Annotated in this window: 116 protein-coding genes and 8 pseudogenes (1 of these 124 running past the window's edge); 56 read left to right on the top strand and 68 right to left on the bottom strand. The window is 67.3% G+C overall.

All coding sequences use genetic code 11. The annotated features are described in order from the left end of the window. The 4 genes from H0B43_RS00615 to H0B43_RS00600 all read left to right on the top strand — a co-directional run. A protein-coding gene (locus H0B43_RS00615) for a hypothetical protein (RefSeq protein WP_185730703.1) crosses the window boundary here: on the top strand, nt 1-316 show its end. The gene continues 632 nt to the left of window position 1, outside the view; only the last 316 of its 948 coding nucleotides appear in the window; the start codon falls outside the window, past its left edge; the stop codon is at nt 314-316. 26 nt (nt 317-342) lie between these two features. Then, complete coding sequence (locus tag H0B43_RS00610; RefSeq protein ID WP_185730702.1) at nt 343-2,613, top strand: cation-translocating P-type ATPase; 2,271 nt, start codon at nt 343-345, stop codon at nt 2,611-2,613. A gap of 94 nt (nt 2,614-2,707) precedes the next feature. Continuing rightward, entirely contained in the window at nt 2,708-2,875 is a 168-nt protein-coding gene (locus H0B43_RS00605; RefSeq protein WP_185730701.1) for a hypothetical protein, read from the top strand. A gap of 23 nt (nt 2,876-2,898) precedes the next feature. Beyond that, a complete protein-coding gene (locus H0B43_RS00600) occupies nt 2,899-3,234 on the top strand; it encodes a metal-sensitive transcriptional regulator (protein WP_185730758.1) in 336 nt (111 codons plus the stop codon). A 24-nt stretch (nt 3,235-3,258) separates the two neighbouring features. Here H0B43_RS00600 and H0B43_RS00595 read toward each other — a convergent pair whose 3' ends face one another. Continuing rightward, nucleotides 3,259-3,651, bottom strand: coding sequence for a metalloregulator ArsR/SmtB family transcription factor (locus tag H0B43_RS00595; protein WP_185730700.1), 393 nt, complete (start codon nt 3,649-3,651; stop codon nt 3,259-3,261). A 143-nt stretch (nt 3,652-3,794) separates the two neighbouring features. Here H0B43_RS00595 and H0B43_RS00590 point away from each other — a divergent pair, with 143 nt between their 5' ends. The 5 genes and pseudogenes from H0B43_RS00590 (at nt 3,795) to H0B43_RS00570 (ending at nt 8,156) form a co-directional block, all read left to right on the top strand. Then, on the top strand, nt 3,795-4,202 hold the full coding sequence (locus tag H0B43_RS00590; protein WP_185730699.1) for a four-helix bundle copper-binding protein: 408 nt from the start codon (nt 3,795-3,797) through the stop codon (nt 4,200-4,202). 46 nt (nt 4,203-4,248) lie between these two features. Next, nucleotides 4,249-4,947: a DUF305 domain-containing protein gene (locus tag H0B43_RS00585; protein WP_185730698.1), complete on the top strand. Its 699-nt coding sequence runs from the start codon at nt 4,249-4,251 to the stop codon at nt 4,945-4,947. 54 nt (nt 4,948-5,001) lie between these two features. Then, nucleotides 5,002-5,226, top strand: coding sequence for a heavy-metal-associated domain-containing protein (locus tag H0B43_RS00580; RefSeq protein ID WP_185730697.1), 225 nt, complete (start codon nt 5,002-5,004; stop codon nt 5,224-5,226). Between the two features lie 23 nt (nt 5,227-5,249). Beyond that, nucleotides 5,250-7,435 (top strand): annotated as a pseudogene (locus H0B43_RS00575) (copper-translocating P-type ATPase). Between the two features lie 64 nt (nt 7,436-7,499). Then, nucleotides 7,500-8,156, top strand: coding sequence for a class I SAM-dependent methyltransferase (locus H0B43_RS00570; RefSeq protein WP_185730695.1), 657 nt, complete (start codon nt 7,500-7,502; stop codon nt 8,154-8,156). A gap of 310 nt (nt 8,157-8,466) precedes the next feature. Here H0B43_RS00570 and H0B43_RS00565 read toward each other — a convergent pair whose 3' ends face one another. After that, nucleotides 8,467-8,742, bottom strand: coding sequence for an SHOCT domain-containing protein (locus H0B43_RS00565; RefSeq protein ID WP_185730694.1), 276 nt, complete (start codon nt 8,740-8,742; stop codon nt 8,467-8,469). A gap of 131 nt (nt 8,743-8,873) precedes the next feature. Here H0B43_RS00565 and H0B43_RS00560 point away from each other — a divergent pair, with 131 nt between their 5' ends. Genes H0B43_RS00560 through H0B43_RS00550 form a run of 3 tightly spaced genes read left to right on the top strand, consistent with a single transcriptional unit; the run spans nt 8,874 to nt 11,124 of the window. Beyond that, nucleotides 8,874-9,638, top strand: a complete 765-nt coding sequence (locus tag H0B43_RS00560; protein ID WP_185730693.1) for a response regulator transcription factor — start codon at nt 8,874-8,876, stop codon at nt 9,636-9,638. Next, nucleotides 9,635-10,792, top strand: coding sequence for a cell wall metabolism sensor histidine kinase WalK (locus H0B43_RS00555; protein ID WP_185730692.1), 1,158 nt, complete (start codon nt 9,635-9,637; stop codon nt 10,790-10,792). The genes H0B43_RS00560 and H0B43_RS00555 overlap by 4 nt, the downstream gene beginning before the upstream one ends. Beyond that, nucleotides 10,789-11,124, top strand: coding sequence for a LuxR family transcriptional regulator (locus tag H0B43_RS00550; RefSeq protein ID WP_185730691.1), 336 nt, complete (start codon nt 10,789-10,791; stop codon nt 11,122-11,124). The genes H0B43_RS00555 and H0B43_RS00550 overlap by 4 nt, the downstream gene beginning before the upstream one ends. Nucleotides 11,125-11,466: 342 nt before the next feature. On the opposite strand, the gene H0B43_RS00545 is transcribed toward H0B43_RS00550, so the two are convergent. The 4 genes from H0B43_RS00545 to H0B43_RS42750 form a co-directional block, all read right to left on the bottom strand. Continuing rightward, nucleotides 11,467-11,919 (bottom strand): universal stress protein, encoded by a 453-nt coding sequence (locus tag H0B43_RS00545; protein ID WP_185730690.1) that lies wholly within the window; start codon nt 11,917-11,919, stop codon nt 11,467-11,469. A 160-nt stretch (nt 11,920-12,079) separates the two neighbouring features. Next, nucleotides 12,080-14,488, bottom strand: coding sequence for a cation-translocating P-type ATPase (locus H0B43_RS00540; protein WP_185730689.1), 2,409 nt, complete (start codon nt 14,486-14,488; stop codon nt 12,080-12,082). 90 nt (nt 14,489-14,578) lie between these two features. Then, entirely contained in the window at nt 14,579-14,818 is a 240-nt protein-coding gene (locus tag H0B43_RS00535; RefSeq protein ID WP_185730688.1) for a hypothetical protein, read from the bottom strand. Next, nucleotides 14,815-15,033 (bottom strand): DUF2892 domain-containing protein, encoded by a 219-nt coding sequence (locus H0B43_RS42750; protein ID WP_312034172.1) that lies wholly within the window; start codon nt 15,031-15,033, stop codon nt 14,815-14,817. The genes H0B43_RS00535 and H0B43_RS42750 overlap by 4 nt, the downstream gene beginning before the upstream one ends. A 293-nt stretch (nt 15,034-15,326) precedes the next feature. Here H0B43_RS42750 and H0B43_RS00525 point away from each other — a divergent pair, with 293 nt between their 5' ends. The 4 genes and pseudogenes from H0B43_RS00525 to H0B43_RS00515 all read left to right on the top strand — a co-directional run. Then, a complete protein-coding gene (locus H0B43_RS00525) occupies nt 15,327-15,596 on the top strand; it encodes a heavy-metal-associated domain-containing protein (protein WP_185730687.1) in 270 nt (89 codons plus the stop codon). Between the two features lie 501 nt (nt 15,597-16,097). Beyond that, nucleotides 16,098-16,517 (top strand): annotated as a pseudogene (locus tag H0B43_RS41160) (EamA family transporter); the annotation flags it as partial. A gap of 295 nt (nt 16,518-16,812) precedes the next feature. Then, complete coding sequence (locus H0B43_RS41155; protein WP_312034170.1) at nt 16,813-17,034, top strand: EamA family transporter; 222 nt, start codon at nt 16,813-16,815, stop codon at nt 17,032-17,034. Between the two features lie 44 nt (nt 17,035-17,078). Beyond that, a pseudogene (locus H0B43_RS00515) lies at nt 17,079-17,307 on the top strand (HoxN/HupN/NixA family nickel/cobalt transporter); the annotation flags it as partial. An 83-nt stretch (nt 17,308-17,390) separates the two neighbouring features. On the opposite strand, the gene H0B43_RS00510 reads toward H0B43_RS00515, so the two are convergent. Then, nucleotides 17,391-17,873 carry a MerR family transcriptional regulator gene (locus tag H0B43_RS00510; protein WP_312034169.1) on the bottom strand — a complete coding sequence of 161 codons (483 nt, stop codon included), beginning with the start codon at nt 17,871-17,873 and terminating at the stop codon, nt 17,391-17,393. On the opposite strand from H0B43_RS00510, the gene H0B43_RS00505 reads away from it, so the two are divergent. Beyond that, entirely contained in the window at nt 17,839-18,606 is a 768-nt protein-coding gene (locus tag H0B43_RS00505; RefSeq protein ID WP_185730686.1) for a methyltransferase domain-containing protein, read from the top strand. The genes H0B43_RS00510 and H0B43_RS00505 overlap by 35 nt on opposite strands. Before the next feature lie 42 nt (nt 18,607-18,648). Here H0B43_RS00505 and H0B43_RS00500 read toward each other — a convergent pair whose 3' ends face one another. Then, nucleotides 18,649-19,218, bottom strand: coding sequence for a TetR/AcrR family transcriptional regulator (locus tag H0B43_RS00500; protein ID WP_185730685.1), 570 nt, complete (start codon nt 19,216-19,218; stop codon nt 18,649-18,651). Nucleotides 19,219-19,316: 98 nt separating this feature from the next. On the opposite strand from H0B43_RS00500, the gene H0B43_RS00495 reads away from it, so the two are divergent. Beyond that, nucleotides 19,317-19,580, top strand: coding sequence for a hypothetical protein (locus H0B43_RS00495; protein ID WP_213014992.1), 264 nt, complete (start codon nt 19,317-19,319; stop codon nt 19,578-19,580). 2 nt (nt 19,581-19,582) lie between these two features. Next, the gene (locus tag H0B43_RS00490) at nt 19,583-20,113 is read left to right on the top strand and encodes a DUF2269 domain-containing protein (RefSeq protein WP_213015006.1); all 531 of its coding nucleotides are present in this window, start codon (nt 19,583-19,585) and stop codon (nt 20,111-20,113) included. Nucleotides 20,114-20,130: 17 nt separating this feature from the next. Here the strand turns inward: H0B43_RS00490 and H0B43_RS00485 are convergent, their stop codons facing one another. The 5 genes from H0B43_RS00485 to H0B43_RS00465 form a co-directional block, all read right to left on the bottom strand. Continuing rightward, nucleotides 20,131-20,571, bottom strand: coding sequence for an SRPBCC family protein (locus tag H0B43_RS00485; RefSeq protein ID WP_185730683.1), 441 nt, complete (start codon nt 20,569-20,571; stop codon nt 20,131-20,133). Nucleotides 20,572-20,672: 101 nt separating this feature from the next. After that, on the bottom strand, nt 20,673-21,887 hold the full coding sequence (locus tag H0B43_RS00480) for a M23 family metallopeptidase (protein ID WP_185950053.1): 1,215 nt from the start codon (nt 21,885-21,887) through the stop codon (nt 20,673-20,675). Between the two features lie 151 nt (nt 21,888-22,038). Further along, nucleotides 22,039-22,845, bottom strand: coding sequence for a cytochrome c biogenesis CcdA family protein (locus H0B43_RS00475; RefSeq protein ID WP_185730682.1), 807 nt, complete (start codon nt 22,843-22,845; stop codon nt 22,039-22,041). Further along, nucleotides 22,842-23,471, bottom strand: a complete 630-nt coding sequence (locus H0B43_RS00470) for a TlpA disulfide reductase family protein (RefSeq protein ID WP_185730681.1) — start codon at nt 23,469-23,471, stop codon at nt 22,842-22,844. Before H0B43_RS00470 ends, H0B43_RS00475 begins: the two co-directional genes overlap by 4 nt. After that, nucleotides 23,468-24,127, bottom strand: coding sequence for a TlpA disulfide reductase family protein (locus tag H0B43_RS00465; RefSeq protein WP_252190425.1), 660 nt, complete (start codon nt 24,125-24,127; stop codon nt 23,468-23,470). Before H0B43_RS00465 ends, H0B43_RS00470 begins: the two co-directional genes overlap by 4 nt. Nucleotides 24,128-24,451: 324 nt before the next feature. On the opposite strand from H0B43_RS00465, the gene H0B43_RS00460 reads away from it, so the two are divergent. The 12 genes from H0B43_RS00460 to H0B43_RS00405 all read left to right on the top strand — a co-directional run bounded on the left by H0B43_RS00460 (nt 24,452) and on the right by H0B43_RS00405 (nt 36,834). After that, on the top strand, nt 24,452-24,832 hold the full coding sequence (locus H0B43_RS00460; protein WP_185730680.1) for a BlaI/MecI/CopY family transcriptional regulator: 381 nt from the start codon (nt 24,452-24,454) through the stop codon (nt 24,830-24,832). Continuing rightward, complete coding sequence (locus H0B43_RS00455; RefSeq protein ID WP_252190424.1) at nt 24,829-25,791, top strand: M56 family metallopeptidase; 963 nt, start codon at nt 24,829-24,831, stop codon at nt 25,789-25,791. Before H0B43_RS00460 ends, H0B43_RS00455 begins: the two co-directional genes overlap by 4 nt. Nucleotides 25,792-25,877: 86 nt before the next feature. Beyond that, a complete protein-coding gene (locus H0B43_RS00450) occupies nt 25,878-26,300 on the top strand; it encodes a hypothetical protein (protein WP_312037609.1) in 423 nt (140 codons plus the stop codon). 106 nt (nt 26,301-26,406) lie between these two features. Further along, nucleotides 26,407-27,519 carry a PLP-dependent cysteine synthase family protein gene (locus H0B43_RS00445; protein ID WP_185730679.1) on the top strand — a complete coding sequence of 371 codons (1,113 nt, stop codon included), beginning with the start codon at nt 26,407-26,409 and terminating at the stop codon, nt 27,517-27,519. Continuing rightward, entirely contained in the window at nt 27,516-28,805 is a 1,290-nt protein-coding gene (locus H0B43_RS00440) for an MFS transporter (protein ID WP_185730678.1), read from the top strand. Before H0B43_RS00445 ends, H0B43_RS00440 begins: the two co-directional genes overlap by 4 nt. 124 nt (nt 28,806-28,929) lie before the next feature. After that, nucleotides 28,930-30,468, top strand: a complete 1,539-nt coding sequence (locus H0B43_RS00435; RefSeq protein ID WP_185730677.1) for a multicopper oxidase family protein — start codon at nt 28,930-28,932, stop codon at nt 30,466-30,468. Between the two features lie 95 nt (nt 30,469-30,563). Then, on the top strand, nt 30,564-31,385 hold the full coding sequence (locus H0B43_RS00430) for a F510_1955 family glycosylhydrolase (protein WP_185730676.1): 822 nt from the start codon (nt 30,564-30,566) through the stop codon (nt 31,383-31,385). Nucleotides 31,386-31,390: 5 nt separating this feature from the next. Then, on the top strand, nt 31,391-33,322 hold the full coding sequence (locus H0B43_RS00425; protein ID WP_185730675.1) for a copper resistance protein CopC: 1,932 nt from the start codon (nt 31,391-31,393) through the stop codon (nt 33,320-33,322). Between the two features lie 142 nt (nt 33,323-33,464). Next, complete coding sequence (locus H0B43_RS00420; RefSeq protein WP_185730674.1) at nt 33,465-33,911, top strand: DUF6153 family protein; 447 nt, start codon at nt 33,465-33,467, stop codon at nt 33,909-33,911. 95 nt (nt 33,912-34,006) lie between these two features. Continuing rightward, entirely contained in the window at nt 34,007-34,675 is a 669-nt protein-coding gene (locus H0B43_RS00415) for a DUF305 domain-containing protein (RefSeq protein ID WP_185730673.1), read from the top strand. A 123-nt stretch (nt 34,676-34,798) separates the two neighbouring features. Then, nucleotides 34,799-36,034: an Ig-like domain-containing protein gene (locus H0B43_RS00410; protein WP_185730672.1), complete on the top strand. Its 1,236-nt coding sequence runs from the start codon at nt 34,799-34,801 to the stop codon at nt 36,032-36,034. Between the two features lie 146 nt (nt 36,035-36,180). Beyond that, nucleotides 36,181-36,834: a VTT domain-containing protein gene (locus H0B43_RS00405; protein WP_312034183.1), complete on the top strand. Its 654-nt coding sequence runs from the start codon at nt 36,181-36,183 to the stop codon at nt 36,832-36,834. Between the two features lie 71 nt (nt 36,835-36,905). Here H0B43_RS00405 and H0B43_RS00400 read toward each other — a convergent pair. Continuing rightward, a pseudogene (locus H0B43_RS00400) lies at nt 36,906-37,076 on the bottom strand (DUF3703 domain-containing protein); the annotation flags it as partial. Between the two features lie 82 nt (nt 37,077-37,158). Between H0B43_RS00400 and H0B43_RS00395 the strand changes: the two are divergent. Together H0B43_RS00395 and H0B43_RS00390 are read left to right on the top strand one after the other, a co-directional pair. Next, entirely contained in the window at nt 37,159-37,488 is a 330-nt protein-coding gene (locus tag H0B43_RS00395) for a helix-turn-helix transcriptional regulator (protein ID WP_185730671.1), read from the top strand. Between the two features lie 30 nt (nt 37,489-37,518). Then, complete coding sequence (locus tag H0B43_RS00390; protein ID WP_185730670.1) at nt 37,519-37,869, top strand: DUF3703 domain-containing protein; 351 nt, start codon at nt 37,519-37,521, stop codon at nt 37,867-37,869. Between the two features lie 17 nt (nt 37,870-37,886). Here H0B43_RS00390 and H0B43_RS00385 read toward each other — a convergent pair whose 3' ends face one another. Both H0B43_RS00385 and H0B43_RS00380 read right to left on the bottom strand, forming a co-directional pair. Continuing rightward, nucleotides 37,887-38,537 carry a vitamin K epoxide reductase family protein gene (locus tag H0B43_RS00385; RefSeq protein WP_185730669.1) on the bottom strand — a complete coding sequence of 217 codons (651 nt, stop codon included), beginning with the start codon at nt 38,535-38,537 and terminating at the stop codon, nt 37,887-37,889. Further along, nucleotides 38,512-39,153, bottom strand: a complete 642-nt coding sequence (locus H0B43_RS00380; RefSeq protein ID WP_185730751.1) for a thioredoxin domain-containing protein — start codon at nt 39,151-39,153, stop codon at nt 38,512-38,514. The genes H0B43_RS00385 and H0B43_RS00380 overlap by 26 nt, the downstream gene beginning before the upstream one ends. A gap of 134 nt (nt 39,154-39,287) precedes the next feature. Between H0B43_RS00380 and H0B43_RS00375 the strand changes: the two genes are divergently transcribed. The 5 genes and pseudogenes from H0B43_RS00375 (at nt 39,288) to H0B43_RS00355 (ending at nt 45,057) form a co-directional block, all read left to right on the top strand. Continuing rightward, the gene (locus tag H0B43_RS00375; RefSeq protein WP_185730668.1) at nt 39,288-39,701 is read left to right on the top strand and encodes a metalloregulator ArsR/SmtB family transcription factor; all 414 of its coding nucleotides are present in this window, start codon (nt 39,288-39,290) and stop codon (nt 39,699-39,701) included. Then, nucleotides 39,694-42,007 (top strand): annotated as a pseudogene (locus H0B43_RS00370) (heavy metal translocating P-type ATPase). Before H0B43_RS00375 ends, H0B43_RS00370 begins: the two are co-directional and overlap by 8 nt. A gap of 286 nt (nt 42,008-42,293) precedes the next feature. Then, complete coding sequence (locus H0B43_RS00365; RefSeq protein ID WP_185730666.1) at nt 42,294-43,364, top strand: multicopper oxidase domain-containing protein; 1,071 nt, start codon at nt 42,294-42,296, stop codon at nt 43,362-43,364. After that, entirely contained in the window at nt 43,361-44,647 is a 1,287-nt protein-coding gene (locus H0B43_RS00360) for a ZIP family metal transporter (protein WP_213014991.1), read from the top strand. Before H0B43_RS00365 ends, H0B43_RS00360 begins: the two co-directional genes overlap by 4 nt. Next, nucleotides 44,644-45,057, top strand: a complete 414-nt coding sequence (locus H0B43_RS00355) for a Rieske (2Fe-2S) protein (protein WP_185730665.1) — start codon at nt 44,644-44,646, stop codon at nt 45,055-45,057. Before H0B43_RS00360 ends, H0B43_RS00355 begins: the two co-directional genes overlap by 4 nt. 191 nt (nt 45,058-45,248) lie before the next feature. Here the strand turns inward: H0B43_RS00355 and H0B43_RS00350 are convergent. After that, nucleotides 45,249-45,640: pseudogene (locus H0B43_RS00350) on the bottom strand (arsenical pump-driving ATPase); the annotation flags it as partial. 150 nt (nt 45,641-45,790) lie between these two features. Further along, nucleotides 45,791-45,955, bottom strand: coding sequence for a hypothetical protein (locus tag H0B43_RS00345; protein WP_185730664.1), 165 nt, complete (start codon nt 45,953-45,955; stop codon nt 45,791-45,793). Nucleotides 45,956-46,083: 128 nt separating this feature from the next. On the opposite strand from H0B43_RS00345, the gene H0B43_RS00340 reads away from it, so the two are divergent. From H0B43_RS00340 to H0B43_RS00325, 4 genes are all read left to right on the top strand, one after another. Continuing rightward, nucleotides 46,084-46,587, top strand: a complete 504-nt coding sequence (locus H0B43_RS00340; RefSeq protein ID WP_185730663.1) for an N-formylglutamate amidohydrolase — start codon at nt 46,084-46,086, stop codon at nt 46,585-46,587. A gap of 518 nt (nt 46,588-47,105) precedes the next feature. Beyond that, nucleotides 47,106-47,942, top strand: a complete 837-nt coding sequence (locus H0B43_RS41150; RefSeq protein ID WP_252190422.1) for a hypothetical protein — start codon at nt 47,106-47,108, stop codon at nt 47,940-47,942. A 170-nt stretch (nt 47,943-48,112) separates the two neighbouring features. Beyond that, complete coding sequence (locus tag H0B43_RS00330; RefSeq protein WP_185730662.1) at nt 48,113-49,060, top strand: phosphatidylserine/phosphatidylglycerophosphate/cardiolipin synthase family protein; 948 nt, start codon at nt 48,113-48,115, stop codon at nt 49,058-49,060. 204 nt (nt 49,061-49,264) lie between these two features. Continuing rightward, the gene (locus tag H0B43_RS00325) at nt 49,265-49,801 is read left to right on the top strand and encodes a hypothetical protein (RefSeq protein WP_213014989.1); all 537 of its coding nucleotides are present in this window, start codon (nt 49,265-49,267) and stop codon (nt 49,799-49,801) included. A gap of 87 nt (nt 49,802-49,888) precedes the next feature. Here the strand turns inward: H0B43_RS00325 and H0B43_RS00320 are convergent, their stop codons facing one another. From H0B43_RS00320 to H0B43_RS00245, 15 genes are all read right to left on the bottom strand, one after another. Continuing rightward, complete coding sequence (locus tag H0B43_RS00320) at nt 49,889-50,218, bottom strand: hypothetical protein (RefSeq protein WP_185730660.1); 330 nt, start codon at nt 50,216-50,218, stop codon at nt 49,889-49,891. A 16-nt stretch (nt 50,219-50,234) separates the two neighbouring features. Further along, complete coding sequence (locus H0B43_RS00315) at nt 50,235-50,582, bottom strand: Lsr2 family protein (RefSeq protein WP_185730659.1); 348 nt, start codon at nt 50,580-50,582, stop codon at nt 50,235-50,237. A gap of 146 nt (nt 50,583-50,728) precedes the next feature. Continuing rightward, complete coding sequence (locus H0B43_RS00310) at nt 50,729-51,058, bottom strand: hypothetical protein (RefSeq protein ID WP_185730658.1); 330 nt, start codon at nt 51,056-51,058, stop codon at nt 50,729-50,731. Between the two features lie 295 nt (nt 51,059-51,353). Next, nucleotides 51,354-51,581 carry a hypothetical protein gene (locus H0B43_RS00305; protein ID WP_185730657.1) on the bottom strand — a complete coding sequence of 76 codons (228 nt, stop codon included), beginning with the start codon at nt 51,579-51,581 and terminating at the stop codon, nt 51,354-51,356. 79 nt (nt 51,582-51,660) lie between these two features. Next, nucleotides 51,661-52,365 carry an SOS response-associated peptidase gene (locus H0B43_RS00300; RefSeq protein WP_185730656.1) on the bottom strand — a complete coding sequence of 235 codons (705 nt, stop codon included), beginning with the start codon at nt 52,363-52,365 and terminating at the stop codon, nt 51,661-51,663. A 613-nt stretch (nt 52,366-52,978) separates the two neighbouring features. Beyond that, nucleotides 52,979-53,971 carry a DNA ligase gene (locus H0B43_RS00295; RefSeq protein WP_185730655.1) on the bottom strand — a complete coding sequence of 331 codons (993 nt, stop codon included), beginning with the start codon at nt 53,969-53,971 and terminating at the stop codon, nt 52,979-52,981. 33 nt (nt 53,972-54,004) lie between these two features. After that, complete coding sequence (locus tag H0B43_RS00290; RefSeq protein WP_252190421.1) at nt 54,005-54,352, bottom strand: hypothetical protein; 348 nt, start codon at nt 54,350-54,352, stop codon at nt 54,005-54,007. 321 nt (nt 54,353-54,673) lie between these two features. Continuing rightward, complete coding sequence (locus H0B43_RS00285) at nt 54,674-55,051, bottom strand: hypothetical protein (protein ID WP_252190420.1); 378 nt, start codon at nt 55,049-55,051, stop codon at nt 54,674-54,676. Between the two features lie 101 nt (nt 55,052-55,152). Continuing rightward, entirely contained in the window at nt 55,153-55,422 is a 270-nt protein-coding gene (locus H0B43_RS00280) for a hypothetical protein (RefSeq protein ID WP_073365841.1), read from the bottom strand. Nucleotides 55,423-55,462: 40 nt separating this feature from the next. Further along, complete coding sequence (locus H0B43_RS41145; RefSeq protein ID WP_252190419.1) at nt 55,463-55,723, bottom strand: hypothetical protein; 261 nt, start codon at nt 55,721-55,723, stop codon at nt 55,463-55,465. A gap of 657 nt (nt 55,724-56,380) precedes the next feature. After that, nucleotides 56,381-56,575 (bottom strand): hypothetical protein, encoded by a 195-nt coding sequence (locus tag H0B43_RS00265; protein WP_185730654.1) that lies wholly within the window; start codon nt 56,573-56,575, stop codon nt 56,381-56,383. A 39-nt stretch (nt 56,576-56,614) separates the two neighbouring features. Then, nucleotides 56,615-56,839, bottom strand: a complete 225-nt coding sequence (locus H0B43_RS00260; protein ID WP_185730653.1) for a hypothetical protein — start codon at nt 56,837-56,839, stop codon at nt 56,615-56,617. A 398-nt stretch (nt 56,840-57,237) separates the two neighbouring features. After that, nucleotides 57,238-57,960, bottom strand: a complete 723-nt coding sequence (locus tag H0B43_RS00255; RefSeq protein WP_252190418.1) for a 3'-5' exonuclease — start codon at nt 57,958-57,960, stop codon at nt 57,238-57,240. Next, entirely contained in the window at nt 57,957-58,208 is a 252-nt protein-coding gene (locus H0B43_RS00250) for a hypothetical protein (protein ID WP_185730652.1), read from the bottom strand. The genes H0B43_RS00255 and H0B43_RS00250 overlap by 4 nt, the downstream gene beginning before the upstream one ends. 38 nt (nt 58,209-58,246) lie before the next feature. Further along, nucleotides 58,247-58,618 (bottom strand): hypothetical protein, encoded by a 372-nt coding sequence (locus H0B43_RS00245; RefSeq protein ID WP_185730651.1) that lies wholly within the window; start codon nt 58,616-58,618, stop codon nt 58,247-58,249. Between the two features lie 268 nt (nt 58,619-58,886). On the opposite strand from H0B43_RS00245, the gene H0B43_RS00240 reads away from it, so the two are divergent. Then, nucleotides 58,887-59,132: an AlpA family transcriptional regulator gene (locus H0B43_RS00240; RefSeq protein ID WP_005257276.1), complete on the top strand. Its 246-nt coding sequence runs from the start codon at nt 58,887-58,889 to the stop codon at nt 59,130-59,132. 308 nt (nt 59,133-59,440) lie between these two features. On the opposite strand, the gene H0B43_RS00235 is transcribed toward H0B43_RS00240, so the two are convergent. Further along, a complete protein-coding gene (locus tag H0B43_RS00235) occupies nt 59,441-60,664 on the bottom strand; it encodes a cytochrome P450 (RefSeq protein ID WP_185730650.1) in 1,224 nt (407 codons plus the stop codon). A 262-nt stretch (nt 60,665-60,926) separates the two neighbouring features. Here H0B43_RS00235 and H0B43_RS00230 point away from each other — a divergent pair, with 262 nt between their 5' ends. Further along, on the top strand, nt 60,927-61,706 hold the full coding sequence (locus H0B43_RS00230; protein WP_185730649.1) for a hypothetical protein: 780 nt from the start codon (nt 60,927-60,929) through the stop codon (nt 61,704-61,706). 148 nt (nt 61,707-61,854) lie between these two features. Here the strand turns inward: H0B43_RS00230 and H0B43_RS00225 are convergent, their stop codons facing one another. The 23 genes and pseudogenes from H0B43_RS00225 to H0B43_RS00115 all read right to left on the bottom strand — a co-directional run bounded on the left by H0B43_RS00225 (nt 61,855) and on the right by H0B43_RS00115 (nt 84,101). After that, nucleotides 61,855-62,730, bottom strand: a complete 876-nt coding sequence (locus H0B43_RS00225; protein WP_185730648.1) for a hypothetical protein — start codon at nt 62,728-62,730, stop codon at nt 61,855-61,857. Further along, nucleotides 62,727-63,353 (bottom strand): hypothetical protein, encoded by a 627-nt coding sequence (locus tag H0B43_RS00220; protein WP_185730647.1) that lies wholly within the window; start codon nt 63,351-63,353, stop codon nt 62,727-62,729. Before H0B43_RS00220 ends, H0B43_RS00225 begins: the two co-directional genes overlap by 4 nt. A gap of 76 nt (nt 63,354-63,429) precedes the next feature. After that, nucleotides 63,430-64,278, bottom strand: coding sequence for a DUF6884 domain-containing protein (locus tag H0B43_RS00215; protein ID WP_252190417.1), 849 nt, complete (start codon nt 64,276-64,278; stop codon nt 63,430-63,432). An 88-nt stretch (nt 64,279-64,366) separates the two neighbouring features. After that, complete coding sequence (locus tag H0B43_RS41140) at nt 64,367-64,921, bottom strand: hypothetical protein (RefSeq protein WP_252190416.1); 555 nt, start codon at nt 64,919-64,921, stop codon at nt 64,367-64,369. Then, nucleotides 64,864-65,601 carry a hypothetical protein gene (locus H0B43_RS41135; protein ID WP_252190415.1) on the bottom strand — a complete coding sequence of 246 codons (738 nt, stop codon included), beginning with the start codon at nt 65,599-65,601 and terminating at the stop codon, nt 64,864-64,866. The genes H0B43_RS41140 and H0B43_RS41135 overlap by 58 nt, the downstream gene beginning before the upstream one ends. Nucleotides 65,602-65,808: 207 nt before the next feature. Further along, nucleotides 65,809-66,888 (bottom strand): ADP-ribosylglycohydrolase family protein, encoded by a 1,080-nt coding sequence (locus H0B43_RS00205; protein ID WP_185730646.1) that lies wholly within the window; start codon nt 66,886-66,888, stop codon nt 65,809-65,811. After that, nucleotides 66,885-67,055, bottom strand: a complete 171-nt coding sequence (locus tag H0B43_RS00200) for a hypothetical protein (RefSeq protein ID WP_005567710.1) — start codon at nt 67,053-67,055, stop codon at nt 66,885-66,887. Before H0B43_RS00200 ends, H0B43_RS00205 begins: the two co-directional genes overlap by 4 nt. A 66-nt stretch (nt 67,056-67,121) precedes the next feature. After that, nucleotides 67,122-69,131 (bottom strand): ADP-ribosyltransferase, encoded by a 2,010-nt coding sequence (locus H0B43_RS00195; protein WP_185730645.1) that lies wholly within the window; start codon nt 69,129-69,131, stop codon nt 67,122-67,124. Nucleotides 69,132-70,050: 919 nt separating this feature from the next. Beyond that, complete coding sequence (locus tag H0B43_RS00190; protein ID WP_185730644.1) at nt 70,051-70,557, bottom strand: hypothetical protein; 507 nt, start codon at nt 70,555-70,557, stop codon at nt 70,051-70,053. A 743-nt stretch (nt 70,558-71,300) separates the two neighbouring features. Next, the gene (locus tag H0B43_RS00185) at nt 71,301-71,783 is read right to left on the bottom strand and encodes a hypothetical protein (RefSeq protein WP_185730643.1); all 483 of its coding nucleotides are present in this window, start codon (nt 71,781-71,783) and stop codon (nt 71,301-71,303) included. 470 nt (nt 71,784-72,253) lie between these two features. After that, on the bottom strand, nt 72,254-73,012 hold the full coding sequence (locus H0B43_RS00180) for an HNH endonuclease family protein (protein ID WP_252190414.1): 759 nt from the start codon (nt 73,010-73,012) through the stop codon (nt 72,254-72,256). A 9-nt stretch (nt 73,013-73,021) separates the two neighbouring features. Next, nucleotides 73,022-73,297, bottom strand: coding sequence for a hypothetical protein (locus tag H0B43_RS00175; RefSeq protein WP_185730642.1), 276 nt, complete (start codon nt 73,295-73,297; stop codon nt 73,022-73,024). 43 nt (nt 73,298-73,340) lie between these two features. Beyond that, entirely contained in the window at nt 73,341-75,332 is a 1,992-nt protein-coding gene (locus H0B43_RS00170) for a cutinase family protein (protein ID WP_185730641.1), read from the bottom strand. Nucleotides 75,333-75,511: 179 nt separating this feature from the next. Next, nucleotides 75,512-76,313 (bottom strand): annotated as a pseudogene (locus tag H0B43_RS00165) (hypothetical protein). Continuing rightward, on the bottom strand, nt 76,313-76,855 hold the full coding sequence (locus H0B43_RS41130) for a hypothetical protein (RefSeq protein ID WP_397517538.1): 543 nt from the start codon (nt 76,853-76,855) through the stop codon (nt 76,313-76,315). Before H0B43_RS41130 ends, H0B43_RS00165 begins: the two are co-directional and overlap by 1 nt. Next, on the bottom strand, nt 76,855-77,964 hold the full coding sequence (locus H0B43_RS00155; protein WP_397517537.1) for a DUF2637 domain-containing protein: 1,110 nt from the start codon (nt 77,962-77,964) through the stop codon (nt 76,855-76,857). Before H0B43_RS00155 ends, H0B43_RS41130 begins: the two co-directional genes overlap by 1 nt. Before the next feature lie 268 nt (nt 77,965-78,232). Then, nucleotides 78,233-78,670, bottom strand: a complete 438-nt coding sequence (locus H0B43_RS41125; protein ID WP_252190413.1) for a hypothetical protein — start codon at nt 78,668-78,670, stop codon at nt 78,233-78,235. Next, nucleotides 78,670-79,458, bottom strand: coding sequence for a ParA family protein (locus H0B43_RS00145; protein ID WP_185730639.1), 789 nt, complete (start codon nt 79,456-79,458; stop codon nt 78,670-78,672). Before H0B43_RS00145 ends, H0B43_RS41125 begins: the two co-directional genes overlap by 1 nt. 517 nt (nt 79,459-79,975) lie before the next feature. After that, the gene (locus H0B43_RS00140; RefSeq protein ID WP_185730638.1) at nt 79,976-80,575 is read right to left on the bottom strand and encodes a hypothetical protein; all 600 of its coding nucleotides are present in this window, start codon (nt 80,573-80,575) and stop codon (nt 79,976-79,978) included. Nucleotides 80,576-81,074: 499 nt separating this feature from the next. Then, the gene (locus H0B43_RS00130) at nt 81,075-82,346 is read right to left on the bottom strand and encodes a hypothetical protein (protein WP_185730636.1); all 1,272 of its coding nucleotides are present in this window, start codon (nt 82,344-82,346) and stop codon (nt 81,075-81,077) included. Nucleotides 82,347-82,939: 593 nt separating this feature from the next. Continuing rightward, a complete protein-coding gene (locus H0B43_RS00125; protein ID WP_252190412.1) occupies nt 82,940-83,332 on the bottom strand; it encodes a hypothetical protein in 393 nt (130 codons plus the stop codon). After that, entirely contained in the window at nt 83,329-83,814 is a 486-nt protein-coding gene (locus H0B43_RS00120; protein WP_185730635.1) for a hypothetical protein, read from the bottom strand. The genes H0B43_RS00125 and H0B43_RS00120 overlap by 4 nt, the downstream gene beginning before the upstream one ends. Continuing rightward, entirely contained in the window at nt 83,811-84,101 is a 291-nt protein-coding gene (locus tag H0B43_RS00115; RefSeq protein ID WP_054249034.1) for a hypothetical protein, read from the bottom strand. Before H0B43_RS00115 ends, H0B43_RS00120 begins: the two co-directional genes overlap by 4 nt. A gap of 693 nt (nt 84,102-84,794) precedes the next feature. Here H0B43_RS00115 and istA point away from each other — a divergent pair. From istA to H0B43_RS00100, 3 genes are all read left to right on the top strand, one after another. After that, nucleotides 84,795-86,333: an IS21 family transposase gene (gene istA, locus H0B43_RS00110; protein ID WP_185723831.1), complete on the top strand. Its 1,539-nt coding sequence runs from the start codon at nt 84,795-84,797 to the stop codon at nt 86,331-86,333. Between the two features lie 53 nt (nt 86,334-86,386). Then, a complete protein-coding gene (gene istB / locus H0B43_RS00105; protein WP_072816447.1) occupies nt 86,387-87,151 on the top strand; it encodes an IS21-like element helper ATPase IstB in 765 nt (254 codons plus the stop codon). Nucleotides 87,152-87,702: 551 nt separating this feature from the next. Then, entirely contained in the window at nt 87,703-88,143 is a 441-nt protein-coding gene (locus H0B43_RS00100; protein WP_063786632.1) for a helix-turn-helix transcriptional regulator, read from the top strand. 382 nt (nt 88,144-88,525) lie between these two features. On the opposite strand, the gene H0B43_RS00095 is transcribed toward H0B43_RS00100, so the two are convergent. The 10 genes from H0B43_RS00095 to H0B43_RS00050 all read right to left on the bottom strand — a co-directional run bounded on the left by H0B43_RS00095 (nt 88,526) and on the right by H0B43_RS00050 (nt 100,330). After that, nucleotides 88,526-89,650, bottom strand: a complete 1,125-nt coding sequence (locus H0B43_RS00095; RefSeq protein WP_185730634.1) for a GAF domain-containing protein — start codon at nt 89,648-89,650, stop codon at nt 88,526-88,528. A 44-nt stretch (nt 89,651-89,694) separates the two neighbouring features. Next, nucleotides 89,695-90,519: an MBL fold metallo-hydrolase gene (locus tag H0B43_RS00090; RefSeq protein WP_312034163.1), complete on the bottom strand. Its 825-nt coding sequence runs from the start codon at nt 90,517-90,519 to the stop codon at nt 89,695-89,697. A 275-nt stretch (nt 90,520-90,794) separates the two neighbouring features. Further along, nucleotides 90,795-91,361: a hypothetical protein gene (locus H0B43_RS00085; RefSeq protein WP_185730633.1), complete on the bottom strand. Its 567-nt coding sequence runs from the start codon at nt 91,359-91,361 to the stop codon at nt 90,795-90,797. 62 nt (nt 91,362-91,423) lie between these two features. Next, nucleotides 91,424-92,011 carry a hypothetical protein gene (locus H0B43_RS00080; protein ID WP_054248309.1) on the bottom strand — a complete coding sequence of 196 codons (588 nt, stop codon included), beginning with the start codon at nt 92,009-92,011 and terminating at the stop codon, nt 91,424-91,426. Between the two features lie 37 nt (nt 92,012-92,048). Further along, nucleotides 92,049-93,596 carry a peptidoglycan DD-metalloendopeptidase family protein gene (locus H0B43_RS00075; protein ID WP_185730632.1) on the bottom strand — a complete coding sequence of 516 codons (1,548 nt, stop codon included), beginning with the start codon at nt 93,594-93,596 and terminating at the stop codon, nt 92,049-92,051. Beyond that, nucleotides 93,593-94,432 (bottom strand): hypothetical protein, encoded by an 840-nt coding sequence (locus H0B43_RS00070; RefSeq protein ID WP_185730631.1) that lies wholly within the window; start codon nt 94,430-94,432, stop codon nt 93,593-93,595. Before H0B43_RS00070 ends, H0B43_RS00075 begins: the two co-directional genes overlap by 4 nt. Then, on the bottom strand, nt 94,432-96,531 hold the full coding sequence (locus H0B43_RS00065) for a hypothetical protein (protein ID WP_252190410.1): 2,100 nt from the start codon (nt 96,529-96,531) through the stop codon (nt 94,432-94,434). Before H0B43_RS00065 ends, H0B43_RS00070 begins: the two co-directional genes overlap by 1 nt. Next, nucleotides 96,528-99,566: an ATP-binding protein gene (locus H0B43_RS00060; RefSeq protein ID WP_185730630.1), complete on the bottom strand. Its 3,039-nt coding sequence runs from the start codon at nt 99,564-99,566 to the stop codon at nt 96,528-96,530. Before H0B43_RS00060 ends, H0B43_RS00065 begins: the two co-directional genes overlap by 4 nt. Continuing rightward, complete coding sequence (locus H0B43_RS00055) at nt 99,563-99,961, bottom strand: hypothetical protein (protein WP_095866423.1); 399 nt, start codon at nt 99,959-99,961, stop codon at nt 99,563-99,565. Before H0B43_RS00055 ends, H0B43_RS00060 begins: the two co-directional genes overlap by 4 nt. Nucleotides 99,962-99,997: 36 nt before the next feature. After that, the gene (locus H0B43_RS00050) at nt 99,998-100,330 is read right to left on the bottom strand and encodes a hypothetical protein (protein ID WP_054248314.1); all 333 of its coding nucleotides are present in this window, start codon (nt 100,328-100,330) and stop codon (nt 99,998-100,000) included. 1,199 nt (nt 100,331-101,529) lie between these two features. Here H0B43_RS00050 and H0B43_RS00045 point away from each other — a divergent pair. The 8 genes from H0B43_RS00045 (at nt 101,530) to H0B43_RS00010 (ending at nt 109,965) form a co-directional block, all read left to right on the top strand. After that, a complete protein-coding gene (locus H0B43_RS00045) occupies nt 101,530-103,608 on the top strand; it encodes an FtsK/SpoIIIE domain-containing protein (protein WP_185730629.1) in 2,079 nt (692 codons plus the stop codon). Between the two features lie 33 nt (nt 103,609-103,641). Continuing rightward, nucleotides 103,642-103,842: a hypothetical protein gene (locus H0B43_RS00040; protein WP_054248316.1), complete on the top strand. Its 201-nt coding sequence runs from the start codon at nt 103,642-103,644 to the stop codon at nt 103,840-103,842. A gap of 50 nt (nt 103,843-103,892) precedes the next feature. Beyond that, nucleotides 103,893-104,234, top strand: a complete 342-nt coding sequence (locus H0B43_RS00035) for a hypothetical protein (protein WP_185730628.1) — start codon at nt 103,893-103,895, stop codon at nt 104,232-104,234. Nucleotides 104,235-104,239: 5 nt separating this feature from the next. After that, nucleotides 104,240-105,562 carry a ParA family protein gene (locus H0B43_RS42745; RefSeq protein WP_185730627.1) on the top strand — a complete coding sequence of 441 codons (1,323 nt, stop codon included), beginning with the start codon at nt 104,240-104,242 and terminating at the stop codon, nt 105,560-105,562. A 78-nt stretch (nt 105,563-105,640) separates the two neighbouring features. After that, complete coding sequence (locus H0B43_RS00025; protein ID WP_185730626.1) at nt 105,641-106,990, top strand: hypothetical protein; 1,350 nt, start codon at nt 105,641-105,643, stop codon at nt 106,988-106,990. A gap of 14 nt (nt 106,991-107,004) precedes the next feature. Then, complete coding sequence (locus H0B43_RS00020; RefSeq protein WP_312034161.1) at nt 107,005-107,739, top strand: hypothetical protein; 735 nt, start codon at nt 107,005-107,007, stop codon at nt 107,737-107,739. 70 nt (nt 107,740-107,809) lie between these two features. Beyond that, the gene (locus tag H0B43_RS00015) at nt 107,810-108,367 is read left to right on the top strand and encodes a hypothetical protein (protein WP_185730625.1); all 558 of its coding nucleotides are present in this window, start codon (nt 107,810-107,812) and stop codon (nt 108,365-108,367) included. Nucleotides 108,368-108,402: 35 nt separating this feature from the next. After that, nucleotides 108,403-109,965 (top strand): RecQ family ATP-dependent DNA helicase, encoded by a 1,563-nt coding sequence (locus H0B43_RS00010; protein WP_397517536.1) that lies wholly within the window; start codon nt 108,403-108,405, stop codon nt 109,963-109,965. Nucleotides 109,966-110,155: 190 nt separating this feature from the next. On the opposite strand, the gene H0B43_RS00005 is transcribed toward H0B43_RS00010, so the two are convergent. Then, complete coding sequence (locus tag H0B43_RS00005; protein ID WP_252190409.1) at nt 110,156-110,896, bottom strand: hypothetical protein; 741 nt, start codon at nt 110,894-110,896, stop codon at nt 110,156-110,158. 159 nt (nt 110,897-111,055) lie between these two features. Here H0B43_RS00005 and H0B43_RS43050 point away from each other — a divergent pair. Further along, nucleotides 111,056-111,716: pseudogene (locus H0B43_RS43050) on the top strand (DUF6308 family protein). Nucleotides 111,717-111,809 lie beyond the last annotated feature (93 nt).

Below are 111,809 nucleotides of genomic sequence, written 5' to 3'. Positions count from 1 at the left end.
GAGCCGCGGCGGGCAGCCCGTCACGGATCTGCAGCCCTATCTGGGGGCGTACGGGCACCTGGTGGCGTTGCGGGCCGCCGACCTGGGGTACCTGCATGTGCACCCGGACGGCCATCCCGGTGACGGGGTCACCACGCCGGGTCCGGGCATCGACTTTTTTGTCACCACCCCCAGTGCCGGGGACTACCGCCTGTTCCTGGATTTCCAGCACGATGGAGTGGTGCGGACCGCCGAATTCACCCTGACTGCCGGGAGCGTCCCCGGCGCCGCGGCGCCCGCCGCCCCGGAGCCGATGCCGGCCGGGCACGGACACTGACCGCGAGAACCGGAGAGGAGGACACGATGAATCCCGTCACGCAACACCCGACCGCCGACGGCCAGGTCGAACTCGAAATTGGTGGCATGACCTGCGCATCCTGCGCCAACCGGATCGAGAAGAAACTCAACAAACTCGACGGCGTCACCGCCACGGTGAACTACGCCACCGAAAAGGCGCGGGTGAACTACGTCGGTGATGTGTCGACCGAGGATCTCGTGGCCACCGTCGAGCAGGCCGGCTACACCGCCAAGGTCCCGGCGCCCGCCTCCTCGTCCACCGACACCGACGCGGCGGCGGCCGGGCACTCCGAGAATGACCCCACCGCCTCGCTGCGTCAACGCCTGCTCGTGTCGCTGGTGCTCAGTGTGCCGGTGATCGCGATGGCCATGATTCCGGCCCTGCAGTTCCCCAACTGGCAGTGGCTCTCGCTCACCCTCGCCGCACCGGTGGTGGTGTGGGGGGCGTGGCCGTTCCACAAGGCCGCCTTCACCAACCTGCGGCACGGCACCTCGACCATGGACACCCTCATCTCCATGGGCACCCTCGCCGCCCTCGGCTGGTCGCTGTACGCCCTGTTCTGGGGCACCGCCGGAATGACCGGCATGACGCACCCGTTCGAGCTGACCATCTCCCGCAGCGACGGCGCCGGCAACATCTACCTCGAGGCCGCCGCGGGAGTGACCACCTTCATCCTCGCCGGCCGCTTCTTCGAGGCCCGCTCCAAGCGGCGCGCCGGGGCCGCCCTGCGCGCCCTGCTCGAGCTCGGCGCCAAGGAGGTGTCGGTCCTGCGAGATGGTGTCGAGCAGCGCATCCCCACCGATCAACTGGCCGTCGGTGACGAGTTCGTGGTCCGCCCCGGAGAGAAGATCGCCACCGACGGTGTGGTCACCGAAGGCTCCTCCGCGGTCGATGCGTCGATGCTGACCGGCGAATCCGTGCCCGTCGAGGTCGGACCCGACGACCAGGTCGTCGGCGCCACCGTCAACGTCGGCGGACGAATCGTGGTCCGCGCCACCCGGATCGGGTCGGACACCCAGCTCGCGCAGATGGCGAAACTCGTCGAAGACGCGCAGACCGGGAAGGCTCAGGCCCAACGGTTGGCCGACAAGATCTCCGGCGTCTTCGTCCCCATCGTGATCGCCCTGGCCGTGGCGACCCTCGGCTTCTGGATCGGCACCGGCGGCGGCATCGCGGCCGCGTTCACCGCCGCCGTTGCGGTGCTGATCATCGCCTGCCCCTGCGCCCTCGGCCTGGCCACCCCGACCGCGTTGATGGTCGGCACCGGCCGCGGCGCCCAGCTCGGCATCTTGATCAAGGGTCCCGAGGTCCTCGAATCGACCCGCCGCGTCGACACCGTGGTGCTCGACAAGACCGGCACCGTCACCACCGGCAAGATGACCCTGCTCGACGTGGTCACCGCCGATGGCGAAGACACCGGGCAGGTGCTGCGCCTGGCCGGGGCGCTCGAGGATTCCTCCGAGCACCCCATTGCCCAGGCCATCGCCAAGGGCGCCCGGGACAAGGTCGGCGCCCTGCCGAAGGTGGAGCAGTTCGCCAACATTGAAGGCCTCGGGGTGCAGGGCATGGTCGACGACCACGCCGTGGTCGTCGGACGCGCCCGGTTGCTCGCCGACTGGGCGCAACACCTGCCCGCCGGTCTCGAAGCGGCCATGGCGGCGGCAGAATCCGAGGGCAAGACCGCCGTCGCGGTCGGCTGGGACGGGCGGGCCCGCGCCGTGCTCGTCGTCGCCGACGCGGTCAAGGCCACCTCGGCCGAGGCGATCACACAGCTACGGAAGCTGGGGCTGACGCCGATCATGCTCACCGGCGACAACGCGGCCGCCGCCCGGGCGATCGCCGACCAGGTCGGCATCGACGAGGTGATCGCCGAGGTGCTCCCCGCGGACAAGGTGGACGTCGTCAAGCGGCTCCAGGATCAGGGCAAGGTCGTCGCGATGGTCGGCGACGGCGTCAACGACGCCGCCGCCCTGGCTCAAGCCGATCTCGGGTTGGCGATGGGCACCGGCACCGACGTCGCGATCGAAGCGAGTGATCTGACGCTGGTCCGCGGTGACCTGCGCGCCGCCGCGGACGCGATCCGGTTGGCCCGCAAGACGCTGGGCACGATCAAGGGCAACCTGTTCTGGGCCTTCGCCTACAACGTGGCCGCCCTGCCCCTGGCCGCCGCCGGGCTGCTCAACCCGATGCTCGCCGGAGCGGCGATGGCGTTCTCCTCGGTGTTCGTGGTCAGCAACAGCCTGCGGCTGCGCCGGTTCCGGTCCCTCTCCGGATAGGTAGACGACAACCGGGATGTGGGGTGGGCGGCGCGTGCAGGCGGTCGCCCACCCCACATCCCTTCACTCTATGCAGTCCCGGAAGGAGAGGACCATGTCCTCGGTGACAACAACTTTGGTGCGGATCACCCGGCATCCCGCGACCCGGGCGGCGGTGAAGTGCGCGGTGCTGTGTGCCGCGGCGGCGGCCGGCCGCCGCCTCGACGGCCCGCATCCCAGCCGAGATACCCCGGGCGGGCATAATCGGGGGTGCTCGACATGACGGTCGGATACCAGGAGGACACCATGGCCACGACTCCCACCCCCGCGGCCACCGAGACCGACGGTCACGACCACGCCGCGCACGGCTACATCACCGAAAAGGACGCCTACCTCAAACGGCTCAAGCGGATCGAGGGCCAGGCGCGGGGGTTGCAGCGGATGGTCGAGGAGGACAAGTACTGCATCGACATCCTCACCCAGGTCTCGGCGATGACCAAGGCCTTGCAGGCCGTCGCGATGGGGCTGCTCGAGGACCACATCAGCCACTGCGTGGTCGACGCCGCCGTCGCCGGCGGTCCCGAGGCGGAGGCGAAGATCAAAGAGGCCACCGACGCGATCGCCCGCCTCGTCCGTTCCTGAGCATTGACACCGGCATGCCCGGTGTCAGTCGTCGTCGTCCGCGGCGTCGCTGCCGTCCGAGATCTCGATCAGACGGCGCAGGCAATGCGCCCGCAGCGGTTCCGGGAAGCCGTCCGCGAGACGGTAATAGACGGTGCGGCCCTCTTTGCGGCGGGTGACCATGCCGGCGGTCCGCAGAATCCGCAGGGCATAGCCGACGGCATCCTCGCCGAGGTCGAGAGTCAGGGCGATGTCCCCGACACACAGTTCCTCGGCGAGATCGAGTGCGTAGATCACCCGGGTGCGGGTGGGGTCGGCGAGCAGGCTCAGAATGCTGCTCAACCGGGCGGCGTCGTCGCGGCTGAGCAGCCGCTCGCGCGCGTGCGCCACCCGTTCCGGGTCGACCGGGTGCCCCTCGGCTATCGACGCGTGGCTCATGCACCCATTCTGACGCATGGTTACCCCCTGGGGGTTCAGATCTACTGTTTACCCGTACGGGTTTACGGGTATATGGTGGCGGGGCCGACGTGATTCAGGCGGCTTCCGCCGCCGACGCGCCCCTTCATCGAAAGGGAGAAGTCGTGAGCACAGCCAAAGCGATGCTCGAGGCATATCCGAAGGAGCTGGGACAGATCGACAAGACGAAACTCCTGGCCTGTATCGAGGCGTGCATCGAGTGCGCGCAGACGTGCACCGCCTGCGCGGATGCCTGCCTGGCCGAGCCGTCCGTAGCGGAGCTGACCAGCTGCATTCGCACCGACCTCGACTGCGCCGACATCTGCGAGACCACCGGCAGGGTGCTCTCCCGCCACACCGGCTACGACGCACATGTCGCCGCCGCTGTCCTCGAAACGTGTGTCACAGCATGCAAGTCGTGCGGAGACCACTGCGCCGAGCATGCATCGATGCACGAACACTGCAAGGTGTGCGCCGAAGCGTGCCGGCGGTGCGAGAGCGCCTGCCGGGAGCTGTATTCCGCACTCGATTGACCTCCCCTGCCATCGCGTCCCCGAAGTAGAGAGAAGGTAGTTGTCGATGAACAAGTCCCTCGCCGTCGGCGCCGCATCGGCGGCCCTGGTGCTGGCTTTGACCGCGTGCGGTGATTCCGGCACCGACCAGAGCGCCACCAGCACCCCCATGGCCACCACCTCGGCGGGCGCCGCCCAGGACGGTGCCGGTGAGCACAACGACGCCGATGTCGCCTTCGCCCAGGGCATGGTTCCGCATCACAGCCAGGCCATCGAGATGAGCGACATGCTGCTGGCCAAACAAGGCATCGATCCGCGGGTGGTCGATCTCGCGCAGCAGATCAAGGCCGCCCAGGGCCCGGAGATCGAGCAGATGAATTCCTGGCTCACCGAATGGGGTCAGCCCGCCCCGTCCGGGATGACCATGACCGAGAGCATGCCGATGAGCACCGGCATGGTGATGCCCGAGGCGCCGCCGGTGGTTCCGCCGGCCACCAGCGGGATGGACATGCCCGGCATGGAAGGCGGCGACATGGAGGGGATGATGTCGACCGACGACATGGCTGCCCTCGAAGCCGCCCAGGGTGTCGATGCGGCCAAACTCTTTCTCACACAGATGATCGAGCACCACCAGGGTGCGATCACCATGGCCCAGACCGAGGTCGACGACGGCCAGAACCCTGCTGCGGTCCAGCTGGCCCAGAACATCATCACCACCCAACAGCAGGAAATCACCACCATGGAGCAGATCCTGTCGACCCTCTGACACGGCGACGGGCACTCAATTCTGCTCGAGGATCGTGGGGAAGGAAGGATTGTCATGGCCACCACCACCTACTCGGTTACCGGAATGACCTGCGCGCACTGTGTGAGAGCGGTGCGTGAGGAGATCGAGAAACTCGACGGGGTTATCGCGGTCGACGTCGACTTGGCTGCCGGTGGCGATTCCCGCGTCGACGTCACCGCCGAAACACCGTTGCCGCTCGATCAGGTGCGGAGCGCCGTCGAAGAAGCCGGGTACCAACTCGCCACCCCGGCGAACTGACCCCCAGACCACGAAGGATTCAGATGGCACATCCGAGCGGGCATTCCGAGGCCGGCGTCCGCGCCGGTGATCACCGCCACCATGCAGAGCCGGCGGCCGAGAAACACGGTGCCGGTCACGATCACGGCGGACACGATCACGGCGGACACGATCACGGCGGCGGCCGGGACAAGCACAAAGGTCACGGCGCCCACGGCGAGGTGTTCCGCCGCAAGTTCTGGCTGAGCCTGGCACTGTCGGTGCCGGTGGTGATCTTCAGCCACATGTTCGCCGACCTCCTCGGCTACACGATGCCCGAGTTCCCCGGCGTGATGTGGATCGCCCCGATCCTGGGCACGGTGATCTTCTTCTACGGCGGCATGCCCTTCCTCACCGGAGCCTGGAGCGAACTGCAGGCCCGCCAGCCCGGGATGATGCTGCTGATCGGCATGGCCATCTCGGTGGCCTTCATCGCATCCTGGATCACCACCCTGGAGATCGGCGGGTTCGACCTCGACTTCTGGTGGGAGCTTGCCCTTCTCATCGTGATCATGCTGCTCGGGCACTGGCTGGAGATGCGGGCCCTCGGATCGGCGTCCGGGGCGCTCGAGGCCCTCGCGGAACTGCTGCCGGACACCGCAGAAAAGGTTACCGACGACGCGGTCACCGAGGTTCCGATCTCCGCACTGACGACCGGCGATGTGGTCCTGGTGCGGGCCGGGGCCCGGGTGCCCGCGGACGGCACCGTGATCGACGGCGTCGCCGAGGTCGACGAATCGATGATCACCGGCGAATCCAAACCCGTGACGCGGTCGGTGGGTGACACCGTGGTCGCCGGCACCGTGGCCACCGACAGCGCCCTGCGCGTGACGATCACGGCCGTCGGTGAGGACACCGCCCTGGCCGGGATCCAGCGGATGGTGGCCGACGCGCAGGAATCCTCCTCCCGGGCCCAGGCTCTCGCCGACCGGGCCGCGGCCTTCCTGTTCTACTTCGCCACCATCGCGGGCATCATCACGTTCGTCGTCTGGACGCTGATGGGCAACCTCGACGAGGCCGTGGTGCGGACCGTCACCGTCCTGGTCATCGCCTGCCCGCACGCCCTCGGCCTGGCCATCCCGTTGGTGATCGCCATCTCCACCGAACGCGCCGCCAAGGCGGGGGTGCTGGTCAAGGACCGGCTCTCGCTCGAGCGGATGCGGACCGTCGAGGTGGTCCTGTTCGACAAGACCGGCACCCTCACCGAGGGCAAGCCTGCCGTCACCGGGCTCGCCGCGGCGGGCACCATCACCGAGGAGGATCTCCTCGCCCTGGCCGCGGCCGTCGAATCCGACAGCGAACACCCCGTCGCGAGGGCCATCGTCGCCGCCGCCGGCACCAAGGTCCCTGCCGGGAGCCGCCCGTCCGCCACCGACTTCCGGTCCGTGCCCGGGCGAGGGGTGCGCGCCACCATCGACGGCGCCGAGGTCAGTGTGGGTGGGCCGGCGATGCTCGCCGACCTCGGGGTCAGCGTGCCGGAGGAGGTACGCGCGGCGACCGGGGTGTGGGTGGCGCGCGGCGCCTCGGTGCTGCACGTGGTCCGCGACGGTGCGGTAGTCGGCGCCCTCGCGCTCGAGGACACCGTGCGGGAGGAATCCCGCCAGGCCGTCGACGCCCTGCACAAGCGCGGAATCAAGGTCGCCATGATCACCGGCGACGCCCGCCAGGTCGCCGACGCGGTCGCCGCCGACCTGGGTATCGACGAGGTGTTCGCCGACGTGCTGCCCGAGAACAAGGACGCCAAGGTCGCCGAGCTGCAGGCCCGCGGCCACAAGGTGGCCATGGTCGGCGACGGCGTCAACGACGCCCCCGCGCTGGCGCGCGCCGATGTCGGCATTGCGATCGGCGCGGGCACCGACGTGGCCATCGAATCGGCCGGCGTGGTGCTCGCCGGAAACGACCCCCGCGCAGTGCTCTCGATCATCGAACTCTCCCATGCCAGCTACCGGAAGATGTGGCAGAACCTGGTGTGGCCACCAGCTACCGGAAGATGTGGCAGAACCTGGTGTGGGCCACCGGCTACAACATCATCGCGGTCCCGTTGGCAGCGGGCGTCCTGGCCTTCGCCGGGGTGTCCATCTCCCCGGCGGTCGCGGCGGTGTTGATGTCGATCTCCACCATCGTCGTGGCGCTCAATGCGCAGCTTCTGCGGCGACTCGACCTCGCCCCCGCGCGGCTCGTCGACCACTGATATCCGTACCTCGACCGGTCACACCCTGCAGGGCGCTGACGAATCAGCAAGGGAGGACTTTCTCATGGGCCTCGGTCGGAAACTTCTGGGCGGCCGCCATGGTCATGCCGACGACGGGAGCGGAGGACTGATTCGGCGGGCGCGACTGTACGAGTACTTCTCCGCGGTGGGATTCGGCGGTTTCCGCCGCCAGGTCTTCGACGGGCTGGTGGCACTCGCCGGGGCGCGCCCCGGCGACGAGGTACTCGACATCGGGTGTGGCACCGGCTACTTCTCCCGCCGGGCGGCCCGCGCCGTGGTGCCAGGCGGGCGCGTGGTGGGGATCGACCCGTCGCCGCCGGTCATCGACTACGCCAGACGAGTCGCACCACCGCACTGCACATTCCGGCTCGCGGGCGCCGAAGCTCTGCCGCTGCACGACGCGTCGGTGGATCTGGTGATCTCCAGCCTGGCCGTGCACCATATTCCACCCGAACTGAGGGCCACCGCGCTGCGGGAGGCGTTCCGTGTGCTCCGGCCGGGTGGTCGGCTGTTCATCGCCGACTTCCGGCCACCGCGCAACCGCATCGCGAACCGCCTCGTCGGAATGCTCAGCGGGCACGCCATGCAACACAACCCGATCCACGAACTCGCCGGCCTGATCAGCGGCGCCGGATTCGAGATCACCGGAAGCGGCGACCGCCGACCGCTGCTGCACTACGTCCAAGCGGCGCGGCCCTGATCCCCATTGGCCCGGCCATCACGGTGGTTGGTAGACCTGGCCCGCTCACGCCGTCACAACGGGGCGAGCGCGCCGATCCGGGCTTCGATCGCCGCATGAAAGGTGCGGACAGGACGCGATGTCGTCGAGACCGAAACCGGCCTCCTTCGCGCGCAAGATCGAGGAAGGCGCGCCGATTGAGGCCGAATCCGTTATCAGGCGCGTGGGTCGCGGGATTCTCTCTCGCACTGCGCGCCCGATACACACGCCAGATGCGCCACGGATCCAAGCACACCGTGAGCGAACGACGCCGACGTGCGGTACTACCTGGTTATCGGCCATGTCCGGTGCGTAGTTGGTCTCTACGGATGCGGTACTCCTGGGCGTCGATCTCCCCTCGGGCGAAGCGTTCGTCGAGGATCTTGTCGGCGCTCTGCCTGTTGGGGGCGTCGGTGTCGTAGGGAGGATGGCGGTCCGTGCCGATGGTGCGGAAAAGTGCCATTACCCCGACGATGACGAACCCCCAGAACGCGACCATCAGCAGGACCAGCAGCACCCAGCCGCCCCAGCCCATCCCGTAGCCCATTCCGTTGTTCCACCACATCATCGTCGTTCACCTTTCGTTGCTCTTCATCGTGGATTCCGGATGCGGTGAATCGATGAGGGTTCTGTGTAGTTTCGCTGAAGATATGACCAGTTCAGGGTGACCTGCACCGATCGGGAAGGACACCGGCGACGATGGAGATCATGGACAACACGTCGCCCCTGTCGCCCGAGAGCGCCGCGGGATATCGGGCCTTGGTGGTCGACGACGAGCGCCCGCTGGCGGCGGTCGTCGCCAGTTACCTCGAACGGGAGCACTTCGAGGTCGCCGTCGCCTACAACGGGGTCGATGCGCTGGCTCTGGCCCGGGAGATCGACCCGGATATCGTGGTCCTCGACCTCGGGCTGCCGGGCATGGACGGAATCGAGGTGTGCCGGGCACTGCGGACGTTCTCCGATCCCTATGTGGTGATGCTGACCGCCCGCAGTGCGGAAGTGGACACCATCATCGGATTGTCCGTTGGCGCCGACGACTACGTCACCAAACCGTTCAGCCCCCGGGAGCTGGTGGCCCGCATCCGCGCCATGTTGCGCCGACCCCGGAAGGCACCGGCGTACGAGACACCGCCACCCGGGCCGGGCGGGGATGAGGCTCCGCCGCGGGTCTTCGGGGCACTGAGAATCGACGTCGCGGGCCGGGAGGTTCATCTCGACGGAGACCCGGTGATGTTGACCCGCACCGAGTTCGATGTGCTGGCGGCGCTGTCGTCCCGGCCGGGTATGGCATTTAGCCGACGCCAGTTGATCGAGGCCGTGTGGGAAGAGTCCTGGGTCGGGAACGAGCACCTCGTCGACGTACATGTCGGTCATTTGCGCCGCAAGCTCGGCGACGACCCCGCCGCGCCCCGGTACGTCACCACCGTCCGCGGCATCGGGTACCGGATGGGGACCGGGCAATGACCTCGCATCGGGACCGACCCCGCACCCTCGCCCCAGTTCCGGTGCGCAGCCGCGGCCCCGGCCTCGGCGCGCGGCTGCTGCTGGCGCAATCGCTGGTGCTGGTTGCGGGCGCCGCCACCTGCTGGGTGGTCGCGGTGTTCGCGGGCCCCCCGCTCTTCCGCGAGCATCTGCACCGTGCCGGGGTGCCGGCCTCGTCCGACGAGCAATTCCACGCCGAGCAGGCGTACCGCTCCGCCACAGCCATTTCCCTGGCGGTCGCACTCGGGGTGGCCTCCCTGGCCGCGTTGGTGGTGACCTGGTATTTCAGTCGGCGCCTGCAGCGGTCCGTGACCGAGGTGTCCTCCGCGGCGACCGCGGTGGCCGACGGGCGCTACGACATCCGGGTCACTCCCCCGCACCTGGGGGACGATTTCGACGCACTCGCCGAGGCGTTCAACCGGATGGCCGCGGGGCTCGAATCGGTCGAGACCACCCGCCGCCAACTGCTCGGTGACTTCGCCCACGAGATCCGCACCCCGGTGTCGGTGCTCGAGGCGTACATGGAGGCCCTCGAGGACGAGGTCGAGACATTGGATGCCGACACGATCACGATGCTGCGCGATCAGACCCGCAGGCTGGTCCGTTTCTCGGACGACGTCAGCGCACTCTCCCATGCGGAAGAGAGCCGGACCTCGATCGAGCCCACCTCGGTGGACCCCGCCGCGCTGATCTCCACCACCCTGACCGCCGCGGCGGACCGCTACGCAGCGAAGCAGGTGGCACTGACCTCTCGAGTTCCTGCGCACCTTCCCCGCCTGTGGGCCGACCCGGAGCGGCTCGGGCAGGTGCTGGGCAACCTGCTCGACAACGCCTTGCGTCACACCCCCGGCGGCGGTCGGGTGGAGGTGACCGCGGAACAGCGACCCGAGCTGCTGGTGATCGAGGTGACCGACACCGGCGACGGAATCGCCGCCGAACACCTCCCGCATCTGTTCGAGCGGTTCTACCGTGTCGATGCGGCACGCGACCGCGAACACGGCGGAGCCGGGATCGGACTGGCGATCGCCAAGGCCCTCGTCGAAGCGCAGCGCGGTCACATCACCGCCCGCAGTGACGGCCCCGGAACCGGCAGTACCTTCACCATCACCTTTCCGCGGCGCCGGGATCAGCGATGAGGAAGTACTCGGTGACGGCGATCGCCCGGCACCGGCTCGCGCACGCCCGCAGCGCTCCGAGCGGACGGAGCGCGGAAACGGTCTACGGTGGTCACGAGCACCGGCTGCGCCAGACTCTCATCGCACTCACCGCGGGCCGGCGATTAGCCGATGTTCCCATTCACGGCGAGGCCACCGTGTACATCATGTGCGGTCGGGTCCGGTTGACCTGCGGTGACAGCCACGACGATGCGGTGGCGGGTGATCTGGTGACGATCCCCGCGGCGCATCCTCCCCGGGTCGAGGCGCTGGTCGAGTCCGTCCTCGTGCTCACCGTCGCGAAACCTTCCTGACGCCCCCGGGGAGGGCGCGCGCTGAAGTGGATCAGGGCCGGTGGGGTGGCCAGGGAGTAGCCGGCCTCGTCGCCGGCGTGACGTATCTGCTCCCCATGTGGACGAGAAAGAGCCGAACGGCCTATTCGATCAGGTGACGAAGAACCTGCGCACTCGCACGCGAAGGCAATTTCCACGCCCAGGCACCCGGGTATTTGGCAGCCTGCGGGTGCGGATCGGCGTGGTCGGCGTGGTCGGCGTGGTCGGCGTGGTCGGCGTGGACACCCGACACACATCGAGCCGCTGTTGGGCCCCGTGAACCTTTGGCCTTCACGGTTGCGCCGTGGGCGCCGTGGGGGACTTCTACTTGGCTGCAGGCGTTTCCTGTCCTGGTCGGACGATCAGGACCGGGCAGGTGGCGTGGTGGACGAGCTGGGTGGAGACCGACCCGAGAAGCAGCCCGGTGAACCCTCCCCGGCCGCGGGAGCCGACGACAAGCAGGTCCGCATCCTGGGCGGCTTCTAGCAGAACGGAGGCGGGAGGCCCCTGGAGGACCTCTCCGCTGATACGGACGTCCTCGGTGGGAACACCTTTCAATGCATTGCTCTGGGTCTCTTGTGCGACGCGCTCGAATGATTGGTGCTCCCAGATCAGTCCGTCCATGCCGGTCGCCGCGGTCGGAAACTGCCACCCGGTCACCACCCGTACCTGTCCGCGTCGCAGACGCGCTTCGGTCACCGCCCACTCGAGGGCCATCAACGACTGGGCCGACCCGTCCACGCCCACCACGACCTGAAATATGTCGTTGCTGCTCACGAGCTGCGCCTTTCCTCGGTTCTGAGTGACGTTGATGTGCTCACGCGTCGAGGTCACCGAGTTCCTGATTGGACAAGGAGCCTGCCGGAGCTGCTGATTCGGGTAGGGCGTCCATTGCGCTCTTCGTCGTCGACGAATAGTTTGCTTGAGCGGTCACCGCTCACCGCTGACCTGTCGGTGTGGGTTCGGGCGCCGGCCGGGGCGCGGCCGGGTGTGGTTCGGGCGGGGCGGGCAGCTTGAGTCGTTTGAGCATCAGGGCGTTGACCGCGACGATGAGGCTCGAGCCGGACATCGACAGGGCGGCGATCTCCGGGCGCAGCACCAGGCCCAGTGAGGGTTCGAAGACGCCGGCGGCGATCGGTAGGGCGATGACGTTGTAGCCGACGGCCCAGCCGAGGTTCTGCCGCATCTTGCGCAGCGTGCCTCGCCCGATGCGCAGGGCGATGGGAACGTCGAGCGGGTCCGAGCGCATCAGCACCAGGTCGGCGGTTTCGATCGCGACGTCGGTGCCGGCACCGATGGCGATGCCGAGGTCGGCTTGGGCCAGGGCGGGGGCGTCGTTGACGCCGTCGCCGACCATGGCGACCTTCTTGCCGGCACGCTGCAGTTCGGCGATCTTGGCGGCCTTGTCGCCGGGGAGTACTTCGGCGATGACGGTGTCGATGCCCAGCTGCCCGGCTATGCGCGCGGCGGTGGCCTGGTTGTCGCCGCTGAGCATGACCACCTCGACGCCCAGGTCGTGGAGGGCGGACACCGCGTCGGCGGAGGTTTCCCGGGCGGCATCGGCCAGCGCGATCACCCCGGCCCCGCGGCCGTCGACGGCCACCAGCACCGCGGTACGCCCGGTCGAGGCCAGCGAGTCTCGCCGGTCCATCAGGACACCGAAATCGACGTCCTCGGCGACCATGAGCTTGCGGTTGCCGACCGCGACCCGGCGGCCCTGCACCTCGGCGGTGGCACCCTGCCCGGGCACGCTCGAGAACTCGGCCAGCGGCAGTTGCGGGATCGCGCGTTCGGCGGTGTAGCGGACGATCGCGCCGGCCAGCGGGTGCTCGGATTCGCGTTCGACCGCGGCGACGAGGGCGAGGAGCTCGTCCTCGCCGATACCGTCGGCGACCACGTCGGTGACCTCCGGCTCGCCCTTGGTCAGGGTGCCGGTCTTGTCCATCACCACGGTGTCGATGCGCGCCGAGGTTTCCAGTGCGGTGGCGTTCTTGAACAGCACCCCCCGCTGGGCGCCGAGGCCGGTGCCGACCATGATCGCTGTCGGGGTGGCCAGGCCCAGCGCGTCGGGACAGGTGATGACCACGACGGTGATCGCGAACAGCAGTGCCATCTGCACGCTCTCCCCCGCCAGGAGCCACACCAAGAATGTGCCGGTGCCGCCGATCAGGGCGACCAGGACCAGCCAGAACGCGGCCCGGTCGGCGAGTCTCTGCCCGGGTGCCTTGGAGTTCTGGGCCTCCTGGACCAGGGCGACGATCTGGGCGAGAACGGTGTCGGAGCCGACCTTGGTCGCGCGGGCCCGCAGGGTGCCGGTGGTGTTGATCGAGGCGCCGATCACCTCCGATCCGGGTGTCTTGGTCACCGGCAGACTCTCGCCGGTGACCATGGACTCGTCGACCTCCGAGCTTCCGTCCTCGACCGTGCCGTCGACCGGGATCTTCGCGCCCGGGCGGATGAGCAGCAGATCTCCGGCCATGACCTCGGCGGTGGGGATCTCGACCGGTTCCCCGTCGCGCAGCACCAGCGCCATCGGCGGGGCCAGTTCGAGCAGGGTACGGATCGCGTCGTTGGCGCCGCCGCGGGCGCGCATCTCGAACCAGTGCCCGAGCAGCACGAACGCGGTCAGCACCGTGGCGGCCTCGTAGAACACCTCACCGCCGCCGGTGAAGGTGATGGCGGCGCTGTAGAGCCATCCCGTTCCGACGGCCACCGCGACCAGGACCATCATGTCCAGCGTCCGCGCTCTCAATGCCCGGTAGGCGCCGTCGAAGAAGATCCAGGCCGAGTAGAAGATCACCGGGATCGACAGGATGAAGGAGAAGACGTCGTCGCGCAGACCGAACGGTGCGGCCACCGTGAATCCGAGGACGTCACGTCCGATCGGGGACCACAACAGGATCGGGATCGACAGCACCGCGGCAACCAGGAAGCGGTTGCGCATGTCCCGGACCATGTCGTCCATCGACATCCCCGTATGACCACCGCCGTGGCCCATCGTCTCCTGCGGCGACCGTCCATGTGCCTCATGTGCCTCATGTGCTGCCGGTGCGACGGGCGGCGGGGCGTGGTGGAGGTGTGCGGCCACCTCGGCCGGCTCGGACATCGGGTCGCATACGTGATCGGGCACCGCGCGTCCGGCGCAGTGATAGCCGCAGTCACGCACCCACTTCGACAGTTCGACCACCGACGTTTTCGCCGGGTCGTAGGTGACGGTGGCGGTCTGGTTGACGGCGTTCGCTTCGACGGAGGTGACCCCCGGGCGACGGCGCAGGGTGGCCTCGACGGACGCCGTCGAGCTCGCCCAGTTCAGTCCACCTACTTCGAGCACGGTGGTTCGGTTCATTCGTGGCACCTTTCCGTGGCACCTTTCGTTGTCGCGGCACCGAGCCGCCGGCAGACATCGGAACTGGGCGCCCCACCCTGGTGATCCACATCAATCACGATGTCCCCCCATCGAAAACATCATCGCCGCCATCATTCCCAGACATGCCAGCGCGAACACCACGCCCCCGATTCCCACCGTTCCGGTGACGATCAGCGCGACGGCGACAACCAGCATCGGAATACAACAGGCGATCATCATCCAACGGTGACGACTATGACCGCCGGCGCCCTGATCCTCGGGGTCGCTGCTGTCGCCGACGTAGGGCTCACGTCGATCCTCGTCCGTCATGGTGTTCCGCCCTTCAACGATGCCGGGACATGGCCCAGCCTCTGGTACAGCGGGCAATGGCCGGTCGACCCGGCCAGATCCAGTCCGGCGAGAATCAGCAACGCCGCCAACACCACGCCCCAGACCGAGGCTCCGCCCGCGATCACGAACACCCCGCCGGCCACGCCGATGATGATTCGGGCGATCCTCTCGGCCGGGTGACGTTGACATTCCACCTCTGTGTCATCACGGCTCCTCGAGGTCTGATGGACGGTGCGAAGATCCGGTTCACTCGATGCCACTGTCCGATCAGGTCCGAGCCTGCCTCCACCGGATATGGCTTGGCTAGTTGTTCGGTGAAGATTCGATGAAGAAGTCACGCGCAAAGACTCGAGTCGAGGCCCCTGTCGACGTGGATCGACCCCAGGTCCCCGCCGATGTGACGGAACCTCTATTTACCCATACTCCCTACGGGTATATACTTTCACATCGAACGCTCGCTCGAAGCGTTCGAGAAGGGTGAAGATCGATGACTGCCACCACATACACAGTCCAGGGAATGACCTGCGGGCACTGCGTGTCGACGGTGAAGGCTGCGGTCGGTTCCGTCCCCGGCGTGACCGGGGTGGAGGTGGACCTGCAGGCGGGTACCGTGACCGCTGCCGGTACATCGACCGATTCCGCTGTCACGGAGGCTATCTCGGAGGCAGGGTACGAAGTAGTCTCGACGGAACACGAGGCGACGGTCGGTCGCGCCCTGCCCCTGGCCGACAATGCGGGTGGCTGCCGCTGCGGTTGACGTACGACGGCGGCGAGGGGTCCCCCCGGCCAACGAGTGCTGCCTGCACTCTCCTCGGGTCGTGACCCGCCGATTCCTCAACTCAATACCGTGCCAGCGGCGAGCGCACTCGACCAGTCCTCTTCTTCAACGAATCTTCACAAAACCCTCACCGATTTGCGGGGGTTCGCCGCCGAAACTCGGCAACGAACCGACGCATAACGGTGAGGGCCCGCGGAAGGCTGCGGCCGACGCTGACTGCGCATGACCGTTCGAGTGCCCATCCCCGCGCACCGAGGGTGTCCAGCAGGGACCGCGCCGGTGCGACCAGAACTCAATCCAGGGGCATTCGACGAGATCGCTGCACCGCCCAGCCAGATACAGGACTCGTCTATGCACAGACGGTGATGCACGTTCGTGAACGTCTCGAATCAGGCAAGACCGTGAGGAGGCGTGCGGTGGAGGCACAGTCTTGCATTTCAGGTCTCCCTCAGGGGTTCCGAGGTTCGGTGCTGGTTCGTCATGATCGGGCCCACATCTACGTGCAGTGGCCACGATGACCGCTGGCACCGGTTCGGCGGGCGTAGCGGCGCTTCGGCGTGCGCCGAAGCCGTGGCGACTGTTGTGGATCACCGCCACGTGGGGAGCCTGTTTCGTGGCTATTCGCTGGGGCTTCGGGACTCGCCACTGGTGTGGTTCGCCGCCCTGCGCGCCTTGGTGGCAGGGGTGTGTCTGGTTTTGGTCGCCGAGATTCAGAGTCGGCCCAGGCCGCGTGGATTCCACGCCTGGTTACTGATCACGGCGTTGGGCCTAGTCAACGTGACGGTCGCGTTCGCCGCAATGTTCGCCGGAGTGTCAGGACTGGCGACCGGCACCGCAGCGGTGCTCGCCAACGCCCAACCATTGCTGATCTTGTTGCCGGCGTGGTGGTTGTACGGCGAAGCAGTGACCGTCCGGACGGCAGCGGCGTTAGCGGTCGGGTTCTCCGGCCTGTTGGTGGTGGGGGTGCCAGGGGGCGGTGGCAGCGGAGCGCTGTTGTCACTGCTTTCCGCGGCCGCGATCACGGGCGGCACGCTGCTGTCGCGGCGTCTTGCGGGTTTGGACGTGCTCTCGGCCAGCGGCTGGCATTTCGTGATCGGCGGAGTTGTGTTGGCGGTATGGGCGGCAATGGTCGAGGGCCCACCTGTAATCGACTGGACCCCCCCGGTTCGTTGCGGTATTGGCGTTTCTGTCATTGGTGGGGACGGCCGCCGCGTTCGTGGGCTGGTTCACCGAGACCAGGCACTGCCGGCTGGACGCGCTGAGCGCGTGGACATTCCTGGCGCCGGTTGTCGGAATTATATTGGGCTCCTTACTCTTTGGTGAACGGCCTACGGGATGGTCCGCAGCGGGTTTGCTCGCTGTACTGGCGTCGATGTGGATCGTTTTACGGCCACGTCCGGAGCGTTCGGGAACGTGACACGGTTGGCCGTGAGTCAGTAAGTTTCCGTCAGCGCGTCGCCGGTCGGACTGCTGGTCGTCGCCGGCGGGGCCGCAGCCACCTCGGTGCCCTGGTACTCGGTTCTCGTTCTGCCTGTCCTGCTCCGTGCGGGCATGTCGTTGTTCGACTGGCGTCGACGGCTCGCTGATGAACTTCGCCTATGGCTGGGCCTTCGCCCGGCCCGTCCGCAGGATCTACTACAACCTCGTGGTCACCGGACTATCGGTGGCCATCGCGATGCTGATCGGGGCTGGGAATCCCAATTGATCGCGTCGACGCCGCCCGCCGAATAGCGGCCCCGCACCCATCCTCGACTGCCCTGCAGGTTCGCACCATCACAAGGGCGCAAGCGTTCCGATGCGTGCTTCGATCGCGGCGTGGAAGTGCGGACAGGACGCGATGTCGTCGTGATCGCAGTCGAGCGCGCAGTCGATCAGGGCGAGCGAGGCCTGCGCCTGCGCGATCCGCACCGCCAGGGCATCGCGGTGTCGCCCGAGAATGGCTTTGCGCCGGACCGGGTCGTCGGTGTCGAACATCTCCCGGATGTCATCGAGACCGAAACCGGCCTCCTTCGCGCGCAAGATCATCGCCACCGCGTACACATCCGACTTCTCGTATCGGCGGCGCGAGCCGCCTTCTCTCGCCGGGTGCAGCAACCCCACCGATTCCCAATGGCGCAGTACGTGCGTGGCGAGCCCGAACCGCTCGGCGACCTCACCGATACTCCACTGGCCGGCATCCTCGCTTGACTTCATGTCAACATGAAGTCGCACGCTGGCTGTCATGTCAACCACCAACACTTCCACCGACACCGACACCGAGGCGCTCGTCGCGCTCCTCGACATCATCGACAACTACCCCGGTGCCGCGGCGCTGCGGGCACGATCGATCGAACTGCTGGCCGCCCCGCCAGGGGCTACGGTCCTCGACGTGGGCTGCGGCGCCGGCCGCGCCGTCGCCGAGATGACCGAGCAGGGATGGGATGGTCTCGGGATCGACCTGGACGAGCACATGCTGGCCATCGCCCGCAGGCGGTGGCCCGACAGCCGATTCGAGAAAGCGGATGCAGCCGAGCTTCCGCTCGCCGACCACTCGGTGCGGGGATACCGGGCGGAGAAGGTCTTTCACGACATCGCCGATCCCAGCTCGGCGCTCACCGAGGGGCACCGGGTGCTGGCCCCGGGCGGGCGCATCGTCCTGATCGGGCAGGACTGGGACGGGTTCTTCATCGACTCCGACCATCCCGAGCTCACGCGCACCATCGTCCACGCGCGCGCCGACACCGTCGCCGCGCCGCGGGCGGCCCGCCGCTACCGCAACCTCCTCCTCGACACCGGCTTCACCGACGCCCAGATCGAAGTTCACACCGGTGTGTTCACCGACCACACGCTGCTGCCGATGCTCACCGGCATCGCCCACGCCGCCGCCGCGGCCGGCGCGATCACGTCCGAGGAAGCCGAGGACTGGATCGGTGACCAGACGCGCCGCAGGCAGGCGGACCGGGGTTTCGTGGCGATTCCGCTGTTTCTCGCGCACGCCGACCGGCCCTGAGACCCGCGCGCCCCACCGGCGGTGGGGGTGCGGAGATCGCGGTCAGCGCTGCGGCCGCAGTCCGGCCAGGATGATCGCGACGAGCCGGTGCACGGCGGCGGGTGAGTCGAGTCCTTCGGCCGCGGTGACCGCGTGCAGCACGTACCAGGTCAGCTCATCGGCGGTGGCGTCGTCGCGGACCTCGCCCCTCTCCGCCGCGGCGGTGAGCAGGTCGCGGACGAACGCGTGCAAATGTTGCTGTGCGCGGGCCACGTGGTCGCCGCGGTGCAGCCCCGCCGCGATCGCACCGGTGTGGTGATGCGCGAGGATCTGCGCGTACGCCTCGAGCACCGCCGCCAGGCGGGCGCCGGGGCCGGCGGTGTGGTCGCGGACCTCGGCGAGATGGTGCAGGTGGCCGGCGATCTGGCGCTCGTGCCAGGCGGTGAGGATGGCGTCGACGTCGGGGAAGTACTTGTACAGGGTGGCTCGCCCGATCCCGGTGCGCTCGGCGATCTTCGACATGGTCACCGCCGCGAGCCCGGATTCGGCCACCACTGCCGCGGCGGCGTCCATGGTCGCCTCTCGCACCGCCTGGCGATGCGAGGCGATGGTCTCGTTCCACAGCTTGGGCACCCTCGAAGTATACGCAACGCCGCGCTCTCGACAGTATGCCTTGGTATGTGACAGTGTGTATCACAAAAGTTGTCTTGTGTATGAGGGAGCTGCCGCCGATGACCGATCCCACTCCCACCCCGCCGCCCCCGCACCGCGGAGCCGGCGGCAGCCCCGAGCACCGGACGCCGCGCTGGGTGAAGGTGGTCGGCATCGTCGTCGGCCTGCTGCTCGTGCTGGTCGTCGCCGTGATGCTGTTCGGTAGCGGCAACCACGGTCCGGGCCGGCACATGTCCGCCCCCGCCACCGTGGTGCACCCGGCGACCGGCTTCGACGCCGGCCGCACCCTGCCGGAGGCGCCGACCGGGCCGATCGCACTGTGACGATGTCGCCGACGGTGCGCACGCTCGCGCGGACCGTGCACATCGGGGCCTCGGCGGGCTGGCTCGGCGCCATCGTCACGTACCTGGTGGTGGCCGCGGCCACGCTGATCAGCTCCGATCCGGACCAGGTGCGCGGGGGCTATCAGGTGATGGCGATGCTCGCCGACGCGGTGCTGCTGCCGTTGGCGCTGGCCTCGCTGGTCACCGGGTTGATCTGCTCGCTCGGCACAGCGTGGGGCTTGCTGCGCCATTACTGGGTGCTGTTGAAGCTGCTGCTGAACCTGGCCGCCACCGTGGTCCTGGTGCTCTACACCCGCTCGATCGAGTACGCCGCGACCGTCGCGGCGCAGCCGAGCTGGTCGCAGGCCGACCGGGCCGTCCTGGCGGACCCGACCCATCTGGTGCATGCCACCGCCGCCCTGGTCGTGGTGCTCGCCGCGCTGGTGCTGGCGGTGTACAAGCCGCGCGGGGTCACCGCATACGGGCACCGGAAGGCGCTGCGGAGCCGGGCGGCGCCCAGTATGTCGTCGTAGGTCGCGGCCGGTGGCGGTTACTCGGCGCGGGTTTCGAGTAGTGCCTTGAGGTTTCGCAGGTTGGCGGCGAAGTCCCGCCGCAGGCTCGCGGCGACCACCCGGTCAGCGAGGGCGAACAGCCCCTTCTGCTCCATCCGCATGTGGCAGCTCAGCCGGGTTCCCTCGGTGGTCTCCTCGGTTCGGTACGACACCTCGAAGCGGCTCGGTCCGGACGCACCGGTGAACGTGATCTCCGCGTTCGGCTCGAAGTGGGCGTATTCGTTGATCAGGTCCAGCTTCCGACCCAGAAACTTGCGGACGACAACATGTTTGGTGCCCACCCCGGGCGGACCGTCGGTGACCCGGCGGACCTGTTCGAGTCCGTTCTGCCAGCGGGGCGCGTTGGTCTGGTCGGCGACGAAGTCGAAGACCTCCCCGATGGGGCATTCGATGACGATGCTGCCCTCGACGTCGATCACACCGACCACCGTCCCTTCCGCTCCACCGCTGCGGTTCGACTGCAGGAGGCGCCTACCGCCGATTGTCCCTCCGGCTGCCGAAACGGGGAAAGAGCAGCAGATCAGTCGAGTCCGACGATGGAGGCGCCGCGCTTGGCCAGCCACTTGATCGGGTCCACGATTTCCCCGTCCGAGTCTTCGATTTCGAAGTGCAGGTGCGGGCCGGTCGACTGGCCGCGGTTGCCGACGGTGGCGATCTGCTGTCCGGCCTTGACCCGCTGCCCCACCTCGACCAGGTTTTCGTTGTTGTGCCCGTAGGTGGTGATGGTGCCGTCGTCATGCCGGATCCGGACCCACAATCCGAAGCCTTGGGCGGGGCCGGCGTCGATGACTTCACCGTCGGCGACGGCGACGATCGGCGCGCCGAGTGTATTCGCGATGTCGATGCCCTCGTGTCCGCGTCCATCCCCCATGGTGGAGGTGACGGTGCCCGCACTGGGTGCCACGAACTCCTTGGTGCCGGGGCGATTCCAGGTGCGGGGCTGCTGCGGAGCCGTCGTCGCGGCGTCCTCGGTCTCTTCTTCACCGATCTCTTCACCGGTCGCGTCGTCGGCGGTGTCCGGGGTGCCGGTGCCGTCGTGGGTGCCGGTGCCGTCCGCGGGTGCGGTGGCGCCGTCGCCGGTGTCCGCCTCGGGTGAGGGGGCCTCGGTGCCCTCGGGGTGGTCGGTGTGCTCGCTCTGCGGATCGGCGGCCGTCTCGGTCTCACCGGTTCCGGTGACCTCCTCCCCGTCCGGGCTCGGAGCGCTGGCCTCGGCGGGCGCCGATTCCTCGGCCGGGTCGGTGGTGTGGTCGAAGATGCCGGGGCCGGAGGATTCGGAGACGTCGCCGAGTTCGAGTGCGGCGAGCAGTCTGGGGGCGATACCGCCGTCGACGGCGCCGAGCTCGTCGGCGCAGACGCCGAGCACATCGGCGGCGGCGGACCCGGTCGCGGACAATCCGCTCAGGCATCCGGCCAGCAGGTGCTGAGCCTCGAAGGCGTCGGCGAGCGAGCCGTTGGCCTCGGCGTTCCTCAGGCTGGCGGCCGCGATGTTCGCGACGGTCTGCCAGCGGCTGGGATCGACCACCACCACGTCCGGCTGGGACGCGTCGGCGACCATGGTGACCGCGTCGGCCAGCGCCGCGGCCAGCGCGGACGGCGACTCCGCGTGGCCGGGATGGGCGGCCGAGGCGGGCGGGGCGGCGATGACCATCACGGCCGCCGCCGTCGAGGCACCCAGCGCCAGGGTGGGCAGTCTTCTCGTGCAGGCGGTCAGCGTTGCTGTGGTGATGCCGCGCATCGCAGGTCCCTTCTGAGCAGTCACGCCGCGTATTCGGCGGTGAGGCAAACAAACGGACCGGCGCGACAAGTCAAGACGACACGCCGTAACGCTAATACACTTCCTTCACTTCTGTGCCGCTATTCACTTGTTTCCCATCGCTCCCACCGAGTCAGATGGGGAGGACGACGGCGGTGACGAATTCGTCGCGGATCCAGGCGACGAACACATCCCACGCCCCGGTGAGCAGGGCGAGTCCGACCACGACGAGGGTCAGGCCCCCGATGATCTGGAGGGTGCGCGAGTGCCGCCGCAGCCAGCCGACACCGCGGACGGCGGCGGTCGAGCCGAAGGCGAGCAGGATGAACGGCACTCCCAGGCCGAGGCAATAGGCGACGATCAGGGTGACGCCGCGGGCGGCGGTGGCGCCCTCGGTGCCGGCACTGACCGAGAGGACGCCGGCGAGGGTGGGACCCAGGCAGGGGGTCCAGCCCAGCCCGAACACGGCCCCGAGCAGTGGGGCGCCGGCGAGGTGCCCTACCCGGCGAGGCCGGGGGCGGGTGTCCCTTTGCAGGGCCGGGATGAGGCCGAGGAAGGCCAGTCCCATCACGATGGTGATCACGCCGCCGAGCTGTTGGAGCAGTTCCCGGTTGAGTTGGAGCATGCTGATCGCTCCGAACACCGAGGCGGTGGCGAGGACGAAGACGACGGTGAACCCGGCGACGAACAGGATCGCGGCGCCGGTGACCCGCCATCGGGTGGCCGTGCGCACCCCGGTCCCGCCGCCGGGAACTGCTTCGGTTTCGGCGCCGGTGAGCCCGGCGAGATACGACAGGTAACCGGGGACGAGGGGGATGCAGCACGGGGAGGCGAAGGAGATCAGCCCGGCCAGCGCGGCGGCGCCGAGCGCCAGCAGCATCGGGCCGGTGGCGGCGGCGGTCTGGAAGCTCGATCCGAGCTCCTGGGCGAGCACGGTCATGTCGGTGCTCCCGGCTCGGCCGCGACGCGTTCGATGACCGGTTGCAGGTCCTCGGTGAGCAGGGCGCGCAGGAACACCGCGGCCACCCGGTGGTGGCGGTCGAGGACGAGGGTGGAGGGGATGACGCTGGTGGGATAGCTGCCACCGAGGGCGAGCAGGGTGCGCATGGGTGGGTCGTAGAGGGAGGGGTAGGTGACGGCGTTGTCGGTGACGAAGTCCTGCGCCTTGTCGCGCTGCGGGTCGCGGACGTTGATGCCGAGGAACGCCACCCCGAGGTCCGCGGTGGCGGTGTAGGCGCGTTCGAGGTCGTCGGCCTCGCTGCGGCAGGGGGCGCACCATTGGCCCCACAGGTTGATCACCACGACCTTGCCGGTGTAGTCCGACAGCGACACCGGTTGGTCGGTCATCAGGTCCGGGCCGGACAGGGCACCGATGGTGCCCCGGGTCTGGGGTGGGTCGTAGAAGATGTCCGTCTGCCCTCCCGGAGCGACGAAGTCGAACGTGCCGCCCTGGGCGACGGCGTCCGCGCCGGTGCTACAGCCGGCCGCGGTGAGTAGAGCTGCGCAGACGGCGGCGAGGACCGCTCTTCGGCGGACCGTGCGTCGCTGCGGCTTCGGTGTGGTCATGGCATCAAGTCGCTGACGGCTCGGTGGATCTGGGCGGGATCGTCGAAGGTCGCCGGCGTGGTGATGCGCGCAATCGAGCCATCCGGGCGCAACAGGAAGCTCAGCGGCAGCACCGGCGGCGCTGCGAGAGAAGCGCGGATGGCGGCGGCATCGGTGTCACCGAAGGACGGATAGTGCGCTCCCAATTCGGTGAGCAGCGCGAGTGCGGCGGTGGAACTGTCTTCGACATCGATGCCGACCACACGGATCGCGTCCGGGGTGTGTGCGTAGGCCTCGAGGGCGGGGATCTCCTCCCGGCAGGGCCCACACCAGGAGGCCCACACATTGATCAAGGTCGGCTCGCCGCTCAGGGCGGCACCGAGATCGACCTCAGCGGGCGATCCGAGGCAGCGGGCGGTGATTCCTCCCAGCGCTCCGGCGTCGGCGGTCTCCGACACGGCCCCTGTCTTTGCGGTCGGACACGGCTGTAGCGCTGCTGCGGCGGCGAGTCGGCCCAGTTCGGCCTGGTCGCTTCCGCGGCCCGTCGCGATTGCGGTGGCCCGCCCGGCGGAGGGGTCGTCATCGTTTTGTCGCGGCCAGAGCGCGACGATCAACACAACGATCACCGCCAGAACCGGCACAAGCCAGCGGACTCCGACCGGCAGGGGGCGGCTCATCTCGTGGTTCTCTGAACCCGGAGGACTCTCAATCGATTACGAGGGCATCATCATCGAGCACATGTCGCACATCTGGCACATCTGGCCGCTCATCATCATCATCTGACAGTCCCACCACGCCTGCAGGTTGCTCATCATGTCCAGCATCGTTTCCACTCCTTTGCGTCGATTCGCATCAGTTTCCGAAATCAATATACGTACTACGTACGTAGATAGTAGATAAGGGGTGTTCTGTGATGTCCCCGCAGGTGGGCGCGCGACGGAGGCGCGGGAACCCAGCCGGGACGTCGTACGCTGGGACGACGAAGACGGTGGGAGGGCGCGATGCGGGTGCGCGGGTTCGGAGAACTCGAAGCGGTAGTGATGGAACGGCTGTGGGATCGAGAGGGATCGACCACGGTTCGTGAGGTGTTCGACGACATGGCCCGGGGCCGCGAGATCGCCTACACCACCGTGATGTCGACGATGGACAACCTGCACCGCAAGGGATGGCTCGAGCGCGAGCGCAGCGGCAAGGCATTCCGGTACTGGCCCACCCTGACCCGGGAAGAGCACAGCGCCCGGCTGATGCGGGAGGCCTTCCACTCCGGCGGCCGCTCCGATGTGGTCTTGACCCACTTCTTCGAGCAGATGAGCGAGGAGGAGGCCGTCGGCCTTCGGATGGCTTTGCAACGGATGGCCACGGACGAGGACGCCGCCCGATGATGAGCGCGGCGGCGTGTTTCCTGCTGTTCAGTGGGCTCGTTGCCGTCCTCGGCCCGCCGGTGCTGCGGCGCCTCACCCATGGCGGCCTCGCCCCGTGTCTGGGCGTGATCGCCTGGTCGGCGGCCACCGCCAGCGTGGTGCTCTCGTGGTCGATGGCCGCACTGCTGCTTGTTCTCGACATTCCGCGGTATCGGACTGGTCCCGGCGGGTCGTTGCTCGGGGCCTGCCTTGCTCGCCTGCAGGCGAGCATCGGCGGCGCCGACACCGCATTCGAGGTGGCCGGTGTCGCGGCGGCCACGGCAGTGGTGTCGATCACCGTGTGGATCACCGGCCGACTCGCCGTCGGGCTGATGCGGCTGCGGATCCGCACCCACGGTCACGCCCGCCGGGCCCGCCTCATCGGCCACCGGGTGCGCGGCGTGGACGCCGTGGTCATCGACAACGCCGAGCGCGCCGCCTACTGCGCCGCCGGGCGACCGCACGCCGTGGTGATCACCACCGCCGCCCTCGCTGCCCTCGATGCCCGGCAGGTCCAGGCAGTCCTCGCCCACGAACGCGCCCATCTGGCCGGGCACCACGCACAGATCCTGGCCGTGCTGCGTGTGCTCGCCGCCTCGCTTCCCGGGATGACCCTGTTCACCGCCGGTGCGGTGGAGGTCGGCCGCCTGCTGGAGATGTGCGCGGACGACTCCGCGGCCCGCGTACATGGCTCGAGTACCCTGCTCTCGGGGCTGATCGCGTTGTGCGCTCCGGCCCAGGTCCCCGACGGCGCCCTCGGCGCCGGCAACATCGCCCTGCTGGACCGGGCCGGACGACTGGCATCCCCGCCGCGGCCGGCCGAGAAGGTGCGGGTGCGCCTGCTGACGGCGGCCGTGGTGGCCGCGGTGACCGTCACCCCGCTCGCCCTGGCCGCGCTCGAGGTGACCGGAACCATGTGGTGCCTGCCGATGACTTCTTGACCAGCGGATATCACCCCCGGTGGGCCCTGGTAGCCGCTGGCCAACTGGACCGCTGCCCAGGTAAGCGCTGCTACAGTCGGGAAATTGTGACGGCCCTTGCGATACGCCCCCCGCGTATACGGACGGTTATTGCGGTCGCCGCTGCCCTCTATCTGCTCGCCCACACGATCGCCCAGTGCGGGATCTTTTTGGCACACGATCACCAGGGCGAAGACGTACACGTCTCCTCCTCCACGACCTCGATGCCGGCCGAGGAATCGGCGCCCGGGCACGCGCACATCGACGATGGATCGACCCACCTGTCGCACGAGGCGCACAGCGTCGTCGCCATGCCCCGCTCCGACAATCCGCTCCGCCCGCTGACCGTCGCCGCGGTCGTCGCGATCGCCCTGGCCGTGGTGCTGGTGCTGATGTCGGCGCCGCTGATCCCGCGGGCCCCGCCGGATCTGCCCGTTCCCATCCGGCACGGCCGGACCGTCTTGAACGAACTCTGTATCAACAGGTGCTGATCGGCAGCCCGCAGGCCATCTGAGGACTTTGGTCCTCGTGGCCCAGCTCGTGCTGCCCATCACTCACTTACTGCGCTGTCGCAGTCACATACAGGGATTACTCGTCATGAACAGTGCTGTTCCCTCCACGCTCGTTCCGCCGTCCTCCGCGCACCTGCTGACCACCGCCAACCGTTGCCCGCAGCCGAGCACCATGGTCGGCAACACCCCCGTCCTGTGGATCGGGGAACCCTTCGCCGATGCCGGGCGGGGTTTCTGGGCGAAACTCGAAGGCAGCAACCCCGGCGGGATGAAAGACCGCCCCGCCCTGCACATGGTCGAGAAAGCCAAGGCGCGCGGCGACCTCGCACCCGGGGCGATGATCATCGAATCCACCAGCGGAACCCTCGGCCTGGGTCTGGCGTTGGCCGGGATCACCCACCACCATCCCGTCACCCTCGTCACCGACCCCGGCCTGGAACCGATCGTGCACAACATGCTCGCGGCCTATGGTGCCCACGTCGAGCTGGTCACCGCCCCGCACCCCACCGGCGGCTGGCAACAGGCCCGGCGGGAGAAGGTCCGCGAACTCCTGGGCACCCATCCGGGGTCGTGGTGCCCGGATCAGTACACCAACCCGGACAACGTCGACGCGTACGAGTCACTCGCCCTCGAGCTGATCGCCCAGCTCGGCCGCGTCGACACGCTGGTCTGCTCGGTGGGCACCGGCGGACATTCCGCCGGCGTCGCCCGGGTGCTGCGACAGTTCTGCCCCGACCTGAAACTGGTCGGCGTCGACACCATCGGATCGACCATCTTCGGGCAACCCGCCAGTACCCGGCTCATGCGCGGGCTGGGCTCGAGCATCTACCCGGACAACATCGACTACCCCGCCTTCGACGAGGTGCACTGGGTGGCTCCACACGAGGCGGTCTGGTCCTGCCGCACGCTGGCGGCCACCCACCATGCCAGCGGCGGCTGGAGTGTCGGTGCCGTCGCCCTGACCGCCGGTTGGATCGCCCGCACCAGCGCCCCGGAGACCCGCGTCGCCGCGATCTTCCCCGACAGCCCGCAGCGTTACTTCGACACCATCTACAACGACGACTACTGCGCCGAGCACGGCCTGCTCGACGCACCCCCGCCGACCGATCCGGCCACCATCGACCACCCGACCGACCACGTCGTGAAATCCTGGACCCGGTGCGCCACCGTGGTCGATCCCACGGAGAGCGTTTCATGAAGAACCTTTTGATCCAGTTCCGCAGCTTCGACCGACCCAGCCAGGTGCTGATGGTCAACCAGTTCTCCATCAACGTGGGCTTCTACATGCTGATGCCGTATCTGGCGGGGTACCTGGCCGGACCCCTGGGACTGGCGGCGTGGGCGGTCGGGTTGGTGCTGGGCATGCGGAACTTCTCCCAGCAGGGGATGTTCCTGCTGGGCGGCACCCTCGCCGACCGGCTCGGGTACAAGCCGCTCATCGTCGCCGGCTGCCTGCTGCGGGTCGCCGGGTTCGTCCTGCTCGCGGCCGTGGAATCGCTGCCGGCGATCCTGCTCGCCTCGGTCGCCACCGGGTTCGCCGGGGCGCTGTTCAACCCGGCTGTGCGGGCGTATCTGGCCGCCGACGCCGGGCCCAGGCGGGTCGAGGCGTTCGCCACCTTCAACGTCTTCTATCAGGCCGGGATCTTGCTGGGCCCCCTGGTCGGGCTCGCCCTGACCACCCTCGATTTCCGAGTCACCTCGCTGGCGGCGGCCGCGGTCTTCGCCGTGCTGACGCTCGTGCAGATCTGGGCGCTGCCCGCTCATCGGGCCGACACCGCCGGCGCCAAGACGTCGGTGCTCGAGGATTGGCGGGTGGTGGTCGCCAACCGGCCCTTCGTCCTGTTCGCACTGGCGATGATCGGGTCCTACGTGCTCTCGTTCCAGATCTATCTGGCGCTGCCCCTGCAGGCGGCGGTGGTCGTCGGTGACGACCGGTCCGATACCGCCCTGGTGACCTCACTGTTCGTGGTGTCCGGGGTGGTGGCGATCGCCGGGCAGCTGCGGATCACCTCCTGGTTCTCCCGCCGGTGGGGTTCGGGACGCAGCCTGGTCGTCGGCATGGCCATCATGGCGGCGGCCTTCCTGCCGCTGATCGCGCTGCCCAGTCCGGCCGCGCTGGGAGGGTGGGCCGCCGGCGGCGCCCTGGTGCTCACCGCGGCCCTGTTGGCGGTCGGCACCGCCGCGGTATTTCCGTTCGAGATGGACACCGTCGTCGCCCTGTCCGGCGGCAAGCTGGTCGCCACCCACTACGGCTTCTACAACACGGTGGTCGGGGTCGGCATTCTGCTCGGCAACCTGGGCACCGGCGCCGTCTTCGGGATCCTGCGCGACGCGGATCTGGGGGCGCTGATCTGGGTGGCGTTGACCGTTGTCGGGGCGGTGTGCGTGACCGCCCTGTATCTGCTCGACCGGTCCGACCGGCTCACCCCACCCCCTGCCGAGAAGGCGGTGTCCGAGGACGACGAGGTACCCGCCGTCGGCTAGGTCCCGGTCAACGCGCTGGTCAGGTGCCCACCCCACCCCATCTACTATGTAACTACGTAGATCGGGTGGGGTTCTCGGGCGCACCCCCTTGGGCCGTGATCGGCGCCCGGAAGAGGAGTTGCGGATGATCGAGCAGTTTCCCGGCGGCACCCGCCTGTCGCGCCGGAACTTTCTGGTGCTGGCCGGTCTGGGGGCGGCCGCGACGGTGACCGCGTGCAGCACCGGCGGCACCGCACCGGCGACCACGTATGTCGGCCCCGACTCGACTGCCGTGAAGGCGGCGGAGCAGGTCCGCCGAACCAACATCGGGACCGGGAACACGGTCACGGCGTCGTTGAAAGCCGGTCCGACCCGGATCGATCTGGGCGGTGTCCAGGTCGACACCTGGGCCTACAACGACCGGATACCCGGCCGGGAAATCCGCCTGCGCCGCGGGGATGTGCTGCGCGCCGAGCTGACCAACGAACTCCCGGCCGAGTCCACCATCCACTGGCACGGCCTCGCGCTGCGCAATGACATGGACGGGGTACCCGGACTGACCCAGTCCGCCATCGCCCCGAACACCCCGTTCACCTACGAATTCCTCGCCCCCGACGCCGGGACCCACTGGTTCCATCCCCATGTCGGGATGCAATTGGACCGGGGCCTGTACGCGCCGGTCATCGTCGAAGATCCCGCCGAGGGCGCCGACTACGACCTTGAGGCCGTCCTGGTCCTCGACGACTGGCTCGATGGGGTGGCCGGACGCACCCCCGACCAGCAGCTGGACATCCTGCGCCGGGACGGGATGCCGATGAGCGGCATGGGAATGGACCACGGGGGCATGTCCGGCATGGGCGCCGCGACCGATCCCGCCAACCCGCTCGGTGCCGACACCGGGGACGTGGACTACCCCTACTACCTCATCAACGGCACCCTCGCCGCCGACCCGTTCTCGGTGCGGGCCCGGCCCGGGCAACGCGTGCGATTGCGGATCATCAACGCCGGGGCGGACACCCCGTTCCGCCTCGCGGTCGGGGGCCATCAACTGACCGTCACCCACAGCGACGGGTATCCGGTGCAGCCGGTCACCGGATCCTCGCTGCTGATCGGCATGGGCGAACGCTTCGATGCGATCGTCACTCTCGGCGACGGGGTCTTCCCCCTCGTCGCCTCCGCCGAGGGCAAGCAGGGCCAGGGTTTCGCCGTGATCCGCACCGGAGCCGGTGGACGACTCGACCCGGCCATCCGGCCTCCCGAGCTCGACGCACCCCCGATCACCGGCCTGGCGCTACGCGCCCGCGAGGAGGTCCGGCTCGACCGTCGGGCCCCGGACCGGGTGCACGAGCTGATGCTGGGCATGGACATGTCCGGGTACCGGTGGACGATCAACGGCGCCACCTACGACCAGCACACCCCGCTCGAGATCGCCCAGGGCCAGCGGGTGCGCTTGCGGTTTGTCAACCAGACCACGATGTTTCACCCCATGCACCTGCACGGGCACACCTTCCAGGTCGTCGACGACCAGGGCGCCGGCCCCCGCAAGGACACCACGTTGGTGCTGCCGAATCAGACCGTCGAGGTGGACCTCGACGCGGACAACCCGGGCCAGTGGCTGGTGCACTGCCACAACCTGTACCACGGCGAGGCCGGGATGATGACCACCCTGTCCTACACCGAATAGCCTCGGCCGCAAGAGCATCCGCCCGAGCGCACGGACGGGGCATCTGCCGCGGCCAACTCCCACTCTCATCCCACCGAGCACAGAACGAGACCCCTATGCCTGCTAATCGGATCGCCCGCACCCTATTTCCCACCGGGATCGCTGCGCTGCTCGTCCTCGCCGGCTGCTCCTCCGGGGCCGACGAGACCACGAAACCGGACGCCGCCGTCCCGGTGGTGGAGCTGCGTTCCGAACTGTCCCACCTGCACGGACTGCACGTCGGCGACGACGGCACCGTGCTCGCCGGCACCCACACCGGCCTGTTCACCATCGACACCTCCGGTGCGACATCCCGCGTCGGCGCCTCCGACGACGACTTCATGGGGCTGACCGGCGTACCGAACACCGACACCGTCTTCGCCTCCGGACACCCCAGCGCGTCCAGTTTCGCGGCCAACCCGCTGGGGCTGCGCAGCAGCACCGACGGCGGCACGAGCTGGATGGACCGATCCCTGGCGGGGCAGGTCGATTTCCATGCCCTGACCACGGACGGACGCCTTCTCGTCGGGTTCGACGGCACCGACGGGCTGCTCGTCTCCACCGACGGCGGCACCACCTGGACACCGGGCGCGAGGCTGGTCGCCGCCGCACTGGCGATCAACGCCAGCGGGGTGTGGGCGGTGACCCCGGCGGGTCTGGAACACAGCACCACCGCCGCCCGCACGTTCTCGCCCGTGCCGAACGCCCCCCGCCTGGTAATGATCGCCGGCGCCGGCGATGCGCTGTGGGGCGTCGACGGGGACGGATATGCCTGGCGCAGCAGAGACGGGCAGGACTGGCAGAAACGCTCCCTGGTCGGCACCGTCGACGCGCTGACCGCAGCAAATTACGACACCGCCTACGCCGCCACCTCCCGGTCGCTCTACACCCTGAACTGACCGACATGCCCACCGCCGCCCGCCCGCTGATCCGTGGCCTCGTCCTGCTGCTGGCCTTGGTCGCGCTCGCGGGCGCCGGGGCGGGGGTGGCCGGCGCCCATCCCACCCTGCTGTTCACCGATCCCAGAGCCGACACCGCGGTCTCCGCTCCCCCGCAGTCGATCACGTTGATGTTCAACGAACCGGTCACCCCCGGGGCGTCCGCGATCGTGGTGAGCGACAGCACCGGCCGCGCAGTGCCGATGGGTGGCGCCGAGACCGCCCGAGACGGGCGTGTGCTCACCGCCCGCCCGGCCGCGACCCTGGCGCCGGGCACCTACACCGTGCGCTGGCAGGTGACCGGCGCCGACGGGGACCTCATCGAGCAGGACTTCCGGTTCGCCGTCGGCCTCGCGTTGACCGGCGACGGCAGTGCGGCCGGCGGTCAGTCGACGTCCTGGACCGATGCCGCGCTGCGGTGGCTGCTGTTCCTCGGGCTCGCCGGCGCGCTCGGAGGCCTGGTCGCCGAGCGCGTCACCGCCACCGCCCGGCGAGAGAATCCGGCGCTTCCGGTGGTGCGGTCGTGGATAGTTGCAGCTTCCCTCGTGGGTTTGGGCGGTGTCCTCGGGCTCGGCGCGGCCCTGGCCGTATCCGCCGGCACGGTGAGTGTGCTGTGGCAGGGACGCCCGGGCCTGGTATTGCTCACCGAGGCCACAGGATTGATGCTGGCGGCCGTGTTGGCCTCGGCCGGTCGCCGGGTGTGGGCGGCGGCACCGTTGGTGCTGGTGGTCGCCGCGGAGGGGCTGCGCTCGCATGCCAATGTCGCGTCGCCCGGGTGGGGTGGAGCGCTGACCGCGATCCATCTGGCGGCCGCCGCGATCTGGGTGGGCGCACTGCTACACACGGTCCGAGCGGTGCTTGCCTGGTGGGGCGAGCGCGCCGCCGTGCGGTGGGTATTGGCGGGATACACCCGGCTGGCGGTGTGGACCTTCCTGATCGTGGTCGCCACCGGCACCGTCTCCGCCCTGCTGCTGATTCCGCTCGCCGCACTGTTTTCCACCACCTACGGCCAGGTGCTGGTGGTCAAGCTTGTGTTGGTCGCCGCCGCCTCCGGGTTGGCGCTCGCGGCGCGGCTGGCGCTGCACGCCCCGGAGCGAACAGCCGTGGTTCGGCCGAAGATTCGGGCCGAGAGCATCGTGTTGATCGCGGTGCTGGCGGTCAGCGCCACTCTGGTCTCCACCACCCCGGCCGGCACCTCTCCGCAACCGGGACCCCCGGCACCGCAGGGTCCGGTCCTGCCTCTGGGCGGGCTGGCCGGGCAGGTCGGGATCTCCGTCGCCGCCAGCGACGGGCAACTGGTGGTGCGCCTGTCCACCCCGCGACGCGGCGACTACTACGCCCCCGAACCGGACCAGGACTTCACCCTGACCGGGCGGATCGACACCGCGGCAGGCGATGACAGCGCACTGGCCCTGCGCGGATGCGGACCGGGCTGCTTCGTCGCCCCGGCCACCTGGCAGAGCGGGGACAACCTGCTCACCCTCGGTGCCGCGGCACAGGGCTGGCAGGGCGGCACGGTCAGCCTGCTCGTGCCCTGGCCCACCGAGCCCGGCGGCGACGACCTCGCCCGCGCCGTCGCCGCCACCCGCGCCGCGGGCGACCTGACGGTCTACGAAACCGTGACCAGCGACACCACCGGCCCAGTGCCCGAGCCACAGCGACTCGACCTGCCCGCCGACTTCTTCCTGGCGCAGGAACCGTATGCCGACGGCACCGCCCCGATCGCCGCCCGGCTGCCGCACCAGGGCGGCGTGCGGCTGGCGCTCGGCTACCCGGCCGCCGGAATGAACGTACTGCTCACCCTCGACGACGCCGGACGAATCAGCGAGGAAACCCTCACCGACACCAAACATCTCGTCACCCGCAGATTCCTCTACCCAGAGCCCGGTGCCCGATGACCGGGCTACGGGCCAGCGGGCGGCGATCGCATCGTCTCCGGATTCCCCGGGGCGGACATCCGACCGGTGGAGCCGCACCCCGCGACACCGACACCCGGTCCCGCCCTTCACCGCGGCGACCCCGACCCCAGTCAGTACCATCATGACTGTGAAAGCGCTGGGTACACCGACGATGCAGCACCTGCTGCGGGCGGCCGCTGTCGTGGCGGTGCTGTTCGGTGTCCTCCTCATGCATTCCTCCCCACTCCTCGACCATTCGGGCGGGCACGCCACCGAATCGGCGCACGATTCCGGTGGGCACGGCCACTCCCACGACGCGGCCGCGGCGCCGATGACCCTCGGTGATCTTCCCGCCGCGCTGGCCGGGACGGGCTGTGAGGGCAAGGACTGCAGCGACCACTCCGGCCTGCATCTGTGCATGGCCGTCGTGACGATCGCCGCAGCGTTGGTCCTCGCCCGGTGGTACGCCACCGCCACCACCAGCGAAGCCGCCGTACACAGTTCGCGGCCGCCGCTCCGCCACCGCGCCGGCCGGGCGCCGCCGTGGACCACTCCGACCCTCGCACAATTGTCGGTATTGCGGGTGTGACAGGTGACCCCACGTCAAGTGGGTCACCTACGCAGACGTGTGTTTTTCACGCCTGCTTCACCTTTCACACACCGACCTTTCGAGGAGCCCCATCCATGTGGTCTTTGCGTTCCCCCCGCGCCCGCTTCGTCCTGTCCGCCGCGGCCGTGTCCGGAGTCCTGGTTCTCGCCGGCTGCAGCGACAACAGCAGCGGCGGCGGACACGATATGAGCCAGATGTCGAACAACACCTCGGGCACAACCACCGCGGCGGTGGAGGCAAACGCCTTCAACAACGCCGACGTGATGTTCCTGCAGATGATGTACCCCCACCACGCCCAGGCCGTCGAGATGGCGAACATGGTCGAGGGCCGCTCCACCAATCCGCAGGTACTCGACCTCGCCAAAAATATTGCCGCAGCCCAGGGACCGGAAATGGAACAGATGACGGCGCTGCTCGCACAGCGGGGCATGGCTGTTCCCTCGACGGACGCCAGTGGCGGCATGAGTGGAATGAACCACGGCGGCACCAGCGCCCCGGCCAACGGCACCATGAGCGGGATGATGACCCCGGAGCAGATGACCGAGCTGGCCGGCAAGAGCGGCGCCGACTTCGACACCGCCTGGCTGAACATGATGATCGAACACCACACCGGTGCTATCGAGATGGCGCAGACCGAGCTGGCGGACGGAGAAAACGCCGACGCCAAGCAACTGGCCACCGACATCGTCGGCGCCCAGCAAGCGGAGATCACCACCATGACGGCACTGCTGCCACAGAACTAGTCCGGCGCGGGTGGGACCGCGCCCCTCGCGGTCCCACCCTTCCCCGCCGCCCACGCCCGGCGTGCACCCCCTTCTTCTTCTCGACCCCGCTTCGCTACCGCCTCGTCGGTATGGAGGAATCCCATGAACACTCGCCTACCACGGCGGCCACCGCTCCTGCTCGCCTTGGCGATCCTGATCGTGGTGCTGGCCGGCTGCGCCCGGTCCGGAACTGGATCATCGACGCCGAGCGGCGGCGCTGATCCAGCGACCCCGGCAGCCCCCACGATCGCCCTCGTCCCTGCCGATGGAACCGACACGGTCAACCCCGCGGACCCGGTTTCGGTGGACACCACCGGCGGCACCCTCGAAACGGTCACGATGACCAACAACGAGGGCAGGGTCATCGATGGCATCTTCACCCCCGACCGCATCACCTGGAAACCCGGTGCCCCGCTGGGATACGGCAAGACCTACACCATCACCGCCGCCGCGGTCGGGGACGACGGAGCGCGCACCGAGCGGACCAGCACCTTCTCCACCGTGCAACCGGGCAACCTCACCAAACCGACGTTCGTCACCTCCGGCGGCAACCTGCTCACCGACGGCGGCACCTTCGGCATCGGAATCGTCGTCGTCACCCACTTCGACGAGCCGATCACCGACCGCCCCGCCGCCGAGAAGGCGTTGACCGTCGAAACCACGCCCCCGGTGCAGGGATCCTGGTACTGGGCGGACGAGCAGAACGTGCACTGGCGCCCGCAGAACTACTACACACCCGGCACGACAGTGACCGCCCGCGCGAACGTCTACGGCATCGACCTCGGTGGCGGACTATTCGGTCAGGAGGACGCTGCCACGTCGTTCACCATCGGAGACGCGCACGTCTCCATCGCCGACGACACCACCAAACAGATCACCGTCACCAACAACGGCGCCCTCGTGCGGACCATGCCCACTTCGATGGGGATGGGAGGAAGCGAAACCATCAACGGGCAAACCCTCACGTTCTGGACCCAGCGCGGCATCTATACCGTGCTGGACAAGGCCAACCCCGTGATCATGGATTCCTCCACCTACGGACTCCCGGTCAATTCCCGCCTCGGATACAAGGAAACAATCAACTACGCCACCCGCATCAGCAACGACGGCATCTACCTCCACGAACTCGCCGACACCATCTGGGCACAGGGAAACACCAACGTCTCCCACGGGTGCCTGAACCTCAGCCCCGATAACGCCCGCTGGTTCTACGACTTCTCCGTCCCCGGCGACATCGTCGAGGTCCGGGGCACCGGCGGTGCACCGCTCGAGCAGTGGCAGAACGGCGACTGGAGCGTGCCCTGGGATCAGTGGCTGGCCGGAAGCGCGTTGCCGTGACCCTTCCGACGTGGCACCAACGGACCTACACCGGCTACGCGGCCGCGGTGGCCGGCTCGGACGGTGAGCGCTCACGGCCTCAGGGTGCCGACCCGAGCGCCCCCGTCGACGAGACACCCCCCACCAGACCCCCACGTCCCCTGCGGGTGCCGCTGATTCTGCGCGACCGCCGAGTCCTCGCCACGATGGCGGTGCTGGCCTCACTGGCCGTAGCCGCCGCCCTCGTCCCCCGCCCGCCGATCTCGCAGGTGCAGGACTGGGCGGAGTCGATGGGGCCGGTGTTCGTGCTGGTGTTTTTCCTCGCCCAGGCGGTGTTGACGATCGCCCCGGTGCCGCGAACGGTATTCACCCTCAGCGCCGGACTGTTGTTCGGTCCCGCCGCAGGGGTCGTCGTCGCGATCGCCGCCACGACGGTCAGCGCCGTGCTGGCGTTGCTGTTGGTGCGGGCGCTCGGACGCGCGGCAGTGCAGGCCCGGCTGACGCACCCCGCTGTTGCGGCCATCGATGCCCGCCTCGCCCGGCGGGGATGGCTGGCGGTCGGGTCCTTGCGCCTGATCGCACCGGCACCGTTTGCGCTGGTGAATTATTGCTCCGGGCTTTCGTCGGTACGGCTGGTGCCGTACACCGTGGCCACCGTTGCCGGCATCCTGCCGGGCACCATCGCGATGGTGCTGCTAGGGAACGCGTTGACCGGACAGATGCACCCGGCGCTGATCGTGGTCACCACGATCAGCGTGGCAACAGGAGCGGCGGGGCTGCTGCTCGAAACCCGCCTGGCGTCGGCGCCAACCTCGCCCTGATCGCGGGCAGGTGCGAGGGCCTGACGATGACGAGCGGCGCGGACAGCCCGTCGCCCGCAATGGGTGGCACCCCCGGTCGGCGAGCCCGGCGCGGCCCCGACAATCCGGAGTACCTGCGCAACCACTTCACGCCGATCATGTTGGTGCAGAGCCAGTTTCAGACCTGCCACAGGGTTGCAGGTGTGCAGCCACGGGTCGGGCTGGGACACGATGTGCGCGCGTCCGAGATGACCCCCGGTCATCGGCGCCGGCGACACCCTCGGTCAGGCCCGGCTCCCTCAATACATACTGCACTGAATACAGAAGTTTCTGTAATATTGAGTGGTGGACACCCTGATGCACAGCGATGCGCTCTCCCGATTCGGCTACGCGTTGTCGGACGCGACCCGCACCCGGATCCTGCTGAGCCTGCGGGAGGGGCCGGGGTATCCGTCCGAGTTGGCGGAGTCGATCGGGGTGTCGCGGCAGATTCTGTCCAACCACCTGTCCTGCCTGCGCGGCTGCGGCCTCGTCATCGCCGTCCCCGAAGGCCGCCGCGCCCGGTACGAGCTGGCCGATCCACGAATTGGCCGGGCCTTGGGCGACTTGATCGGCCTGGTCCTCGCGGTCGACCCGAATTGCTGCGCCGCCGCCGACACCGACAAGTGCTGCTGATCACCGTTTGCGCGACAGAAGGAGACCGACATGCACACGCTCACCCCCGCCCTGCGAGACCTCTACGATCGCGAAATGACCGCTGCGCGAAAGGCTCCCGAAGCGGAGCTGCGCTGGTCACATCTCGAACGGGCACACATCGTGTCGCAGCCGTATCCGTGGCTGCACACCCGCAACCATGTCGCGATGTTCGTGCTGGCGCTACGCCAGCACGACCGCAGTGAGGCGCTCGGACAGGTGGTCCGGATCATCGTCGCCGCACCGGGTTCGGCGTTGGGCCGCTACCCGGAGGGCAACACCGGCCGGGCGGCGGCCGGGTTGATGACGCCGATGCCGATTCCCGCCGACCTGGCCGACCAGCTCTCCCGCGCCGACGCCTGAAAAGGTTCCCCGGGTGGTCAGAGCAGGCTGGACCAGAACGAGAAGAACCGGTGCAGTACCAGCGCGGCGACGCCGAGCACCCACACGGTGACCGGGAGCAGGTGGTTTCCGCCCGCGGACACCACCGCCGCCCGCACCGGCGGGGTGAAGGTGCCGTGGTGCAGGTTGCGCAGGGTGACGTACCAGAAGATCGGGATGGTCACGGCCCACACCGCCATGCAGTAGGGGCACAGCGCGCCGATGACGTAGAGGCTCTGGACGATCAGCCAGTGCACGAACACCGCCGCCGCGGTGACCCCGGCCTGCAGGCCGAGCCAGTACCAGCGGGCGAACCGGGCGCCGGCGAGCAGTCCGGCCCCGGTGACCGCGACGACGGCGAAGCCGGCGATGCCGAGCAATGAGTTGGGGAATCCGAACACCGATGCCTGTTCGGTGGCCATCACCGAACCACAGTTCAGCACTGGGTTGAGGCTGCAGGACGGGATGTAGGTGGCGTCGGCGGCGAGCGCGAACTTTTCGACGGTGAGTACGAACGCCGCTGCCAGGCCGACGATTCCGCCGATCAGCAGCAGCCACGGCAGCGACCGCGCGAACGGGACGCCGTCACCGGGCTCGACGTGGGGGGCCGGCACAGCGGGGGAGTCAGCGGAGGGCGGCGTCGAGAGCATCGGTCAGATCCTGGTAGCTGGTCGGTTCGATCTTCTGCCCGTCGAGGAAGAACGTCGGGGTGCCCTGCACTCCGAGGGCTTCGCCGTCGGCAATGTCGGCGTTGATCCGGTCGAGGGTGGCGGGAGCGGTGTAGGCGGCATCGAAGGCGGCCAGGTCCAGGCCGAGATCCGCGGCGAAACCCCGAAATACCTCGTCCTTCGGGACGCGTTTCTCGCCCCACTCGGCCTGAGACTCGTACATCCGCTGATACATCTGCTCGAACCGGCCCTGTTGCGCGGCGGCCTCGACCGCCCGCGCGGCCCGTTCGGCGTTGAAGTGGCCGGGCAGCGGGAAGTAGCGGACCACGAAGCCGACCCGGTCGCCGTACTCGGCGCGCAACTGCTCGATCGCCGGATACACCGACCGGCACGCCTCGCACTCGAAGTCGAGGAACTCCACGAACGTCACCCGCTCGCCGGTGGGCGCGGTGAGCCGGTGGCTGTTCGGGCGCACCACCGGCGCCGAGGTGTCGGCTCCGGCCGGGGCGGGTTCGGAGCGGTTGACCAGCAGCAGCACCCCGAGCCCGACCACGAACGCGACCACCAGCGCCACCGACAGCCGCACCCCGCCGCTCACCGGGACACCGCCGTGCGACACGAGCCGGAAACGGGCAAACACGGCACAAAGGGCATGGCGACACACTAACGAACGTTGGAATGACCTGGTCGCAGGGGTACCAAAGCTGTATCAATGATCGTTAGTATGTTGATATGACCGAGGAACCCGTCGACACCTGCGACCTGTTGTGTCTCGACCTTCCGCATGCTGAGCAGATTCGCGCCGAGCTTCCGGCGGCGCGGCGGATCGAATCCGCCGCGGCCGCTGGCCGCGCGCTGGGCGATCCGACGCGGTTGACGATCGCGGCGGCGCTGGCGTCCGGCAATGAACTCTGCGTATGCGACATGGCGTGGGTGGTCGGGCAGGCGCAGAACCTCGTCTCGCATCATTTGCGGCAACTCAAGATCGCCGACCTGGTGTCCTCGCGGCGGCAGGGGAGGCTGGTGATGTACTCGCTCACCCCGCGCGGCCGGGCGCTGGTCGGCGCCGTGCTCGGCGACCAGACCACCGCGCTCCCGGTCGATGCTGCGGGCAGTTCCGAACACGTGAAGATCGAACATGTCTGACGCCTGCTGCGGACCAGCACCGACCTCGAACACCGACGGCGCCGGCGCGGAGCCCGATCATGGGCCCGAACGCTGGTGGCAGGTACGGGAGCTGCAATTGGCGGCCGTCGCGGCGGTGCTGCTCGGCGCCGGCTGGCTGATCGGGCGGGCCGGTGCCGACACGGTCGGCACCGCGGTGGAGTTACTCGCCGCCGCCGTCGCCGGGGCGACGTTCGTCCCCGGGGCGCTGCGGAACCTGCTGCGGCACCGCCGGATCGGGGTCGGCACGCTGATGACGATCGCCGCGATCGGGGCCGTCACGCTCGGGCAGATCCCCGAGGCCGCGATGCTGGGGATCCTGTTCTCCATCGCCGAGGGGCTCGAACACTACGCGGTCACCCGCACCCGCCGCGGGCTCCGCGCCCTGCTGTCCCTGGTCCCCCCGACCGCGACAATCCTGCGCGACGGAACCGAATTCACGGTGGCCCCGGACGAGCTGGCGCCCGGGGACCGGATGTTGCTGCGCCCCGGCGAGCGGGCCGCCACCGACGGCATCATCCGCTCCGGCCGCACCAGCCTCGATCTGTCGGCGATCACCGGCGAATCCGTCCCGGTCGAGGCCGGACCCGGCGACGAGCTGCACGCCGGGGCAATCAACGGCGGCGGCGCCATCGAGGTGCAGGTCACCGCCCGCGCCGCCGACAGCTCCCTGGCCCGCATCGTGCACATCGTCGAAGAGGCCCAGGACCGCAAGGGCGCCGGGCAGCGGCTCGCCGACACCATCGCCCGCCCCCTGGTGCCGGCGATCATGATCCTCGCCGCCCTCGTCGCAGGACTCGGCTCCCTACTCGGCGATCCGATGCTGTGGATCGAACGGGCCCTGGTCGTGCTGGTCGCCGCCTCCCCGTGCGCCCTGGCGATCGCGGTCCCGCTGACCGTGGTCGCCGCGATCGGCGCCTCGAGCCGGCACGGCGCCCTGATCAAGGGCGGCGCCGCCCTCGAGGAACTGGGCCGGATCCGGGTGGTCGCCCTCGACAAGACCGGCACCCTGACCCGCAACACCCCGCAGGTCATCGCCACCGTCACCACCGACGGCGTGAACGAGTCGGACGCCCTGGCCGCCGCGGCGGCGCTCGAGGCCCGCAGCGAACACCCCCTCGCCCAGGCGATCCTGACCACCGCCGGCCCGGACATCACCCCTGCCGACGACGTCACCGCGGTCGCCGGCCACGGCCTGCACGGCACCCTCGCAGGCGCCGCGCTGCGACTCGGCAAACCCGGCTGGATCAATCCCGGGCCGCTCGCCGACCAGGTCGCCCGCCTGCAGGGCGAGGGCGCCACCGTGGTGCTCGTCGAACAGGATGCGACCGTGATCGCGGCGATCGCCGTCCGCGACGAACTACGCCCCGAGGCACCGGACGCGATCCACCGGCTGCGCGGACTCGGCATCGATGTGGCGATGCTGACCGGGGACAACGAGCGCACCGCCCACAGCCTCGCCGCCGAGGCCGGCATCACCACCGTGCACGCCGAACTGCTCCCCGAGGACAAGGCCACGCTGCTGCCGACCCTCGCGCGCGGCCGCCGGATCGCGATGGTCGGCGACGGCATCAACGACGCCCCCGCCCTGGCCACCGCGAACATCGGCATCGCGATGGGTGCCATGGGAACCGACGTGGCCATCGAAACCGCCGACGTCGCCCTGATGGGCGAAGACCTGCGCCACCTCCCGCAGGTGCTGGCGCACGCGCGGCGGAACCGCCGACGTCGCCCTGATGGGCGAAGACCTGCGCCACCTCCCGCAGGTGCTGGCGCACGCGCGGCGGGCCCGGACCATCATGCTGCAGAACATCGGGCTGTCCCTGGCCATCATCGGGATCTTGATCCCGCTGGCCGCCACCGGCGTGCTCGGCCTGGCCACCGTGGTGTTCATCCATGAGCTCGCCGAGGTCCTGGTGATCGGCAACGCCATCCGCGCCGCCCGCGCCACCACCCTGCCCGGGCTGACCGCCGCACCCACCACCACCGGCGCCGTGCACGTGAGCGTCGCAGCGTCCGACCACGTCCTCGGTGACGCCTGTTGCTCCCCCGCCTCGGCCCCGGCCCCGCGCATCGCGCCTGCGGGACGCGCACCGACGCTGTTGCCGCTGACCCTGCCGAACTCGGCTGCCCTCGGCGGCCAGAGTGCCGAGGATGGCTGCGATTGCTGCCCCTCCCCCGTCGACGGAACCGATCAACCGTCGAGCGCTACGGGTAGGCGCACGGATCGGAAAACCGACCTCGAGGCCCCCAGCGGGCTGCGCTCGCACACCCCGCGACAGCAGTAACCGACCGAGGCACCGGCTCCGGCCACGGCCCGGCCGATCCGGTGGTGAATCATCCCCGTCGGACGGGGTCGGGTGTACCCGGCAGCGATCGATGACCCCTCCCACAGTCTCAGCTCAGCCGCCGGGGGCCGGGCAGTCGGGGCCGGCAAGTCGGGGAGCCGACGACGCACTCGGCACAACAGGTATTTGGGACTTTGAAGTTCTTAGTTCGGCATGCCAAACTTTACGATGTGATGAGGCTCATCGATGTGCGAGATGTGGTTGCCGACCGGCCGGGGACGTGCCGATGAGCGCGCCGTCGCGCCGTCAGTTGCTGTTCGGCGGGGCGCTGGCGGGGACCGCGGGGCTGGTACTGGGGGCGGGAAAATTGACGCAATCCCCGAGCGAGCACCCTCCCGGAGCACATGCCGGCGCCGGACCGGCCCATTCGTCCCACAGCGCCGGAACCGCCGGTCACGGTGGTGGAAGCAGTGGGCCGACCTTCCGGCTCGGCCAGCAGGTCGACCACGCGGCGAACGGATTCCACCCCACCGCCATGCTGCGTGATTTCGACTACGGCAGCACCTCCGTGCTGCCAGACGGGCGCACGCTGCGCGAGTGGGAGGTCTTCGCCGGTGACGAGGAGATCGAAGTCGCCCCGGGGGTGTTTTTCCCGGCGTGGACGTTCAATTCGCGGGTACCGGGTCCGGCCCTGCGCTGCACCGAGGGCGACCGGCTGCGGGTGCGGTTCACCAACGGGTCCGCGCATCCGCACACGATGCACTTCCACGGCATCCACCCGGCCGAGATGGACGGGATCCCCGGGGTGGGCCGGGGCATCATCGAACCCGGCGAATCGTTCACCTACGAATTCGATGCCACCCCGTTCGGGCTGCACCTCTACCACTGCCACGTCAGCCCGCTCGCCGAGCACATCGCCCGCGGCATGTACGGCACCTTCGTCATCGACCCCGCGCAGGGGCGGCCTCCGGCCGACGAGATGGTGATGGTGATGCACGGCTACAACACCACCTTCGACGGGGAAGGCAACCAGCTCTACGCGGTCAACGGCATCCCGTTCCACTACATGCACGAGCCCGTGCAGGTCAAACGTGGTGAATTGGTGCGGATCTACCTGGTCAACGTGCTCGAGTACGACCCGATCAACAGCTTCCACGTGCACGGCAACTTCTTCGACTACTACCCGACCGGGACCCGGCTCGAGCCGGCCGAATTCACCGACACCATCGTCCAGGCCCAGGGCCAACGCGGAATCTGCGAGATGCGGTTCCCTCATCCGGGCAAATACATGTTCCACGCCCACAAGACCGAGTTCGCCGACCTGGGCTGGATGGGATTCTTCGAGGTGACCGAATGACGCCCACCCCAGGTCCGGCGACGCCGGACAATTCGGACCGTGCCGCGGTGACGCCGCAGGACCCCGGCCGCGCGGCGGTCACCGACACCGCAGCACCCGCCGAAGGCCCCGACGCACCCCGCGCCGGGGTGTGGATCCGCGGCGTGAGTGTCGTGGCGATCATCGTCGCCGCGCTGGCGGCGTTGGCGATGCTGGCCGCGCAGAGCCTGCCCGAGCGCGCCGGCCCCCCGATCGAGGACATCGCGATCGAACGCACCGTCCTCGAGCCGGGGCAGATCAGCCTGACTCTGCGCAACGTCGGCCCCGATCCGGTCACGGTCGCGCAGGTGTTCGTCAACGACGCATTCGTCGACGTCGCCGGCGCCGAGGAGCCGCTCGGGCGGCTGGCGTCCGAGACGATCACGCTCGACTACCCGTGGATCACCGGTCAGCCGTATCTGATCTCGATGCTGACCAACACCGGTCTGGTCATCGAGCACGAGATCCCCGCCGCGGTGGACACCCCCGCACCCGGCGCCGAGTTCTTCGTCACGATGGCGTTGCTCGGCACCTATGTGGGGATCATCCCGGTGCTGCTGGGCATGTTGTTGCTCCCGGTGCTGCGCCGGGTGAGCGCCGACGTGGTCCGGTTCGTCCTCGCCGTCACCGTCGGGCTGCTCGCGTTCCTCGCCTTCGACGGTGCCAGCGAGGGACTCGAGCTGGCATCCCAGTCCGGCGGCGCGTTCGGCGGCACCGCCCTGGTCGTCCTCGGCGCCGCGGCGGCCTTCCTCACCCTGATGGGAATCGACCGATTCCTGCGGGCCCGCCGGGCACACGCCGACGCCGCCGGAGCATCCGGTCTGCGGTTGGCCGTCATGATCGCCGCCGGTATCGGGCTGCACAACCTCGGCGAGGGGCTGGCGATCGGATCGGCGTACGCGGTCGGAGAACTCGCCCTCGGAGCCTTCCTGGTGCTCGGCTTCACCCTGCACAACACCACCGAGGGCCTGGCCATCGTCGCCCCGCTCACCCGCCGGCACACCCCGGTGACGACGCTGCTGGGACTGGGTCTACTCGCCGGGGCACCGGCCATCCTCGGCGCCGTCCTCGGCGCCGGGGTCGGCAACACCGAGGTCTCCGCGCTGCTGCTCGGTGTCGGGGTCGGCGCCATCATCCAGGTGATCATCCAGATCGCCCCGTCCCTGCGAAGCGATGACCGCACCGCTGCGGGACCGTGGGTGCTCGCCGGCATCGGCACCGGAATGCTCCTGATGTTCGTCACCGCCCTGGCGGTGCCCGCATGAGCACCCTCCCATCACCGACAGGCATGCCCCGCCGAACCTTCCTCGCCGCCGCCTGTGCCACCGGCTGCCTCGCCGCCGCCGGATGCAGCGCCGGGGCCGCCACCTCCGACCGACAGAGCACCGATACCGCCCGAATCGCCGTCTCCGATGTCCCGGTCGGCGGCGGGATCGTCCTCCCTGCACAACAACTGGTCATCACCCAGCCGCAGGTGGGTGTCTTCCGGGCCTTCTCGGCGGTGTGCACCCACCAGGGCTGCAACGTGTCCGAGATCCGCGACGGCACCATCAACTGCCCCTGCCACGGCAGCCGCTACTCCATCACCGACGGCTCCGTCGTCCGCCGACCCGCCCAGGAGCCCCTCCCCACCTACACCGTCACCCGCACCGGCGACCTTCTCACCATCGGTTGACGCACCGGGATCCGCAGGCGGGGACAATCCGAAATCGCGACAAAGCGGTGTGCCGGCTCGGTCAACGGTGGTAGCTGCGGCACCGCAGCGAGCAAGCGGTCGGTCACCGAAATCGTGTCTTCCCCTGACGTGTTCGGTGTTGCCGAGCGTAGAGAACTGCGCGAGATTTCCCGCGCCGAGCATTGAGCCGGTCAGATGACGGGGGCCATGTCGTCGGGCGCGACCAGAGAGGTCAGCGCCGTTGTCCCGACCGGCTCGGCCGGCAGCATCGGTACCACCGCGACCCGCGGGTCGCGGCGACCGCGTCGATCTCGGGACGCTCGACCGCGGCCCGCCGCTGCAGAAGCGCGGAGGTCGGTTGGGCGGCCGCGAGGGAGTTGTTGACCACCCACGCCCACGGCTGAATCCCGGCGCACTGCAAGCCCGTTTGCAGGCCTTCGGCTTCGAGGCGGGGCGTGGTTTCGGCGAGGGCGACGAGCAGGACCTTGGTCTCGTGCGGGTTCTGCAGCCGCATCAGCGGGGTGGTGATGCTGTCGCCCATCTGCCGAGCGATCTCCCGGTGGTCGACGCCTCGTTCTGTCAGTGGCCACCCCGACCGCCGCACCGATTTCCGTTCACCACACCGCTCGCGGTAGCCGTGACGATTAGCCGCGCCCGCCCGTTCGCCGGGCGGCGCGCTCAGCCACTGGAAGGGGACGTGTCATCTCCGCTGTAAACCGCCATGTTTTCCGGGTCAGGATTTGACCGGAACCAACCGCTCAAGGCGGGCGTGGAAGGGGAACCGGCCGGGAACGTCGTCGCGCACCGACTCGATCACCGCGTCCTCGCCGTCGATGCTCACGATGACGAACTCCGAGGTGGCGTCGGCATGTACCTTGACGCGGTCGCCCACATTCACCGTCCCAGGCCTTCCGTTAGGGGACCTGCCATCTCTGCAGGTCAAAACCCAATTCTGCCGGATCGGTCGCCGGTCGGACTAATCGCCCTCACCCCGCCGGCCGGGTATCTGGCCCGTACCCTTGCCCCATGTCCGCTGATCCAGGCAACATCCGCGCCGACGGCCACCAGGCGCTGCCGAACCTGGCCGTACAGGATGCATCGGCGGATCCCCACATCATCACAGCGGCGGCGCGCACCGGAACGGACATCGAGCTGCGGATCTACACCTCGATCGCACCGTTCGACGTTGCGGCCGAGGAGTGGTTCCCCGCGGCGACCGGGTTCGCCGTCACAGTCATCGTGCACACCGTCGACGCGCAGACGGGCGTGCCGCGGTATCTGCCGCCCGCGGAGCCTGCCGAGTGGGCGCGGGCGATCTTCTCGACCGTCGACTCCGCGCACGGGTACTTCCTCGGCGCCGTCGACCCCGGCACCGGCAGCCATCGACGCGGGCAGCTCGCATACCGCCTCTACCTCGATACCGACCGCCGCCGGGCGATTCCCGTTCCTCGGCAGGTGGTCACCTGCCCGCATTACCTGCTATCGGCCATCGACGGCAGAGCTGAGATCACCATTCCCACGACGGCCTGACCCGGCGCCGGTTGCCGGACCACGGTCTGCGGGCGCTGCTTCCTCCGGTGTCCGATCGGCACGCCCTCCGAAGGGTGCGACCTTGAAGTCACGTCGCTGTTGCCTGCTCATTCGGTTCCTCCATCCGTCTCGATCCGATCCCCTGCCAGAGACAGCTGGTCGCCGCTGCCCCACACATCGAGGACGACGCCCCTGGGGCGGAATCGAGACGGTTGATCCACCCGGGGAGGGCTGCGGCACGTGGATACACTTGTGCCACAAGCTCATTGCCACTTCTGAGGCCGACCACGACAGACCTCAGGAATCTCCCGGGTGGGAGCGCGGCGACCACACTACCAGCGCACGGAACCACGGGTCGGGGGACGTGTCATTTCTGCTGGTCAAAGAGCAATCCAGGGGCGGATACGACACCACCAGCACTGGTCGAGCCGGTGCTAGTTCTCACCCGGCCGGCAAGCTCGGTCGCGGCCGGGCGGCATCACAATCGCGGCCCTACCGCTCCGGTTAAGCTTCGCGGCATGGCGCTTGGACTCACCAGGCGCACGCGCGCCCACCCCGTCGATCTCGAAAACCTCGCCTACGCTGCGTACGAGTTCCGGGAAACGCTGATTCCGCTGCAGGGCATCACCCCCGACCGCTGCGATGCCGCAGCCACCGAGTTGCGGAACAGAGCACTCGTAGCTGAGCAACGATTCTTCGCAGCTGTCGCTGGGCTCCCCCGCCGCGAGCGCACACTCGCCGGCCACTGGGAGAACGCCGCGGTCATGCGCTACCGGTACGGGCTGGAGGTCTTTGCGCGCGCCGAAGCCCTCGGCGCCGACCTGCTCGCCCAACTCGCCACCCACCGGCGGCCGTCTTTGCCCGCGCTCACCGAACTGTGTGACGTCTGTACCCATGCCCGCACCCTTGATCACCACCAACGGCCCGAGATGTTCGGGGCAATAGCCCGCAGGGCCACCCGACGGCTTCGCACCGCCCCCGCCGACTCGGCCGGCGCCGACCACGATCGGGCCACCAAGCGGTCCTGCATGGTCGATCAAGCTGAACTTCGGTGGCGGATCCGCCGAGATCTGACAAGTCTCCTCGTCGAGAACGCCATAGCGGGCAACGGAATCAGCCGGGAAGCCGAACGCCATCTCGTTCCGTGGCTGAAACTGGCGTGCGAGACCCTCGACAGCCCGATGAGCATCGACGGTCTCGAGGATGTCGCCGCGCAATGGCGCGAGCGCCGCCGGCCCTACATGCTCGCCGCCGCCGATCGGGCCGACGTGATCATCGTCGACCCGATCCCTCGCCAGCGCGCGACCCTGTGGTGGAAGCTCGTCCACGGGGACGAACCGCCGCCGCCGCTGTAAGGCAACACGCGGCATCGTCGCCCAGAAGAGATGGAGACGTGTCATATCCGCAGTTCATCACCACTTTTTGCAGACAATGGCGGTGCAATTGGCCTCGTGGGCTGCACCATACGATCCGGGCCCGAGCCAATAGGGGTACAGCGCATCACGCCCGCGCTACCGTTCTACCTATGGGGACGACATTTCACGGGCCGAGTCCCTGGCCGCACATCACCCGCGCCATTCGAGTGAGGGGGCCGCGTCACGCCGCAATCGCCTACCTCGGCGAGGACGCACCCACGCTGCTGCCGCTGCGGGCCGGCGATCTCCTCGTCGTGAACGCTTCCCGGGCGGCGGTGCGCGCGCATGTGACCTCGCCGATTGCGCTTGCGTACTACGTCGAGGCCGGTGTCCGGGTCCTGTCGTCGCCGAACCTGCACGCCAACGTGATCGCCACCAGTCGGCGGGCGGTCATCGGCTCCGCGAATGCCTCCCACAGCTCGACCATCGCCGATGAGGCCGTAGTCATCACCGACGACCCGGAGGTCGTCGCCGCCGCCCGCACGTTCATCGACGGTATCGAGGAGATCACCGAGATCGATCAGGTGTTTCTCGACAACGCCACCACCGAATGGCAGATCGGTCGGTCGGTGCCGATCCCCGGGGTCGGTGGCCGGATGCGCGCCAACCGCGACTTCCTGCCCTCGCGGGTTACCCGAATGTTCCTGCGGCACATCGTCGAGTACGAACCCAGCGAAACCGAGCAACAAACATGGGCCACCCAGGCGGGCCGATCCTCAGCCTCCACCGGCGGGCCGGCAGCGACATATCAACTCGAATGGTTCCGCCTCGACGACCGACGTGCCCGCCTCGAGCGTGGCGATGTCCTCATCTTCACCGACGACAACGAATGGATCTACCCGCCCGCGGTCGTGGACTCAGACGCCATCGCGATCCCTCACACCCATAGAGCCTTCGGCCATCTCCTGCTCGTCCGAGCGGACCTGCAGCCGGTCTCGGTTGCGGACGCCGAACAACAGCTCGCCGACCTCGGACACCCCAATCCCCGGCTGACCACAGATCACCGGATCATCTCTGCCAGCCTGCGTGCCGCGCTACTCCGACTCTGGAACCTCTGACCTTGGATCCGCTGACCCAGCGGCGGATCGGACCATTGAGGACCGGATTTCCAGCTGGCGCGACTACTGTCCGGCTGAGCGACACGCCCGAGCGCGTGCGGGGGTCCTTGGAGAAACCGTCACCTAGCGGATTCACTGTCTTCGCGCCAAACACCGCGCAACTGTCCGACTGAGAAGCTCGTAACAAGAGTGAACAGGAGTGAAATGCCCGAGCAGTCATGGATCACTGCCCAAGACCTGTACGACCAGGGATATACGGTCGATGGAGCACGTCAGCTCTTCGGGGAGCCAAAGACAAGCCCCGACGGAACCCTCGGTTGGGAAGATGACTGGATCGACCGCGCAGAAGGAAGGGCCCTCATCCCTGTACTGCCCTTCCTCATCGAACGTCTGCGCGGACATTCCGAGGTGGGAGAGGCTGCTGGCGAGCTGGTCAGGCTCTACGAGGAGCTCAATCGTCGAGTAGGAAATGATGGTGCACCCGATCCGCTCCATCACCATGAAATCTCCGAAGATGAGCTGGTAGAGCTGGGACATGACCGCGACGCCCTCAATGCGATCTACGGGTCGCCGCACCGTTGGACACACGAGCCTGTGGTCGAGGGCAATTCGGTTCCGTTCATGTCGCAGGAGCGAAGCCGGTTCGGGGATGGCGCGCGATTGGTCGGAAGGCGGAACCTCCGGTGGTGGCTCAAGAGTGCAGTCGGCGAAGTGGCGAACAAGCAGAGCGGGAACGCCTGACTAGAGTGCTTCCCTGTGCCAATAGCCGGGCCCGGACTGCGGTCGATGGGGACATGTCGTCTCCCCAGGTGAATGAGCCAATCCGGCTTACCAGTCCGATGCGCTGGACGTGATCTCGCGGGCGCGGTGGGACCAGTCCGGGTCGCTGACCAGAGCGGTGATGGCAGTGGCCATCTGCTCGGTGTTGCCGTCGATGCCGAGCCGGCGAAGCGTGCGGGCGCTACGCGCGGGGTGGGCCGGCCACCGACCACCGGTGGTTTCGACCAGGGCAGCGACGACGGTAGCTGCCTCGGTGTCGCTGAGTTCCACCGGCTCGCCGGTCATGCCACGTAACCCCCGGCTGCCGGTGGTCAGCCAATGCTCGCTCGCCGCTCGGTGCACCGAGGCCCGGTACCAAGGATTACGCCGCGATCGCATCAACGCTCCTTCGCGTTCAGTGGGCGTCCTGGAACGCCTGCTCCACCTCGGCGGGAATGCGCCCGCGCGAGGAGATTTCATAGCCCTGTTCGGCCGCCCAGGCGCGGATCTCCTTGACGTTCCCCCGCCGCCGCACCGGGGCCTCTGCGACGACGGGGCGATCTGAGCGTCGTTTGCGGCCACCGACCCGGGTGGCGTGTTCGATGAAGAATCCGATCTGCTTGTGAAACTTGCTGGCGTGCTTGTCTTTCAGATCAATTTCGTAGTCCACCCCGTTGACGGAAAAGATGATGTTCTCCCCGTCCTCGCCGAAGATGGTTCCGTCGATGTCGTCGACCAGTTCGACAACTACCTTGCGCGCCACAGTTCCCCGATCTCTCACGTCTTCTGCCGATACAGCAGGCAGAACCCTACTGGCGGCGGCGGCCGATCGGGGGCACCGACCCCGGGGACGTGTCATTTCCGCAGTTCACCTGCCGGTTGTACGGCGCAGGAGCAGCCGGGCTGGTCCTATCGGGTGTGCACCCGGGTGTCCCTCAGGGGGACGAGCGCGAAGTAGATGGGCGGCGGACACAGTGCGATGGAGGGCAAGAAGGTGGGCACCTCCGGCCCCCACACGGTGATGGTGTTGATGGGATAAGTCAGATTGGTAAACGGGACGCACACCAGTTCCAATTTGTGGGTATTCACCGATCCGGGTGCACAGGTCGACATGGCACCGACCGCGAAGAACTGCATGTCGCACCCACTCGGAGCTGGGGCGGCGTGTGCGTGCGCCGCGGTCAGGGACAGGGCGGCTGCCGCGGACGCGACGACAGCGAGGCGCAGAAACCGAGACATGGGTCCTCCGGTGGTGCGGGGCCCGACCCACCGCCCATTCTCGCAGGTCAGGTGCCGCTGCCGCGGTCCATCCGACGAATCCGCTCACGGCGGGCATGCTTGGCGAGCAGGTGTTTCCGGCCCATGTTCGTCTCGCTCATCACCGGCCATTGTTCCGGTACGTCCGGGGGCCTCGATTCGCACCCCACGGTCCGCCGTCACAATCGGTCACTGCGCCCTGGCGAGCCTGTTGCTGCGAAATGCGTTGCGCCCCAGCACCTGGGGGTGGGTACTGGGGCGCGGGCGTGCGATCGATTCAGGACAGGTTGAGCGGTGCGTACGGGGCCGGGGACGGCGGGGTGTACTGGCTGATCGGGACGCCGCCGATGGTGCCGAACTGGTCGAGGTCCATGCGGAACACGATTCCCTGCTCGGGATCCCACTCGTAAGTGCCGAAGCCGTTCTCGGTGTGCTGCGGCACCACGGTGTCTGTGGGCTCGGCCTGATTGTCGATGCTGCTCTGCGCGTTTCCGCCATGCCCCACACGTTTACAACGTCGAATTGTTAGGTTGCAAGTCGCCGGGGCGCCCGTCGGATCGGGGAAACGCGATCCGGCTGCGGAGTCAGGCCACGGGCGTCAGTAAGTCCGGCCCGTTGTTGCGCGGGGAATTCACCGCGGTACTGACCTCGTAGGTCTGCAGGACCGGATCGGGCACCGACGCGAGTAGCGCCTGGACATCGTCCTTGTCGGTAAGAGTCGGGTCGAGCCAGTGCTCCTGGAACGTGACCGGCAACACCACCGGGCAGCGGTCGTGGATGCGTCCGAGCGCATCGGTGGCCGGCCGGGTCAAGATGGTCGCCGTCCACAACCAGGCATTCGGGTCGTCCTCGGGCAGCGCACGGTCCCGCCACAGCTCGTACAGGCCGGCCATCGCGAGCACCCCGTCGCCGTGCAAATAATGTGGGATCTTCTTGTCGTCGCGTTTCTCCCACTCGAAGTACCCATCGGCGGGCAATAAGCATCGCCGTTTCGAGGCCGCGGCTCGAAACGAGGGGCGTTCGGTCACCGACTCCGAGCGTGCGTTGATCAGGCGGCCGAGCTTGGCTTCTTTCGACCATGAGGGCACCAATCCCCAGGTCAGCGTCCTGAGCTGTGTGGCCGGTGCCGCGTCCGGCTCGTCCCGGGGTGCCCGTTCGAGGACCGCCCGGATCTGCTGGGTCGGGGCGATGTTGTAGGACGGGCGCAGCTCGTGACCGACGACCTCGTCGACGTGGAAGATCGAGCGCAGTTCCTTGTCCGTGGTGGTACTGGCATAGCGGCCGCACACGTTCACCCTCCCTGGTCACATCTTCTGCCCCGATCTAACACGCCATGACCGACGCGAGCGCGGCGACGGACGCATTAGCCTCGAGGGTGGGTCGGGGCCAACCTGCCGAAGGAACGTGCCATGGTCTGCGATCCGGGATGCTTCTCCCCCTTCCATATGCCCTGGCTGTGGCCGTTCTGGGGTGTCCTGTTTCCCTATGCGAATCCCGCCAACCCCGGGATGTGGCCGCCGTTCTGACCCCTGCGGACCGCACTGGCCGGAATATCACCCGGCACCCGGTCGTTGAAGAGGCTGACGGTGGCGGGACATACCCCGGGTACCACACCAGAAAAGTCGCTGCGAGCGACCACTTGCCGAGAGGCGATATGACCGGCACCGTCTTCCTGACCAGGTAAGACCTACATTGCGTTAGCGTTCCTGGGAAGGAAACGAAGCCGCTGTCACCGGGGAAGGCGACAGCGGCTTCCCTTCGCTCGCACCACGCGCTATCCGAAGCCCATCCATTCCCGAAAGCCCGGAATGGGGACGTACCACACCGAGTCCCCGAGCAACCACCACACGAACTCCTGCAGCGACATCATTACTCCTCCTCCTCCTCAGCTGACGGCGTCTTCTACGATTCGGGCACGAAGACCCCTTCCGGGTCGAGATCGGGTCGTTGCCCCTTGAAGGAAGGGTGCCGGAGCCCTCCGGGCCCGTATTCGCGGATATCTATGTCGACCACCACAATCGGGTGGACCCACCGCACTACACCGTGCTGTTCCGCGGCCGCGGACTCGGCGACGATCGGGCTGGTGGGACGTTCGAGGGCGGCCAGTTGCTCACCGAGCTGCCGGCGCCCAGCCTGAGTGAAGCCCGTCCCGACGTGCCCTACATACCGGAGTGCGCCCTGGTCGTCGTAGGCGCCGAGCACGAGGGCGCCAACCATGTTGCGCTGCATCCCCCCAGCAGGAATCCACCCGAGCACCACGCAGCTCACCCGCGTACGGATCAACACCTTCCGCCACGCCCGAGTACGCTGACCGGGAAGGTACAGCGATGAAACACGTTTAAACACAGCACCTTCCATACCCGAACTGCGAACCGCTTCGAGCATGACCGCGCACTGGATGCCTTCCCAATGTGGTGGGATTTGGATGGGAAGGCCGGCGCCCTGGAGTTGGTGGCCGAGGTCGGTGAGGGCGGCGCGGCGATCGAGGTACGGGGCACCCATCAGGTCGTCCCCGCCGAGCCGGAGCACGTCGAACGGCAGGAAAGTGACCGGTACCTGCCGGCGCAGGGCGGTGGTCGGGCGCAGGGTGTTCGCCCGCTTCTGCAGGCGTGCGAACGAAGGCCGACCTTGCGTCAGGGCGACGATTTCACCGTCGAAGACGATGCGCCCGTGACCACCGAATGCCTCGGTCAGCGCCTCGGTCACCTCCGGGTAGGAGGAAGTGACAACGTTGAGGTTGCGGGTCCACAGCACCGGATGCGCGCCGCCACCGACCCCAGCTAATAGGCGGAAGCCGTCGTACTTCATTTCGGCCGCCCAGCCATCCATTTCCACCGGTGGTTCACCCGGTGTGGCTAGCATCGGCGCGATCAGCCGATTCCCAGCTCCGCTCATCGGACGCTCCCGGTCTGGAGGGACCGCGGTGGATCAGGGCAGTCGTTCGTCCAGACGGGCCATCGCGGTGTCGGCGAGGTGTGCTGTCCACGACCCCAGCTCACGTGTGCCTACTCGCATCACGGTACCGGCGATCACAGCTCCCACCAGGGCCCCGAGGAGAAAACTGGCCGGGCCGAGCGCGGCCGCGGTGTAGTCCATCAGGATGCCGGCGCAGCTCACCCCGAGGATCATCGCGACCACACCGGTCAGGAACACCGCGGTGGACGTCACCCGGCCCTGCGCACGCTGGAGCAGGCGCCGGATCTCGAACCGATCGCGGTCGGCAAGCATGAGTCCGTCGCGTTCGAGCAGATCCAGGTACCGGCGGAACATCCCCACGACCGGACTGGTGTCACCGTCATGCCCCCGCGAGTTCCGTGCGCAGGGACTCCATTTCGCGTGTCACCGTGGGCAGCATCTCGCCTGGAAACGAGGTGCCCCACGTCGGAGGACGACCGATCACTGGCGGTCTCCGGTCGTCCGCGGCGATCCCACCGTTACGGGCGACAGTTCGATCTCGGCCGCAGTCATGGCCTTCAGGATCCCTCGTGCCAGCCAGCTTTCGATGCTCATGGAGTCCCCTTCTCGACGTGACACCAAATGGGGGACGTGTCATTTCCCCAGGGCAATTGCATGAGTTGACCGATGCTCCGCTCTCCCCTACTCGGGTTCGGCGCGGGGCTGGCCGAGGTGCACGATCTGGGTATCGCCGGCGGGCGTCGCGGTGGTCGGGTCGAGCCGGACCGTTCGGCGGCAGGCGAGAGCGTCTTGGCTGAGCCCGGGTGCGAAGATCAGTTTCTTGCGTCGCGCGGTGTCGCTCTCGATGGCTGGCATGGTGGCGGCCAGTGGTAGCAGGTCCTCGCCGCGATGCAGTCGCGACGCCAGCGGCGGAGGGTTGTCCGCGGGGTTCATCCCCGTTCGTGAGAGACGTGTGAGTTCGTTGACGCGGGCGAAGAGGGCATCGGTGACCGCGGTGCGCCACGGTTCGTCGATGACACGGTTGGCAGGAACCGGGGCGTTGCGATCGTTGGGGGTCATCTCTACTCCTGGGATGGTTGCCCGGGTGGTCGGGGTCGACGAGCTATGCAGGTGCGGCCAGTTCGGCCACCCGTTGCAGTCTCATCTCCGGATCACAGCGGCTACCAGACTTCGCCGATCAGTAGGACCGTGACCAGGGCGTGGTCTTCGCGGTTCACGGTTGCCGTCGAGCTCCCGAGAAGGCTCTTGAGCAGTCCTGGGTCTTGGTGGACCTGATCGGTGAGGATGGTTGTGGTGTGCGAGGTGTTGACCGGGTGCGCATCGGCACCGAGTTCCTGGTGCATCGTCGACACCGCGGCATCGAGCGCGTTCGTCAGAGCTTCCGGGACTGTTGTGGCCGTGGCCCACCCCCAGAACGCGGCGCGTTTCATCGGTCGGTATCCATCGACTCGCCGCTGCAGAACAGAACGTTCACTGTTTTCCTCTCGTGAGACTGCGGGTGGTCAGGGCGGTAACCCGCGGCTGTCGGGGTGCAGGGGCCCGCACTGAAAAGTCATGCACCCGCACACCCGCGGGGGCAGCGTACCCAGCGCCACCGACCACCTCGAGAACGTCGTCGTGCAGTGCACCGATGCTCAGCCCCGCGGCGAGCGCCTGCGAGCCGAGGGCGTACGTACGCGACTGCGGGTCGTAGACCGCCGGTGTGAGGTACCAGCTGGTGCCGTTGGGCATCCCGAACAGGCCCTCGAAGTACTTGCTGTGACTGAGGCCGGTGTCCGGGTCGACGGTGGTGTCGTCGGTAGCGCAGCGGACCGAGACCAGCGCGAACAGGTGTGCACCGGTATCCGGTTCGGCCAGGTCCTCGAAGGGAGTGATCGCGGCTCCGGGGTCGGGTGGTGCCGGGAGGTATGCAGGTGGCCGACGACCTGAACTTCTCGGCCGTCGATCAGGGCGCGGTAGTCGCGGCGAGGGGTGCGTGTGTCGTTGCGGTCAGGCATCGGTGGCCTCCTCGAGAAGTTGATCAATCCGGACTGTCTTGCGGCCGCGGCGGTGTGCGCGGGCGAGGTTGTTGTACACGCGGGCGCCGAGTCGTACCTGGCCGAGCATCCGGAAGATTCGCCAGTCGGCCAGATAGCCGGCGTCGCGTGCGTCTTGCTTCGCCGTGGTGATCTGGTGACGAGCAGTTCGATGATGCCGACCAGGTCCTCTTTGTCCCTAGCCAGCCACATCTGACGGGTGATGTGGCGGTTCCAGGGTTCGACGCGGGGGCGGTTGTCCCAGCCGGGCGGGAAATACTCGTTCACCGTTCCGCCTCCCCCGCTTCGGTGTTCGCTTCGACGTGCATTGCGGGGTCCTTTCAACTGGGTAGGTGAGGCTTTCGGATGTGTGTCAGGCCGCTGCGGCGACCTCTCGGATCGGGTGCGAGATGAAGATATCGAGGAGGTCGATCTCGGCCTTGGAGCCGTCGGCGAGGCGGACGGTCGCGAACCGCGAACCCGCCTCGTCGCGGTGGTATCCGTGCACGCCGACGATGCGGTCGCGGGGGTGGTCCGGGGTAAGGGCTTCGGCGAGAGCGTGGGACATGAGAACTCCTTGTCAGTGGGATTACTGGGGGCCTGCGGGTCAGTCGCGCGAATTCGCGTTCAGCTCTGCCGCAATGGCGGCGTCACTCGCGGACTCCGCCAGTTCGCACAGGTCGAAGTGGTCCGCCAAATTTTCGTCTCCTTCTACCTCGTCGTCGAGGGCGACCGCGGCGATCCGTCCATCTCGGATCACGATCGATCCCCAGTCGAGCTGGCGAGCTGCGGTGACTATGCCTGCGGTGATGGCGGCGGTGCTGTCGTTCATGACGGTGACCTTCCGTGTCGGACTTACGAGAATTACATTACAGCGCGACAATGTGATGTTGCAACCCTTGGATTAAGTCCCACAAAGAAACCCGGTCGAGCCCTCTACCCTTTCGGGATTCGTTCAGGACCGACACATACATGTCGGGACGTGGCCGCACGGGTTGTCCCATCGGTCACAGGTAAACCATTCGCCATCCTCATGGAAGCGGTGTTTCTGCGGGATTCCCCGCGGGCCTTGGCAAGTGGGGCAAGCCCAGATCAGCGTGAGAGCACGGATCGCAGGGTAGGCGCCGCTGGTTCCCCACCCGCTGCGGTCGATCACATGAACGGTGCGGCGCGGAGTGTCGTGGCCGGAAGGTTTGGGCATGTCATCTTCTTTCAGGCGAAGGGGACGTGTCATCTATGCAGGTAAGAGCCCGGCCCCGACGGGGCTGCGCCAGCCGGGCAGGACGCGTCTGCGAGCAGTTCGCCGGAAGGGGTCGTAGCGACCGCGTCACAGCGGTGAGCGGCGTCTCGGCCGCAAGAGGGTGCAGGAGTGCCGGTAGGGCCGTCTGCGATGCCCTGGAGGACTGTGCGGGCGGCTTCTGCGTCGCCGCAGGCGCGGTGTGCACCGTCGAGTCGGATGTTCTTCTCGACGCCTTCAGCCTGGGAGCGCGTCACCATGACGCATCCCCACCGCTCCGCGTCGGCCAGGTGCAGGGGGTCGAGGCCGTGGCGGTGGCAGTCGTGCAGGATGCGACTCTGATCAAATGATGCGTTGTAGGCGAGTACGACCCGGTCCGCGGTGACCGCCGCGAGGGCGGAGAACACGGTGGGCCAGTCTGGAGCGCCGATGAGCTGGGCGGCACTGATGCCGTGTACGGCTGCCGCCGCGGGGTGAATCTGCACGTCGCCGGGATCGACGAGGGTGTCGAGGAGGACGGCGCCGGTGGCCGCGTCGATGACAGCCACCTCGAGGATCGATCCATCGAGGTCGCTGGTCTCGGTATCGAGGATGACCGCATGGCCCGGGGCGAGCATGCGCGTCGCCCATTCCCGGGGGCCGTTCTCTGCTGCGGTCATCGTCTCCTCCTCGGTGGCCATCGTGACGGCACCCTCCGACATGCAGTTCGGGGTCATCGGGATGCCTTCACCTCCTCGACGACGGTCACCCACTGGTCGGGGCTGTAGGGCACGGCGGCGGGGAATCCGTCGGTGACGATGGCGACGTGCACAGTGGTGGTGTTGACGCGGTCGATTTCGGCGACGGTGTAGTCGTAGAACTCGCCCGCGGTGAAGGGCTCTGGCCAGTCGGCATTGCGTTCGCGCACGACGTCGCCGGGGCGCAGGTCCAACACATTGCGGCTCCGGACGAGTTGATCGGTCATGGTTCCCCCTAGGTTGCTGGCATTACTGGCATTGCTGTTCAGCGCTCGGCGAGGCTCGCGGCCGTCCATCCGTCGACGAAGTCGGACATGATCTTGCGACCGAGCCCGTCGCCGACGGTCAGGCCTTCGAGAGCGCGGCGCACTACCGCACTCAGGGCAGGAGAAAGGGTCTCCCCCTCCGCGTGTGCGGCGCGTCCGACCTCGACGAAGTCGACGGGGCGCAACTTGGACGGATGGGTGATCCATCCGCCGTCAGGCGTGGCGTACCGCTCGGGCACCACTGGCAGCAGGACCACCGATGCCCGCGACCGCGTGACCACGGTGTAGACACCTGGGCGCACGGTCCACGCGACCAGGTCTCCCTTCGCGAACTCGATCGGACGCGTATTCAAATCTGCCGCCTGCGTCATTTCGCACCGTCTTCCCTTGGCGAGTTTCACCTTCGAACACTACCTTACATCGTCATGCTGTATTGTTGCAAGTATGCAGAGATACCACATACCCCAGACAGGAACGCTGGCGTTACATCCTCGAGCTGTAGGGTCTAGCGCATGGAACCCCCGCGTCACCGGACTGCGCCCGGCTGCAGGCCGCCCTGCACCGGTAAGTCGTCATCGTTCACTCGGCCGTACGTCTGCGATTCCGCGGTCCAGGCCATTACCTACGCGGAGATCTGAGATGGCCAACCCGAACAGGCTCACCTCGCAGGAGTGCATCGACCTGATCAAGGCCGAGTCCGGCACCGAGATCTCCGCCTCGACGTGGCGCTCGTATGTCGCCCGGGGGCAGGCGCCGGCCCCGGTCGAGAAGATCGGGCGAACGCCGCTGTGGAAGCGCGGCGAAGTCATCGAGTGGGCCAACAACAGACCTGGACAGGGCGCGCGCACCGATGTGCAGAAGCCTCGGCGCCGACGCTCAGAGTGATTGACGTTCGCCCGCATTCGATGTCACTGGAGTCAGGATTTTGCCCTGAACTGCACAGATGACATGCCCCCTGCCCCGCCGGCTATCTCTCCCGACCCCAGAACGCCCCCGTCCTCACTGAGAGGACGGGGGCGTTTCGGCGTTCGGAGACTCTGCCGCTAGACGATTCTCCGAAGTCGGATACCGGAGTGAGCGAGTGACACCGGTGACTCTTCGATGTCCCGTTGGGAGTCAGAGCGGAGGGGACATGCCATCTTCGCAGTTCAGGCTTCTTTTGCCCTGTGATCGAGGTGGCGCCTCGGGCACCGTCAGTCACGTGTCCGGACTGGAAGTGAATCGATGCCACTGATGAACGCGGAGAGCAGCAGTTCCGGTTCGCCCACCGCGTGGAGTGCGGGATGGGCGGTGAACAGTTCTTCGAGCATGACGCGCAGCTCCAGCCGTGCGAGGTTCATACCCAGGCAGTGGTGGATGTCTTTCGCACCGAAACCGAGATGCTTGCCGGCGTTCGCCCGGGTGATGTCGAACCGGCCCGGACCGTCGAAGATGCGTTCGTCGTGGTTCGCGGACAGATACCACACGACGACCTTGTCCCCCGCCGCGATATGGGCGCCGCCGAGCTCGGTGTCGACGGACGCGGTGCGCCGCATGTAGGGCACCGGGGAGGCGAAGCGGATCACCTCGTCGATCGTGTTGTCGATGTGGCCGGCGAAATCGGCGAGCAACAGTTCTTTCTGGTCGGGGTGCTCGCTGAGCAGATGCAGCGCCCAGGCCAACGCTTGCCGGGTGGTGTCGAAACCCGCCGTGATCAGAAGGATGACGAAGGAACCGAACTCGGTCGGTGTGAGGGTCTCGCCGTCGACCATCGTCGACACCAGCCGGGACGTCAGATCCTCGCCGGGATCCGCCTTGCGTTTCTCGCCCAGTTCGAGGGCGTATCCGTAGATCTGGCCGAGGCCGGCCGCGCCGCCGGGTGCGGTGACGAACTCCTGATCACCGCCTCCGGCGATGACGTCGGCCGCCGCGGCCAGGATCATCGGCCGGTCGCTCTCCGGGATCCCGAGCAACTCGCAGATCACCTGCACCGGTAACCGGGTCGCGACGTCGGGGACGAAGTCGAACTCGGCATCTCGGGGTAGGTCCGCGGCGATCTGCGCAGCGTAGCCGCGCACCCGCTCGGCGATGCCCCGCACCGAGGCCGCGGTGAACGCCGATTGCACGATGCCGCGCAGACGTCGGTGACGGGGGTCGTCCATGGCGATCATCGACATGGCGAACTCGAGGATCTCGGCCGGGACGTCGTCGATGGTGAAGCCCTTGGCCGAGGAGAAGACCTCCGGGTTCCGGCTGACCGCCACCACGTCGTCGTATCCGACGACCGACCAGAAGCCCGGACCGGCTGTTTCCGTGTGGAACTCGATCGGCGACCGCTGACGAAGCTCCTCGAACATCGCGCGGCGGCCCGCGAAACTGCGGTCCCAGAACGCCCGTGATGCGGGCGAGATGGCCTTTTCGGATGCAGAACCCGTCACCGGTCCCCCTCGGTCGGTCGTACATTGCCTGCGACCCTACTGGGGAAACAATGGTTCGGCGGCGGCATCGACACGAACAGAGCGCCCCAGAAGTGGTTGAGCGGGGACACGATCATCGGCGTGTCCGAGTTCTAGAAGCGGAGCTCAGCCCACATCTTTGACACCGGTTAGGCCACGCTGATCGGGCATCGCCGCAGGTCAATAGCTATCATCCAACAGTGCTCCGGCGGTGTGCCGGCGATGAATTGGGGAGGATCGACCTGTGACGTCGAGGGTTCGGCTCGGTGACCTGCGAGAGGTGCGCGATCATCCGTTGGGGGTGACCGAAGCGGGGTTTCGGGCCGGATTGACCCAGCCCGAAGCGTTCACCAGAGGTCGCGGCCCGTTTCCCGGTGATGCCGACAGCGTCCGGTCCGAGCGTGAACTGTTCGTCACCGCGCCGGACGACGAGGTGCTCGCGGTGGCGACGATCACCGGGGTCCGCGAGCACGACGGCGAACTCGTCGTCGACGGAGACCTGGTTGTCGATCACGAACGGGTGGGGACGCGGCTGCTGATACGCACCCCGGCCGAGAACGTGTTCTCCTGCGCGGACGAGGAATCGGCGTGGGCGGGCTCGGTCGAGCGGGCGCGGTGGGTCTACGTGCGGGCGCTGGTCGAGGTCGCAACGGTCAAGACGGCGTCCTACGACCGCCGGCTCGCGAGTGCAGATCCCGCCGCCGACCCCGAGGTGACCCTGGCCAATGCCGACGAGACGATGCAGGTGGTTCCCCGGTACGTGATGATCCACCGCAGCGGAAAGCTGCGGCTCGGCGGGCCGTACGCCGACACCGCGGACTGGGACGGCCACGTCGATCCCTGGACGGATTACGGGTACGTCGATTGCCTGCGCCTCGACGACGTCCTGGGCAGCAGCGGCGATCTCGATATCGACGTAATGCGGTCACTCACCTCACGTGCCGCCGCCGCGGAACTCCTCGAGTCATTGGGCTGGGACAAGGTCATCCGCCGATTCGTCGACGCCCGCACCCCTGCGAAGTAGTTCACCGGGAAGCCCGGTTTGCGCGTTGACCTGCCGTGATGACACGTCCCCCCGCACATCTGGGGTCCAGACGACTCGGCTGACGCGATCCTCGCCCACCACATGACGAAACCCAGCCTTGGGAGGGCCGGGGCTTCGTTATTCCAGGTCAGGCCTGACGCAGTTCCCTGTATGCAACCGTCCGGGTGGTGATCGTCTCGCTGAGGTCGGTAACCGCCGTGGCCGGCGTCGTCGGGGTGGCGGCCTGCGCGGTGACTAGACGCTCGATTCGCCCTGCGGACTGTTCTGCTCGTTCGGCACGCTCGGCGTCGAGCTGTGCAACGGCATCCGCGGCGGCGAGTTCGGCCGACAGCTGCGTTACTGCGGCGGCCGCGTCCCGCAACGCCTGAACTGCATCGGCGATTCGGGCGCACGACAGCACGTAGGTCTGGTCGTCCTCGGGCGCAAGGGCGCCGATACCGGATTCGCCTGCCGCGGTGATGGCGTCATGCAGCTCTGTGGCCGCGAGAACCCGGGAGCCGATGTCCCAGATAGCCGCCCGCAGGTCCACGTCGGTGAACAGACCTTCTCGCCACGCGCGGGAATCCTTGATCGTTTCGACGGTCAGGACAGCGTCACTCATGAGGGCGCGCACCTCGTGAGGTGCAGCGGCCAATTGGTTGCCAGTGATCTCGTTGGGCTTTCGCTTGTTCCTCACTGCACCGAGTGCTGTCACGGCGCCCACTGCAGCGACCCCAACGAGGAATGTCGCCGTGGTTGCGCCGGCCAGTGTCCAGAGAGCGTCGGAATGCTCGCTAAGGAAGCTCACCTCGACGTCCGCGAAGGCTGCCAGCGCAACCGTTGCCCCGGCAAACAGCAGCGGGATCGCCGTCAGAATGGTTCCGCCGATCGAGAGCAGGACGACGCCGAGCAAGACGCTCAGTAACCCGTCTTCCGCTGGGCGGGCCGGCGGCGGTTCGGATTCCTTCAGGACGACCGTGGACCAGTCCAGGGAGGTCGCCGCGATGCTGTTGTCTTCATTCATCCTCTTCCGCCTCCGTGTCCTCGCTGCGCCAGCATGCGGTCAGATACCTGCAGTCGGCTCTCTTCTCGGTGCAGCCGCCATTTCTGGGCGCCCGCAGCACCAGCAGCTATCACCATGACAGCAGCCATGAACACAATCGCAACGGTCGCGCCGAGGTCGTCCGTCGTGGTCTCAGGCGAGCGTTCCCCGGCGCTCATGCTGGCCACCAGCAGCAGCACGCCGAATTGGGCAATGGATCCGCCCATGAGCCACACGAGTCCAACTAACAGCGGCGGCATCCAGTGACGACGGTCGGGGCGGCCGGACGCGGCTCGCAGCTCGTTGTCCAGCGACCATGCGCGGCGTTTCGAGTACACGCTCGCCACCGCGAAGACCGTACCGACCAACACAGTTACCGCCAAGAAGGCGAGGATGGTTGTGGCGGACAGTCGTGCGCCGAAAAGCCCTGCCACCCCCGAGTAGAGGAACAGCAGGCCGTAGAGGGACACCAGCGACATGGCTGCGACCGTCGCCTGGTTCTTGGATCGATCCCCGTCACTCCAGCTCCGCACGACCCCCAGCAGCGGATACAGCGCCCCGCCCAGAAACGCCACCCCCAGAGCGAGCATTGCAACGATCAGCATTCTTGTCTCCTCCCTACCAAGACCGGGCATGAGTTGCCCGGTGGGCAATGTAGCGCGGCATACCCACATTTCTCGGTCATGCCGACTTCTGATGCAGGCCAATGCGGTCGAGACCTCCACCGGCGGCGATTCCTGCGAGACGCTGCAGCTGCTCGCCCATGCTGCGGCTGCCGGCCAGCGGAGTGCGGGCGTGCGGCCATACGGCGGTGACGATCCGGCTGTAGTCCCGCCCCGCCAGCACCACGACGTCCGGGGCGCCGAGGAGTCCTCGGTCAGCGGCCTGGGCGTGGACGGTGTCGGCGGTGACGGAACCCGGTCGGCCGAGGCGCATCTCGTACGGGGCGACGACTGTGTCGAGGTCGAGCAGGCCGTGCAGTCCGGAAAGTATGTGGATGCGCTCAAGAGGTGCCAGTCGGCGGGCAGCCTCTTGGCAAAGTCGGTGGTAGGAGCCGGTATAGAGGGCTCCAGCGGGGGCTGGCTCGCCGCGTTTGCGTCCACCACACGGCACGATCACCAGAGGCGAAGCCGCCGCCTCCTCGGTGACGGGGACGACGCCATGCGCGGGGACCGCTGTGACGGCCATGCCGTAGGCGACATGGCCGGCGAGGGTCCATGTCAGCCATTCCCACCCAGGTCGTCGGTGCAGTCCTGTGACGCCGCGGTAATGGGCTTGTGTGAGGAACGGCGTGTGCCACAGCAGCAAATCGGTATTCGGCAGACGCATCTCAATACCGTCGTGACGACGGAACAGGGTTGTGGTTGGGCCGACAGACAGCGGGATGCCGCCGTACTGGCCACCACCTTTGGGGCCGATGCCGGGACGGGAGAAGATCAGGCCTACTTCGAGAACCAGGTCCTTGCCCGGTTCCGGCGGGGTGAGAGTGGGGTCGTTGTAACTGAAGTGCGGGCGAATCATTGGGGGCATGGCGGAGTCCTTCCGGGGGCGGCGACGGCGGGAGGCCCGGGATGTTCCGGTTTTCCGCGACATGCCTGGGTCTGCTCTGGAGTGCGCACTACACGGCGGGTTCGAGGTCCTCGAGCTTGGCGCGGGTGACCACTGTCTGGTCCTGGCCGCGGAACGTTTCGTGGTCCTTGACGGTGGCGCGCAGGATCCGCACCCGCTGGCCGGGCTCGAAGTCGCGCAAGCCTGTGGCGAACCACTTGACCAGCCGGTTTCCCTCGGTCCGGAGAACCAGCAGGGTCTTCGCGCCGTAGTGGCCGGGAATGATGCGGGAGACGGTGACGGTGGCGTCGAGGTCGGTGACCTGGGCACCCTTCGGGGCGACGAAACCCGGGGCGATCGTGGCGCGTTCAGCCTCGTGCTGCTGCTGCCGGGCGTAGACCGCCACCAATGAGGCGGCGATACCCACCGACTTCGCCGAAACGTAGTCTCCGGCGAGGAGGGTCCGCAGGTTCATCCCGTAATCGCTGGCCTGGTCGACGGTCTCGACGGAGGCCAGGACGGCGTCGATCAGCTCGGGCTGCTCGGTCCGGATCCGGCGGGCCTCGGTCACCCCTTCTGCGAGTTCGCGGCGCAGCTCCTGGTTGCGGATGAACTGCAGTCCCACACCGCGGTCGCGATGGTGTCTGCGGTCGCGGGGATCTCGCGGTCGCGGGCCCGGGCGCGGGAGATGTAGCCGCGCCCGCCCTCGGAGAAGGCCAGCGCGAGGGCGATGGTGTCGAGCTTGTGCAGCGACCGATCTCCACGGGCTACCGGTTCGCCCCACTCCTCGCCGCCCAGGGCGGGAAGGTGCTCGTCCAGGTCGTATTCGAGGGTCCACAGTCCAGCGACCTTCACGCCGAGGAACAGGGTGATGCAGCTGGCGCCGACCTGCTTGATCTCGCCGGTGTCGGTGTGGCGCAGCACGTACAGCTTGGCGCGGCGGCGGAACTTGCCGCAGTAGTCGCAGTGCGGGGTGTCCGGTCGGGCCCAGCCGTCGAGGTTCTGCCCTGGTGCGCAGAAGGTCACGTAACCGGCTTCCTCCTCGACCAGGCGGGCGACGAACACCCAACCGTCGAATCCGATCCGCGGGGCGGACAGGTCCAGACGCACGCGTTCCTGTGCGGTGGTGATGCCGAGGGCGTTGGTCTCCTCGCGGGCGTAGGGGTCGAGAACGTAGGTGAACCGCTCGGCGATGTTGTTGCGCGCCAGGCGTGCATTCGCTTTGTCGATCTGCGCCAAGGCCTCGTGCAGGTTGCTCATCGACAGGTCATACATGGCGACTCCCCCGTTGTCTTCGTGGTTCATTCAAGAATCACTTTACAGCGTCACGATGCTATGTCAAACCTGGGGAAGTTTCTCCGGGCGGCGCGAGAAGTTCAACAGGTCAAACCGGCAGGGCGGCCGGGGTGGCGCCTAAATAGCGAAATACCCGCCGGCACAGGTCGTGCCGACGGGCAAAGCGCTGGAGCGAATCCCGATCAACGAGCTGGTGGCGGCTCGTCGATATCGCGTTCACCAGTGCAGACGACACGTCCCCTGACGTGCCGCAGCGGCGAGCTCCTCGGCGTAGCGGGGCTCGAAAGTCGGATTGAGTCCGTTCGCTGCCCAGTAGTCGGGCTCAGGGTGCGCAGAGCCGATGATTCCGCCGGCGATGCAGGCGATGGAGTCGGAGTCGCCGTTGCTCGTCGAGGCCCAGGCGAGGGCCTGGGGGCCGGTCAACGCGGGAGCGTCGCCGCCCGAGGCAGTTGCCATGTCGGCGACCAGGAGAGCGAGGGCTGCGGCACTGGCCGATTCCCAGCCTTCACCAATGCCGGCGCACGGGTCGCCGTAGCTTGTCGGCTCGACACCCTGCAGTCGGTCCCGGCTGTCCGCGGCGCGCATCAGCGCGTCGGCCACGTCGTCATTCAAGCCATCTACCAGGAAAGATGACACGTCCCCCGTGATTGGGGCGAGGACGTCCTGAAGGTAGCGGTCCTCGGTCCAGGTGCTGGTGCCGTTGTAGATCTGCGCGGCGGTCGTGAGGGCATGTTCGAGGAACCGGCCGCGCTGGGCCGGGGCCTGGCGGGTGGCATCGGCAAGCAGAAGCGCCGGGACGACGGCCCGGGGGTGCTTGTGGGTGATCACGGCCTGCAGAGCGGTCAAGCCCAACCAATACGGGTCGGGAGCGAAGGCGGTGGGGACCAGGCGCATCACGGCCCCGCAGCCGGCGGACTCGACGGCCCCGTCGGTGTCGTACCAGCGGGCGCCGGCGCGGAGGTTGCGCAGCGATGTCATGCAGGTGCGGCCCGGGGCGCGGGTGTTGTCGGGGTCGACCTGCCACAACAGGAACTGCCGGGTGATCGCGTCGGTAACCGTTTCGATGTCGGCGAAGTCGTGGACCTCGGCCAGAGCACGGTGAAGGGCAATGGTCATCTGCGTATCATCGGAGATCACCCAATGACCGGCCGGTGGGGCGACCGGATAGGCCGGCATCCGTGTGTAGCTGGTGAATTCGACCTGAAAGCCCCAGGCGTCGCCGGCGGCCAGGCCGGTCAGGGCGTTTCCGTAGCGGGCGAGCAGTGCGGTGTCGCTGCCGGCGGCAGGTGCGGTCACGGGGTCTCCCCACGCGACAGGGCGACCGCCGCGGAGCGGATGGTGACGATGTCCAGGAGGTCGAGGTCGGCGACGCGGCCGAGGTAGTCGGCGATTGCGTCGGGGGTCATGCCTTCGTCGAGGTGCCGGCGGATCTCGTCGAGCTGCTCGTCGTTGAGTGCGGCCATGGTGATGGTCCTTCCCTCGTCGCCCCTTCAGGAGGGGACGTGTCATATTACCTGGTAGGTGTAGGTTTACGCGGCCTTGGTCGTGGAGCCGCCGGTGCCGTCGTCGGCTTCGGCGACCAGGTCTTCGGCGACCATGTACACCGTCGGCCGGCCGCTGATGCCGTGGTGGTCGACCTTCACGCAGCGCAGGTGGGTGCCCATCGGGAGAACCACCTCGTCCTCGGAGGAGTAGCTCGAGATGGACTTGACCGGAAGCCCGTCCCGGGTGCGGACGACCATCATGTACGGCGGGTGGCCGGCGAAGTTGTGCGCCGTGCCGTGGTTCGTGGAGAAGCTGGTGACCTTGCCGATCTCCATCCGCGACCCGACGGTGAAGGCCGAGTCGATGTACTCCTCGGTGGTGCCCTTCCACCCGCTCGGGACCTGGGTGCCGCGAACCAGTGTCATCGGTTGTTTGTTCGGGTTGTGCCCGCGGAACTTGTCGAATGCTGAGTCCAGCTGGGACACCACGGTCTTGATGTGTCCGGACGGGTTCGCGTCGCGGCCGGTGATGGCGGCGTTGATCGAGCGGTAGCTGCCGCCGGTGTAGGTGGTCAGTGCGCTGCGTTCTTTGTAGCTGAGCATCTTCTGCACGAATTCCGCGTTGGAGGTGGTCAGCGCGCCGATGTTCGAGGTCTGCACGTGCCCGCCCGGTCCGGTCGTAAATCCCCAGGCCTTCAGGTCGCCGGCCCGCTGGGCGATCACCGGGTAGTCGTCGGCGGTTTCCTTGCCGTAGGCGCGTATTCCGCTGCGCCACAAGCTGGCGTGTTTGTCGGCGCCGAGGCTCTGCGGTGGGATGTCGTGGTCGAAGTGCGGGATGGTGCCTCCGCCGACCGTCTGGGTTCCCAGTGCGCGCCGGTGCGCCTTCGCATAGGCGGCGTCGGCCTCGGCCTTGGTTGCGCCGACGGCAAGTGCCTTCACACGGGCCTGTTCGCCGGCCTCGACCGCGGCCTTCTCCTGCATCGCACGACGGTGCCGCTTGATGCCGTCGTGGATGTCCGCGCGGACGGGGCCGCCGCCGACCGAGTCGGTCAGCTTATCGTGGGCCTCGGCCATCTCCTCGTCGATCGTCGCCTGTTGAGCGGACGGTGTGGAGGCGTGGCCGTCGACTGCTCGGCGAGCCACGACGAGGGCGACGTCTCCCTTCATGGCGTGGGCTTGCTTCTGCATCTCTGTGGCGTTCGCGGGCAACGGATCGGGCCCGGTCATGACGGGGATGCGGTTGGCCTTGGCCAGGGCATCGTTTTTGCCGTGTGCCTGGGCAACCGGGTGGTAGGCGTCGCCCTTGCGTTGCAAGATGACGAAGTCCGAGGATCCGCGCCGGTAGATGGCGGTGCCGCCGTCGAGGAGACGCCCCTCGACTTCGGTGACACCGGATCCGCTTTCCATCGCGATGGTGCCGGCTTTGTAGATGCTCGTGTCCCGGGGAGCCGACGCCAGGGCGGGCTGGCCACCCTCGGAGAGCGCCTGCGTCGCTTCAGCTGCGGCGCGGCGGTTGAGTGATCGGGCGATCGCATCGACCTCGTCATCCGAGAGCGACGCGTAGTACGCATCGCGCTCGGCGCCACTGGCCATGTCGTCGCGCATCCCGAACTTCGCGGCTGCCAGATCTTCCCGGGCCTCGACCTGCCGGCGCTTGGCGTCGATATGCGCCTGTTTGGCGTCGTCGAGGTCCTTCTGCTTCGCTGCGACGTCGAACGATGAGCCGGTGCCGTCCTCGACAGCCTTCTTTGCCTTCCTCAGTCGGGCCCGAATCCGGTTGACCGCCTTGCGGGCTTCCTCGGCCTCCGCGTCGGCGTCGGTGACGCGTTGCTCGGCTTCATCGAGAGCGGCCTGCGCCGAAGTGATCTGCGAGCCGGCCAGCTTCGCGCGCTCGGCCTCAGCATGGGCGATCAGCAGTTTCGCCGACGGCGGGTTCGCGTGCACACTCGGCATCGGGGTGTCCCCCAGCACCGACTGGTCGATGCCCAACGCGGCCATCAGTTCCGGCAGGATGCTCGGTGGTGCCGATTGCACCGCGGCGGCTGTCTCGACCATCCCTTGCTCTTTCAGGTGGTCGACGACCTTCTTGCGGGCGTTGCGGCCGTGCCGGCGGTTCGCGTTCGCTTTCGCTGCGGCACTGTAACTACCGCACCCCGGGCACCGGCGGGCTCCGTGTGATTTCGAGCGACACATGAGCGCAGAGTACTGCGGAGATGACATGTCCCCTCCTCCCTGGGTCGATATGTCGGAAACTGATCGCTAGTCGTGCGAGAACCGGGCGGCAGGACCACGTGGTGATGTCTATGGGTTCACTGCTGTTGGTCCGGCTTCTTCGGGCCAGGCGGAAGTCGTTGTTGATGTGGGCTTTCGGGAAGACCGGTGGGGGCCTCCGGGCGCCCCTCGTTCAAAGGGATTAGGGAAGACGTCCCGCCTCGCGACGTCAGTCGCAACTCTTTGCAAGAGGCGTCCCAAGCTGAATGGCGAATGGGGAGAATCGGCGGATGACGCAACGACCGCATACGGCGAAGATGCGACCAGAGGGCTCGTAGTCCTCGCGAGCGGGGTGAACAGGTCCCGCACCGGCGGCGCATGACAGCGGAAACCCGGTGCCGACCTGTCCGACAGGCACAAGATCGTCGGCGTCGCGTTTTACGTCTTTGAACTGGAGTTATGCCCCGGCCGGCTTCCCTCCGGACCGGGGCATAACCAGCATAGCAGCAGGTCGAACATATGTGCGAAGATCAGAAGGTGAGGTCCACAGAACCCGCCCCTGACCAGTGCCCCAGGTCACGATCTGACCGGCGGAACGTGCCTGGTCGGATGGGAGGTCTGCGGGTGTGCCAGCGCCGGGCACGGCGGGCATCGCACGTACTTCTGTCGCCACTGCGATACGACGCTGTACGTACCACCGTGCTCCGGGACCGAGTTCAAACCAGGTGAGCGTTGGGCGACACGGGAACAGATGCCTTGATTCTCAGGAACCGAAAATTGAGGCAGACCCACTCCCGGGAGCTGGAGCTGGCGCAGGCACAGCGCTGACAGTGACCAGGACGGGTTGTGTCGTCGCATAGGCGCTAATCGCCCCCGGCGTTCCCCATTCCTCGTGGCCAGGTTCACCGGAATAGTTGTTCACGCATGCCCAGTCGACCTGGTACTCACCCACGGGGATGTCCGGGTAGGTGAGCGGACCGCCCCCGGCGGGGATTTTCACGGGATCGAGAGCGGCACCCTCAAGCCAATCACCCAACCCGGCTGAGAACGTGATCGGGTCCACCTCGGGGTTCGTTCCCGGCTTCGTGCCGTAAATCATGCAGAAGACGTCCGCACCAGTGTTATTGGTGATCGTCGTAGTGACGGTGCTTCCACTGACCGTGGCGGTCAGGGCGACATCTTCCGGTGCCGCGGCAGCCGTGCCGGCAGTCAGCAGGGCTACCGCCGGGACAGCGGCGAACACCGCAAGGGAAACACTTCTCAGCTTCATGCCTGTGATGTGTACCAGACGCAGTGTCGCTCATTCACGTGGCGGACACCGGTCCTACTTCTGCCCCAGCCCCATGCGGCACCACAGTTCGGATACCTCCGTGTATCGGCCCCGACCCTCAAGCGGACCGGTGGGCAGCTCCAGACAAGTTCGATCGCTGACAGATCAGGGTGAGCCGCGGCCCGCCAGCCTCCGGTGTGTTTCAAACTGACGGGCTCGGCATCCGCGCACAGAGCGCGGTAGTCCGTCATCGTAACTGCAACCGAGGCAGCAAATCCTGCGAATCACGTCGCGAGCAGTCTTCCATCCCTTGCCGCGAAGTGCGCCCGTCGCCGGCGGTTTCAGGTCGACGAGGGGTGGGGTCGGGTCGTGAGGGGCGCTTGTAGTCAGAGAACAGCCGAGAGTGAATTTCCTCGGTGATGCTCCCCCGGCGGGGATCAGCGGCGCTCGTCATCGCATCGTTTCCTCTCGACTTTGACACGCAGCGAAGGGGACGTGTCATTTCCCCAGCTCAAACGAATGATCACCGACTCCAGTTCGTCCCATGAGGGGCTGGGCTGGGCCGATCGGCAAGGCATAGGAAGCGCCCCAGCTGGTTACCAGACTGGGGCGCTTCCGGCGCGCTCAGATGCCAAGGGGAGGCTAGAGCGGCCATTGCGGGCTCGGGGGGGAGGATCCCGCAACGCCTACAGAACACGAAGCTGCCACCGATTTCAACACAAGTTGTTACCCGTGTGACTGGATCACGTTGAAGTCATTGCCAATACCCGTGACCGCGCCTCCATGTAGCGGGTGAGGAGGGTGAGCATCTCGGCATCGGGGTGGGCCAGTTCGGGCAGGTCTTTCGCACTGACGATCTGGGTATCGAGAGCTGCGATCTGCCGGCGGCATTCCCCGATCGACTCCGGGGTAACTCGGTCCGCGTCCAGGCGGTCGGTGAGGTACCGGATCGAACCGCCGAGGCTGAGACCAGGATTCTGTGTGGTGTTGTCGCTTCGGCGGGCCGCGACCATTTGCCACCATTCGTCCAGCTCAGCCACAAGTGCCTGCTCGTCACCGACTGCACGCAGGGCACGATCGACGGCCGCGGCGTCGGTGATCTCCCCGTCCAAACATCCTGCTCGGGTCAGGATTTTCCCGAGTTGGTGGTTGGCGAGTTCGTCTCCGCGACTCCACCAGAACGACACCATGACAAGGACCTGCCCCGACCGGTTGGACTCCCCCATCGCCTCTCCCCTTTTCGCTGACGACTGGTCTACCTCACCACAGCTCCGCTTGCGGCCCGGCCGCAGGTTCATCCTGGTCGGGCCGCCGCCGACTGCGTTGCCGCGCACATTGGGCAACGTGTGGTGCCGTCGATGATCCACCCGTTGGTCTGCGCGAAGCTGCACGCGTCAGATTGGCTGGCCACTGCAGCGGTGAACCGGTGCTCGCACAGATCGCAGCGGATCGCCCAGCCATGCCTTCCGCCGGATCGCGTCAGTGTTTGAACAGCCATGTCTCCCCCACGCTTTCACGAACTGTGTCCTCAGCATGGCACACATCAACTTCGCGGAGGAAGTCAGGATCGACCCTCCGCGGGCGTCCTTTGCAAGTCGAGAGAGCCTCCCCACACAACACCGCCCCTGCCTGCGTGGAGGCTATGCCGGTGGGGCGGTGAAGGCGAGGCGTCTGTGTGCACGGTGGCGGCCTAGGGTCATCGGGTGCACTCGCGGCGTGCTGCGTCGACGTCGCCGGCGGTGACGGCTAGGTGGTATTTGGCGGCGACTGCCAGGTAGCTCTGCGCGTACTCGCACCTGAATGCGGTGTTCGAGGGTAGCCAGGTGTCCGGCCCCTGGTCTGATTTCGCCTGGTTCGCTTTGCCCTCGGATGCGAGCAAGTTCGAGGCGGTGTCGTTAGCGAAGGCGACGCGTTGTTCCGGGGTCCAGGTGGCGGCTCCGGCTCGCCATCCTCTCGCGAGGGGATAGACGTGATCGACCTGCACGGCCGATGGCTTCTCGGTCGAGAATGCGATCGCGGTACCGGTGTAGGGGTCGTTGAGTGTGCCCGAGATGACCTTGCAGTCATGGGTGTTCGGCTTGTATCGCACGTCGATCAACTGGGTTCTGAGGATGTCGTTGCGGGTGTCGCAGCCGTTGTGTGAGTCCGGGCCGGTGTAGTTGTCGGTCCAGGATGGGCCGAAGACGCAGCCGTTCCCTTTACCGCAGTCTCGGTCGTATCCGGGCACTGTGGGAAGTTCGTCGACAACCGTCAGCGCGCCAATCAGCTGGTCGAGGCCTGGTGGGGCATCTGTGGGGGCAGGTGCAGGTTCTTCGGTGTCGGCCACCGTGAAGACGTCAGCCAGGGTGGTGTTCATGTCTGTGACGACGGCAAGCACGCTCTGCTGGCCGACGAGCGCGAGCGCCGCAGCGGCCAGAATGGATCCGCCGGCCAGCGCCCGGAACTTGTTCGCCATCAGTTCTCCTCAGTTGGTCGCGGCCGCGCCGTCGGTGAACAGGCCCAGCTGGCTCCGGCGCAGCTGCGTGCGCGTGAGCGTGCCGTTGCCGAGCGCGGCTGGGCGGAGGCCGACATGAAACTGGCCAGGGTTGTGCGGACAGGCGAACACCGCGAGTCCTTTGGCACCGTGGTGGCGCTGCTTACGGACCTTCTTGGCGTCGCCGCGAGCGAGGTAGCCGCGTTGTCGGCACTGTGCGCACCAAATCCACCGTGCGGCGGGATTGTGTGATCGGTGGGTAGTCATGACAGTTCGCCTCTCTACGTACAGATTCGGTGTCGGAGGCGGGTCACGCGGCCCGGCCGATTTGTAGGTTGAGCCAGTCTGAGAGCCACTTGATGGCGCTGCGGCCGGCGTTGTCGACGACGAGATTTCCGTAGTCGGTGTGCGCACCGGAGGTGAAGAAGCTCGCGGCGCTCAGTCCTTCTCCGACCAGGGCGGCGAGGTCGTCTGCGCCCTGGGAGCTGGCCATCGTGGTCAACGATCCGGTCAGGCCGGGTAGGTCGACGTTCTGTGCCTGGGCGGTGATCGCGTTGGAGGCGGTGTTCGTCTGTTTGCCCAGGAGCGCCACGTCGGTCTTGGTGGCTTTCCCGCTGAGCATGTTCACCGCCACGGAGGCAAGATCGAGGCCGACCGGCAGCAGCCCGGTCATTGCCGCTCCGGCGCCGAGCGGGTCAGGTACCTGTCCAGGGGGTGGAAGCAGCTTTTCGACGGCCGCCCATGCTATTTCCTGAATCTGACCGACCAGATTGGCGAGTCTGACGATGTCAACGTTCCCCAGGATCGAGGTCACCAGGGCGGCGATCTGCGTGTACCCGGTGGGATCCGGAATGACAGAGAGGATCTGGGAGACCCACCGCAGGTCGACGCCCGCGGCCAGCCGGACCAACGGCGAGACCTGGTTGTTCAGCTCCCCTGCGATCTGGTGTGCCCCGCGTGCGTCGAGGGCGGCGACCTTCTGCGGGAGCAGGGTCAGGTTGCGGAGGATGCCCGGGAGGTCGAGGGCGGTCACGTTCGTCACCACGTTGAGCGCCTGACCGACGACGACGCTCGGTTTGAGCACCGACAGCACACTCGATGCGGACGAGAGCGCGTCGGCGGGCGTGGCGGCCAGAGGTGCGACCTGGGTGCTCAGCGTTCCTGCTGCGGTGGACAATGCGGTCGCGTCCGGCGAGGCGGACGGCAGGATGGTGGTCCCCGATTGCACCAGCGACGACGCGGTGTCCGCCAGTTTCGCCGCGGTGGTCAGTGCGCTCGACAGATCCGCTTGCGAGGCGACGCCAAGGACCTGGCCGGCGGCGTGCTCTGCCGTGCCGGGCGCTGCGGTGGTCAGTTGGGTCGTGGCTGCAGAGTTCGCGGCGCCACTCGCAATCAGATCGGCCACGGGTGTGAGCGTGTTCATCAGCGAGGTGGCGGACTTCGCAACCTGGGCGACGTCGATCGTGTTCGCGCTGCTCTGCTGCGCCAACGACGTGGTGTTCGCGCTGATCCCGGGCAGGTCGGCCTTGGAGAAATCCGAGGTCAATGCGGTAGCAACGGTCGAATTCCCACCTCCCGCTGTGGCGTCGGCACCGATGCTCGGTGACTTGCTCAGGATGGACCCGAGCGATCCGAGCAGAGGGTTCGAACCCTTCTGGATCGAGCAATACAGGTCCTTGCCGGAGTAGCAGATAGAGGCGACGCGCCCCGAGAGCTTGCCCATCCCCTGCGGGCGCGGGTCGGCAATGCCGGTCCCGGTCGAGCGCGGACCGACGACAGCGGCACCTTTGGTGCCGGCACCGGGGTCGGCCAACAGCCCGACTGCGAGTACTCGCTCGGGTGGGATGGGGCCATTGCCGTTGCCGATGGCGGAGGCCAGGTCGCCGGCCGCGTCCGCGCCCTGGGAATAGCCGGTAATCGTGAACTTTGTTCGCGCGCACCTGCTTGCCTCTTCGGACAGCACGTTGTCCGCCTTCGCGCGTGCGTCGGACTTGCTGTCGGCGTAGGTGTGGCCGTTGTCGAACGCGCGGGCCATGTACGGGAGGGTGTAGACCTCGGCCCGGTCGCCCTGGGTGGTCTTAATGGCGTCGGCGATCGGTTTGAGCATGCCTACCGGCACCGAAGGATCCGCGTTCTCGTTGGTTTCCCAGGTTCCGGGGATGAACAGGTTGTATGTGGTGGCGCACCCCGCCGGGTCGGCGTGTGCGACGGCAGGGGCGGTCAGCGCGGCCGTTCCGGTGGCGACCGTCGCGGTCACCAGTGCGGCGAGTACGCGGCGAGCGGTCGGACGTGTGGCAGGCATCGACACCTCATCTACCCGGCGGACAAGTGGTGGTTCACCTGTCGGTAGGCAGTACCGCTTGTGCCAGCCGGCCATGCCCACGTCGAGGTGAGGGGCACAGTGTCGTGAGTTGGCGCGGAAATCTCTAGCAGCCCTGTGGATAACTCAGTTTGCCCAGCCTGGGAGGCCGCGGCTGGATGTTAGATCCAGTCGATGTGGACGGAGTCGATGTGGTCGAAGTGGAATCCGAATTGATCGCTGTACGTGTCGAAGCCTTTATTTTCGGGGTAGTCGAGGGTGGCGTGCCGCTCGAGCAACGCGACGACGCGGGCGTGATCGTCGCCTGCCAGTGCGGCGGCGAGTTCGCGGGACTCTTCACTGGTGAACGGGGTGTCGGAGTTCGCGAAGTCCAGGGTCGGTTCGGATGCGGTAGTCGTAGCCCTCGTCGGCGCCGTTGCGGACCATGACACCGCCCTTGACGCGGATGACCGCCTTTTTGGGTGTTCCGTCGGGGCGCAGTACGCCGGCGCGTTTCATGATGTCCTCGGCTTTGACGTTGCGGAGTTTCTTGCTGGCGTCGGCGCGCAACTCGTTCGTTTCACCGGACCGGTATCGGGAGACCGCGGAGCGGGATCGGCCGATCTTCGCGGCCACAGCGTCGATGCCGCCGAGGCGTTCGATCGCCGCACGGCGTTGCGCTCGCTCGAGAACATCCGGGTGGGGGATGCGGCCAAGTTGGGCCCACCGGCGCAACGTGCGGGCGGACGGCGGTGTGCGGCCGGCATCGATTGCGGCCTGCCGCAGGCCCTCGTTGCCGAGTTCCTTACGCAACTGTTTCACCGAGACCTTGCTGGTTAAACCCGCGAGTCCCCCGCTTTTGACCTGCTTCGACTTCTCCACACCGCTGGTCGCGGCGCTGGCGACGGAAACCTTGAGGCCATCGAGACCGACCGCCTGCTGCGCCGGCTTCGTGGTGCGCGGCTTGGGAAGATGCAGGGCCATCAGAGTTCCCCCTCCCCTTCGTCGGCGGCGAACTCGTCGTCGGCGAATGCCGCCCTGATCACCAATGCCTCGCAAGCGACCTGGCCGACGACCCACATCTGCGGAGGGGCACCCAGCGGGGTCAGGGAGGCCCAGCGAATCAGCTTGTCGAGCTTCTCGACCGAATCGACCGGACCGGTCAGCTCACGCCCGGACGGCGTGTACGTGCCCGCGGCGGTCACGATCAGGCGTGCCCGTCGGCGTCCTCCCCCCACCGGCAACGACTCCCACACCGGCGTCGGCGTTGCGGCCGACTCGGCTGCATCGTCGGCAACACCGGCGTCCGTTGCGTCCGCCTCCGATGTTGCTTCGTCGCCGTGCTCCTGGAGCGCAACGTCGGCTTCAGTTGCGTCCGCAACGGGTGAGTGTTGCAACGCAACGTCGGTTTCGGTGGTCGTTGTTGCCGCACCAACGTCCGTCGGCACCTCCTCCTCGTCCGCCTCGCCGGCGGTCAGGTCAAAGAGCGCGAACCGATCGTCGCCGCTCTTGCCCGGGCGGGACATCAGCGTGCCCCCACCAACGTGTACTGCTGGTCGGGCGTTGCCGCAATGCGGTTATCGGTTGCGTCGTCGACCTCGGGCAGCGGCGGCGTTCGGAATCCGGCCTCCACAGCGCGTTGCTCGACCTTGACGAAGCGGCGCATTGCGGTGGATGCCGCCTTGGCCCGGGTAATCGTCGCGATTTCCGCGTAGCTGAGGTTCTCAGTAATCCGGAGACGCGCTGTCTCCTTGACGACGGGCTCGAAGTCGCACGAGTCGATGAAGTCGAGGAGATTCTCGATGGTCTGCTCCTCGTCCGGCAACACGTAGATCTCCTGGGAGCCCTCGTCCAGCGCATTGCCTGCAACGCCCCACTCCCCCAGGTCCGCAACGTCCGCAACGTCCGCAACGTCCGCAACGTCGGCAACGATCGGTTCGGGGACCTGCGCAACAGGCTGCGTGTCGGTCGCAATGGTGGTCTGGTCCTCGACCGACAGTTCGGCATCGGCCGATGTCGCTAGCGCCGCCGGGTCGGCAGCCTCAGCAATCGACGAGTACGCAACGGCCGATGCCTGCGCAACGTCGTGGTCGCGCGCAATGGATTCTGCTCGGTAGCGCACCGAGGCAGGATTGTGGACGGTCTCCACGTTGCGCTCAGGGGTGTTGTCGGCGATTGCGGGCATCAGCCGGGCGGCGTTGACGACCTCTGCGTATTCGCTGTGGGCGGTGCCGATTGCCTTGATGAGGATGCCCACACCGTGGGTGAAGGCCAGAACCAACAGGGGCGGGATGATCGCAATGAGAGCGGCCCCGGTGGGTGCGAGCGGTATGTAGCCCAGGTCGATGCCGGCCGCAACGTTGCGTGCGGAGATCTCGGCCGCCTTGTACGCATGGACGGCGTTGCCGATCACACTGATCAGTACAACGGCGATCGCAAGTCCCAGAAAGAACCTTTTGCCGGCCGAGCTGCCGCTGATCTTGCTGAGTGCAACGACGGCAATCGTTGCGCCGAAGATTGCGCCGTCGACGATCGCGGGAAAGATCCAGGTGAGCCAGTACGGCAGGGTGGCCTGCAATGCGAGGTCGCGAAGCACGGCGAAGGACAGTACGAAGGCACCTGCCGTGATGCCCACCGCAATAAGGATCGCAACGACCAGGGCCGCGATCAGGGCGCGGAGCTGGATTCGTGCAGCCTTGAGATTAAGGTCATTCATAGATCGGGGTTTCCTTCCACGGGGTCCCGGTCGATGAGGCCCCGCCGGCTAGGCCCCGGCGGGGTCTCTCTCGTTGCCGCCGTTGCGGCCGTTGCTACGCAATGCTGTTTGTGCTGGCAGGCGCCATATTCTCTTCTGCGCAACGTTGCGCCATATAGCCCATATGGTGGATGCCTGCCCATAGGGGTTATATGGCGATTTCGTCAGCGGGCGCAGGGAAAGGCTCGCCGTTGTTGTACTGGGTTTCGAGCTTGGTGCACAGCTGATCGATCGCGGTGCGGATGAACACCTGCTGGCTCTTGATCCCGGTGCGGGGGCGGGTGTGTTCGAGTGCGGCGACCATGCGGTCCTTCAGTTCTTCTTCCAACGACAGCAGGATGTCGGTGGTCTGGGCTTTGCGTTTCTTCTCTGTTGCCGGTTTCGCCGACGCCGGTGCGGCCTTGCGTTGCCGCGGCGTTGCAGGCGATGTTGCGGAGCGAGTGACTGTTGCGGGCGCGTCAGGCGACGTTGCGGTCGACTCTGACGCAACAGTGCCTGGCGTTGCGGTCGTCGTTGCCGCGGGCTGAGCGAACGGGGTTCGCGTACTACGAGGCACGGGTCGGGCAGGTTGGGGAATTTTGCTCATCAGAGGGCCACCTTCTCCAGGATCTCGATGAAGTTGATATGGAGGTTGCGGGACCAGACCGGATTGGAGGGGTGTTCGTCGAAACCCATGCCGACGTTGGTCAGCTTGGAGATATCCCCCTTGTGCATGATCGGGTCGCCAAGCAGGGCGATACCATCCGCGGCCCCGTACTCCTTGAGGTAGTCGATGACCTCCGCGTGATCTTTCCGACGGCCGTCAAGTTTGTTGACGACAATCCCCGCGATTGGGAGGACCTTGTCCATGTACTCGGCCAGGTCTTCGAGAGCTGTCTGGAGCGAATTAAGGCCGTCGACTGCATCGTGTTCCGGGTTGACGACGATCAGGAGATTGTCGGCGGCGTACAAGGCGCTCCGGGAAACGAGGTCAATCGCAGGGCGGCAGTCGATCAGGATGTGCTCGTAGTCGCCGGATACCGGCTTGAGAGCACGGGCGAAGGACATCTCTCCTCCGGGCTTGGTGCCGAGCTGGTCCGAGACCGCTTGAAGTTCAGCGAAGCCCGACGGCACGACGTGAATCTCTTCCCGTCGCGCGGCGACAATCGCGTCCCGCATCGGCAGATCCGTCTGGCGGTCGAGAACATCCGCGAGCGAATGGGGCGACGGTTCAGCTGTCGTGTAGCCGGTGAGGTGCTTCGTGGAGTTGCCCTGCATGTCCGCGTCAACCAGCAGAACCGTCCGGCCGGTAGCGGCAGCGGCATGCGCGAGCCCACCGGCGACCACGGTCTTTCCGACGCCACCTTTGAGGTTTGCGATCGCAGTGATCGTCATGTTCCTCCCCTCTCCTATTCCCATATGGGCGCTTATATAAGCTTATATTAGCTTATAGCTAGTGCACATATCTTTGGTTTGCTCCGGTTAGCTAGTCAGATCGTATGTAGGGCAAGCGCATATAACCTGCAGTGACATGCAGTTACCTAAGGAAATCTCAGATCATCTCTGCTACCGGAATCTCACAAAACAGCAGCTGACTACAGCTGCTCTTTGCTCATCGGAGATCTTCTGACGAGGCGGAGCAGCAGGTCAGATACCGCTCCAGAAGCCAACCGCAGCCTTGTAGGGGTCATCCTTCGCGCAGAAATTCTCCCCGCGCCTGGCCGTTCCATGGCACAGGTTCCGCAAGCGCAGCACTAACCACCCTCAGTAGGGGAGCAAAGCGCAGTAGGGGAGCAGAGCGAGAAGACGTGTAGCCCGTGTTCAGCAACCTTCACGTCTTCGCGGTATCCACGAACCCCGCATGTCCATTCGATTGCTTCCCATGGAGACAGATCGGCCTACGAACGGGATCTCAGCGTCGGACGCGGACATTCTCGCGGGAAGGCCCATGAACCGTGACACCGCGCTCAGTGGTCGCCCGAGCGCCGTCCCTGAGAACGAGATGCGCGTTGCCACTGGCATGGACCACCGCATCGCCCTCCGCGTAGACCACCGCGTTGTCGTAGGCATTAACGAAGGCGCTGTCCGTCGCGTTGACCTGGGCGCTGTCGCAGGCGTTGATACCGGCATGGTTGCGCGCAATCACGATGCAGTCGTCAAACGCGTCGACGACTGTGTTGGTGTAGGCGTAGAGCCGCACCCGGCCCGTGATCTGGAGGCGGGCGGCGTCCGTGGCGACGATCTGCGCGGTCTCCGGGAGCGGGGTGTCGAGGTGGATGCGGACTAGAGAAGTACCAATGATGCGGATGGTCCACTCGTTCGTCTTGGCTTTGGCGAACGTGCGGTCGTCGAGTTCGATCTCGCTGCCGGCGGTGTCGACGACGACGGTGGTGGCCCCGATGCGTAGCCGTTCGCGGACCGAGTCGGAGTTCCTGCTGACCTGCTCCGTTCGTTGCTGGCGAGCGGGGGAGCGGCGCCGTTTGGCTGGCGTCTTCGTCTGGCTCGTCGACACGTGGGGCTCCGTCCTCGAAGTAGGTGCGGGGTGAACGCGGTCGTTTCCGGCACCTTATGCCGAATCTTCCTTGTCAGCGGGAACCCGCGCAATAACGCGCTCCGTGCCGCTTCCGGAAGCCGGTGGAACACCCGAAGTCGGGAGGCTGGCTCGCCTTCGAGCAGACCGAGGAAGGGCGCACCGTCGAGCTGAAAGACGGCTGGGCGGTCGTCGGGCGATCTGCCATCACCGGCCATGAAATAACCCAGGGGGAAAGGGCAGCAGCTGCACGGCTCCGTGTTAAGGCTGACCGTCTCAAGGGAGTGAAAACTCCGCAAGAAATAGTCAGCATTGCGGAGCAATAGGCTCCGTCCAGTTAGCTGCATCTGAAAGATCAATCTCAGGGGATACCCGGCTTGAGGTCGGGGATCCCCTCTCGGTTCAAGGGGCACTACCCCGTGATTCGCCACGAAGCTCGGAAAGGCGAGGAGTTGTATCCGATGGAGGCTGGTGGCAGCGATCATTCGTGGCCCCCTCCGTGGTGTGTGGTGCTCGCAGCGGCAGCGAGTGTGCGCCAATTCGCTCGCATCGCCGCGCGGTGTTCGGCACTTGCTGCCCGGGAGCGGGCCTCCGCAGCCTCGGTAGCGCGTGCCGCCTGCTCAGCGCGTCGCTGGGCGTCGATTCTGGCTCGTTGCTGGCTCGGGGAGGGGCCGGTGAAATCGATGCGTGAGAGCCGCATGTGGGCGTATCGGACCGGGTTCTGGACCGAGTAGCCGCCGGTGCGCCAGCTCTTCGCGTCCGGCCAGGTCCACCCCCGGTTCTGGGTGTCGCGGGTGAGGGCGTCGGCGATGTCGCGGCCGGTCCAGCGGGTGGTGTCGATGCCGGTGCGTACGAGCACGTCGACGAGCTGGCCGATATGTCCATCCGGCGTCAGTGCGGGGGCGAGTCGGGCGAGTTGTGCGGCCGCGCGTTGGGTGTGCAGGGGCCGGTACGTGTTGGTGGAAATTTCTCCTGTGTGCGTCGCGCGCTTGGTGAGTTCTCTCTTACGAGAGAACTTCTCAAGAACTGAAGAACCAAGAGATAGGGTGTCCCGCTCGCTGAGCTGGGGATTACTCGCCGCGGCTTTGGCGGCTGCTGCCTGCTGCCGTTGGCGACGCTGCCGATGCGCCTGTGACCGGTGCACAGAGCGTGCGGGGGAGCGCCGCTGAGCAGCTACTGGCTGAGGAGTGACCTCGATGACCCATCGGGGGCTCGACAGGGCCCACACGCTCGCAGCTCCGCGCTGGTGGCCGCCATGGTGCAGCTCGGCCGCCATGAATTCACGGCTCTGCAGTTGGCGACCGCGGACTACCTCGTAGCCCACACTCAGGTCACGGAGCACGCGTCGTGCCCGTTGGACCACCGATTCGGATACCCCTGCCACCCGGCCGATCTTGGCCACCGAAGCAGTGACGTCCCGTCCGGTGGTGGAGTCGGCGAATCGTGCGTGGGCGGCCGCGACCGCGACCATCGTTTCAACGCCAATGCGGCGCTTTTTGACCGCAGCCCGGCCGGTGTCGGTGTTGGTTACCGCGTGGCGAACCTGTCGCAGCCACGCACCCTTACCCGACCACACCGGGATATCCCGGTACGCGCCTTCAGCGACGGGTAGTGCCCACGAGCTGCCACGCTGACCACTCGCATGGTTGAGGTGTTCGAGTTCGCTGACGTTGTGGTGCGCGGCGTCAACGAGTGCGGCCCACTCCGGATCGGGAGCAGGATCGACTGCTTGCACCGGCGTGTCGGACGACACGCCGAGCGTCGATGATCGAGTTAGCAATGCTGATTCAGGGTATGAGTTACCCTGGGCGGTACCTGTCACAGGTAAAAGCCCTTCGGGGTTTGCAGTACGAGTTCGAAAGTTCGCGCTTTCGAAACTCACCTCAGAGAACGTGACGGCCCTGCCAAGGCCTTCACCCTCCTGGTGAGGAGGACCTGCCAAGTCCTCCTCGACGAAATCCGCGGTTGCGGTTCCTGACTTGAAACCACCCCCACCAGGGGGTTTTTTCGTTTTCTGAGGGTCTGCGCTGATGAAATTAGGTATCGAGGACGTTCATTTCGTTACTCAGCCACAGCCATCACTTCCTTCCCTCTGGACACAGGTCATCGACCATCTCACCACGCCCGATGGCGCCGATCGGTTAGGCACGCGTGATGCATTTGTGACGAATCTGCTCATGCTGCGACCTCCTGCGACTCAGGGCTCGAGAGGGTGTCCCAGGCCGCGATTGCAGCCCGAACTGCCGTGACACCAGAAGGCTGACCGCCAAACGCCCAGAACACCGTCGTGACGGTCTCGATGCCGAACTCGACGCCGTGAGGTGTGTCGCGTGCGATTTGAGGTGGTCACCACGGGCGGTCGAGACCATTGCGGCTCTGCGACGACTGAAGCCGGGGAGCGGCTGAGAACGCCGGCGTCTGCTCTCGGCGTACCGGCTTCGGCGCGGGTCGGGCGGTGAGCATGCGTTGAGCGATGGTCGCGACTTCGCGGACCTGGTCGACCGAGGCAGTTTCCGGGTCCGATACGACGAGATCAATCACGTCGAGAAGCGAGTCGCGTGTTCCAACCCCGAATCCGGACTGACCTGCGGAGAGCAGGAGCGGACCGTGGTCGTGGATGAGGTCCTCGGCGTCGAGCACGGTGACGTCATCGGCGACCCGTCGCGCGCAGACCATCTCCTGCATCGGGATGAGTTCCCACTCGTGTCCATGGCGGTCGGTGGCGGTGACGTTGGTCATGCGGCTGCCCCTCTCGTTGAGCTGTGGAAACGGGTGGTCCACGCCTCGATTGCCGTTGAGATCCGGTTCTCGGCGACCGCCGTCGGATGAACGGCGAGATGCGCCCAGAAGGCGCTGGTGACCGTCTCGACACCACTGAAGTTGCCGCCGGCCAAGTAGTCCCGGGCATCGATCGACGAGTTGGCTACCGCGGCCCATGCGTAATCGGACGGCGCGCGATCGAGCTTGATCGCCGCCAGCTGCTCGAAGACGTTCCAGCGTGCGGAGATCGAGTCGACAGAGTCGATCGGTGTGGCGCGGCAAAGGGAGGCGACAGTCTGCGCCTCGGCCTGTGAGAACCCGGGGACCGTGACGAGACCCCACTGCGGGTGGGCATAGAGGTCGGCGATCCAACCCCACCGAATGGCTGAGGGGCCCTCAGTGGCAGGGGACTCCAGCTGACCAGTGGCCATGAAGTAGACGCGATCGACGAGTGATGTCATGCCGCCACCCCTCGGTTGGCCTCACGCTGGCCTTCGCTCCGGTTGTAGTAGGCGCGCAGGTCACGGCGGGTCAGGATGGCTCCGCCGTCGTGGCGGTACGCAACTGCCGCCCAGATCATCGACTGCGGGGGAGTGCCCGCGCTGGTCAACTCCGCGACCTCTCTCCGGCAGGCGGCAAGTCGCGGGCACCGCAGGCATTCGGCCTGGGCGTCGAGGCCGGCGCGGTAGGAACCTGCATCCAGGTCCCAGGATTCAGGGTCGATCGAGCAGGGCGTGGGGGCGGTCATGCTGCGACTCCAGCCCGCGTCGTATCCCATCGACTTCGAGAGCCCGAGGCCACTGCTTCGTATCGCGCCAGGTGGCGGTGTTCGATTCGGTTTCCACGCAGGTCGTAGGCGTCGCCGGCGACGATCATCCCTCGCGGCGGCTCACCTTGTTCGATTGCCCGGAGGATCTCGGTGCGGCATTGGGCGAGGAGCGGGCACTGCTTGCACGCGTCAATTACGCGCCGCAACTGGGCTGCGCTCTGCCCCTCAACCTCCCATGCCTGCGCTCGGCCGGAGCAGAGTGCCGAATCTTGGGCCTCTGGTCGAATCTGTGTGACGCCGCGGCTCTCGAGCTCCCTCCGAATAGCGCGGAGTGCTGGGCACTCCTCGCACCCGGCGGTGTAGGTGAATCCGCAGCGCAGGCACCGGCCGGTAGAGGTTGGGCGGTGTTGAAGTGATGAGGCCAGCAGATCGCTGGTCGAGGAGTTCGAAAACTGAGTTCCGCGGGTGCCCGTCTTCGCATCTGTCAGCGGTCATGTAATTCCCCAGGTTGAGGGGTTCGGCCGTCACGTAATTCCCCACCCTGCCGTCACGTAATTCCCCACCCTGGGGCGTGTCGGCCGGGGTTCGGGTGCTGCTGCAGGTTCGCTCCTGACTGGGCCATCGACAACGGGCCCGGGAAGGGGCCTGACGGTGGCAAGGAGAACGTGGACGATGACCGATCTGATGGAGTTGTTCCGGCACTGGCATGCCGGCCGGTCCCAGGTGCAGATCTCGACGGCCCTGGGGATCGACCGCAAGACGATCCGGAAATACCTGGCACCCGCGTTGGCGGCGGGGCTGGCGCACGGCGAGGGCGGGAAGTTCGACGAGGCCCTCTGGCGGGAGCTGATCTCGGGGTGGTTTCCGGAGGTCGGCGACCCGTCGGCGAGGGCGGTGACGTGGCCGGCGATCGCCGCGCACCACGACTGGATCAACGGGCAGCTGACCGCGTCGGTGACGGTCGCGACGATTGCGCAACGCCTACGTGACGACCACGGCGTCGCGGTGTCCGAGTCGACGGTACGTCGTTATGTGGCAGCGCGATTCGCCGATCAGGTGGCGGAGACGAAGGTGACGGTGCCCCGTGGCCCGGTCCCGCCCGGCGACGAGGCCCAGGTCGACTACGGCAAGCTCGGCATGTGGCGGGATCCGGCCACCGACCGTCGGGTGGCGGTATGGGCGTTCGCGATGATCCTGACCTGCTCGCGGATGCTGTTCGTCCAGCCGGTGCTGCGGATGGACCAGACCTCGTGGTGCGCCTCGCACGTCGCGGCGTTCGAGCTCTTCGGCGGCGTCCCGGCCCGGATGGTGTGCGACAACCTCAAAACCGGGGTCGACCGGCCGGACCTGTACGACCCGAAGATCAACCGCGCCTATGCCGAGCTCGCCCGGTTCTACGGGCTGTTGATCGACCCGGCTCGCGCCGGCAAGCCGAAGGACAAACCGCGGATCGAGCGTCCGATGCCCTATATCCGCGACTCGTTCTTCAAGGGCCGGGAGTTCACCTCACTGGCGCAGATGCAGGACGCCGCCCTGGCCTGGTGCACCGATGTCTACGGCCGGCACCAGCACCGCGGTCTCGACGGAGCGCAGCCGACAGCGGTGTTCGAGGCCATCGAAAAGCACCGTCTCACACAGCTTCCACCGCGACCATTCGAACCGGTCCTCTATCAGGCCGGGAAGGTTGCCCCGGACTGTCATGTCAAGGCCGGCAAGGCCCTGTATTCGGTGCCCTGGCGGCTGATCGGCCAGCAGGTGCTGATTCGCACCAGCGGCGACGTGGTGCAGATCTTCCATACCGAGCAGGTGGTCGCCACCCACGTGCTGCACCTGTCGGGGCGGTCGACGAACCCCGAGCACTACCCGCCGCACAAGATCGCCTACACACTGCAGACCGTGTCCTGGTGCAGGGCGCAGGCCGAGCAGATCGGTCCCGGCGCGGTCGCCGTGGTCGCCGAGTTGTCGCAGGTAAACGCGTTGCATCGGCTGCGGGCGATCCAGGGCATCGTCCGGCTGCGGGACCGCTACGAGGATCGGCGCCTGAATGCGGCGTGCGCCCGTGCCCTCGAGGTCGGGGACCCCAGCTACCGCACCGTCAAGGGCATCCTCGCCGCCGGCACCGAACACGACGGACAGCCCGCCCCGGCCGCCGCGCCGGCGCCGGCGTTCCTGCGCGGACCCGACGCCTTCGACGCCGAACGCACCGCCTGATCTCGACTCCACCCAACTGTCCTGCAATCACGTTGAACCAGGAGGTTTCTGTGATGACCATTCATGATCCCAGCCTGCGTGCTGCACTGAAGACATTGAAGTTGACCGGGATGCTCGACACGCTCGATGCCCGGCTCGCCCAAACCCGGGACGGGCAGCTCGGACACCTCGAATTCCTCCAAGTGCTGTGTGAGGACGAAATCGCCCGCCGGGAAACGGCGGCGCTGGCCCGCCGGCTGCGGCGGGCCAGGTTCGAGCAACAGGCCACGTTCGAGGACTTCGATTTCACGGCGAACCCGAAACTCCCGGCGGCGATGCTGCGGGACCTGGCCGCCCTGCGCTGGCTCGACGCCGGCGAGTCGGTCATTCTCTACGGACCCGTTGGGGTCGGCAAAACCCATGTGGCACAAGCACTCGGGCATCATGTCGCCCGCCGCGGTGGGGACGTGCGTTTCGTCAAGTGCTCCCGCATGCTTGCCGACCTCGCCGGTGGCCATGCCGACCGCACCATCGGTCAGCGGATGCGCGAATACACCCGTCCGCTGGTGTTGATCATCGACGACTTCGCGATGCGCGAGCACACCACCACCCAGTCGGATGACCTCTACGATCTCGTCTCCGACCGGGCGATCGCCGGCAAACCGCTGATTCTGACGAGCAACCGCGCCCCGAAGGACTGGTACCCGCTGTTCCCGAACCCGGTCGTCGCCGAGTCGCTCCTCGACCGGCTCATCAACACCAGCCACCAAACCCTGATGGACGGACCGTCCTACCGACCCCGCAAACGACCCGGACATCGCACCGCCGGCGCAACCTGATCCGCACCCCCACCCGCTCGGGTTACCCTCGACTCAGCACGCCCGAGCATGGGGAATTACGTGACGGACACCCCTGGGGAATTACGTGACGGTCGACACGCATCGCGCTGTGTCAGCTCACGTAGTGCTGCCGCGGCCTCTGGGCACAGCGGTTTGATGATGGTCGGCTCATAGCCGCATCCGGTGCAGCGTCCGTCCATTGTCGAGTGCAGGGACGTGATGCGTACCAGGTCAGCGGCACTTGCAGTTGCCAACGATCGGGTTGCGGATAGGTGCTTCTTGGGACGCTCTATTAGAGCGCCAGCTAACGTGTTCATTGCAGAGGTTCCAATCTGCTATGACCGGCTAGGGGTTGCAGCCCCGCTCCGGTCGAGGCCCCCTGATCGTTGGTAGCGATCGGGGGGTTTCTTGTTGTGTGGGGGAAGTCAGGTGCTCATCCCCCTTGGGATTCTAATATAGTCTTACACCTTATCGCTCTTGTTTATCGTACTTTTTTGTGACAACAGTCCTGGAGGTCGGGCAGCATGGCTCGTTATGCGAGGTTGCCCAGGATGAGCCGGCGAACACTGGATGGGTTCGTGCCTTCCCGGCTCTCCGAGGCGCGTATCGACAAGCACTTGGCGCAGGGCGAACTCGCCCTGCGTGCCGATGTGAGCACGGCCACGATCTCGGCATGGGAAGTGGGTCGATCGACCCCTCAGGTCGATCGATTGATGAGGGTTGTGGAAATTCTCGGACTGCGAATGGACGAGGTGATAGATGTCCCCGTCGAGGAACGCAAACTTGGCACGCTGCGCGAGCTGACTGGTCGAACCCAAGCGCAGCTCGCCGGGATTATCGGCGTGTCGACATCCCTCCTCGCCGCGCTCGAACGCGGACACGCCAAGCTCGGCGATGCTGTCGCTGAACGGCTTGCAGGCGAACTCGGAGTGTCCGTTACCGAGATTCGAGCGGCGTACGAGCGTGGGCGCGCCCGGCCGCCACTCGACTGAGGATTGTGCAGTCGGGCGCAGGGCTGCTGGGGATGTGTTGCTGAGGCGTAACGATCGGCCGGCGAAGGACGATTTCTGCGTCGACCCCCCGAGGTCCCACTTCTTCGCAACGCTGAGCGCTGAGAGAAGTAGCTCGGTTGCTCGAATCGACATAACCCACCCCCGGGAACGGTGTGGCGCAAGAAGATACACGTGTGCCACACGTTGTTTTGCCTCTTCTGAAGCCGACTACGACAAGCCTCAGGAAACTCCCGGGTGGGGAGCGCGGACCTCAGATTAGCAGTCCTCAGGAACTCTGCAACCGAACGATCGGAGCGGTGTGTCGATCTCGCCCATCACGCTGGGCGGGCGAGATCGCTTGCCGCTGTTATTGAATGGTGTACTACCAGCACAGCGGGCCGGTGCCGGGGCGTACCAGCACCATCGCTTGCACCACCGTTACACCGTGCTCGGCGCTGGCTGTAGCCACTCCGGTGATGGTCAGCTCGGCGGGTGTCCACGCCTCCGACTCGGAGAACCGGACGAACAGCACCACGTCGAGGCTGAGGGCGTCTCCGTTCCGAAGTGATTCCCGGGCATGGAGAAATGCATCTCGGCTCTTCTCGTGGATCTCAGCGACCTCGGTGCGCCAGCGAGCGAGCGGTCCAGGAGGTGTGACATCCCATTCCAGGAACAGGCCCGTGATCAGCTCCAGGTATCCGATGCCCATCGGCTCGGCAAGCGACTTCTCGATCGTCATGGCCTGGGTCTTGCTGTACTCGCGGTGGAAATCCCGCTTGGGGTGTGTCTCGTCGGTGAGGTCGTGGATGAGGCCGGCAATGGTCTTCCGGCCGCCGATCTCGCGACCCCGGGTTGTCATGTGCACGCACCGTAGAACCTTGTCGTCGCCCTCCAGGCTGATCTCGGCCGCAAAAGGCTGGCTGGGTTCTATTTGGCCGTGGCCGATCTGACCGACATACACGGTGTAGGCGTCGCGCTTGTCGAAGGCGGTGAAGAAGCGCCAGATCTCGGGAAGGCTGCGGTTGGGCTGGGTGGTGTCGATACCGAGGATCTTCTCCTCAACGATAGGGGTGTGCTCGGACCGCATCGTGGCGAAATCCCACTCGAACGTCCCGACGGTACGTGGAGGGGGCGGCGCTTCTCCGGCCGCTGCGATATATACCTGCACGCCAAAGATTTCCCCATTCGAAGACAGGATGGGGGCCGCATAAGATACCGCGGTTCGGTTCTGCGACAACCAAACCCGATCATGAAGTGGTTTACGGGCTTTGAGGACGGCGCTGATGGCTTTCTGTGCTGCCTCGCGGAGTTTGGCGGCGTCGCCACGGTTCGTCGCGACGCTCCAGCTCCTTTTCATCCGGCTCGCGAAGTCGCGCGCGAGACCGCCTTCGGAGACGACGCAAGGCTCTTGACCTGCATCGACACCGAGAGTTTCGAAAATTACCCAGCCTTGATTGCCGGTTTCTGAGGCGCCATTCTGTTGGCGGCCTTCGAGTACGTCTGTCACGTAGAACTCCCCTCCATCAACCTCAACCCTATGTAAGCGTTGGGTCAGGGGAAAATCGGGCTCTGTTCTGCGCGAAGCCGATCGAACAGAATCGCATCGTGCGCACAAAAGACGGACACTCGCTGTGAGGGGTCGTGTGCGAGTTTGCGGAGTTGCTGGTGATTTGCACGGACTTTCGCGGGAATTGAGGCCAGAGTCAGCTCGATCGCACCCAGCGCCGCGGCGCGGCTTATTGGTGCAGATCGACTGGGGGAGAGTGCTGCTCGATGGTAGAAGGCATCTCCCGCATGAAACAGCCAACCGCGGTTGCTGGTTCGGACCGCGACACCGGCATGGCCGATGGAATGTCCGGGCAACGGGACGAGCCACACGTCTTCGACTCCGATGATCGGGTGTGCGGTGGGAAGGCTGAGTAGCTCTTCTCCGGTCCCGTCGTACGTCTGGAACGAGGTGATCGCCTCGACGTGCGGGCGGCGATACCGGAGACGCTCGGGTAGCCGGCGCCGCGCTTGCGCGGTGCGGAGTTCGGCGGCTGTCGTGTGCACTGTTGCGTGAGGAAAGTCGAGTGCGCCACCGATGTGGTCGTAGTCCAGGTGCGTCGCCACGATGTGGCGCACGTCCGAGAGTTGGTAGCCGAGGGCTTCGATTTGATGTGCGGCCGTCTCCTCCACGCGCAACGCCGGCCCGAGGGCCAGGGCGACGCGGCCGAGCCGATTTTTCGGCGCGGCAATATCCGACCGGCCGATTCCACTGTCGACTAGGACCAGGCCGTCGTTCGTCTCGCACAGCAGGACATGCGAGACCAGGGGGCCGCTTGCGAGCGAATCGAAGGATCCGCAATTCAGATGATGGATACGTCGAACAGACACAGCTAGCACCACCGGGGGATAGGCAGGTGTGGCCAGGCACTGAGCCATGCCGGCCGCCACATCCGGAACCGAAGTCGTCAAGAACCGGGAAACCTTCACACCTGAAGGCGCGGCACTATCTTACGCATCAGTAAGGAGGGTGTCGGATCGGACGCTTGTCCTGGTGCTGGCGGTGAAGCCCCGGGGCGCCTAGATCGCGGTCTGTCGCCGCTCAATTGATGCTTTGAACTGCGTAGACGACACGTCCCCGCGCGGAAGGTGCGTCGCGTCGGCTCTTACTTCAGGCCGCAGCTGATGTGCATGTACATGTCGAAGTCCTCGTACGGGGAGTTCACCATCCAGTGCGGTGGGGTGTCGGCGTCGACCTGGATCTCGACCTCTCCGACCGATGGCTTGTCCCAGGTAACGCCGAGTGGATACTGCTTTGTGCTGCCCTTCGGTCGTGTTCGGTTGACGGCCTCGATCGCCCCCGGGGATTCGGCGAAGTCGTGAGCTGGGTAGCTGAGGGTCTCGTTCTCGACCGTGATGGTCTGGGATCCGTGCGTGAGGGTGGCGTGCCACCCGTTCGGTGCGGTGATGTCGACGGTGAGATTGTCACCCTCGCCGTGGCACTGGACATCGACCTGGTCCGGGGCGGGAAGGGTCACGAGGTCGACGCCTTTGCGGTTGCCGACGCCGATGGCGATGTTGCCGTCCCAACCGTCGGATCCGCCGGACGATTCGGCGGGCGTGACGGTGCCGGGCCGACCGTCATCGCTCGACGAGCCGGAGCATGCGGTCAGGGTGGCGGCGATCATGCTGGTGAGAGCGAGGCCGACGAGCATGCGGCTGCGGTTGGACATCTAGTTTCCCCTCCTGTTGCCGCAGGGCGGCGTTATCGAACTCGGTGCGGTGACTACTGGTTTCAGTACCGGATGGTGTCGATGAGCCAGCTGTCCCCGGCCTTGGTGAGGGTGACCCAGACGGTGGTGTCGGGGGCGACGGGGACTGCATTGTCACCGGTGATCGCGGTCTGATGGATGGTGGCGACTCGGTGAATGAGGGTATCGGTATCGGGCGGGCACCCGGAGCAGCCGATCATCACGTCGGCGACGACCTTCGAGTTCGCGGTGGCCCATTGTCCCCATTGCACTCCGGGTCCGCGTTCGGTCGTGACCGGGACGGCCACTTGCGATGCCAGGCTGTCGGTCAGCCACTGTCGAGCCCGGATGAAGCCGTCATTGGGGGACTGGTCGGTGGCCGGGTACCAGGTGAACGCGACAGCCAGGGCCTGGCGGGCTGCCTCCTCCGCCGCCGCGGCGCCTGGCGCCGGTGTCGCAGCGGTCGGCGGAGGTACTGGAGCAACGGTGATCGACGGCGCAGGGGCGGACGTCGTCGACGTCTCTGCAGGCAAGGTTTGCGGATCTTCTCCGTTCGGCCGGCACGCATAGACGAGGATGGCGACCAGGGCGCCGAGGAGCACCACCACGGCCAGGAATCGACGCACGCTCATCTCGGTCCTCCTGCGGCAGTTGCGGGCAGTCCACTCATCACATCACCCTCCGTGCCTTCATCCCGCTCATTAATGACGCTTCCTTCACGACGTCACCCGTGGTCGGGGCGTGGAGCATGCGCCCACCTCCCAGCGCGACGCCGACGTGACCCGGTCCGGAAGCGGCCCAGGATCCGAAGACGAGGTCGCCTGGTTGGGCCTGATCGATCGGGATCTCGATGCCGACGGTCCACTGCTGCTCCGAGGTCCGTGGCAGTGTGACCTTGCCACCGCTGCCGGTGAAGACCGCGTAGCTGGTCAGTCCGGAGCAGTCGAAGCCACCACCGGACGGTCCGCCGGTGCTACCTCCACCCCAGACATAGGGGGTGCCGAGGTACTGCCGCGCGGCCGCAACGACCTGGCCGCCGTCCTTCGACCCGTTCGGGACCAGGAGGCCGGTGGAACTCAGGGACGTGTACTTGGCCTGACCGAGGACGATCTTCGCGACGTAGTTCTGAGTCTCGGCATACGGGGGAATGCCGCGGTGCGACTGCACCGCACCGAAACCGGCGTTGTACGCGGCCAGCGACAGCTCGACCGGATCTCCTGCCACGGTGCCGGCCGCGAGCGCGGCGTTGACCTGGTCGTTGAGGGCGCACATGAAATGCCCTTGAGCCATGACGGCGTCGCCGATCGAATTGGGGTCGACCTTGCCGTCGCCGTCGTAGTCCTTGCCCCAGGTCGCCCAGGTTCCGGGCATGAACTGCGCGGGCCCGAGTGCACCCGACGGTGAGACTGGGGCGTTGGCGCCGTGCCGAAACTGATTCTCGGCGTATAGCTGCGAGGACAGGATCGGGGGCCGAATGCCGGGGCAGATGCTGCCGGCTTTGCGGATCCACGGGTCGAATTCTGGTGGCACCGATCCGGCGGCCAGCTCACCACCACCGACGGTGCCGAAGCCCGCGCAGTCGATCGGCGATGTCGCGGCCGCGAGCTCAATGTTGTCCGAATCCGCGGCGGTATTGGTGGTCGTTGCGGCGCCGCCGAGCTTGGTCATCGGGTCGACGGCGGTGCCGCCTTGGAAGCGGCCGCCTTCCCAGTATTCGAAATGCAGGTGGGCGCCGGTGGACTCACCGTCGTTGCCGATATTGGCGATGTGGTCACCGGCCTTGACCTGCTGTCCTTCACGGGCGATCAGCCCGTCGGCGAACATGTGGCCGTACACGGTAGAGATCGGTGTGTCGCCGACGAGGGAATCGACGACGATCCAGTGCCCGAATCCCGTGGCCGTACCGGAGCGGACCACGACGCCGTCGAGGGCGGCGTAGATCGGGGTACCAATTGCGCCGGCGAAGTCGACGCCCTTGTGCTCGGTACCCCATCGTGGCCCGAAACCGGAGGTGAACGTGGTGGTCCCCGCCTTCGTGGGCGCAGTGATCGGCCCGGACGCCCGCATCTGGCCACCAATGCTCGGGTCGTTGTCGGCGGAGGTGGTCTTGCACCGATCGTGAGCAATGACCGGCTGGGGTGCGCACGCCGTTGTCCCGAGGACTGTGGTGGCCGCGGCCGCGAGGAGCAGCGCGGTCCCGCGCCGGCGCAGGGTCACAGGGCCCCCGGGATCGGCGTGTCGAGTTCGGGGATCGGGATAGGTCCGGGCACCGGCACCGGTGTCGGACCCGGTGACGGCTCGGAGTCGGACGAAGCCGACGGTGACGGCTCGGAGTCGGACGTAGCCGACGGTGTGTGCTCCGTCGCCGAGGTTGTCGTCGACGGTGCGGTGGTCGTGCGCGAGGCGGGCGCGGGGTCGCTCACCAGGGACGGGGAGGTACCGAGCTTGCCGACCTCGTCGCGGTCGAGGGTGGGAAAGGGGTTCTGGACCTGCCATTTCGGCCCGTTCGGGGACTCGGCCACCTGCACGGTCACGCGCAGGTCGCCGGCCTGGGTGGGGATGGTGACCTCGGCCCGCCGATCGCCACCGGTGCCGGTGACGATCTCGCTGGTCGTGGGTCCGGTGATCGCGACGGGCCCCTGGGGACGTGCGGCGACGATCGTGTCGCCGGGGGTGTCGGTGGTGTATCGGCCGAGCTTGGTCTTCCACTCGGTATTCGACTGGGAGATGTCGACGTAGCTGTGTGCGTAGGCCATAGCCGTGGCCGGCGCACTCTTCGCGACCGCGGCCGCGGTCTTGCCCGCGATGGCCGACTCGGTTACCTCGACGAGGTCGTAGGTGATCTCGTCCGACGGCGTCGCGGTGGTGGTCGTCGAGTCGGTCGTTGCCGCTGTGGTCGGCGTACGTGTGGGCGCAGGGGGTTCCCCGAACACGGTGCCGGCGAGGAACAGGACTCCGAGGACGGCGGCCACGCTGATCGTGAGGTTGGTGCGCGAGTACAGCACCCACCGACGGATCGGGGCGAGGACCGGGTTGCCTGCGGGGCGGGCCATCAGCTGTACCTCTCGCTCGGGTGCGTCCGCACTTCGGGAGACAGGGACGTCTCGTACAGGCGGGCATTCGACCGAGGCGGAGTCGCATTGCCGGAGGCCGCCGACATGGCGGGCACCTTCTCGGGTGAGACGTCCTTGCGGGTCGGGGTGAAGACTTTCGTCGGGGCGATGGCCGAACCCGCGCCGCCGTCCCAGGTCTCACTGACTCGCGGAGCGCCACCGTGGCTCGCTCCGCCCCCGGAACGGCTGGCGCCACTGCCACCGGCGCCGAGCGCACTCAGGACTGCGCTGCGGCCGCGGCCGCCGCGGGTGTGGCTGTGGCTGTTGTCCGGCTCGTGGTCGTCGCCCTTGCCCGCCCCGGTGCGGATCTGGCTCTGGGAATCCTTGCGTGAGTCCGCCAGCCGCTGCAGGAGATCCATCTTCTTGCGGGCCGCGATGCGTGACTGATCGGCCTCGTGCCGGCGCCGTTGGTTGAGCTCGCGCCCCTCCGGACGGCTCGGGGCTGCCGAGTTGCCGCCCGCCTCGTTCTCGTCGGTGCCGCCGTCCTTGGTCTTCTTCCGCAGCGCCCCGACACCCTCCTCGACCATCGCCCCGGCCGGGCCGCCGACAACCGCGCTGGCCCCCTTGAAGAACTTCTGCTTCATCGAGGACTGCGCATGACGGGCTTTGCGGTTGAGAGCGCCGGCGCGGTTCTGGGTGAAGGTCTGCGAAACCCGCTTGAACGGCCGCATGATGAACCAGCACACCAACGTCAAGATCACCATGAACCACAGCCGCCACGACCCGTCGATCTGCCCGTCGTCGGTGACATACAACTTCACCAGGGCAAGCAAATAGAGCGCGACGATGACCGCACCGGCCACACCCCACACGTAGGCGCTGACGATCATCCGGCACACCCGCATCAACGTTCCCGCGTGCGCGGCGGCGAGCGGTACCCAGATCGGGGCGAACAGGATGGCCAGGCGAATCGCGAGCAGCGCAATCAGCTTCAGCACCGATGCACCGATCCACAGGATGGACGGCATACCGACCTTGACCATCGCCATGAACCCGATGGCAAGGCGGCCGGAGTCCTTGCCCTGGAACGTGTAGTAGGACAATCCGTAGTCGTCACTGAGCGGCTGGACGATATCCTCGCGAAAAGCCTTCTCCTTTTTGGCCTTCAGGTCGTTCTCGACACTGGAGTCCGGTGCATTCTCGATCTGCTGTTGTTCCTCGTAGGAGAACGCGAGCGCATCGCGCAGCTTGGGACCGAGCTGGTTCTCCTCATCGTCATAGTTCGGGCCGAACCAGCCCTTACGCCAGTCGTCGAGAAAGATGTCGTCGAGCAGCACGTCGCGGGGTCCTTTGCCGCCGCTGCCGGAGACCGACAGCATCTCGTTCTGTGTATCGGTGATCAGCGCCCCGAAGGTGTCATCGGCGAACCGGATTGCCTGCTGGGGTGCGCCGACCAGCAGCGCGCCGAGGGCGAGGGCTGCTCCGCCAACGGCCAGGGATTTCGTCACGCCGGCCGCGTTCGATTTGAGTGCGTGCCAAAGCATGATCACGCCGGCCACGGTCAGCCCGATACCGAGCCAGAGGCCGTAAATGCCGAGCATGCCGTTCGAGATCGAGGAGACGACCTCGTCGAACTGCTCCATTGCGGGCGCGATCCCGGCGTCTTCGGCGGCCTGACCGGTCTTGGTTTGATCGTCGAGCCAGAATGCGGCCGCGGCCAGGGACTTCCCGACCCCCAGGAAGATGTTGCCCCAATTGGTGTCGGTCACCGCTCCCGGGGCGCGCACCAGATCCGCGCCGCAACCGAGATCGTAGGTGTACCACTGGAGACCCGCCCACCCGTAGGTCGTGTATCCGGTGCCCCCGTTGTCGGGGCGGTCCGTGCTGGTCGCGTCGAAAACAGCGGGGAACGCACCCTTGGGGTACTCCGGGGCAGGCACCTCGTCGCACGCGAAACCGCTGGCCGCCGCGACAGGGGAGTTCGGGCCGACCAGCAATGGGGCCAGCACCAGCGCCAAGACGGCCAGAAGCCGCCCCAGCCGCCCAGCCAGCCGCCGATTCGAGGTCATCTCGTGCTTGGGGGACCACTGTGCGTTCATGCGGCACCTCCGAGGGCGTTCTTCGCGGTACTCGAGTTCAACGCGGCGAAGACGTGGGACAGGTGCACGTAGTGGACCCAGCTCGACCGGACCAGTTCGACGTCGTCGGCCATCCGCACCATCCACCGGCGGGCTTGGTCCTGGTAGGAGGTGTCGGTGTCCTCGTCGAGGGTGTCCTCACCGCCGCTGCCGAGTTCGGCGAGGAAAGCCTCGAAGCCCTGCCCGGCAGGGAGTTTGAGGAGCTTGAGGGCCCCGTCGATGGCGTGCGGGTCACCGCCGACGTCGCCGACGAAAACTTCGTAGGTCAGGGCAGTTTTGTCGTCGGTGCCGTCGAGGCCGAGGAAGTCGTCGGGCAGCTGTGAGCAGACCAGGGCGCGGACCTTGAACTTGCGGGAGTCGCGGGCGATCCGCAGGTTCAGGGTGCGGCCGGCGCCGGTGGATTCGAGGTACTTGTTTTCGTCGAGGAACAGCACCTTGCGTACGTGCCTCGGCTTTTCGTAGACGAGCCGGTTCGCCAGCCACGCGGCCATGTGCATCAGTGGGGCGGTCATCCGCTGCTGCGGGGTCCACTGCGAGGAGGGAACGCCCTCGGGTGGCAGCTGCAGGCCGGGCATCGTGAGAATGGTGAGCCGGATGTCGGCGTCGAAGTCGTCCACGCCGCTGCCGACCGTGCCGGCTTCTGGGAAGAGCACCCGGGCTTCGGCGAGTCGGGACATCAACTCCAGCTGCTGATACACGCCACTGGCGCAGGTGCGCACGGCTTGGTCGGGATCATCCTTACCGATCGCCTTGATGGCGTCGAGGACTTCGCCCAGGTTGTGGTCGCGGTCCCCGCCGACGCGGTTGGCGGCCAGGTGCAGCACCGATTCGGTGTGCTCGAGATGCAGGTGCCGTTCGGTGAGCATCATCTTCAGCACCGACACGGCGACCTCGACTCGTTCGGCGGCCGCGGCGCGCATGTCCGCGTCGTATTTCGCCTGTCCCGCGGCGAACGGGTCGGCAACGCGCGCGAAGTCCGGATGGCGGGTGTCGTACTCGGGGTCGTCGCGGCGTGGGTCGATGATGACGCGGTAGGGGTTGAGTGCTCCGGGACGGGAGTCGCGGCCGGTGAGCGCGTAGACCCGGGCGATGTCCCGGAACTCGGGTAGGTTCGCCAGCTCCTTGAGCGGCCCCGAGGGGTCGAGGACGACACCGTAGGCGCCCGCGCGGACCGCCTGGTAGACGATCATCCCGGCCAGGAACGTCTTACCCGAACCGGGCACCGCGACGATGGGGGTGAGCCCGGATTTGTGCTTGATCTCGTGCGCGGCGAAGCAATCCCAAATCACGGGGCGCGGCGCGATCGACGAGGTCTCCCCGAGTACCACTCCGCGGCGGTCGCCGATCCGGTCACCGGCGGTGGCCATGCCTGCGGCGACGGCTTCGACGTCCATGTGCCGTGTGTGGGCGATGTTCGCCCGGGGCTCACCGGGGATGAATTCGCGTAGTAGCTGGAACTGTCCGTGTTCCTGTTCGAGGGCGATGTGCGGCTTGTACATCTCCCGTAGACCGGCCACCTTCTTGCGGGCCTCGTCGGGGGTCGCTCCGACGACGGCGACCCGGTACCAACCGGAGGTGCGGGTGGAGAGCCCGGAGTGGTCCTCTTCGACGTCGGAGATGACGTCCTGGACGCGGGTGTGCTGCTCGGCCAGTTCCTTCGGCGGGACCTCGTCGTGTTCGACGGTGTAGTGGTCGAATTGGTTCTCGATTTTGCCGGTGAGCGAGCGCATGGTGCGGATGGTTTGTGCCTTGTCGTGCAGCTCGATCCGATCCGACCATTCCAGCGGTTCACCGGAGGGGTCGCCGATGACCTGCCAGGGCAGCATCCGCTCCGGGATCGGCAGCGGGGCCATGCGTCCGACGGTCAGGACGATGACCGCACCGGTGTAGCGGCGGCCCTCGACGACGCCGGAGACGGTGGTGTAGCCATCTCCGGGTGTCAGGGACAGGTCGGTGAGGTCTTCGAGGGCGGCGACATCGTCCTCTTCCCAGTCGCCGGCACCGGCGGCACCGCCGCCCGCAGCGAGCGGTAGGCCGATCGTCGCCGACCGGCGCAGCAGGTAGTCGACTGCAGTCGGTGATGCTGGGGCGGCGTTGACTCCGCGGCCGGCCATGATCCGTTCGAGTTCGGCGAGATGATCGGCGAGCGCCTTCTCCTCGCGTGCGAAGGCGTCGTCGGCCCAGACGGTGATCAGGGACGAGAGGGTGCCCAGGAGCGGCCAGTTCGCGACGTAGCCGAGGGTGTTGGCGAGGTAGTCGAGCCCGATCCCGAGCACCGACCGCTGCGGCAGTTCGATGCCCCAGTAGCGGCCCTTGATCGTCGCGTTCGACCACAGCATCGCGTGCTGCTGCCCGCGCAGGTACTCCGCCCACGACAGGGCGCCCGGGACGTCGTCGATCGGGGCAGCCCACTGGTCGTGGTCCTTGGCCCACTGCTCGACCGGGAACGGGGTGCGCACCAGTCGCCGGTGCAGTCGCTCGACACCAGCCTGCTGCAGGTTGGTCAGCACCATCGCCTCGTCCCGGATGAAGCGCCGCTGCTTGCCGGTGGTGCGGAAGTTCCACGGCCCCTGCTTCTGCACGAACCACGCCGTCGACGTGCGTGAGGTGCGGGTGATGTGACCGGAGGTCCCGGTCAGCTGCAGCCGCACCGCCTTCCGGGCACGATCGGCGCGCTTCTTCGCCGCCGCCTTCTCGCGATCGGCGGGCGTCTTCCCGCGGCGCTTGGAGCGCTTGCGCCGGCGCTCGGGCGTGCGAGTGTCTTCGGCCAGGACGGCGGGGTCCTCTGCCCGGGTATCGACCTCCTCGGGCACCTCGGTGACCGGGTGCGGAGGGAACTCCACTTCCGACCACGCCCGCGGGCCCGGTTGTGGGGCCGGCGTCTGCCGTCCCGCCGCCCATGACGGCGGCAGCGCTCCTGGCGGGATCACCGGCACCGGGTCTTCGAGTTGAGGGTCGAACAGCGATGCGATGTCGTTGTCGTCGTAGGTGGTCATCGGTGTGAGTCCTCACCGTCGATGCGGGCCGTGTCAGGTCGGGCGCCAGCGGTCAGCCGGTCGGGGAGGGTGACAGTGACCGTCTCCCCGGTCTTCGGGGGCCGTGGGGCATTGAGATCGTTGAAGGCTGCCTTGAACACCGACCGCAGGGGTCGGTCCGGGGTGACGTACTTGGCGATGTGGTGGGTGACGAAGACGGTCACCAGGGCCATCGTCAGCCACGACTTGTATCCGAGCGGCAGGTGCAGAACGGCGCGGGCGATCAAGAACACCACCGCGAACACCGCTACACCGACGAGTCCGGCGGTGTACCGAATCCGCACCGGCAGGGTGTATCCCGTCGGGCCCAGATAGTGGCGGTCCACCCGATACAGCAGGTCGTCGTTGTTGATCACCTATCGCCCCTTCCTCTGTGGGAACACCTCGCGTGGTCAGGCGCCGGGGTTGAGGCCGATGAGGCCGAGGAACCAGTTGCCGACACCGGCGGCCGCCGTCTCGGAGTTGGCGATGCCGAGAAATGCCAGACCCACCACCGTCAGCCCACCGACCGTGAACACCTTCGACAGGTTTCCCTTCAGGCCACCGATCAGGACGACGCAGGCGATGACGGCCAGGATGGTGAAGACGACGTTGTCGCCGATCCAGTCTCGAAGGTTCCTGGTGTTGACGTCCGCCTCCTGGGCAAGGGTCACGACACCGGGTACGGCCGAGGGGTGAGCTGCCGTGTTTGACAAGTCGACGACGGTGGAAGCGATAGCGAACATGATGCCTCTCCAACAGGTTGCGAACCGATGCCACGAATGTGGTTGCGCGAGACCGTAGGAGAAGTGACCGAAAGTTCTCAACCAGCCTTGTGGATAACTTTGTCCCGGGCATCGACACCAGGGCCCGGGCCAGGTGGAACCGCCCGCCGGAGACCGGTCCGAAACGGACCCCACCCAGGACGTCGGCAAGGCCGGTCGGGCAACAGTCTCCGCCGAGTGGACGAGGACACCCGCACCGGGACGGCAGATTGTCACGGCTAGCCCTCGTCCTCAGAGCCCGTGTGATGGCCCGCGGCGTGCACGGTGAAACACCCCGGTGACGGCGAAGCTCTAGGGGTGCCTTCGCAGGGGTCTTCCGTGGTGCGTCGACACACGCTGCGAAGGGGTCTTGTCCGACTGTCTGTTCGGACTTCGGAAAAGGGGTTGCGCTACAAGCGCTGACGAGGTGGGGGAGACCCGGTCCGGCAGCACGGCGTGAGCTAGGCCCGGACGGGGTTCCGAGGCAGGGGATCAGCGAGCGATGCGAAGGCCTGGCTCAGAGGAGTGCAATCAGGCGGTGCTACAGGGGGTGCTTCGGACCGCTCCGAAAGAGGGGCGAAAACGCCCTCCCCTTCGGGGTCACTCCCCCCGGCCCTTCGGGCCTAGGGGGGAGTGTACCTATGGAAATCCCGCCGCGCCAACCCATTTCAGAGAGTGCAGCTCAGAGGCTGTGCGAGACGGTCGGAAGGGGCACAGGAAGCGGGGTCGATCAGCGGCTCGATGACGACGCCCAGCGACCAGCCCGGCAGCCCCAGAGGACGCCGTTTCGGGCCACCGCGCACCACCCGTGAGAGTGGTTTCCGCACCCTCGTTCGGACGCTTCGCTGACGGTCCGCGCGAGCCGTCTCGGAGGGTCCGCCACGGCCCTCGAAAAGGGGGTCGTGGACACCGTCCCCAGAGGCTCTCCGAGACCACCTCCGCATGGTCGCTTCGAGGTCCCGGACACGGGCTCCGGCGTGGATGCCTCAGAGACCCCGACACATCCAGCGCACGCACCGCAACGACCCTCCACAACGGTGCCGCAGCCAGGCCCTCCGAACGGGCACAAAAAAGTTATCCACAGGGCTGGTTGAGCCAAACCGTGCAGTCCTGCCAAGGTGCACATCCACAACGCCCGACCACACAGGCACCGGGCTCGACACGACGAGAGGAGCGAGGCGATGGCGCAGCGAGATCCGCTGAAGGACTTCCTCGTCGAGCTGTTCGGTCCGGGACCGGGCAGTCGCAACGCTCGCGCCGAGCAGGCGGCCGCGGCGAAGCCCGCCGTCGCCCCCTACCGGACCTTCGCCCCCATTCCGGTAGCCGCTGCCGGCCTCGCCTTCTACGCACCCGAATTGGCGGAGACCCCCGTCGTCGAGACGGTCAACGGGATGGGCGAGATCCTCGCCGCACTCCACGAGCACACGCTGCCGCTCGCACTCCTCGGCGCAGCCTGGTCCGCAGTCGACATCGCCCGGTTCCGTGGCCACTGCCAGCGGGTGATGCTCGAGGCTCAGATCCGCCAGACCACCCGGCACCTGCCGGTCAAAGTAAGCGTGCCGTTCCCGCCCGGCATCGGCACGTTGCGGACCGCGAAGATCAAGCTGCCGCGCGGTGCGATCATCCGCCCGAAGGAGATGGACGAATTCACCGCCGCAGTCCGCGGATCGGCTGGGTCGCGCACCGGGAAGTACACCTACACCGTCCGCCACGACGCGCACCGCGACCGGATTCTGATTACCCGCAAGCTGACAGAGGCGGACACCCGCTCGGCGCGTCACAAGGCGCTCGAGCTGGCACTCAAAGATGGCCCGCTCAAGGACCCGGTCGTCACCGTCGACACCCGCGACGAGAACGGTGTCGAGACCGGCTACATGATCACCTTCACTCCCTCGCTCAACAGTGGGGCACGCGGCTTCCAGGCCAAGGTCGAGGAAGCGCTCGCCTCCCTTGCCGGTGACCACGAGTCGGGCCGTACCTGGGCCACCCAGTGGACCCCGTCCGAAGGGTTCTTGGTGATGCGGCTGCGGGCGCCGCTGCCCACCCGTGTCGATCACCCGCTCGAGTTGGTCGACGAGAACCTGCGCCACCTGCCGTACGCGACCGGGGCCGGCGACCTGAGTCTGTTCTGGGATGTCTCGACGAAGTCGAACAAGCCGCACGCGTTGATCGTCGGCCCGACCGGTGGCGGCAAGACCTCGGTGATCCGCACTCTGCTCACCGAGGCGGCTCGCCGCGGTATCCCGTTCCTCGGGGTCGATCCGAAGATGATCGAACTCGACGGTCTCGAGGGCTACCCCGGGTGTGCTGCGATCGTCTACGACTTTGTCCGCGCGGCGATGCTGGTGCGCGCCCTGCACGCGGAGATGATGGCCCGTAACCGGTACGTACACGTGAAGAAGATCGAACCGTCCCAGCTGCCGTTGATGATCGCGGTGCTCGACGAGTTCTTCATCCTCTCCGGGAAGTGGCAGGCGCTAGCCAAGACGGGTGACGACGAAACCCGTGCACTGCTCAAAGAACTCGATCCGCTCGGCGCGTGGGCGGATCTCGCTGTCCTCGCCCGTTCGGCCGGCATCCGCCTGCTGCTCGGGGTGCAACGCCCGGACGCCTCGCTGTTTGGTGGTGCCTCCGGTAATGCCCGTGACAACTTCGGCACCCGCATGAGCCTCGGTCACCTCTCCCAGGATGGTGCGCTGATGATGTGGGGCGACTCCACGGTTGGCCGCGAGGTCGACACCTCCGTCCCCGGCCGCGGCGTGGTCACCTCACTCGACGGATCCCCGGTGGACGCGCAGATGTGGTGGACCCCGAACGTCGACCCGCACCCGAACAAATGGAACCAGCTCTCGGAGGCAGAAAAGGCGATCGTGCGAGGACTGACCCCAGTCGAGCCGCCGACGTTGCAGTTCTACTCGAAGGAACTGCGCGATTTCGTCGAATCCGAACGAGTTCTGGCACAGCGGGCGCGCGAGCGCGGGGATGTTCTCGAGCCGGTCGTGCTCGGTGACAGCCCTGCTGACGCGATCCCGGCCTCGGCCGTCACCGAGGGGATGGTCATCCTCCTCGACGACGACCAGGGCAACGAGGTTCCGGTGACCGTCGACGCGGTCACCGTCATCCGCGACAAGGACACCGGTGACGTCCTCGAAACGACGCTGTCGATCGGCACCGGCGGACGACTGAAAACCAACGTCCACTACGGCCCCACCGACGTGGTGTTCCTTCCCGAACCCGACCAGATCCTCACGACCGTCTGACCCGCCCACAGAGCCTCAACGAAAGGAATCGCAATGACCGACAAGACCGACGCCCAGGACATCTGCACAGTCCTCGGCCTCCCACGCCACGACGAAGCATCCGACACCCACCGGTATGCCCCCGGCGGTGCCTTCACCGCAGCAGTGCCAGGGATTTCCGTGGCCGGCGCAGCGGCCCTCGCCGGGGGCACGATCGGCGGCCTTCTCGGGCCGATCACCGCCCCCCGTCTCTGAACCTCACCCACCCGCTATTCATCGCACCAGCCACACCAGGAGGACCAGTCATGAGCCGCCGCATCTCCCAGTCCATCACCCCCACCACTGAGGACGTCACGATCCTGCGGGAGCCGTTCGCGACGAAGGGCGGAAACGACCCTGTGATCACCGAACTGCGCAGGGTTCTCAAGGACGCGGTGCCGACCTGGCTGCCCAAGCTCTCCGACGACCAGGAACTTACCCGCTCCCGGCTCGACGAGTTCAAGGCCGCAGTCACGTTGCGCCGCCAGATCATCGAGTTGCTCCCGGACGGTCAGGCCCGCACCGCCGCACTCGCCGCACTCGACAACGCCGACAAGACCGTGGCCGAGATGGACTCCGAGCTGTCCGTCGGCGCATTCGGAGGGTGACCCCCGTGAACGCATTCACTGTCGAGATCCTCTCGGATACCACCGCGCGTATCGCGGGGACCGACGAGGAGATCGTCGCCACCGACGGGAAGCCGATCCAAAACCGCATCTACGAGTACAGCCAGGCGCGTGCGATGGAAGCGGGCGGCCCGGTGGAGGTCGCGGTGCAGCGTTCGGGACGTTCCACCCAGATCACGGTCGCACCCGACGGCACCGCGTCGCGGTCCGCCCCGACCGGCCCCATCGAACCCGTGGTGCCCACCGCGCCCGCCGCCCCGGAACCGTATGAAGACGCCGTTCCCGAGCCGGTCAGTGTCACGGTCGAGCCCATCGGCCACTCGGCTCGCCGGGCCCCCGACGAGGGCCGCCCGCGCGGCCCCGCAGCCAGCACGCCCCGCCGGGCGGTGTCGGCGCTGGTGGCGCCCGAGGTCACCCCGGGCGCCGGGGAACCCGCGCGTCTGGGGATGCGCGGCCGGCTCAACGCGGTCCTCGGTCTCAGCCTTGCTCCGAAGACAAACTCGGCCGAGATGCGGCTGCGCGCATCCGAAGCGACGATCAACAGCCCGATTCCCGACTTCTCGGTCGTGACCGTGGCCAGCTGCAAGGGCGGGGTCGGCAAGACCCCGTTTGCGGTGGCCCTGGCCCAGACGCTGGCGACCGTGCGCGGCGGCAGCACGGTCGCGTGCGCGGATCTCGCCGAGATCGGCGGCAGCCTCGCTGATCGGGTCGGTGTTCCTCCCACCGAGGGGCGCGATGTGGTCGGACTGCTGGCCGCCCACACCGATGCCGCGGCCACGATCCGGCCATCGGCACTGTCGCGATACATGACCCGCCAGCCGTCCGGTGAAGACATCGTCGCCGGCCGCCGAGGCGCGGAGTCGGGACTGAGCTACGACGACGCCGCGAAACTGGCCGACATCCTCGCCCAGCACCGCGACATCCTCGTCGCCGACACCGGCAACAACCCCCTCGCCGGCAGCTGGCAGTGGGCGATCTCGGCCGCCGACGTGCTCGTTATCCCGGCCCCGCTGCGCTTCGACGCCGCCTCGTCCGCCGAACGGTTGCTGCAGCACCTGTCCGCCACGGGCAGCGACGTTCTCAACCGCACGATCGTCGTCGTCACCGACGGTCCGGGCGACGCGCCGATCGTCGAACATGACGCCGTCGAGGCGTTCTGCGAATACGCAGTGCCGGTGTTGCGGATGCCCTTCGAGCCGTTGTTCGCCTCCGGTGAACGCATCGTCCCCGCCAGACTCCGCCCCGCCACCACGACGTCGTTGACCGTGATCGCCGCGACCGTCGTCGAACTGATGACCGCCGCGCGCTGATCCGGCCACCCTCGCACCCGCCCGCCCAGGTCTCTCTCCGCCCGAATCTCCCGTCACCCACGAAAGGCAGCAACCGAGATGAGCACTCCCGATAACCGCGCCGCACGCCGACAGATCGGCCGGCACCGTAAGCACACCGCCCCGATCGGAGCCACCGCGGCGGTCGTGGCCGCCTGCATCGCCGCGGGTCTGTCCCTCGCCCCCTCGGCGAACGCTGCACCCGGTCAGGCCGGAATCACCGACAACGGGGGTCAGGCCGGGGTGACCAACGAGGGCGGCCAGGCCGGCGTCAACACCCCCACCCCCGAGCCCGCCGCGCCTGCGCAGGACGGCGGTGGCACGACCGAGGATTGGGACACCTACCTCCCGATCCCGGTGGAGTACCAGAACGCTCCGACCCGTTCGGTGCCCACCTACAACGAGCCCACCTACTACTACGCCCCGGAGCCGTCGGCAGAGTCCGACGAGCAGGTGGTCCCGGAGGCGTACCGGGCACCGGAACCTGCCCCCGAGCCGGGCAAGCCCGTCGCCCCGATCCAGGCGGCCCCCGACACCTACCGCTTCGGCGCACTCAGCGGCCCACGGCCCGACTGGCTCCCCCGGGAGGAGGCGGACAAGCTCAACAACACCTCGTCCATTCTCGAAGCTCAGGGTGCGACGTTCTTCAACTCGCTCGGCATCGAGACGACCCGCTCGGACCGGGTCGCGGCAGGCGCCACTGCCGGTGTCGTCCTCGGTGCGGCAACCGGTGCCGTCGTCGCCGGTGTGCCCGCCGCAACTCTCGGTGCCGCCGGTGGCGCGGTCATCGGCACGGTCGCAGGAGTATCGATCATGGGACCGGTCGGCGCGATTACGGTGCCCATCGTCGGCGCGGTTCCCGGCGTGGTCGCTGGCGGCGCCGCCGGTGCGGGTATCGGTGCTGCAAGTGGCGCCGCAGCCGTCGGGCTCCCGGCTGCTGTTGCCGGTGCCGCAGTCGGTGGCGCTATCGGTGGTGCCATCGGCGCCGCATACGGCGCAGGCGAGAACATGGGCGAGGCACCCGAACCCGCCCCGGCACCGGCCCCCGAGGCCCCGGCAGTCGAGTCGGCCCCGGCGCCCGCTCCCGAGCCCGCTCCGGTGATCGACCTGGAGCCGGCGGCCGCGTTCGTCGAGCAGAACACCCAGCCCGCAGCACAGTTCGCCGACACCGCCACCGCCAGCTCCACCGGCAGCGCAGTCCTCGAGCAGGCCACCGACTGGGCGGAACAGGCCGCACCGGCCGCCACCCCGGCCGTCGACCAGGTCCAGGACGCCGGGGCGCAGGCCGCCTCCTGGGTGGCCGAACAGCCCGGCGGCAACCAGCTCCTCGAGGCCGGTGCCGACCTGCGCACCGCCATGCCGAACGAGGTCAACACGCTCCTGTCGACCTTCGAGAACGCCGCAGCCTAACCAGGAAAGGGGTGGTGGCCGTGAACCGGCCGAGCATCACACCGCGCAAGTCGACCCGGCATCCGGCAGTGATCGACACTCTCGGGGCCGCGGCACCCACCACCACGGCGACGCCGGGCCGACGCAGCACGACCGCGTCGCCCGGCGGCCGCGCCGACCTGACCGCACCAGCGCAGCACCCGACCCCACCGAAACGAGCACGCAAGGTGGCACTTCGGGGCGGCAAGAAAACCGCCGTCGCCGCCGCGGTGGCCATCGCCGCGGCCGGTGCCGTCGGCTGGAGCGTGCTGCAGCCCGACGAGTCCGCAACAACCACGCCAGCAGCCCCGTCGGCGGCCGCACTCGACGAGCTGGTCACTCCCGCCCCCACGCAGACGCCCGAGGCCGCACAGAGCCCCACAGCCGCCAGTGACGTCGGCGACGAGTGCCGCACCGACCGCGGAGACCAGAAGAGCGGAGAAGGGGTGATCGCCGCGTTCGAGCACGCCTACTACGTGACCCGATCCGGGCAGGCCGCCCGCGCCCTCGCCGCGCCGGACTCGCCGCTCCCGGCACCGGAGAAGATCCAGGCCGGCATCGACACCGTCCCGATCGGAACCAACTACTGCCTGCGCACCATCACCATCTCCGGCGGCCACTACTCGGTGGTCCTCTCCGAGATGCGCCCCGGTCAACCAGCGACCCAGTTCACCCAGACCATCACCACCAAACAGATCGACGGCCGCTGGTTCGTCGACGTCATCACCTAAACACCGTCACACGCATCGAGGCGGCCGGCCGCGTGTCGGCCGCCTTCGCGATCCCGGAGAGGACCAACAGATGAGCGTGCACCGCATCCGCGGATCCGCAGCCGCCACCGCCGTGGCCGTGGGCGCGTTGGCTGCGCTGACCGCCGTGGCCGTGGGCGGGTTGGCTGCGCTGACCGCGTGCGGCGGCGACGACGGCCGCGCCGCGGCCAGTGTGTCCGCATCTCAAAGCGGCACCGTCGTCACCGATTCCAGCGACGACCTCGGCAGCATCATCATCGGCTGGGGAGAACAACACTCCGACAACGAGATCACCACACCCAAACCCGAAGACGTCACCGCCCGATGCTTCGGCAACGGAGACGACCTGGCCGTCGAGATCAGCGCCCCCCACGGCTGGATCATCAAGACCTCACACCCGTCGCAGGTGCTGACCGTCGAGAACACCGACCAGGGCCTCTCCGGCGACATCGACACCACGAACAAGTACCTCGACAGCCTGAGATCGGTGGACTGGTCGCAGCCCGACCAACTCGACATCGCCGCCACCGCCGCGGCCCCGCAGGACTGGAACTCCCCCTACGGCACCGGCCGGGTCTACCTGTCCGTGCACATCGACTGCACCCAGTAGCACCCCCGCCAGAACCCAGAATGACGAGGAAACAAGTGGATGACCAGCAAGAACGACACGTCCCCACCCTGGCTCCGCCGGTGAATCTTCGCGATCACGCGGAAGAGCTGCTGCGCGACATTGCAGGACCACACGCGGCATTGCATCAAGACCAATGGACCGCTATCGAAGCGCTCGTCGTGCACCGCAAACGTGCCCTGGTGGTGCAGCGGACAGGATGGGGAAAGTCTGCGGTGTATTTCGTGGCCGCGAGGCTACTGCGATCGCGAAAGATGGGCCCCACGGTGATCGTGTCACCGTTGCTGGCTTTGATGCGAAACCAAGTCGGAGCAGCGCAGCGTGGGGGAGTGCTCGCGGCGACGATCAACTCCGACAACTTCAGCGAGTGGGAGAGCATCCGCACCGATATAGCCGCCGATCGGGTCGATGTGCTGTTGATCAGCCCCGAGCGCCTGATCAATCCACGCTTCCGTGAGGAGGTGTTGCCAGTCCTCGCCGCGACCGCGGGCCTGGTCGTCATCGATGAGGCGCACTGTGTCTCGGACTGGGGGCACGACTTCCGGCCCTCGTACAGGGCCATCGCCGGCCTCCTCGCTCAGCTGCCGGACGGCATCCCAGTCCTAGCGACCACCGCCACGGCCAACGACCGGGTGATTGCCGACGTTGCCGCCCAGCTCGGCGTCGGAGCCAGCGGCAGCAACGACGGCGCGATCGTCCTGCGGGGCGGTTTGGACCGGCCCTCGCTGCACCTGTCCGTAACTCACCTCGACGATCACGTCGACCGCGGCATCTGGCTGGCAGATCGGCTCGGTGACCTGCCGGGCTCGGGCATCATCTACGCCCTGACTATCGCCGCGGCCGGAGAACTGGAGACCGCACTCTCGGAGCGCGGACACAGTGTTTGCGTCTACACCGGGAGAACCGACGCCGACAAGCGCGTCACCCTCGAAGCGGATCTTCTGGCCAACAGAGTGAAAGCGCTTGTCGCGACATCCGCATTGGGCATGGGCTTCGACAAGCCCGACCTCGGGTTTGTCGTCCATGTGGGCGCACCAGCGTCTCCGATCTCGTACTACCAGCAGATCGGCCGCGCCGGCCGAGCCACGGACCGAGCGGAGGTGATCCTGCTTCCGGGCCGAGAGGACCAGGAAATCTGGGACTACTTCGGGTCCCTCGCATTCCCCCGCGAAGAGGTTGTCCGGCGACTTCTCGACACACTCGACAAGAAGAAGCCCCACACGATCAAGGCACTAGCGGAGAAAACCGAACTTCATCGCCGGAGGACGGAGATGGTCCTGCGCGTCCTCGAGGTAGACGGCGTAGTGCGGCGAGTACGCGGCGGGTGGATCGACACTGGAGCACGGTGGACGTACGACCGGGAACGCTATGAGGGACTCGAGGACGCTCGGAACGCCGAGCAACAGGCCATGATCGACTACCAGCACACCGATAGCTGCCGCATGGCTTTCCTTCGTCGACAACTCGACGACCCAGACCTCGACGACAACACAGAATGCGGACGGTGCGACACCTGCGCGGGGAGAAGAGCGAGGAATCAGCCGATCCCGCCTGCAGCGGAATTCCAGGACGTCCGATAACTGAGTCTGTTTCGCCAGGTAGAGACGGATCGGAACAGACACTCCGCGAGAACCTATAGCCCATATGGCAGATATGCCCCATATGGGATTTCGGGCGCGCCAACGCGACGCCCGAGCTCTCATTCCAGCCGATCCGCCCCCGGTCACCGCCCGCGCCCGCCGCGGCGCCTAGCCACCGACAGCTGCCGTCTCAGGTAGCGAGTTCGGCTCGTGAAGCAGTGAGGGTCGCTGCGCATTCTTCGTCGCGAGGATCGAACAGCAGATCCCATCGATTCGTCGTTTCCGGGATCGTGTACTCGTGACGTTCGGCGGGGGTGGGTGCCCGCCACCCGTCCCTGCTGTACGTGGTGGCGATGCGTTCATCTGTCGTGAACGTGATGACGACTTGGCCGGCCTCGGCGGCAATGGTCAGTAGCTCGAGCCGTAGCCGGCGCGCGACCGGCGGCCGCTGGGGTGTGATTGCGGGGCGTTGGAAGTGGTTGTGGAAGGTCACCGCGCCGCCCCGGCGGACGTAGACGGTGAGCGCCGCCCCGACCGTGCTGGTGCCGTTCGTCAGCCACATCACCCGAAACCGGTGCCGCCACCGGGTGACGGGGTAGGCGCGGGATCGAGTCGCCAGTGCCAGACCGTAGACGGCGTACACGAATATCCCGACGAGCATGAGTGCGATCGCCACGAGCAGGACCATCAGGACGTCATCGAGCGCGACGGTGGCCAGTGCCGCCGCGATTACGGCGAGGAGCATCGTCAGTGCCAGAGCCTCCCACCAGCGAGCCTGGTGCGGGCGCCTGAAGTTGCCAAGCTGCAGACGCGCCGCGGCACGAATCCGGGGGCCGGGCGGCGGGTTCGCAGTCCTCCAGCGGTCCATGCCGTCGAAGAAGCCAGTGGTGGTGCACTCGCCTTCAGTCCATCCTTTGTGCGCATCGATCACCGCGCATTCCTATCACTGAACGGGGCAGTTGACACGTCCCTGTGGCGTCCGAAGGGTCACGCCCGCAACGCGATATTGTCCACACAACGCCGGGCGCGTAGCGATCACCCCGGCTCGGTTCCCGGCCGCCGGCACCTGAAGGGTGAGAGGGTGCGAGGTATGACATTGCGGCTGCCGATCACCCTCGCCACCGACTCGGACGCCGCGGCGGTCGAGGCACTGACGAAGTATTACGACCGCCCGTATCTGGGCGACGACGCCTATGTCGGCGCGCATTTCGACTCCTGGTCCAGCACCGGTAATCGGGTGGGGGAGGCGGACCGGTTCACCGCGGACGACCTGGTCGCGGTGACGTTCCTTTCGGTGCAGGTCCCACCGAAAGCGGCGCGGGCGATCCTGCACACCCAGTCCGAGGCGCTGAACGCCCTTCTGACGGCGATAGGCCCGGACCGGGACCTGGTTCGACGAACCGGAACCGCTGACCCCGGGATGGCCCGCCTGGGACCTGGAAACGGCCCTGTGGGCGCTGCCGGGGATCGGCCAGACGAAGGCAACCAAGCTGATCGCCCGCAAACGCCCCCGGCTGTACCCGATCTGGGACTCCGTTGTCAGTCAGGTCCTGGGCACCGAGCGAGCACATCTGAACCCGGTCCGGGAGGCGCTGCGCGCCGACGGCGGCGCGTTGCATCGCCGGTTGCTGTCGATCCGGAAGGAGGCCGGCCTTCCCGAGGAGACCTCCGCGCTCCGTGTGTTTGATGTGATCGCGTGGATGGACGGCAAGAGCCGCGGCCTCGAAGAGCGCTCTGACCTGGAAAGATGACACGTCCCGGACTGAGGATGTGCCGCGGCTCAGGAGCGGGTGAAGCGGGACCTGAGCTTTTGCATGCCGACCATGACCTTTTCTGCGGTGCTC

The organism is Rhodococcus sp. 4CII (genome assembly GCF_014256275.1).
GTDB classification, from domain to species: domain Bacteria; phylum Actinomycetota; class Actinomycetes; order Mycobacteriales; family Mycobacteriaceae; genus Rhodococcus_F; species Rhodococcus_F wratislaviensis_A.
The sequence above is the reverse complement of the archived record's forward strand: the minus strand, read 5'-3'. Positions and strand labels throughout refer to the sequence as shown.

Excerpts from the sequence above, each read along its gene's own strand:
- H0B43_RS00570 (WP_185730695.1), top strand. The coding sequence starts at position 7,500 with ATGGGCCTCGGTCGGAAACTTCTGGGCGGCCGCCATGGTCATGCCGAC.
- H0B43_RS00440 (WP_185730678.1), top strand. The coding sequence starts at position 27,516 with ATGAAGAACCTTTTGATCCAGTTCCGCAGCTTCGACCGACCCAGCCAG.
- H0B43_RS00120 (WP_185730635.1), bottom strand. The coding sequence starts at position 83,814 with ATGACATCACTCGTCGATCGCGTCTACTTCATGGCCACTGGTCAGCTG.
- istA (WP_185723831.1), top strand. The coding sequence starts at position 84,795 with ATGACCGATCTGATGGAGTTGTTCCGGCACTGGCATGCCGGCCGGTCC.
- H0B43_RS00195 (WP_185730645.1), bottom strand. The coding sequence starts at position 69,131 with ATGGTCGAGACAGCCGCCGCGGTGCAATCGGCACCACCGAGCATCCTG.
- istB (WP_072816447.1), top strand. The coding sequence starts at position 86,387 with ATGACCATTCATGATCCCAGCCTGCGTGCTGCACTGAAGACATTGAAG.
- H0B43_RS00490 (WP_213015006.1), top strand. The coding sequence starts at position 19,583 with ATGTCGCCGACGGTGCGCACGCTCGCGCGGACCGTGCACATCGGGGCC.
- H0B43_RS00360 (WP_213014991.1), top strand. The coding sequence starts at position 43,361 with ATGACGCCCACCCCAGGTCCGGCGACGCCGGACAATTCGGACCGTGCC.
- H0B43_RS00255 (WP_252190418.1), bottom strand. The coding sequence starts at position 57,960 with ATGACCCCGAACTGCATGTCGGAGGGTGCCGTCACGATGGCCACCGAG.
- H0B43_RS00465 (WP_252190425.1), bottom strand. The coding sequence starts at position 24,127 with ATGAGCCGCCCCCTGCCGGTCGGAGTCCGCTGGCTTGTGCCGGTTCTG.
- H0B43_RS00225 (WP_185730648.1), bottom strand. The coding sequence starts at position 62,730 with ATGAATGAAGACAACAGCATCGCGGCGACCTCCCTGGACTGGTCCACG.
- H0B43_RS00280 (WP_073365841.1), bottom strand. The coding sequence starts at position 55,422 with ATGAAACGCGCCGCGTTCTGGGGGTGGGCCACGGCCACAACAGTCCCG.
- H0B43_RS00250 (WP_185730652.1), bottom strand. The coding sequence starts at position 58,208 with ATGACCGATCAACTCGTCCGGAGCCGCAATGTGTTGGACCTGCGCCCC.
- H0B43_RS00100 (WP_063786632.1), top strand. The coding sequence starts at position 87,703 with ATGAGCCGGCGAACACTGGATGGGTTCGTGCCTTCCCGGCTCTCCGAG.
- H0B43_RS00185 (WP_185730643.1), bottom strand. The coding sequence starts at position 71,783 with ATGGGGGAGTCCAACCGGTCGGGGCAGGTCCTTGTCATGGTGTCGTTC.
- H0B43_RS00190 (WP_185730644.1), bottom strand. The coding sequence starts at position 70,557 with ATGAAGCTGAGAAGTGTTTCCCTTGCGGTGTTCGCCGCTGTCCCGGCG.
- H0B43_RS00180 (WP_252190414.1), bottom strand. The coding sequence starts at position 73,012 with ATGGCGAACAAGTTCCGGGCGCTGGCCGGCGGATCCATTCTGGCCGCT.
- H0B43_RS41135 (WP_252190415.1), bottom strand. The coding sequence starts at position 65,601 with ATGAACCACGAAGACAACGGGGGAGTCGCCATGTATGACCTGTCGATG.
- H0B43_RS00505 (WP_185730686.1), top strand. The coding sequence starts at position 17,839 with ATGTCAACCACCAACACTTCCACCGACACCGACACCGAGGCGCTCGTC.
- H0B43_RS00320 (WP_185730660.1), bottom strand. The coding sequence starts at position 50,218 with ATGCGATCGCGGCGTAATCCTTGGTACCGGGCCTCGGTGCACCGAGCG.
- H0B43_RS00435 (WP_185730677.1), top strand. The coding sequence starts at position 28,930 with ATGATCGAGCAGTTTCCCGGCGGCACCCGCCTGTCGCGCCGGAACTTT.
- H0B43_RS00540 (WP_185730689.1), bottom strand. The coding sequence starts at position 14,488 with ATGAACCGAACCACCGTGCTCGAAGTAGGTGGACTGAACTGGGCGAGC.
- H0B43_RS00430 (WP_185730676.1), top strand. The coding sequence starts at position 30,564 with ATGCCTGCTAATCGGATCGCCCGCACCCTATTTCCCACCGGGATCGCT.
- H0B43_RS00605 (WP_185730701.1), top strand. The coding sequence starts at position 2,708 with ATGTCCTCGGTGACAACAACTTTGGTGCGGATCACCCGGCATCCCGCG.
- H0B43_RS00215 (WP_252190417.1), bottom strand. The coding sequence starts at position 64,278 with ATGCCCCCAATGATTCGCCCGCACTTCAGTTACAACGACCCCACTCTC.
- H0B43_RS00495 (WP_213014992.1), top strand. The coding sequence starts at position 19,317 with ATGACCGATCCCACTCCCACCCCGCCGCCCCCGCACCGCGGAGCCGGC.
- H0B43_RS00535 (WP_185730688.1), bottom strand. The coding sequence starts at position 14,818 with ATGACGGACGAGGATCGACGTGAGCCCTACGTCGGCGACAGCAGCGAC.
- H0B43_RS00060 (WP_185730630.1), bottom strand. The coding sequence starts at position 99,566 with ATGACCACCTACGACGACAACGACATCGCATCGCTGTTCGACCCTCAA.
- H0B43_RS00050 (WP_054248314.1), bottom strand. The coding sequence starts at position 100,330 with ATGTTCGCTATCGCTTCCACCGTCGTCGACTTGTCAAACACGGCAGCT.
- H0B43_RS00560 (WP_185730693.1), top strand. The coding sequence starts at position 8,874 with ATGGAGATCATGGACAACACGTCGCCCCTGTCGCCCGAGAGCGCCGCG.
- H0B43_RS00600 (WP_185730758.1), top strand. The coding sequence starts at position 2,899 with ATGGCCACGACTCCCACCCCCGCGGCCACCGAGACCGACGGTCACGAC.
- H0B43_RS00410 (WP_185730672.1), top strand. The coding sequence starts at position 34,799 with ATGAACACTCGCCTACCACGGCGGCCACCGCTCCTGCTCGCCTTGGCG.
- H0B43_RS00035 (WP_185730628.1), top strand. The coding sequence starts at position 103,893 with ATGAGCCGCCGCATCTCCCAGTCCATCACCCCCACCACTGAGGACGTC.
- H0B43_RS00125 (WP_252190412.1), bottom strand. The coding sequence starts at position 83,332 with ATGACCAACGTCACCGCCACCGACCGCCATGGACACGAGTGGGAACTC.
- H0B43_RS00220 (WP_185730647.1), bottom strand. The coding sequence starts at position 63,353 with ATGCTGATCGTTGCAATGCTCGCTCTGGGGGTGGCGTTTCTGGGCGGG.
- H0B43_RS00475 (WP_185730682.1), bottom strand. The coding sequence starts at position 22,845 with ATGACCGTGCTCGCCCAGGAGCTCGGATCGAGCTTCCAGACCGCCGCC.
- H0B43_RS00365 (WP_185730666.1), top strand. The coding sequence starts at position 42,294 with ATGAGCGCGCCGTCGCGCCGTCAGTTGCTGTTCGGCGGGGCGCTGGCG.
- H0B43_RS00200 (WP_005567710.1), bottom strand. The coding sequence starts at position 67,055 with ATGGCCGCACTCAACGACGAGCAGCTCGACGAGATCCGCCGGCACCTC.
- H0B43_RS00085 (WP_185730633.1), bottom strand. The coding sequence starts at position 91,361 with ATGTCCAACCGCAGCCGCATGCTCGTCGGCCTCGCTCTCACCAGCATG.
- H0B43_RS00325 (WP_213014989.1), top strand. The coding sequence starts at position 49,265 with ATGCCCGAGCAGTCATGGATCACTGCCCAAGACCTGTACGACCAGGGA.
- H0B43_RS00455 (WP_252190424.1), top strand. The coding sequence starts at position 24,829 with ATGATGAGCGCGGCGGCGTGTTTCCTGCTGTTCAGTGGGCTCGTTGCC.
- H0B43_RS00610 (WP_185730702.1), top strand. The coding sequence starts at position 343 with ATGAATCCCGTCACGCAACACCCGACCGCCGACGGCCAGGTCGAACTC.
- H0B43_RS00170 (WP_185730641.1), bottom strand. The coding sequence starts at position 75,332 with ATGCCTGCCACACGTCCGACCGCTCGCCGCGTACTCGCCGCACTGGTG.
- H0B43_RS00555 (WP_185730692.1), top strand. The coding sequence starts at position 9,635 with ATGACCTCGCATCGGGACCGACCCCGCACCCTCGCCCCAGTTCCGGTG.
- H0B43_RS41125 (WP_252190413.1), bottom strand. The coding sequence starts at position 78,670 with ATGAGCAAAATTCCCCAACCTGCCCGACCCGTGCCTCGTAGTACGCGA.
- H0B43_RS00065 (WP_252190410.1), bottom strand. The coding sequence starts at position 96,531 with ATGAACGCACAGTGGTCCCCCAAGCACGAGATGACCTCGAATCGGCGG.
- H0B43_RS00460 (WP_185730680.1), top strand. The coding sequence starts at position 24,452 with ATGCGGGTGCGCGGGTTCGGAGAACTCGAAGCGGTAGTGATGGAACGG.
- H0B43_RS00425 (WP_185730675.1), top strand. The coding sequence starts at position 31,391 with ATGCCCACCGCCGCCCGCCCGCTGATCCGTGGCCTCGTCCTGCTGCTG.
- H0B43_RS00115 (WP_054249034.1), bottom strand. The coding sequence starts at position 84,101 with ATGACCGCCCCCACGCCCTGCTCGATCGACCCTGAATCCTGGGACCTG.
- H0B43_RS00565 (WP_185730694.1), bottom strand. The coding sequence starts at position 8,742 with ATGATGTGGTGGAACAACGGAATGGGCTACGGGATGGGCTGGGGCGGC.
- H0B43_RS00175 (WP_185730642.1), bottom strand. The coding sequence starts at position 73,297 with ATGACTACCCACCGATCACACAATCCCGCCGCACGGTGGATTTGGTGC.
- H0B43_RS00310 (WP_185730658.1), bottom strand. The coding sequence starts at position 51,058 with ATGTCTCGGTTTCTGCGCCTCGCTGTCGTCGCGTCCGCGGCAGCCGCC.
- H0B43_RS00330 (WP_185730662.1), top strand. The coding sequence starts at position 48,113 with ATGGGGACGACATTTCACGGGCCGAGTCCCTGGCCGCACATCACCCGC.
- H0B43_RS00265 (WP_185730654.1), bottom strand. The coding sequence starts at position 56,575 with ATGTCCCACGCTCTCGCCGAAGCCCTTACCCCGGACCACCCCCGCGAC.
- H0B43_RS00015 (WP_185730625.1), top strand. The coding sequence starts at position 107,810 with ATGAGCGTGCACCGCATCCGCGGATCCGCAGCCGCCACCGCCGTGGCC.
- H0B43_RS00480 (WP_185950053.1), bottom strand. The coding sequence starts at position 21,887 with ATGCGCGGCATCACCACAGCAACGCTGACCGCCTGCACGAGAAGACTG.
- H0B43_RS00340 (WP_185730663.1), top strand. The coding sequence starts at position 46,084 with ATGTCCGCTGATCCAGGCAACATCCGCGCCGACGGCCACCAGGCGCTG.
- H0B43_RS00420 (WP_185730674.1), top strand. The coding sequence starts at position 33,465 with ATGACTGTGAAAGCGCTGGGTACACCGACGATGCAGCACCTGCTGCGG.
- H0B43_RS41150 (WP_252190422.1), top strand. The coding sequence starts at position 47,106 with ATGGCGCTTGGACTCACCAGGCGCACGCGCGCCCACCCCGTCGATCTC.
- H0B43_RS00445 (WP_185730679.1), top strand. The coding sequence starts at position 26,407 with ATGAACAGTGCTGTTCCCTCCACGCTCGTTCCGCCGTCCTCCGCGCAC.
- H0B43_RS00390 (WP_185730670.1), top strand. The coding sequence starts at position 37,519 with ATGCACACGCTCACCCCCGCCCTGCGAGACCTCTACGATCGCGAAATG.
- H0B43_RS00415 (WP_185730673.1), top strand. The coding sequence starts at position 34,007 with ATGTGGTCTTTGCGTTCCCCCCGCGCCCGCTTCGTCCTGTCCGCCGCG.
- H0B43_RS00585 (WP_185730698.1), top strand. The coding sequence starts at position 4,249 with ATGAACAAGTCCCTCGCCGTCGGCGCCGCATCGGCGGCCCTGGTGCTG.
- H0B43_RS00375 (WP_185730668.1), top strand. The coding sequence starts at position 39,288 with ATGACCGAGGAACCCGTCGACACCTGCGACCTGTTGTGTCTCGACCTT.
- H0B43_RS00025 (WP_185730626.1), top strand. The coding sequence starts at position 105,641 with ATGAGCACTCCCGATAACCGCGCCGCACGCCGACAGATCGGCCGGCAC.
- H0B43_RS41130 (WP_397517538.1), bottom strand. The coding sequence starts at position 76,855 with ATGTCCCGCCCGGGCAAGAGCGGCGACGATCGGTTCGCGCTCTTTGAC.
- H0B43_RS00240 (WP_005257276.1), top strand. The coding sequence starts at position 58,887 with ATGGCCAACCCGAACAGGCTCACCTCGCAGGAGTGCATCGACCTGATC.
- H0B43_RS00525 (WP_185730687.1), top strand. The coding sequence starts at position 15,327 with ATGACTGCCACCACATACACAGTCCAGGGAATGACCTGCGGGCACTGC.
- H0B43_RS00040 (WP_054248316.1), top strand. The coding sequence starts at position 103,642 with ATGACCGACAAGACCGACGCCCAGGACATCTGCACAGTCCTCGGCCTC.
- H0B43_RS00045 (WP_185730629.1), top strand. The coding sequence starts at position 101,530 with ATGGCGCAGCGAGATCCGCTGAAGGACTTCCTCGTCGAGCTGTTCGGT.
- H0B43_RS00580 (WP_185730697.1), top strand. The coding sequence starts at position 5,002 with ATGGCCACCACCACCTACTCGGTTACCGGAATGACCTGCGCGCACTGT.
- H0B43_RS00295 (WP_185730655.1), bottom strand. The coding sequence starts at position 53,971 with ATGAGCGGAGCTGGGAATCGGCTGATCGCGCCGATGCTAGCCACACCG.
- H0B43_RS00355 (WP_185730665.1), top strand. The coding sequence starts at position 44,644 with ATGAGCACCCTCCCATCACCGACAGGCATGCCCCGCCGAACCTTCCTC.
- H0B43_RS00145 (WP_185730639.1), bottom strand. The coding sequence starts at position 79,458 with ATGACGATCACTGCGATCGCAAACCTCAAAGGTGGCGTCGGAAAGACC.
- H0B43_RS00470 (WP_185730681.1), bottom strand. The coding sequence starts at position 23,471 with ATGACCACACCGAAGCCGCAGCGACGCACGGTCCGCCGAAGAGCGGTC.
- H0B43_RS00550 (WP_185730691.1), top strand. The coding sequence starts at position 10,789 with ATGAGGAAGTACTCGGTGACGGCGATCGCCCGGCACCGGCTCGCGCAC.
- H0B43_RS00070 (WP_185730631.1), bottom strand. The coding sequence starts at position 94,432 with ATGGCCCGCCCCGCAGGCAACCCGGTCCTCGCCCCGATCCGTCGGTGG.
- H0B43_RS41145 (WP_252190419.1), bottom strand. The coding sequence starts at position 55,723 with ATGCCCAACGGCACCAGCTGGTACCTCACACCGGCGGTCTACGACCCG.
- H0B43_RS00245 (WP_185730651.1), bottom strand. The coding sequence starts at position 58,618 with ATGACGCAGGCGGCAGATTTGAATACGCGTCCGATCGAGTTCGCGAAG.
- H0B43_RS00080 (WP_054248309.1), bottom strand. The coding sequence starts at position 92,011 with ATGAGCGTGCGTCGATTCCTGGCCGTGGTGGTGCTCCTCGGCGCCCTG.
- H0B43_RS00260 (WP_185730653.1), bottom strand. The coding sequence starts at position 56,839 with ATGAACGACAGCACCGCCGCCATCACCGCAGGCATAGTCACCGCAGCT.
- H0B43_RS00385 (WP_185730669.1), bottom strand. The coding sequence starts at position 38,537 with ATGCTCTCGACGCCGCCCTCCGCTGACTCCCCCGCTGTGCCGGCCCCC.
- H0B43_RS00595 (WP_185730700.1), bottom strand. The coding sequence starts at position 3,651 with ATGAGCCACGCGTCGATAGCCGAGGGGCACCCGGTCGACCCGGAACGG.
- H0B43_RS00285 (WP_252190420.1), bottom strand. The coding sequence starts at position 55,051 with ATGACCCCCAACGATCGCAACGCCCCGGTTCCTGCCAACCGTGTCATC.